The organism is Billgrantia zhangzhouensis (genome assembly GCF_021404465.1).
GTDB classification, from domain to species: domain Bacteria; phylum Pseudomonadota; class Gammaproteobacteria; order Pseudomonadales; family Halomonadaceae; genus Halomonas; species Halomonas zhangzhouensis.
The window spans coordinates 1-114,639 of sequence record NZ_JABFTT010000013.1 but is presented as its reverse complement, the minus strand read 5'-3'; the positions used below and the strand labels follow the sequence as shown (position 1 = coordinate 114,639).

Annotated in this window: 100 protein-coding genes and 1 CRISPR repeat array (1 of these 101 only partly in view); of the genes, 46 read left to right on the top strand and 54 right to left on the bottom strand. The window is 64.0% G+C overall.

The features are described from left to right. On the bottom strand, positions 1-91 hold the 5' end (the start) of the coding sequence (locus HOP51_RS16680; RefSeq protein WP_234275045.1) for a deoxyguanosinetriphosphate triphosphohydrolase. Its footprint begins 1,247 nt before the window's first position; only the first 91 of its 1,338 coding nucleotides appear in the window; the start codon lies at positions 89-91; the stop codon falls past the left edge of the window. Between the two features lie 142 nt (positions 92-233). Here HOP51_RS16680 and HOP51_RS16675 point away from each other — a divergent pair, with 142 nt between their 5' ends. Further along, a complete protein-coding gene (locus HOP51_RS16675; protein WP_234275044.1) occupies positions 234-413 on the top strand; it encodes a hypothetical protein in 180 nt (59 codons plus the stop codon). Positions 414-516: 103 nt separating this feature from the next. On the opposite strand, the gene HOP51_RS16670 is transcribed toward HOP51_RS16675, so the two are convergent. The 19 genes from HOP51_RS16670 to HOP51_RS16580 form a co-directional block, all read right to left on the bottom strand. Then, on the bottom strand, positions 517-1,116 hold the full coding sequence (locus HOP51_RS16670; protein ID WP_234275043.1) for a hypothetical protein: 600 nt from the start codon (positions 1,114-1,116) through the stop codon (positions 517-519). 36 nt (positions 1,117-1,152) lie between these two features. Then, on the bottom strand, positions 1,153-2,322 hold the full coding sequence (locus HOP51_RS16665; protein WP_234275042.1) for a zinc-dependent alcohol dehydrogenase: 1,170 nt from the start codon (positions 2,320-2,322) through the stop codon (positions 1,153-1,155). A 146-nt stretch (positions 2,323-2,468) separates the two neighbouring features. Next, complete coding sequence (gene phnP / locus HOP51_RS16660) at positions 2,469-3,248, bottom strand: phosphonate metabolism protein PhnP (RefSeq protein ID WP_234275041.1); 780 nt, start codon at positions 3,246-3,248, stop codon at positions 2,469-2,471. Continuing rightward, positions 3,245-3,805 carry a phosphonate metabolism protein/1,5-bisphosphokinase (PRPP-forming) PhnN gene (phnN, locus tag HOP51_RS16655; RefSeq protein WP_234275040.1) on the bottom strand — a complete coding sequence of 187 codons (561 nt, stop codon included), beginning with the start codon at positions 3,803-3,805 and terminating at the stop codon, positions 3,245-3,247. Before phnN ends, phnP begins: the two co-directional genes overlap by 4 nt. Next, positions 3,805-4,947, bottom strand: a complete 1,143-nt coding sequence (locus HOP51_RS16650) for an alpha-D-ribose 1-methylphosphonate 5-triphosphate diphosphatase (protein WP_234275039.1) — start codon at positions 4,945-4,947, stop codon at positions 3,805-3,807. Before HOP51_RS16650 ends, phnN begins: the two co-directional genes overlap by 1 nt. Next, positions 4,940-5,689 carry a phosphonate C-P lyase system protein PhnL gene (gene phnL / locus HOP51_RS16645; protein ID WP_234275038.1) on the bottom strand — a complete coding sequence of 250 codons (750 nt, stop codon included), beginning with the start codon at positions 5,687-5,689 and terminating at the stop codon, positions 4,940-4,942. The genes HOP51_RS16650 and phnL overlap by 8 nt, the downstream gene beginning before the upstream one ends. A 14-nt stretch (positions 5,690-5,703) precedes the next feature. Continuing rightward, positions 5,704-6,555 carry a phosphonate C-P lyase system protein PhnK gene (phnK, locus tag HOP51_RS16640; RefSeq protein ID WP_234275037.1) on the bottom strand — a complete coding sequence of 284 codons (852 nt, stop codon included), beginning with the start codon at positions 6,553-6,555 and terminating at the stop codon, positions 5,704-5,706. Continuing rightward, the gene (locus HOP51_RS16635; protein ID WP_234275036.1) at positions 6,552-7,385 is read right to left on the bottom strand and encodes an alpha-D-ribose 1-methylphosphonate 5-phosphate C-P-lyase PhnJ; all 834 of its coding nucleotides are present in this window, start codon (positions 7,383-7,385) and stop codon (positions 6,552-6,554) included. The genes phnK and HOP51_RS16635 overlap by 4 nt, the downstream gene beginning before the upstream one ends. Beyond that, a complete protein-coding gene (locus tag HOP51_RS16630) occupies positions 7,382-8,539 on the bottom strand; it encodes a carbon-phosphorus lyase complex subunit PhnI (RefSeq protein ID WP_234275035.1) in 1,158 nt (385 codons plus the stop codon). The genes HOP51_RS16635 and HOP51_RS16630 overlap by 4 nt, the downstream gene beginning before the upstream one ends. Further along, positions 8,539-9,135, bottom strand: coding sequence for a phosphonate C-P lyase system protein PhnH (phnH, locus tag HOP51_RS16625; protein ID WP_234275034.1), 597 nt, complete (start codon positions 9,133-9,135; stop codon positions 8,539-8,541). The genes HOP51_RS16630 and phnH overlap by 1 nt, the downstream gene beginning before the upstream one ends. Positions 9,136-9,137: 2 nt before the next feature. Then, positions 9,138-9,608, bottom strand: coding sequence for a phosphonate C-P lyase system protein PhnG (gene phnG / locus HOP51_RS16620; protein ID WP_234275033.1), 471 nt, complete (start codon positions 9,606-9,608; stop codon positions 9,138-9,140). Continuing rightward, positions 9,605-10,357 carry a phosphonate metabolism transcriptional regulator PhnF gene (gene phnF / locus HOP51_RS16615; protein ID WP_234275032.1) on the bottom strand — a complete coding sequence of 251 codons (753 nt, stop codon included), beginning with the start codon at positions 10,355-10,357 and terminating at the stop codon, positions 9,605-9,607. Before phnF ends, phnG begins: the two co-directional genes overlap by 4 nt. A gap of 36 nt (positions 10,358-10,393) precedes the next feature. After that, entirely contained in the window at positions 10,394-11,185 is a 792-nt protein-coding gene (phnE, locus tag HOP51_RS16610; protein ID WP_234275031.1) for a phosphonate ABC transporter, permease protein PhnE, read from the bottom strand. 56 nt (positions 11,186-11,241) lie between these two features. Next, entirely contained in the window at positions 11,242-12,279 is a 1,038-nt protein-coding gene (gene phnD, locus HOP51_RS16605; RefSeq protein WP_234275030.1) for a phosphonate ABC transporter substrate-binding protein, read from the bottom strand. 29 nt (positions 12,280-12,308) lie between these two features. After that, a complete protein-coding gene (gene phnC / locus HOP51_RS16600; protein WP_234275029.1) occupies positions 12,309-13,136 on the bottom strand; it encodes a phosphonate ABC transporter ATP-binding protein in 828 nt (275 codons plus the stop codon). Between the two features lie 218 nt (positions 13,137-13,354). After that, positions 13,355-14,764 carry a nitrogen regulation protein NR(I) gene (gene ntrC / locus HOP51_RS16595; RefSeq protein ID WP_234275028.1) on the bottom strand — a complete coding sequence of 470 codons (1,410 nt, stop codon included), beginning with the start codon at positions 14,762-14,764 and terminating at the stop codon, positions 13,355-13,357. Beyond that, the gene (gene glnL, locus HOP51_RS16590) at positions 14,757-15,803 is read right to left on the bottom strand and encodes a nitrogen regulation protein NR(II) (protein ID WP_234275027.1); all 1,047 of its coding nucleotides are present in this window, start codon (positions 15,801-15,803) and stop codon (positions 14,757-14,759) included. Before glnL ends, ntrC begins: the two co-directional genes overlap by 8 nt. Positions 15,804-16,237: 434 nt before the next feature. Next, a complete protein-coding gene (gene glnA, locus HOP51_RS16585; RefSeq protein ID WP_234275026.1) occupies positions 16,238-17,644 on the bottom strand; it encodes a glutamate--ammonia ligase in 1,407 nt (468 codons plus the stop codon). Between the two features lie 350 nt (positions 17,645-17,994). Then, on the bottom strand, positions 17,995-18,534 hold the full coding sequence (locus tag HOP51_RS16580) for a glycosyltransferase family protein (protein WP_234275025.1): 540 nt from the start codon (positions 18,532-18,534) through the stop codon (positions 17,995-17,997). A gap of 341 nt (positions 18,535-18,875) precedes the next feature. On the opposite strand from HOP51_RS16580, the gene typA reads away from it, so the two are divergent. The 8 genes from typA to HOP51_RS16540 all read left to right on the top strand — a co-directional run bounded on the left by typA (position 18,876) and on the right by HOP51_RS16540 (position 28,257). Further along, positions 18,876-20,723, top strand: a complete 1,848-nt coding sequence (typA, locus tag HOP51_RS16575) for a translational GTPase TypA (protein ID WP_234275024.1) — start codon at positions 18,876-18,878, stop codon at positions 20,721-20,723. A 183-nt stretch (positions 20,724-20,906) separates the two neighbouring features. Further along, on the top strand, positions 20,907-22,178 hold the full coding sequence (locus HOP51_RS16570; protein WP_234275023.1) for a glutamate carboxypeptidase: 1,272 nt from the start codon (positions 20,907-20,909) through the stop codon (positions 22,176-22,178). Positions 22,179-22,294: 116 nt separating this feature from the next. Then, entirely contained in the window at positions 22,295-22,621 is a 327-nt protein-coding gene (locus HOP51_RS16565; RefSeq protein WP_234275022.1) for a hypothetical protein, read from the top strand. A 181-nt stretch (positions 22,622-22,802) separates the two neighbouring features. Further along, positions 22,803-24,248 carry a sodium-dependent transporter gene (locus tag HOP51_RS16560; protein WP_234275021.1) on the top strand — a complete coding sequence of 482 codons (1,446 nt, stop codon included), beginning with the start codon at positions 22,803-22,805 and terminating at the stop codon, positions 24,246-24,248. Between the two features lie 109 nt (positions 24,249-24,357). Next, positions 24,358-25,128, top strand: a complete 771-nt coding sequence (locus tag HOP51_RS16555; RefSeq protein ID WP_234275020.1) for an ABC transporter ATP-binding protein — start codon at positions 24,358-24,360, stop codon at positions 25,126-25,128. A gap of 75 nt (positions 25,129-25,203) precedes the next feature. After that, positions 25,204-25,908 (top strand): ABC transporter ATP-binding protein, encoded by a 705-nt coding sequence (locus HOP51_RS16550; protein WP_159548498.1) that lies wholly within the window; start codon positions 25,204-25,206, stop codon positions 25,906-25,908. A 28-nt stretch (positions 25,909-25,936) separates the two neighbouring features. After that, positions 25,937-26,944, top strand: coding sequence for a branched-chain amino acid ABC transporter permease (locus HOP51_RS16545; protein ID WP_234275019.1), 1,008 nt, complete (start codon positions 25,937-25,939; stop codon positions 26,942-26,944). Further along, positions 26,944-28,257, top strand: coding sequence for a branched-chain amino acid ABC transporter permease (locus HOP51_RS16540; RefSeq protein WP_234275018.1), 1,314 nt, complete (start codon positions 26,944-26,946; stop codon positions 28,255-28,257). Before HOP51_RS16545 ends, HOP51_RS16540 begins: the two co-directional genes overlap by 1 nt. A 121-nt stretch (positions 28,258-28,378) precedes the next feature. On the opposite strand, the gene HOP51_RS16535 is transcribed toward HOP51_RS16540, so the two are convergent. Then, positions 28,379-29,584: an ABC transporter substrate-binding protein gene (locus HOP51_RS16535; RefSeq protein WP_234275017.1), complete on the bottom strand. Its 1,206-nt coding sequence runs from the start codon at positions 29,582-29,584 to the stop codon at positions 28,379-28,381. Positions 29,585-29,890: 306 nt separating this feature from the next. On the opposite strand from HOP51_RS16535, the gene HOP51_RS16530 reads away from it, so the two are divergent. After that, a complete protein-coding gene (locus tag HOP51_RS16530; protein WP_234275016.1) occupies positions 29,891-30,976 on the top strand; it encodes a C45 family autoproteolytic acyltransferase/hydolase in 1,086 nt (361 codons plus the stop codon). On the opposite strand, the gene HOP51_RS16525 is transcribed toward HOP51_RS16530, so the two are convergent. Further along, on the bottom strand, positions 30,963-31,232 hold the full coding sequence (locus tag HOP51_RS16525; protein WP_234275015.1) for a hypothetical protein: 270 nt from the start codon (positions 31,230-31,232) through the stop codon (positions 30,963-30,965). The two genes, HOP51_RS16530 and HOP51_RS16525, sit on opposite strands and share 14 nt — an antisense overlap. A 182-nt stretch (positions 31,233-31,414) precedes the next feature. Between HOP51_RS16525 and HOP51_RS16520 the strand changes: the two genes are divergently transcribed. After that, positions 31,415-31,801: a DUF6746 family protein gene (locus HOP51_RS16520; RefSeq protein WP_234275014.1), complete on the top strand. Its 387-nt coding sequence runs from the start codon at positions 31,415-31,417 to the stop codon at positions 31,799-31,801. Between the two features lie 60 nt (positions 31,802-31,861). On the opposite strand, the gene HOP51_RS16515 is transcribed toward HOP51_RS16520, so the two are convergent. Both HOP51_RS16515 and HOP51_RS16510 read right to left on the bottom strand, forming a co-directional pair. Continuing rightward, the gene (locus HOP51_RS16515; RefSeq protein WP_234275013.1) at positions 31,862-32,452 is read right to left on the bottom strand and encodes a DUF4202 domain-containing protein; all 591 of its coding nucleotides are present in this window, start codon (positions 32,450-32,452) and stop codon (positions 31,862-31,864) included. Positions 32,453-32,708: 256 nt separating this feature from the next. Beyond that, positions 32,709-33,233, bottom strand: coding sequence for a cytochrome b (locus HOP51_RS16510; RefSeq protein ID WP_234275012.1), 525 nt, complete (start codon positions 33,231-33,233; stop codon positions 32,709-32,711). A 169-nt stretch (positions 33,234-33,402) separates the two neighbouring features. Between HOP51_RS16510 and HOP51_RS16505 the strand changes: the two genes are divergently transcribed. Together HOP51_RS16505 and HOP51_RS21095 are read left to right on the top strand one after the other, a co-directional pair. Then, positions 33,403-34,404 (top strand): aldo/keto reductase, encoded by a 1,002-nt coding sequence (locus tag HOP51_RS16505; RefSeq protein ID WP_234275011.1) that lies wholly within the window; start codon positions 33,403-33,405, stop codon positions 34,402-34,404. A gap of 322 nt (positions 34,405-34,726) precedes the next feature. Continuing rightward, on the top strand, positions 34,727-35,134 hold the full coding sequence (locus HOP51_RS21095) for a hypothetical protein (RefSeq protein ID WP_407061818.1): 408 nt from the start codon (positions 34,727-34,729) through the stop codon (positions 35,132-35,134). 140 nt (positions 35,135-35,274) lie between these two features. Beyond that, a CRISPR array of direct repeats spans positions 35,275-50,263; the repeat unit is 32 nt; unit sequence GTTTCTATCCGCGCGGCCGTGCGGGCCGCGAC. 186 nt (positions 50,264-50,449) lie between these two features. Here HOP51_RS21095 and cas2 read toward each other — a convergent pair. The 9 genes from cas2 to HOP51_RS16460 form a co-directional block, all read right to left on the bottom strand. Beyond that, positions 50,450-50,740 carry a CRISPR-associated endonuclease Cas2 gene (cas2, locus tag HOP51_RS16500; RefSeq protein ID WP_010626372.1) on the bottom strand — a complete coding sequence of 97 codons (291 nt, stop codon included), beginning with the start codon at positions 50,738-50,740 and terminating at the stop codon, positions 50,450-50,452. A gap of 21 nt (positions 50,741-50,761) precedes the next feature. Then, positions 50,762-51,802 (bottom strand): type I-C CRISPR-associated endonuclease Cas1c, encoded by a 1,041-nt coding sequence (gene cas1c, locus HOP51_RS16495; RefSeq protein ID WP_234275010.1) that lies wholly within the window; start codon positions 51,800-51,802, stop codon positions 50,762-50,764. A 5-nt stretch (positions 51,803-51,807) separates the two neighbouring features. Further along, the gene (cas4, locus tag HOP51_RS16490) at positions 51,808-52,446 is read right to left on the bottom strand and encodes a CRISPR-associated protein Cas4 (protein ID WP_234275009.1); all 639 of its coding nucleotides are present in this window, start codon (positions 52,444-52,446) and stop codon (positions 51,808-51,810) included. Between the two features lie 8 nt (positions 52,447-52,454). Beyond that, complete coding sequence (gene cas7c, locus HOP51_RS16485; protein WP_234275008.1) at positions 52,455-53,324, bottom strand: type I-C CRISPR-associated protein Cas7/Csd2; 870 nt, start codon at positions 53,322-53,324, stop codon at positions 52,455-52,457. Next, complete coding sequence (cas8c, locus tag HOP51_RS16480) at positions 53,321-55,123, bottom strand: type I-C CRISPR-associated protein Cas8c/Csd1 (protein WP_234275007.1); 1,803 nt, start codon at positions 55,121-55,123, stop codon at positions 53,321-53,323. Before cas8c ends, cas7c begins: the two co-directional genes overlap by 4 nt. Further along, positions 55,120-55,788 carry a type I-C CRISPR-associated protein Cas5c gene (gene cas5c / locus HOP51_RS16475; protein ID WP_234275006.1) on the bottom strand — a complete coding sequence of 223 codons (669 nt, stop codon included), beginning with the start codon at positions 55,786-55,788 and terminating at the stop codon, positions 55,120-55,122. The genes cas8c and cas5c overlap by 4 nt, the downstream gene beginning before the upstream one ends. Positions 55,789-56,129: 341 nt before the next feature. After that, on the bottom strand, positions 56,130-58,364 hold the full coding sequence (locus tag HOP51_RS16470) for a CRISPR-associated endonuclease Cas3'' (RefSeq protein WP_234275005.1): 2,235 nt from the start codon (positions 58,362-58,364) through the stop codon (positions 56,130-56,132). 103 nt (positions 58,365-58,467) lie between these two features. Further along, positions 58,468-59,061, bottom strand: a complete 594-nt coding sequence (locus tag HOP51_RS16465; RefSeq protein ID WP_234275004.1) for a malonic semialdehyde reductase — start codon at positions 59,059-59,061, stop codon at positions 58,468-58,470. A 31-nt stretch (positions 59,062-59,092) separates the two neighbouring features. Continuing rightward, entirely contained in the window at positions 59,093-60,127 is a 1,035-nt protein-coding gene (locus HOP51_RS16460; RefSeq protein ID WP_234275003.1) for a LacI family DNA-binding transcriptional regulator, read from the bottom strand. Between the two features lie 109 nt (positions 60,128-60,236). On the opposite strand from HOP51_RS16460, the gene HOP51_RS16455 reads away from it, so the two are divergent. The 16 genes from HOP51_RS16455 (at position 60,237) to bktB (ending at position 75,844) form a co-directional block, all read left to right on the top strand. After that, positions 60,237-61,241, top strand: a complete 1,005-nt coding sequence (locus HOP51_RS16455) for a TRAP transporter substrate-binding protein (RefSeq protein ID WP_234275002.1) — start codon at positions 60,237-60,239, stop codon at positions 61,239-61,241. 3 nt (positions 61,242-61,244) lie between these two features. Continuing rightward, positions 61,245-61,742, top strand: a complete 498-nt coding sequence (locus HOP51_RS16450) for a TRAP transporter small permease (RefSeq protein WP_234275001.1) — start codon at positions 61,245-61,247, stop codon at positions 61,740-61,742. After that, the gene (locus tag HOP51_RS16445) at positions 61,739-63,016 is read left to right on the top strand and encodes a TRAP transporter large permease (protein ID WP_234275000.1); all 1,278 of its coding nucleotides are present in this window, start codon (positions 61,739-61,741) and stop codon (positions 63,014-63,016) included. Before HOP51_RS16450 ends, HOP51_RS16445 begins: the two co-directional genes overlap by 4 nt. A gap of 6 nt (positions 63,017-63,022) precedes the next feature. After that, positions 63,023-63,568 (top strand): VOC family protein, encoded by a 546-nt coding sequence (locus tag HOP51_RS16440; RefSeq protein WP_234274999.1) that lies wholly within the window; start codon positions 63,023-63,025, stop codon positions 63,566-63,568. Continuing rightward, entirely contained in the window at positions 63,565-64,812 is a 1,248-nt protein-coding gene (locus HOP51_RS16435; RefSeq protein WP_234274998.1) for a RuBisCO large subunit C-terminal-like domain-containing protein, read from the top strand. Before HOP51_RS16440 ends, HOP51_RS16435 begins: the two co-directional genes overlap by 4 nt. A 2-nt stretch (positions 64,813-64,814) precedes the next feature. Continuing rightward, positions 64,815-66,026 carry a four-carbon acid sugar kinase family protein gene (locus HOP51_RS16430; protein ID WP_234274997.1) on the top strand — a complete coding sequence of 404 codons (1,212 nt, stop codon included), beginning with the start codon at positions 64,815-64,817 and terminating at the stop codon, positions 66,024-66,026. Positions 66,027-66,117: 91 nt separating this feature from the next. After that, the gene (locus HOP51_RS16425; protein WP_234274996.1) at positions 66,118-66,789 is read left to right on the top strand and encodes a hypothetical protein; all 672 of its coding nucleotides are present in this window, start codon (positions 66,118-66,120) and stop codon (positions 66,787-66,789) included. Between the two features lie 236 nt (positions 66,790-67,025). Next, positions 67,026-67,175 carry a hypothetical protein gene (locus HOP51_RS16420; RefSeq protein ID WP_201296996.1) on the top strand — a complete coding sequence of 50 codons (150 nt, stop codon included), beginning with the start codon at positions 67,026-67,028 and terminating at the stop codon, positions 67,173-67,175. Further along, on the top strand, positions 67,175-67,909 hold the full coding sequence (locus tag HOP51_RS16415) for a metal ABC transporter ATP-binding protein (RefSeq protein WP_234274995.1): 735 nt from the start codon (positions 67,175-67,177) through the stop codon (positions 67,907-67,909). Before HOP51_RS16420 ends, HOP51_RS16415 begins: the two co-directional genes overlap by 1 nt. After that, positions 67,906-68,796: a metal ABC transporter permease gene (locus HOP51_RS16410; RefSeq protein ID WP_234274994.1), complete on the top strand. Its 891-nt coding sequence runs from the start codon at positions 67,906-67,908 to the stop codon at positions 68,794-68,796. The genes HOP51_RS16415 and HOP51_RS16410 overlap by 4 nt, the downstream gene beginning before the upstream one ends. A 37-nt stretch (positions 68,797-68,833) precedes the next feature. Next, on the top strand, positions 68,834-69,886 hold the full coding sequence (locus HOP51_RS16405) for a metal ABC transporter solute-binding protein, Zn/Mn family (RefSeq protein ID WP_234274993.1): 1,053 nt from the start codon (positions 68,834-68,836) through the stop codon (positions 69,884-69,886). A gap of 175 nt (positions 69,887-70,061) precedes the next feature. Then, positions 70,062-70,202: a twin-arginine translocation signal domain-containing protein gene (locus HOP51_RS16400; RefSeq protein ID WP_234274992.1), complete on the top strand. Its 141-nt coding sequence runs from the start codon at positions 70,062-70,064 to the stop codon at positions 70,200-70,202. Between the two features lie 495 nt (positions 70,203-70,697). Next, complete coding sequence (locus HOP51_RS16395; RefSeq protein ID WP_234274991.1) at positions 70,698-71,918, top strand: ABC transporter substrate-binding protein; 1,221 nt, start codon at positions 70,698-70,700, stop codon at positions 71,916-71,918. A 13-nt stretch (positions 71,919-71,931) separates the two neighbouring features. Continuing rightward, positions 71,932-73,464, top strand: a complete 1,533-nt coding sequence (locus HOP51_RS16390) for a fatty acyl-CoA synthetase (protein WP_234274990.1) — start codon at positions 71,932-71,934, stop codon at positions 73,462-73,464. A 3-nt stretch (positions 73,465-73,467) separates the two neighbouring features. Beyond that, on the top strand, positions 73,468-74,625 hold the full coding sequence (locus HOP51_RS16385; protein WP_234274989.1) for an acyl-CoA dehydrogenase family protein: 1,158 nt from the start codon (positions 73,468-73,470) through the stop codon (positions 74,623-74,625). A 31-nt stretch (positions 74,626-74,656) separates the two neighbouring features. Then, positions 74,657-75,844, top strand: coding sequence for a beta-ketothiolase BktB (gene bktB, locus HOP51_RS16380; protein ID WP_234274988.1), 1,188 nt, complete (start codon positions 74,657-74,659; stop codon positions 75,842-75,844). 41 nt (positions 75,845-75,885) lie between these two features. Here the strand turns inward: bktB and HOP51_RS16375 are convergent, their stop codons facing one another. The 6 genes from HOP51_RS16375 to dctP form a co-directional block, all read right to left on the bottom strand. Further along, positions 75,886-76,647 (bottom strand): SDR family NAD(P)-dependent oxidoreductase, encoded by a 762-nt coding sequence (locus HOP51_RS16375; protein WP_234274987.1) that lies wholly within the window; start codon positions 76,645-76,647, stop codon positions 75,886-75,888. 24 nt (positions 76,648-76,671) lie between these two features. Next, a complete protein-coding gene (locus HOP51_RS16370) occupies positions 76,672-77,604 on the bottom strand; it encodes a BKACE family enzyme (RefSeq protein WP_234274986.1) in 933 nt (310 codons plus the stop codon). Positions 77,605-77,748: 144 nt separating this feature from the next. Further along, entirely contained in the window at positions 77,749-78,522 is a 774-nt protein-coding gene (locus tag HOP51_RS16365; RefSeq protein ID WP_234274985.1) for an SDR family oxidoreductase, read from the bottom strand. 37 nt (positions 78,523-78,559) lie between these two features. Further along, positions 78,560-79,894 (bottom strand): TRAP transporter large permease, encoded by a 1,335-nt coding sequence (locus HOP51_RS16360; RefSeq protein ID WP_234274984.1) that lies wholly within the window; start codon positions 79,892-79,894, stop codon positions 78,560-78,562. Further along, on the bottom strand, positions 79,891-80,391 hold the full coding sequence (locus tag HOP51_RS16355) for a TRAP transporter small permease subunit (protein WP_234274983.1): 501 nt from the start codon (positions 80,389-80,391) through the stop codon (positions 79,891-79,893). Before HOP51_RS16355 ends, HOP51_RS16360 begins: the two co-directional genes overlap by 4 nt. Positions 80,392-80,457: 66 nt before the next feature. Then, positions 80,458-81,552: a TRAP transporter substrate-binding protein DctP gene (gene dctP, locus HOP51_RS16350; RefSeq protein WP_234274982.1), complete on the bottom strand. Its 1,095-nt coding sequence runs from the start codon at positions 81,550-81,552 to the stop codon at positions 80,458-80,460. Between the two features lie 271 nt (positions 81,553-81,823). On the opposite strand from dctP, the gene HOP51_RS16345 reads away from it, so the two are divergent. The 3 genes from HOP51_RS16345 to HOP51_RS16335 all read left to right on the top strand — a co-directional run bounded on the left by HOP51_RS16345 (position 81,824) and on the right by HOP51_RS16335 (position 85,819). Continuing rightward, positions 81,824-82,864 (top strand): AraC family transcriptional regulator, encoded by a 1,041-nt coding sequence (locus HOP51_RS16345; RefSeq protein WP_234274981.1) that lies wholly within the window; start codon positions 81,824-81,826, stop codon positions 82,862-82,864. Between the two features lie 271 nt (positions 82,865-83,135). Next, positions 83,136-84,887, top strand: coding sequence for an AMP-binding protein (locus HOP51_RS16340; protein ID WP_234274980.1), 1,752 nt, complete (start codon positions 83,136-83,138; stop codon positions 84,885-84,887). A gap of 35 nt (positions 84,888-84,922) precedes the next feature. After that, positions 84,923-85,819, top strand: a complete 897-nt coding sequence (locus HOP51_RS16335; protein ID WP_234274979.1) for a bile acid:sodium symporter family protein — start codon at positions 84,923-84,925, stop codon at positions 85,817-85,819. A 10-nt stretch (positions 85,820-85,829) separates the two neighbouring features. On the opposite strand, the gene HOP51_RS16330 is transcribed toward HOP51_RS16335, so the two are convergent. Continuing rightward, entirely contained in the window at positions 85,830-86,846 is a 1,017-nt protein-coding gene (locus tag HOP51_RS16330; protein WP_234274978.1) for an AraC family transcriptional regulator, read from the bottom strand. 123 nt (positions 86,847-86,969) lie between these two features. Between HOP51_RS16330 and HOP51_RS16325 the strand changes: the two genes are divergently transcribed. The 6 genes from HOP51_RS16325 to HOP51_RS16300 all read left to right on the top strand — a co-directional run bounded on the left by HOP51_RS16325 (position 86,970) and on the right by HOP51_RS16300 (position 93,614). After that, positions 86,970-87,683 (top strand): ABC transporter ATP-binding protein, encoded by a 714-nt coding sequence (locus HOP51_RS16325; RefSeq protein WP_234274977.1) that lies wholly within the window; start codon positions 86,970-86,972, stop codon positions 87,681-87,683. Then, positions 87,683-90,202, top strand: coding sequence for an ABC transporter permease (locus HOP51_RS16320; protein WP_234274976.1), 2,520 nt, complete (start codon positions 87,683-87,685; stop codon positions 90,200-90,202). Before HOP51_RS16325 ends, HOP51_RS16320 begins: the two co-directional genes overlap by 1 nt. Next, entirely contained in the window at positions 90,199-91,341 is a 1,143-nt protein-coding gene (locus HOP51_RS16315) for a lipocalin-like domain-containing protein (RefSeq protein WP_234274975.1), read from the top strand. Before HOP51_RS16320 ends, HOP51_RS16315 begins: the two co-directional genes overlap by 4 nt. 18 nt (positions 91,342-91,359) lie before the next feature. Beyond that, positions 91,360-92,274 carry a LysR family transcriptional regulator gene (locus tag HOP51_RS16310; protein WP_234274974.1) on the top strand — a complete coding sequence of 305 codons (915 nt, stop codon included), beginning with the start codon at positions 91,360-91,362 and terminating at the stop codon, positions 92,272-92,274. Positions 92,275-92,355: 81 nt separating this feature from the next. After that, positions 92,356-92,796: a DoxX family protein gene (locus HOP51_RS16305; protein WP_234274973.1), complete on the top strand. Its 441-nt coding sequence runs from the start codon at positions 92,356-92,358 to the stop codon at positions 92,794-92,796. 80 nt (positions 92,797-92,876) lie between these two features. After that, the gene (locus HOP51_RS16300; RefSeq protein ID WP_234274972.1) at positions 92,877-93,614 is read left to right on the top strand and encodes a DODA-type extradiol aromatic ring-opening family dioxygenase; all 738 of its coding nucleotides are present in this window, start codon (positions 92,877-92,879) and stop codon (positions 93,612-93,614) included. Here HOP51_RS16300 and HOP51_RS16295 read toward each other — a convergent pair. Next, a complete protein-coding gene (locus HOP51_RS16295) occupies positions 93,611-94,429 on the bottom strand; it encodes a helix-turn-helix domain-containing protein (RefSeq protein ID WP_234274971.1) in 819 nt (272 codons plus the stop codon). The genes HOP51_RS16300 and HOP51_RS16295 overlap by 4 nt on opposite strands. Positions 94,430-94,596: 167 nt before the next feature. Between HOP51_RS16295 and HOP51_RS16290 the strand changes: the two genes are divergently transcribed. Genes HOP51_RS16290 through HOP51_RS16280 form a run of 3 tightly spaced genes read left to right on the top strand, consistent with a single transcriptional unit; the run spans position 94,597 to position 97,615 of the window. Next, a complete protein-coding gene (locus HOP51_RS16290; protein ID WP_234274970.1) occupies positions 94,597-95,064 on the top strand; it encodes a hypothetical protein in 468 nt (155 codons plus the stop codon). A gap of 1 nt (position 95,065) precedes the next feature. Beyond that, positions 95,066-96,586: a tripartite tricarboxylate transporter permease gene (locus HOP51_RS16285; protein ID WP_234274969.1), complete on the top strand. Its 1,521-nt coding sequence runs from the start codon at positions 95,066-95,068 to the stop codon at positions 96,584-96,586. A 60-nt stretch (positions 96,587-96,646) separates the two neighbouring features. Then, the gene (locus HOP51_RS16280) at positions 96,647-97,615 is read left to right on the top strand and encodes a Bug family tripartite tricarboxylate transporter substrate binding protein (protein ID WP_234274968.1); all 969 of its coding nucleotides are present in this window, start codon (positions 96,647-96,649) and stop codon (positions 97,613-97,615) included. A 74-nt stretch (positions 97,616-97,689) separates the two neighbouring features. Here the strand turns inward: HOP51_RS16280 and gloA are convergent, their stop codons facing one another. Next, the gene (gloA, locus tag HOP51_RS16275) at positions 97,690-98,223 is read right to left on the bottom strand and encodes a lactoylglutathione lyase (RefSeq protein ID WP_234274967.1); all 534 of its coding nucleotides are present in this window, start codon (positions 98,221-98,223) and stop codon (positions 97,690-97,692) included. Positions 98,224-98,363: 140 nt separating this feature from the next. On the opposite strand from gloA, the gene HOP51_RS16270 reads away from it, so the two are divergent. Both HOP51_RS16270 and thiE read left to right on the top strand, forming a co-directional pair. Continuing rightward, entirely contained in the window at positions 98,364-98,888 is a 525-nt protein-coding gene (locus HOP51_RS16270; RefSeq protein WP_234274966.1) for a C40 family peptidase, read from the top strand. Positions 98,889-98,943: 55 nt separating this feature from the next. Then, positions 98,944-99,558, top strand: coding sequence for a thiamine phosphate synthase (gene thiE / locus HOP51_RS16265; protein ID WP_234274965.1), 615 nt, complete (start codon positions 98,944-98,946; stop codon positions 99,556-99,558). 35 nt (positions 99,559-99,593) lie between these two features. Here the strand turns inward: thiE and mntR are convergent, their stop codons facing one another. After that, the gene (gene mntR, locus HOP51_RS16260) at positions 99,594-100,076 is read right to left on the bottom strand and encodes a manganese-binding transcriptional regulator MntR (protein WP_234274964.1); all 483 of its coding nucleotides are present in this window, start codon (positions 100,074-100,076) and stop codon (positions 99,594-99,596) included. A 181-nt stretch (positions 100,077-100,257) separates the two neighbouring features. On the opposite strand from mntR, the gene HOP51_RS16255 reads away from it, so the two are divergent. Genes HOP51_RS16255 through HOP51_RS16245 form a run of 3 tightly spaced genes read left to right on the top strand, consistent with a single transcriptional unit; the run spans position 100,258 to position 102,878 of the window. Then, positions 100,258-101,172 carry a metal ABC transporter solute-binding protein, Zn/Mn family gene (locus tag HOP51_RS16255; protein ID WP_234274963.1) on the top strand — a complete coding sequence of 305 codons (915 nt, stop codon included), beginning with the start codon at positions 100,258-100,260 and terminating at the stop codon, positions 101,170-101,172. Further along, on the top strand, positions 101,165-101,953 hold the full coding sequence (locus tag HOP51_RS16250) for a metal ABC transporter ATP-binding protein (RefSeq protein WP_234274962.1): 789 nt from the start codon (positions 101,165-101,167) through the stop codon (positions 101,951-101,953). Before HOP51_RS16255 ends, HOP51_RS16250 begins: the two co-directional genes overlap by 8 nt. A gap of 43 nt (positions 101,954-101,996) precedes the next feature. Beyond that, entirely contained in the window at positions 101,997-102,878 is an 882-nt protein-coding gene (locus tag HOP51_RS16245) for a metal ABC transporter permease (RefSeq protein WP_234275085.1), read from the top strand. 163 nt (positions 102,879-103,041) lie between these two features. Here HOP51_RS16245 and HOP51_RS16240 read toward each other — a convergent pair whose 3' ends face one another. From HOP51_RS16240 to HOP51_RS16190, 11 genes are all read right to left on the bottom strand, one after another. Further along, positions 103,042-103,917 (bottom strand): DMT family transporter, encoded by an 876-nt coding sequence (locus tag HOP51_RS16240; protein ID WP_234274961.1) that lies wholly within the window; start codon positions 103,915-103,917, stop codon positions 103,042-103,044. A gap of 208 nt (positions 103,918-104,125) precedes the next feature. Beyond that, on the bottom strand, positions 104,126-105,430 hold the full coding sequence (locus HOP51_RS16235) for a D-alanyl-D-alanine carboxypeptidase (RefSeq protein ID WP_267957779.1): 1,305 nt from the start codon (positions 105,428-105,430) through the stop codon (positions 104,126-104,128). A 174-nt stretch (positions 105,431-105,604) separates the two neighbouring features. Beyond that, positions 105,605-106,840: a zinc metallochaperone GTPase ZigA gene (zigA, locus tag HOP51_RS16230; protein ID WP_234274959.1), complete on the bottom strand. Its 1,236-nt coding sequence runs from the start codon at positions 106,838-106,840 to the stop codon at positions 105,605-105,607. Next, on the bottom strand, positions 106,840-107,268 hold the full coding sequence (gene dksA, locus HOP51_RS16225) for an RNA polymerase-binding protein DksA (protein WP_234274958.1): 429 nt from the start codon (positions 107,266-107,268) through the stop codon (positions 106,840-106,842). Before dksA ends, zigA begins: the two co-directional genes overlap by 1 nt. A gap of 219 nt (positions 107,269-107,487) precedes the next feature. Further along, a complete protein-coding gene (locus HOP51_RS16220) occupies positions 107,488-107,766 on the bottom strand; it encodes a PAAR domain-containing protein (RefSeq protein ID WP_234274957.1) in 279 nt (92 codons plus the stop codon). 142 nt (positions 107,767-107,908) lie between these two features. Further along, on the bottom strand, positions 107,909-108,982 hold the full coding sequence (locus HOP51_RS16215) for a DUF6708 domain-containing protein (RefSeq protein WP_234274956.1): 1,074 nt from the start codon (positions 108,980-108,982) through the stop codon (positions 107,909-107,911). A 1-nt stretch (position 108,983) separates the two neighbouring features. Further along, positions 108,984-109,196, bottom strand: coding sequence for a hypothetical protein (locus tag HOP51_RS16210; RefSeq protein ID WP_234274955.1), 213 nt, complete (start codon positions 109,194-109,196; stop codon positions 108,984-108,986). Continuing rightward, on the bottom strand, positions 109,193-110,266 hold the full coding sequence (locus HOP51_RS16205; protein WP_234274954.1) for a DUF6708 domain-containing protein: 1,074 nt from the start codon (positions 110,264-110,266) through the stop codon (positions 109,193-109,195). Before HOP51_RS16205 ends, HOP51_RS16210 begins: the two co-directional genes overlap by 4 nt. 2 nt (positions 110,267-110,268) lie before the next feature. After that, positions 110,269-113,028: a T6SS effector BTH_I2691 family protein gene (locus tag HOP51_RS16200; RefSeq protein WP_234274953.1), complete on the bottom strand. Its 2,760-nt coding sequence runs from the start codon at positions 113,026-113,028 to the stop codon at positions 110,269-110,271. Beyond that, positions 113,025-113,924 carry a DUF4123 domain-containing protein gene (locus HOP51_RS16195; RefSeq protein ID WP_234274952.1) on the bottom strand — a complete coding sequence of 300 codons (900 nt, stop codon included), beginning with the start codon at positions 113,922-113,924 and terminating at the stop codon, positions 113,025-113,027. The genes HOP51_RS16200 and HOP51_RS16195 overlap by 4 nt, the downstream gene beginning before the upstream one ends. A gap of 2 nt (positions 113,925-113,926) precedes the next feature. Beyond that, positions 113,927-114,639 (bottom strand): DUF2345 domain-containing protein (locus HOP51_RS16190; RefSeq protein WP_234274951.1); only part of this gene is annotated, 713 nt, incomplete at its 5' end.

Below are 114,639 nucleotides of genomic sequence, written 5' to 3'. Positions count from 1 at the left end.
ACGGGCTGCGGCCGATTTCATCACGCCCGCTGATGGGCTTTCCATGTAGCCGCGAAGGGTCGAGCAATTGCTGCCAATGCATCTGCGTCATGGGCTTCCTCCTGAAGCCTTCATTCTGGCACTGCCATGGGTGACATGACCATCATCGTCGCCATCGTCTCGCTTGTGGCCTACCGCGGGACTTGCCTAACTTGTCATACAGAGAGGCCCACACAATCGGCAAGGAGGCAGATATGGCACGCAAACCCGATGCGCCCCGGCCCGAGCAGCCGGGCGATGAAGCACCTCCCGGTACGCCCGGAACCGGCGAGAACGTATGCCCGAAGTGCAAGGGCGAGGGCCGAATCGGTGACGGTACCTGTCCCGAGTGCGGCGGCTCCGGCTACGTCATCGAAGGGATAGGCGGCGGATGAATGTTTCGCCGCGCTGGCGCCCTTCACGGCAGAAGGCCGAACCTGCGCGGCTCGGCCTTCTGCTTGTACGTTCGATATGTCTGGTTTCGATACGCTTCGCGGCTCAGTAGTCGTAATCGCTGCCCTTGGCATAGCCGCTGGTATCGCGACGATAGGATGCCGTTGGCTGCAGCCGCGGCCCCGGCGAACGTGCCGGTGACGGGAGGGCAGCGGGACGTGAAGGCAGCCCACCACTGCGCGCCGCGGCTCCACGGGCACGCTCCAAGCCCTGGGGGAAGCCGCTGCGTGTGCTGTAGTCGGGTGTACGCCCAGCCTGATAAGCGTGACGCCGGGTTTGATCCCGAGCGCAATATAGGTGCCCTGCGGCACATGCGCCTACTCCGACCAAGGCAAGTTTGACGTTGCCCCGCTTGGGATGATCGCGATCGGCGAGCAAGGCCAGCAGGGCCGCCAGGTCCAGGATATCGCCGGCACTACGCGCCCATAGTGCGGGTTTGGGATTGACCGAGAGCGCGCCAAAACCGGTCGCGACACCGCGTGCTCCGCAGGTACGCACCAAGGCTTCGGCCCCTTCGACCCCGAGCGCGCGGGTCACGCTGCGCGGCGCCAGCAGTTGATACAGGCCCAGTCCAATGCCGAGCCAGCCCAGCCCCCGTACCAGCCGGTCGCTGGGCTGTAGTGAATGGCGACGATCGATGTTCATGCTCACCTCCTTGTTCGTTTGCCTGCTACCAGCCGATCAGGGCTTGAGCACCACCTTCACGCAGCCGTCCTGCTTGTCACGGAAGGTGTTGTACATGTCCGGCCCCTGCTCGAGCCCGGCACTATGGGTGACCACGAAGGAAGGATCGATCTGCCCATCGTCGATCAGGCTCAGCAGCTCGTCGGTCCAGCGCTTGACGTGGGTCTGTCCGGTGCGCACGGTCAGGCCCTTGTTCATCAACGGCCCCATGGGCACCTTGTCGATCAGGCCACCATAGACGCCGGGAATCGACAGAATGCCCCCCGGGCGACAAACGTAGATCATCTCGCGCAGCACGTGGGCGCGATCATTCTCCAGCATCATCGCCTGCTTGAAGCGATCGTAGACCGAGTCGATGGAACGCGGCACATGGGACTCCAGCCCCACCGCGTCGATGCACTTCTCCGGCCCCTTGCCCTGGGTCAGTTCCTGCAGGCGGGCGAGCACGCTCTCTTCATCGAAGTTGAGCGCGATTGCCCCACCGGCCTCGGCCATGGCCAGGCGCTCCGGTACGTTGTCGATCGCCACGACCTGTTCTGCCCCCAGCAGCACGGCGCTGCGCACGCAGAACTGGCCGACCGGGCCGGCACCCCACACGACCACGGTGTCGGTGGGCTCGATGTCGCACTGCACCGCGGCCTGCCAGCCGGTGGGAAAAATATCGCCGAGGAACAGTACCTGCTCGTCGGTCAGGCTGTCGGGTACCTTGACGTGGGTATTGTCGGCGAAGGGCACGCGCACGTATTCCGCCTGACCGCCGGCATAGCCACCGGTGAGATGCGAGTAGCCGAACAAGCCGGCGCCAGCATGACCGAAGACCTTGTCGGCCAGTGCCTTGTTACGGTTAGAGCGCTCGCAGAGGGAAAAATTGCCGCGCCGACACTGCTCGCAATCGCCACAGGTGATGGTGAAGGGCACCACGACACGGTCGCCGACCTTGAGGTCGCGGGTCTCGGCGCCGACCTCCATCACCTCGCCCATGAACTCGTGCCCCACCACGTCGCCCGACTCCATGGCCGGAATGAAGTGGTGAAAGAGATGAAGGTCAGAGCCGCAGATGGCGCAGCTGCTCACGTTGATGATGGCGTCGCGGGGATCCTCGATGCGAGGGTCGGGAACCGTTTCGTAGCGAATGTCATTCTTGCCGTGCCAACACAGCGCTTTCATTGACTCTCTCCCTGTCTGTCCGCATGAGCGAATGTCCTGACCTCACCATAGTGCAGGCCCGACAAGCAGCAGGTAAGGGAGTTTGGTTCCTCGGTTACGGTCCTTTGCCAAGCTCGGTTTACCTGTCCAGCAAGCCAAACTCAAACTTAGGCAGTCCATGCCTGAGCCGCGCCAAGATCGAGCTCGAGTCCATCCTGTGCCAGTGCCACGTTGGGTGGCAATGCCAGGGGCACACTCATTAGCTCGGCATCCACCTCATGGCCAAGGTGCGTCAGCCATGCCTGCCGTGGAGCCAATCGCTCGAGGATCTCCAGTGCCATGGGTACCGTGTTGTGGTTGCGCGGCTCCGCATGGCTGCCCGGATACGTGGCGTCGAGTACGACCACATCGGGCCGCCAGTCTCGCAGAAAGCGATCAGTCTCGACCGGCAGGCCGCAGGTATCGGTGAGATAGGCCAGACGCGTACCGCCGTCATCCAGGCAGAACCCCAGTGTCGGTTTGCTGTGGGTGAGCGGTACCGGAATCATCTCGCACCCGACCAGGCGCAGCGGCCGGAACGGCTTGAGCCCGGGCTGAAAATCCAACACGCCGGAATGCTTGAAGAGATCGGCACAGCCATGGGCATCCTTGGGCCCGTAGACGGGGATCGGCTCGCCGGTGCCCCAGCGCAGGTGAAAGAGCCCCTGGACATGGTCAGCATGGTAGTGAGTCAGCAAGATCGCCGCCGGACGCTCGCGCTCACAGCTTTCCGCCAGGTCCATGCGACCGGCATCGAGCAGGTAACGGTGGCCATCCACCCTCACCTCGGCGCAACAGGGCCCGCGTCGATGACAGCTCAATACCCGGGCACGCTCGCACGCCATGCAGTCACAACCGAAGCGCGGCACCTGGGCGCTGTCGCCTGTGCCGATAAAGCGCAGCCTCATGACACGCACTCCTCGGACAGCCAGGCATCGAGCGCCGCCACGGTGTCTGACAAGGCTCCGCTGTTATCGAGCCGATGCACCCCGGGGCAGGCCTGGTCGAGCCGACGGTGGCGGGCCAGCCGCGCTTCGATCTCGGCGGGGTTCTCGCGACCACGGGACATCAGCCGCTCGTAGAGCACCTCGGGGCGCGCAGAGACCAGCACCGGGCGCAGTTGCCGGCTGAAACGCGCCTCGGCCCTTGCCAGCGCATGGCGGCTGCCGTTCACCAGCACCGTCATGCCCCGTTCGAGCCAGGCTTCCACCTCGATGCCCAAGGCATAATTCAGGCCGTGTGCCTGCCAGTCGAGGCAGAACAGGCCCGCCTGGCGGCGCCAGCTGAATTCTTCTCGGCTGAGGCTCACGCAGTCCTCACTGGCGCCGCTCTCCCGGGTGATATAGCGATGAGCCACCGGCCACTGTGGATGACGGCGCCGGGCAGCGCGCAGCAGGCTGTCCTTGCCCACCCCGCTGGCCCCCATCACGTAAACCAGTCGTCCCGCCTCGCCAAGGCCAGCCATCAGTGCACCTGCCGGCCAGCCGACCAGACTCGCTCGACCAGCGGATGATCGTCGCACAGCCTGACCCGGACCAGGTCCGCGCGCGATCCCGCGGCAAGCCGCCCACGGTCGGTCAGACCCACGGCCTCGGCCGGTATCCGCGAAGCAGTGGCCACCGCACGGGGGAGCGTATAGCCGCCCTCCATTCGCGCGATGCGGAACACGGCATCGAGCAGCGCCGCCGGGTAATAGTCGGAAGAGAGCACGTCCAGCACACCACGTGCTACCAGATCGGCAGCGGCAACATTGCCGGAGTGCGACCCGCCGCGCACCACGTTGGGCGCACCCATCATGACCGCCATGCCGGCGCGGTGCGAGGCCTCGGCCGCCTCCAGGGTTGTCGGGAATTCGGCGACCCGGGTGCCGTACTCGCGGCTCTCGGCGACGTGTTCCAGGGTGGCGTCGTCGTGGCTCGCCAGTGCCAAGCCGCGGGAGTGGCACTCGGCGGCGATGGCGCGTCGATGCTGGGCACTGTAGCGGGCACTGCTGGCACGCTGCTGGGTGACGAAGGTCTCCAGCTCGCTGTCGCTCAACCCGTACTTGCCCTGGTAATAGGTGCTGTAAGCTTCGAAGGAAACGAACTGGCGCTGACCAGGGGTATGGTCCATCAGCGACACCAGGCCCAGTCGCGGCAGATCGGCGAGTTCACAAAAGCGCTCCAGCGTTTCGGCCTGGCTGACCTCGCAGCGCAAGTGCAGGCGGTGGTCGACCCGCGCCAGCCCGCCGTCGACGATATCGTCGATCGCCCGACACATCTCGGCGAGCGCCTGGTGGCGCATGCTCTGCTTGTTGACGTCGCCAATGGCCACGGCATCGAACACCGTGGTGATGCCGCTAGCCGCCATCTGGGCGTCGTGGGCCAGCGCCGCCTGGCGCGCCGGCCAGGCTACCTTGGGGCGCGGCTGAAAATACTTCTCCATATTGTCGGTATGCAGCTCGACCAGCCCCGGCAGCAAATAATCGCCGTCGCAGTCGATCGCCGCCGAATGCCGGCTCGGGGCGATATCGAGCCCAGCGATGCGTCCGTCGCGTATCACCAGACTGCCCGTCACGACCTCATCGTCGAGTACCAGCCGGGCATTGCTGAGAATCTGTTCACTCATGGTCGTTCTCCTGAAAAAGCTGGCTGGCATCGATCCGCGCACGGCTCGGGTCGTCCATGTAGTTCTCGAGCGGCAGCAGGCGATCGGCCACGCGCTCGCGCACGTCCTCGTCGTGAAAGATGCCGAGCATGGCGGCACCGCGAGCCTTGGCCTCGCGAATCAGCTCGATCACCACCGCGCGGTTGGCGGCATCCAGTGAGGCAGTGGGTTCGTCGAGCAGCAGCAAGGGATGCTCGCCGATGAAGCCGCGGGCAATGTTGACGCGCTGCTGCTCACCTCCGGAGAAAGTCCCGGGCGGCAGCGACCATAGCCGCTCGGGCAGGTTGAGCCGGGCCAGCAGAGTCTCGGCGCGAAGCCTGCTCTCGACGGCATCGGCTCCGCGTGCCAGCAGTGGCTCCATCACCACCTCGCAGGTCGAGACACGCGGAACCACCCGCAGGAATTGGCTGACATAGCCGATCACGTCGCGACGCAGGGCATGCCAGGCGTGAGCCGGCAGTTCGGTGAGCGTCAGCGGCCCGTCATCGAAATGCAGGCGAATACGCCCATGTCCGGCCAGGTAGTTGCCATAGAGAATCTTGAGCAGCGTGCTCTTGCCGATGCCGCTGGGGCCGGCCAGCACCAAGCATTCGCCGCGCCGGAGATCGAGCGCGAGATCGCGCATGACCGTGAGCGCGAGCCCGCCCTGGCCGTGTAGCACGAAGCCCTTGCCCAGGCCTTCGACGGTGAGAATCGGGTTCATGATCGTCTCCTCGGTCAGGGTGTCAGCACCGACGACACCAGCAACTGGGTGTAGGCGTGCTGCGGATCGTCGAGTATCTGGTCGGTGAGTCCCGCTTCCACCACCCGGCCACGGCGCATCACCAGCAGCCGGTGGGCGAGCAGGCGGGCCACGGCGAGGTCGTGGGTCACCAGCACCATCGACAACCCAAGCTGGCGCACCAGGGTGCGCAGCATATCGAGCAGGCGTGCCTGCACCGAGACGTCGAGTCCGCCGGTGGGCTCGTCCATGAACACCAGCCGCGGCCGGGTGACCAGGGTGCGGGCGATCTGCAGGCGCTGCTGCATGCCGCCGGAGAAGGTGTGTGGCACGTCGTCGATGCGCTCGGGGTCGAGTTCCACCTGGGTCATCCAGTCCTGTCCGGCGGCTCGCAACTGGCCATAGTGGCGCTGGCCCAGTGCCATCAGGCGCTCGCCGACGTTGGCCCCTGCCGATACACTCATGCGCAGGCCGTCGCGCGGGTTCTGATGCACCAAGCCCCACTCCAGACGCAGCAGGGCGCGGCGGCGCGCCTCGCCAATGGCGTAGAGGTCGGTCTCGAGGCTATCGCCCGGGCGGTGATAGACCACCCGGCCGGCATCCGGCGCTTCCAGGCCGGCCAGCACGCGTAGCAGGGTCGACTTGCCGGAGCCGGACTCACCGACGATGCCGAGCACCTCGCCGGCATGCAGGCGAAAGTCGACCGCCTCGCAGCCCTTGCCGGGGCCGTAGAGCCGCGTGACCTCCTGTACGTCAAGCAGGACGGGGCGAGCCAGGTCAGGGCAGCGGAGTGATGGAGCAGGCTCTGCTTCAGGACATTGGGAACCAGGAAGATCGGGACGGCTCATGCGCTCTCCTCGCGGCGGCGTTCGCAGTAGTCAGTATCGGAGCAGACGAACATGCGTCCGCCGGCGTCATCGGTGATCACCTCGTCGAGGAAGCTCTCAGCGCTGTCGCACAGTGCGCAACGCTCGTCCCAGCGCTGGATCTCGAAGGGGTGATCCTCGAAGTCGAGACTCTCGACCCGAGTATGCGGCGGTATGGCGTAGAGCCGCTTCTCCCGGCCTGCGCCGAACAGCAGCAGCGCGGGGCTCATGTCGAGCTTGGGATTGTCGAACTTGGGGATCGGCGAAGGATCCATGACGTAGCGGCCATCGACCTTGACCGGATAGGCGTAGGTGGTGGCGATATGCCCATGCCGGGCAATGTCTTCGTAGAGCTTCACATGCATCACCCCGTACTCCTCCAGGGCGTGCATCAGCCGGGTTTCCCGCTCGCTGGGCTCGATGAAGCGCAGCGGTTCGGGTATGGGCACCTGGAATACCAGGATCTGGCCCGGCTCGAGCGGCGTTTCGGGGATACGGTGGCGGGTCTGGATGATGCTGGCCGCCCGTGTCGCGGTTGTCGTCTCGACCCCGGCCACCCGCTCGAAGAAGGCACGAATGCTGACCGCATTGGTGGTGTCGTCGGCGCCCTGGTCGATCACCTTGAGCACGTCGTCGGCACCAAGAATGCTGGCAGTGAGCTGCATGCCACCGGTACCCCAGCCATAGGGCATGGGCATCTCGCGGCCGCCGAAAGGCACCTGGTAGCCGGGAATGGCCACCGCCTTCAGCAGGGCACGGCGGATCATGCGCTTGGTCTGCTCGTCGAGGTAGGCGAAGTTGTAGCCGTTCATACAGTGCTCCCGGGATTCGCGGTGTCTGCTGTGCTTGCCTGAGGTTCACCCTGGGACGGCCCGGCTTCGGCGGCCTCGGTCCGGCCGGGGGATGTCGCTTCGTATTCCCGTCGCAGGCGGCGCAGCAGTTCCAGCTCCGACTGGAAATCGACGTAGTGCGGCAGCTTGAGATGCGAGACGAAGCCCGAAGCCTCGACGCTGTCGGCGTGGGCCAACACGAACTCGGCCTGCTGGGCGGGGCCCTGGACCTCCTCACCGAGCTCCTCGGCACGCAGCGCCCGATCGACCAGGGCCATGGCCATGGCCTTGCGCTCGCTGTGGCCGAAGGCCAGCCCGTAGCCCCGGGTGAACTGCGGCGCGGCCTCACGAGAGCCGCCGAACTGGTTGATCATCTGGCATTCGCTCAGCGCGATCTCGCCTACGCACACCGCCTCGCCCCACTCCTCGACGAGGATCTCCACCTCCACCTGGCCCAGGCGGATCTCGCCGGCAAAGGGGTGGTTGCGCCCATAGCCACGCTGGGTGGAGTAGCCCAGCGCCAGCAGGTAGCCCTCGTCGCCACGTGCCAGCATCTGCAGCCGCGTGGCGCGGTCGACCGGATAATCGGGCGGCTCGCGGGTGATATCGCAGGGCTCGGCACCGTCGTCGAGCTCGCGCTCGATCACCCCCTCGGCATCGAGCAGTTCGAGGATCTGGGGGCATGGCTCCAGGGGCTGCTCGCTACGCTCGGGTGCCGGCGCATCGCTCCCGGCGAGCAGCAGGAAATCGAGCAGACGGTGGGTATAGTCATAGGTCGGTCCGAGCACCTGGCCGCCGGGAATGTCTTTGTAGGTGGCACTGATGCGCCGCTCGATGCGCATGCTGCCGGTGTCCAGCGGCTCACTCACCGCCAGGCGCGGCAGTGTGGTGCGATAGGCGCGCAGCAGGAAGACCGCCTCGATCATGTCGCCGCTGGCCTGCTTGATGGCAAGCGCGGCGAGCTCGGGGTCGTAGAGCGAAGCCTCGGCCATGACGCGGTCGACGGCCAGGTGCAGTTGGTCCTGAATCTGCCCGACCTCGAGTTCAGCCCGCTCACGCTTGCCGCGGCGGCGGTCGGCCAGCAGACGATGGGCGTTGGCGATGGCGCGCTCGCCCCCTTTGACGGCTACATACATCAGACGACCTCCTCGATTCGAGTGGTGCGTGGCAGTGCGGCGAGGCGCTCGCCACAACCGAGGATGGCATCGAGACCACACGGAAAGCCTTGGCGATTGGCAGCAAGCCGCAGCATCAGGGGGCGAGCGCGCTCTTCCATACGAAGCGTGCGCTGGGCCGGTATGCCCGGCCCACTCAGCCGCCAAGTGCCGCTTCCGGTGTCGCCGCTATCGAGGAACTCGAGTGCGACCAGCAGCGTGGTACTGCGCTCGGGGTACTCGTCGCTACCCAGCGCAAACTCAGGCGCCTCGCACAGCGTCGCCGGCGTCATCAGCGCGAAATCCGCCGACCCCGGTTCATCCGTCAGGCAGCAGCCGGTATGGAAGACCAGCGCCTCGCGCAGTGCCGGAGTATCCAGTGCAGGGGCGAGCAATACACGGACATCGAGATCGCACAGGGTCAGCAGCGCACCCCATAGTGCGGGGCCAATGACGTCTTGCGGCGGTGCCGGGGCCGCCAGGGTATGCAGGGTGCCGGGCTCGCTCATGGCCGCCAACAACTGACGGAACATACGCTGGCTGTCATGTACGGGATCGTTCAGGGTCGGCCAAGGCATGTTCACTCCCCTCTCACCAGGGTGAAGAAATCGACACGGGTGGCCGCGGTATCGCGTGCCGCCTCGCCACGTCGCGCCTCGAGCGCATCTTCCAGCGGCGCAATCAGTTCACTGTCGATGTGCCGCGCCCAAGCCTCATGCTGGGCACAGGCGTCGATCAGTGCGATCAGCTCGGCATGGCGACGGTCGCGCCCGCGCACCCATCCGTGGCCGAGGGCGCCGGCAGCGGGCGACGCCTCGTCGAGCACGACACTCGCCCGGGTCAGCGTCATTTCGCCAAGGTTGAAGGCACGGCCGGTACCGCCCATGCGACCTCGCAGCATGGCCATGCCGGTCTCGGGGCCGCGTACGCAGCGATGGGCGACACGAATGCCGAGCGTGGCCCAGCGGGTCTCGATCTGCTGCCGTAGCGACAGCGCCAGCACCCGCTGGCGTCGCGCCTGCGACATGCGCCGGTCTTGCAGGGAAATCATGAGGGCACCTCGTCGGTGGGATCGAAATCGATGTGGTAGGCGAGCCGGTCTGCCCGGGCGCGACCGATCGAGACCTCGACCAACGTTCCGTCGCGGTCGACGTTGTCGCTCGAGAGCTGCAGCAGCGGGGCGTTGAGCGGACAGCACAGATAGCGTGTGTCGTCGCGGGTGGCACTGCCGGCCTCGATGCGTACGCGCCGACGAACCAGTTGAAGCCCGTAGTGCTGGTTGAGCAGGGCGCGGGTGGAGCCACCACGATAGCGCTGCTCCCAGCCGGGTACCCGCGTGGGGTCGAACCAGTGACGCAGCAGCATCACGGGAGCGCCGTCGATATGGCGCAGGGTATCGACGCACAACAATTGCTCACCGGGGCCTCGTCCGAAACGCTGGGCGATCGCTTCGGGAGGCACGTCGAGCCCCTGCGACAAACAGTCGGTATGGGATACGAACCCCAACTCGGCAAGGTTTTGGGTCACCTTGCTACCGGCGCTGACCGCATAGTCGAGGCGGCGGTCGACGACCTGGGTGCCTCGCCCCTGGTGGCGCGTCACCATGCCGGCGGCTACCAGTTCATCCAGCGCACGGCGCACGGTATGGCGGTTGACCCCAAAGCGCTGGGCCAATACCGCCTCGGTAGGCAGCAATTCGCCGGGGGTATAATCGGTACGCACCTCGCGAGCCAGCGTATCGGCCAGCTCACGATAGCGCGGCGTTTTGTCGATCGAGCCTCCGGTCACTTGTCTAGACATATTCACTCCAAAGAAAAGTGCCGTTTCCATCAGAAACTAGATGAAACGCTTGCGGACGGTTTGCGACAGCATGTCGAGCAGGGTGACGGCGACGATGATCACCAGCATGATCGTGGCGGTCTCGGCATACTGGAAACCACGCATGGTTTCCCACAGCGCCACGCCGATACCGCCTCCACCGACCATGCCGAGCACGGTGGCCGAGCGAATATTGGACTCGAAGCGGTAAAGACTCACCGATATCCATAGCGGCAACACCTGGGGAATCAGGCCGAAGACGATCTCCTCGAGACGACCGGCACCGGTGACGCGAACGCCCTCCATGGGACCGGCCTCGCTGGCCTCCACGGCTTCGGAGAAGAGTTTGGCGAGAACACCGGTGGTGTGGACGAATAGCGCCAGGGTACCGGCGAAGGGGCCAAGCCCCACGGCAACCACGAAGAGCATGGCAAAGACCAGCTCGTTGATGGCTCGGCAGGCGTCCATCAAGCGGCGCATGGGCTGGTAGACCCACCACGGCACCAGGTTCTCCGAAGAGAGCAGGCTGCATGGGATAGCGAACGCCACCGCCAGCAGTGTGCCCCAGATGGCAATCTGTACGGTCACCAGCATCAGATCGATGTAGTACCCGAGGTTGCCGAAACGCGGCGGGAAAAAATCACCGGCGAGTTCGGTCATGTTGCCAGCGTTAGTCATCAATGCACTGGGTTGCATCTCGGCGCCTTGCCAGGCCCAAGCTAGCACCGCTAGTGCCATGCTCCAACCGATTAGATGCAACCAGCTACGCTTGGCCGGTGTGCTGGTGAGCATGGGGGGCGACATATTCATGGGGTCTCCCTAAGAGGGGCTGACATGCCCCTCTTGGCATCGTGTTGGCGGCAGACTTACTGGGTCACAGCGGCCATATCGGGCGCTTCCCGCTCGGACTGAGCGGCTTCGCGAGCCTCGAGGCGCTCGTCGAGCACTGCCAACTGCGCATCCAACTCGGCGAGTCGACGCGCCTTGTCGTCGGCGGCGATGCCATCGTCGTTCTCGATCTCGAGCCGCTGCTTGAACAGCTCGAGCTGGCGGATAGGCAGCAGCTGATCGTTATCCGATGCCTTAAATCCGGCCCACTGCAAGGACGCAATGATCTCGTGCTGCTCGGCAGTCTCACCGTAGTGCTCGAAGAAGTCGCGCAGCTTCGCCTTCATCTCTGCGGGAAGTGCCTCACGCCATACCAGGGGGTTGGAAGGAATCAGTGGTGACTCCCAGATCACCTTGAGCTGCTCGGCCTTGTCGGCCGCATTCAGCTCGAGACGCTCGAGAGCCCCGCTATTGAAGGTGGCGACATCGATCTGCTGGTTAGCCACCGATAGTGCGTTGGTCTCATGATTGGAATTGAGCGAACGCTTGAATGCCTGACGGGGATCGACATCGTTCTGAGCGAAGACGTAATAGCCAGGTACCAGGTAGCCGGAGGTAGAGTTTGGATCCCCATTGCCAAAGGTCAATTCGCTGGCATTGGCGAGGATGTCCTCGACGGTTTCGAAAGGACTTTCCCTGTGCACGATCAGCAGGCTCCGGTAGCCGGGCTGCCCATTCTCGTGCACGACCTGGGCGAAGATTTCGCCCCCAGCTCGGTCGACCGCCTCCATTGCCGACTTGTTGCCGTACCAGGCGAGGTCGATCTTGTCGAAGCGCATGGCCTGGATCACCGCCGCGTAGTCATTGGCGAAGAACGGCTCGACCTCGATGCCGAGGGATGCCGACATATCTTCGAGAAACGGGCGCCACTGTGGTTCCTGGTTCTGGCTCGACTCGGTGGAAATGATGCCAAAGCGCAGGGTATCTAACTCCCCGGCGGCGGCATACTGGCTACCCAGCAGACCAAAACTGGCGATAACGGGTAGTGTGATGCGACGTAGAGCACGGCATAGCATGGTCGGGTTCCTCATGATCGGTCGGAGATTCAGCCGACAGCCCCCAAGGCCACCAGACTGTCGTTGGGTGCAGATGTGTCGTGCATTTCGTCCAGGTCGGCATTGTCATAAAGTGCCTGGAGTCGGGAATCGGTCAGCTCGGCGGTGGGACCGTCGTGATAAAGGCGGCCTTGCTTGAGGGCGATCGTGCGCGGGCAATAGCGACGCGCATACTCAACCTGATGCAGGGTGACGAGGATGGTACGCCCATCCTCGGCATTGATGCGCTTGAGAATGTCCATGACTTCCCGGGCACTGCGCGGGTCGAGAGAAGCGATGGGCTCATCGGCGTAAATAATGTCGGCATCCTGTACTAACGCACGCGCGATGGCGACACGCTGCATCTGACCGCCGGAGAGCGTATTGGCACGTTGGCCAGCAAGCTCGCCGAGCCCTACTCGGGCCAGGGCATGACGCGCTTGGCTACGCTCCTCCTCGCTGAAGTGTCCCAGCAACGCTCGCCAACGCGGCATCGAGCCCAGGCGACCGATCAATACATTGGTCATCACACTGAGCCGCCCTACCAGGTTGAACTGCTGGAAGATATAACCGGTACGGCAACGCTCGGCACGAGAGCGTCGGATCAACCGGCCATCGCACTGGATGTCATGACCCATGACGGTGACACGGCCACCGGTTTGGCGGTTGGCGACGGTCAGCCCTACGAGATGGCGCAACAGAGTGGACTTCCCCGAGCCGGAAGGCCCAATGAGGGCCACCATTTCGCCGGCTTCGATCTCGAAGCCGACCTCGCTCAGTACCTGGGTCTGGCCGAAGCTCTTGCTGAGTCGTTCGACAGCGATACGGGTGATCGACATGATGCCTTCCTCTATACGGATGGCATCAGTGTCACGGCAGGAGATGAAACGCAGTTGTCTAGACAATAACAATTGCGTGACATCGGCACGGCCAAAAGTCACACCACCAGCGAGTCTCGCGGGTTGCTGCGACGACACAACAATGCCTTGGCGCCATTCGTCATCGCAGGGTCATGCCAGTGTCATCGCAATGTCATGCTTCTCACCAGCAGCTCGGCTTAATCCTCCGCCAGCGAGGGCAGCAGCGTCTTGAGCTTGCGCGTCAGCGTATTGCGCCCCCAGCCGAGCAGTTCGGCGGCCTCGCCCTTGCGCCCCCCGGTGTGCTTGAGCGCGGTCTCGATCAGGATGCGCTCGAAGTCGGGCACGGCCTCCTCGAGCAGGTGGGTGTGTCCGGCGGCCAGGGCACGATCGGCCCAGTCACGAAAGGCAGCGCGCCAGTCGCCGCTGGGCGCTTCGCCGCTTTCGCCGTGGCGCAGTTCCGGCGGTAGGTCTTCGACAAGGATCTCGCGCCCCGAGGCCATCACCGTCAGCCAGCGGCAGGTATTCTCCAACTGGCGCACGTTGCCTGGCCAGGACAGGCGGGTGAGGTGAGCCTCGGCGTCCTTGGTCAGCACCTTGACGTCGGTGGCGAGTTCCTTGGCCGCCTCGGCCAGGAAGTGCCGCGTCAGGCGCGGAATGTCCTCGCGCCGCTCCGCCAGCTTGGGCAGATGGACACGGATCACGTTGAGACGGTGGTACAGGTCCTCGCGGAAGCGGCCATCCTCCACCAGCCGTTCGAGGTTCTGGTGGGTAGCAGCAATGATGCGTACGTCCACCTTCACCGGCGTGTGGCCACCCACGCGGTAGAACTCACCATCGGCCAGCACCCGCAGCAGCCGGGTCTGGGTCTCGGCGGGCATGTCGCCAATCTCGTCGAGGAACAGGGTGCCGCCGTTGGCCTGCTCGAAGCGCCCCTGGCGGCTGGCGGTGGCGCCGGTGAAGGCGCCCTTTTCGTGGCCGAACAGTTCGGACTCGATCAGGTCGCGGGGGATCGCCGCCATGTTGAGGGCGATGAAGGGCTGGCTGGAACGTGGGCTGTGCTGGTGCAGGGCGCGGGCCACGCGCTCCTTGCCGGTCCCCGACTCGCCATTGATCAGCACCGTGATATGCGAGTGCGACAGCCGGCCGATGGCGCGAAACACCTCCTGCATGGCCGGCGCCTCGCCGATGATTTCGGCGCTTAGCCCTTCCGGCACGCTGACCGGCCGCTTGCGTTCGCGGGCGTGGGCCACGGCGCGGCGCACCAGGGCCAGCGCCTCGTCGACGTCGAACGGCTTCGGCAGGTATTCGAAGGCGCCGCCCTGGTAGGAGGCCACGGCACTGTCCAGGTCGGAGTGGGCGGTCATCACGATCACCGGCAGCTCGGGATGGACCTCGCGTATCCGTGACATCAGGTCCAGGCCATCGATACCGGGCATGCGAATGTCGGTCACCAGTACATCGGGGGGGGTATCCAGCAGGCGGCTGAGCGCCACGTCGGCCCGGTCGATGCACTCGACCTCGAGGTCGGGCTGGGCCAGGGCGCGCTCCAGCACCCAGCGAATGGCGCGGTCGTCGTCGACCACCGCGACACGTGCGACATCAGTCATGGCGCCTCTCCAAAGGAATAAGCAGACGAAATTCGGTGTGTCCGGGCCGGGACTCGCATTCGATCAGCCCCTGATGCTGATGCAGAATGCCCTGGGCGATGGACAACCCCAGCCCGCTGCCGTCGGCACGCCCCGAGACCATGGGATAGAACAGGGTCTCCTGCAGGCTCTCGGGGATGCCGGGGCCGTTGTCGATCAGTGCCACCTCGCAGACCAGGCGGTGGCGCTCGGCACCCAGGGTGAACTGACGCCGCGCCCGGGTGCGCAGCAGCAAGCTCGGTGCTTCGGTTCCAGCCTCGGTCATCGCTTCCACGGCGTTGCGCGCCACATTGAGCACCGCCTGGATCATCTGAGCCTCGTCACCTGGGAAGTCCGGCAGGCTGGGATCGTAGTCACGCTCGATCGTCACGCTCGGCGTTTCCGCCATTAGCAGCGCGCGCACCCGCTCCAGGACCCTGTGCACATTGAGCGGCTCGTGGCGCAGCAACTTGTTCGGCCCCAGCATGCTGTCGACCAGGTCGCGCAGCCGGTCGGCTTCCTCGACGATGATGCGGGTGAACTCCTTCAGGGCAGGATCGTCGAGGTCGCGCTCGAGCAGTTGGGCAGCGCCACGAATCCCGCCCAGCGGGTTCTTGACCTCGTGCGCCAGGCCACGTGACAGCACCTTGATCGCTTCCTGACGGTTGAGCAGGGCTTCCTCGCGGGAGATGCGTAGCAGGCGGTCGCGCGGCTCCATTTCCACCAGCAGTTCGGGCATCGACAGCGGCGTGACCGTGTAATCCACGGTGACCGCCGTACCGCCGGGCAGTGCCAGCCTGACCTCGCGCTGAGTAAAGGGATGCTGGTCGTCGCGCGCCTTGGCCAGCACCTCTCCCATGCCGTCGTCCCCGGTCAAGAGCGCTGTCAGGCTGTGGCCCTGCACCCGGCCCAGGCTGACCGCCAGCAGAGCCTCGGCCGCCGGATTCATCCAGCTCAACCGCAGCTCGTCATCCAGCAGCAGCACTGCCGTGGTGAGGTGTTCCATCAGGCGTCGATACATTTACGACCTTCCCTCGGTGAATGCAGTAATGCTTAGCGCGACGCTTGCATCGTCATGGCGCATCGGCAGGAAGCGCTCCATTGCCGATACAGTGCCCGGCAGTCCAAGGCTTAACATTCCTAGCAAGAAGTGCGCCAACCCCTATTGGCGCGGCATGGCGCCGTTTCAGAGCGAAAGCGTGATCCTGTGCGCACCATAATGGTGCATTAATGGCAAAGCTGCTAGACAGGAAGCATGGTTTGCCTCTGTCCTGGTGCATCGGACTTGGTGCATCGAAGCACAGGAATGACCAACCATTGAGGATCGGGTAACCAGCATGGGGCAACGTACCTCGGCATGCCGTCCGTAGAGCGAGGCCGGCACAACGAAAAAGGGCCCCGCGATGCGGAGCCCCTGATGCCAGACCGGCGCCTAACCGCGCCGGACGCGGCTGCTTAGCAGCTGTAGTACATGTCGAACTCGATCGGGTGCGTGGTCATGCGAATACGCTCGACGTCTTCCATCTTCAGCTCGATGTAGGCATCGATCATGTCGTCAGTGAACACGCCGCCTTCGGTGAGGAAGGCACGATCCTTGTCCAAGGCTTCCAGGGCCTGATCGAGGCTGTGCGCCACGGTCGGCACCTTCTTGCCCTCTTCCGGCGGCAGGTCATAGAGGTTCTTGTCCATGGCGTCGCCGGGGTGGATCTTGTTCTTGATACCGTCGATGCCGGCCATCAGCATGGCGGCGAAAGCCAGGTAGGGGTTGGCGGTCGGGTCCGGGAAGCGGGCCTCGATGCGCTTGCCCTTAGGGCTCGCGGTGTACGGAATACGGATCGACGCAGAGCGGTTGCGCGCACTGTAGGCGAGCATGACCGGCGCTTCGAAGCCCGGCACCAGACGCTTGTAGGAGTTGGTGGAAGCGTTGGTGAAGGCGTTCAGGGCACGGGCGTGCTTGATGATACCGCCGATGTAGTACAGCGCCATTTCGGACAGGCCCGCGTACTGGTCGCCGGCAAACTGGTTCTGACCATCCTTCCAGAACGACTGGTGCACGTGCATGCCGCTGCCGTTGTCGCCGACCAGCGGCTTGGGCATGAAAGTAGCGGTCTTGCCGTAGGCGTGAGCCACGTTGTGGATCACGTATTTCATTTCCTGGACTTCGTCGGCCTTCTTCACCAAGGTGTTGAACTTCACGCCGATCTCGTTCTGGCCGGCGTTGGATACCTCGTGGTGATGCACTTCGACGCTCTGGCCAATGGCTTCCAGCGTGTTGCACATGGCACCGCGAATGTCGTGGAAGCTGTCGACCGGGGGCACCGGGAAGTAGCCGCCCTTGACACGCGGACGGTGGCCCAGGTTGCCGCCTTCGACCTGACGGTCGGTGGACCAGGCCCCCTCTTCGGAGGTGATCTTGTACATGGCGCCTTCGATGTCGGCCTTCCAGTGAACCTCATCGAAGATGAAGAACTCGGGCTCCGGGCCGAAGAAAGCGGTGTCGCCCAGGCCGGTGGACTGCAGGTAGGCCTCGGCGCGCTTGGCGATGGAACGCGGATCGCGATCATAGCCCTGCATGGTGGCCGGCTCGATAATATCGCAGCGCAGCACCAGGGTGGCGTCCTCGGTGAACGGGTCGAGGAAGGCGGTACCGTCTTCCGGACGCAGGATCATGTCGGATTCGTTGATGCCCTTCCAGCCGGAGATCGAGGAACCATCGAACATCTGGCCGTTCTCGAAGAACTCCTCGTCCACGTCACGGGCCGGAATGGTAACGTGCTGCTCCTTGCCCCGCGTGTCGGTGAAGCGCAGGTCCACCCATTTCACGTCATGTTCTTCGATCAGGGCGAGAGTCTTGGCTGACATGTGTGTCCTCCGTTTGAGCTGTGGCTCGATTCGATTGGCTGAAGTCCACTGGTGCTGGTTCGTTGCAGCACCCGTTGTAGCACGCTGTGGGCCAGCTGCCCACGTTCGCCATACACAAGCATGGCGAGCTGCTCATGCTAATGCAGATGCTGTGCCAATCTTGCACCAAGCCAAGACAAAAAAATGGCAATACATTGTTTTACAAGAAATATAAATTGCACCGCACTGTATCGACCTGCACCAAGCCTGCCCGCCTAGCCACTTCGAGCCCCATCGGGATAGAATTTATGCGCCATCATGGTGCGCATGAATCGACAATGCACCACTTGGGTGCGATGGCGGCGCTCTTCTCAAGCAGTCTCTACCGACACCCGCGCCTGACAGGCCCGCAGTCGCTCGAGCAGATCGGGCAGGGCGTCGCTGCCCAACTGCGGGTCGAAGCCGCCGATGCGCTCGAACCAGGTTCGCACCACCCAGAAGGTGTCCAATGGCGACGGGCGCTGCAGCAACCACCAGCGTCGCAGCCAGCCATGGCGACGCACCGGCAGTATGGCCGCATCCCACTGTTCGCCCGGCTCGATCTCGACCAGCCAGTGGCTCAACCAGTTCATTGCACGGCGGTCCGCCAGCCCGGGAAACAGCAGCAGCTCACCACGGCTGGCTCTCACGGCAGCATTGAGCCGGCTCCCCAGGGGTGTGGAGCCACACGACAACAGGGTTGCCCGATAACGCTGCGCCAGGGCCGGCAAGCGGTGGTCCCCGGTATCGTCCACCAGCAACAGTTCATAGATCCCCTGCCACCGCCTGGCCGCCTGCTCGAAAGAAACCAGATTGCGTGGCAATTTCGCGCCGGCACTGCGAGCATCGAGAATGACACTGGAAAGGGGCATGGCACAGGGCTCCACCGAGGATGGGAGGGCCGCTCGCAACGCGGCCGCGTTACAGAGTGTGTGAATAAGTGTAGAAAAGTAGCGGCAAAATGCCCTTACTGAATTTCTTCCCATCGCGCTCTCCCACTCATGTCCGCCATGACGAAACGACGGCATGGCCCGGACCACCCCAAGCGGATGGGGAAGCGCCACGCCCCAGGCTGATGCCCCCCCATATTGAGAGGTTGTGCTATTCCCCTTCCCCGCTTACCTGTACAATGCGCCTCCACTCCCTACCCCGCGCCTAGGGTACGTCCTCCCGATGTGTACATAGGTGCGCCCCTGTTGATGAGTCACACCCTATGAACACAGCTGTAACCCCCTCTCGCATCGAGAGTTTGCGGAATATCGCCATCATCGCTCACGTCGACCACGGCAAGACCACCCTGGTCGACAAGCTGCTGCAGCAGTCCGGCACCCTGGATCGCAAGGCCGAGGGGCAGGAGCGGATCATGGACTCCAACGACCAGGAAAAGGAGCGCGGCATCACCATCCTGGCCAAGAACACCGCGATTCGCTGGCAGGACGGCAATGGCCGCGACTTCCATATCAACATCGTCGACACTCCCGGACACGCCGACTTCGGCGGCGAGGTCGAGCGCGTGATGTCGATGGTCGACTCGGTGCTGCTGCTGGTCGACGCCGTGGACGGCCCCATGCCACAGACCCGCTTCGTGACCCAGAAGGCCTTCGCCCAGGGCCTCAAGCCGATCGTGGTGGTCAACAAGATCGACCGCCCCGGCGCGCGTCCCGACTGGGTCATCGACCAGATCTTCGATCTGTTCGACAACCTCGGCGCCAGCGACGAGCAGCTCGACTTCCCGATCGTCTACTGCTCGGCGCTCAACGGCATCGCCGGCATGGATCCGGACGCGCTGGCCGAGGACATGTCGCCCATGTTCCAGGCCATCGTCGACATCGTCGAACCACCGGCCGTGGAGCTCGACGGCCCATTCCAGATGCAGATCTCGGCGCTGGACTATTCCAGCTACGTGGGCGTCATCGGCCTTGGCCGCATCAAGCGCGGCTCGGTCAAGCCCAACCAGCAGATCGTGGTGATCGGCACCGACGGCAACACCCGCAAAGGCAAGGTCGGCCAGGTGATGACCCACATGGGCCTCGAGCGCGTACAGACCGAACTCGCCACTGCCGGCGACATCGTCTGCATCACCGGTATCGATGAACTCTCCATCTCCGATACCCTATGCGACCCGGTCGCCGTCGAGGCGCTGCCGCCGCTGTCGGTGGACGAGCCCACCGTCTCCATGACCTTCCAGGTCAACGACTCGCCCTTCGCCGGTCGCGACGGCAAGTACGTCACCAGCCGCAACATCAAGGATCGCCTCGATCAGGAGCTGATCCACAATGTGGCGCTGCGCGTGGAACAGGGCGAAAGCCCCGAGAAGTTCAAGGTCTCCGGCCGCGGCGAGCTGCATCTCTCGGTGCTGATCGAAACCATGCGCCGCGAAGGTTTCGAGCTGGCGGTGGGCCGTCCCGAGGTGATCATCAAGGAGATCGACGGCGTCAAGCAGGAGCCCTACGAAGAGGTCATCATCGACTGCGAGGAGCAGCACCAGGGCGCCATCATGGAGGAACTCGGCTACCGCAAGGGCGAGCTGACCAACATGAATCCCGATGGCAAGGGCCGCGTGCGCCTGGACTTCATCATCCCCGCACGCGGGCTGATTGGCTTCCGCGGTCAGTTCCTGACGCTGACCTCGGGCACCGGCATCCTCACCAGCCGCTTCGATCACTACGGCGCGCTCAAGCCCGACGCCGCCATCGAGCGCCGTAACGGTGTGCTGGTCTCCATGGTCGATGGCAAGGCGCTGGCCTATGCGCTGTACGCCCTGCAGGAGCGCGGTAAGCTGATCATCGATCACGGTACCGAGGTCTACGAAGGCATGCTGGTGGGTATCCACAACCGCGCCAACGACCTGGTGGTCAACCCCACCAAGGGCAAGAAGCTCGACAACATGCGTGCCTCGGGCAACGACGAGAACATTGTGCTGACCCCGCCGGTGAAGTTCAGCCTGGAGCAGGCCATCGAGTTCCTCGACGACGACGAGCTGGTGGAAATCACCCCCAACCACATTCGCCTGCGCAAGAAGTTCCTCAAGGAGCACGAGCGCAAGCGCGCCAAGAAGTAAGCCTCGCTCGCTTCTCAATGACACCCGCCACTCGGCGGGTGTCGTCGTTTTGCACGAGGTGAATCTCCAATCCAAGGCAGGCCGATAGGTGGCGTTCGCGGGCACCTGGCCTAGACTCTACCCAGCGCCTCGCATCTGCGTGGCCGAGCCACCGATAGCCAAGAACACTACAGGGACACAGCCATGAATGGACTCCCCCTCAAGCCGCTGTGCTGCGGCGCGGCCCTGGCCGCCATGTTCGCTGCCGCTTCCGTCAACGCCGAGCCTGTTGCCACCGAAGCCGACCAGGCGGTACTCGATGCCGCCGAGCGCCACGAGGAGCCGTTGCTCGAAACGCTCGAAACCCTGGTCAACATCGATTCCGGCACCACTTACGAGCCGGGCCTGGCCGAGGTCGAGGCGATTCTCGACGAGCGCCTGCGTAAGCTGGGCGCCGAGGTCGAGACCCATCCCTCCGAAGAGCTTGGCGGCAATACGCTGGTCGGCACTCTTGAGGGTAGCGGCGAGCGCGACATCATGCTGATGATTCACTACGACACGGTGTTCGGCGAGGGAACCGCGGCCGAGCGGCCGTATCGCACAGAGGATGGGCGCGCCTTCGGCCCCGGCGTGGGTGATGCCAAGGGCGGCGTGGCAATCATCCTGCACAGCCTGGCGATACTCGAGGAGCTGGAATACGACGGCTATGGCACGCTGACGGTGGTGTTCAATCCCGACGAGGAGCGCGGCTCGCTGGGCTCCCGCGATCTCATCCAGCAGCTCGCCGCCGAGCAGGACGCGGTGCTGGTGTTCGAACCGACCCTGGGGGAAGACGGCACGGATGCGGTAACTACCGTGACCAAGGGCATCAACTACGCCTTTCTCGAAGTGACCGGCCGTGCCTCGCATGCCGGTAGCGCCCCGGACGAGGGGCGCAACGCAGTGATGGAACTCTCCCATCAGTTGCTCCAGCTCAGCGAACTTGGCGACCCCGACAAGGAAACCACCCTCAACTGGACGGTGGTCGAGGGCGGCGGCACCCGCAACATCATTCCCGAGTACGCCCGGGCCGAGGGCGACATGCGCTACTTCGAAGCCGACGAGTACGAACGCGTGAGCGAGGAAGCCAACGAGATCATCGCCAGCCGCCTGATCGAGGATACCGACGTGGAGTTCCGCCTGGAGCGCGGTCGCCCGCCGCTGCCGGAGAACCCGCAAACCCAGGAACTGGCCGAGACGGCCAAGGCCATCTATGCAGAGCTGGGCCTGGAACTCGGTGCGGTGGAAATCGGCGGTGGCACCGACGCCGCCTACGCCTACCAGCCCGATGCTGAGCGCCCGGCAGTGCTCGAGTCACTCGGCCTGGTGGGAGGCCGCTACCACAGCAGCGACGAATATGTCGAACTGCACAGCGTGGTGCCGCGCCTCTATCTGGCCACGCGCCTGATCATGGAACTCGCCGAGGAAGCCCCCTGAGCGGGAGGCACCATGCCACTGGCCATGCCCACCATGAGGTGGGCATTTTCTTGCCGCACCCATCAGCGGCTACGCTTCTCCGTAGGTGATCGAAATCGACTTTGCAGGAGAACTTGATGCACAAGCATGTGGAATGGGACGACCCCGGCGCCGACAGCGTGATGCGCCATTACGAACACTCCCCCCAAGGCTACTCGGAGCCGGGGTCTGGCGATATCCTCTCGGCGCGCTACCAGGGCATGGTGGTACGGGTGAAGGTCGAGGCCTACGTCGACGGCACCAGCATCGGCAGCGTGGCGGCCTTGATCGAGCCGCACAGCGGCAAGCGGCGCCAACTGTTCGGCAAGCTCGCCGTAGGCGACACGGTGCGCCTGCCGGATGCCAGTCGCGCCTTCGAACCACGCCCGAGCGACAACGCCGCACAGGACGAGGAGCCGCAATGACTTCCACGAACCCATGCCCCGGTCATCTATCGTTTCCAACGTAGCCTTAACGTTCGTCCACTGGCCATGGCGCGGGTTCTGTCGCACAGTGTACGCGCTCATCGAGCGCCCCTATCCGACCGGCGCCCGGTGGTGCCACACTCAGGCTCACAAGGCCGCAGGTCGACGCTTCGGAAACATAATGAGCACGCACAACGTCTGGACACACAAGGGCACCTTCCTGCTCGCCGCGGTCGGCTCAGCAGTGGGGCTCGGCAACCTGTGGCGCTTTCCCTATCTGACCGGCGAGAACGGCGGCGGCGCCTTCATCCTGATCTACGCCCTGACCATCTTCGCCATCGGCATCCCGATCCTGATCGCCGAGACCATGCTCGGCCGTGCCAGCCGCAGAAGCCCGATCATGGGCATGCGCTTCCTGACCCGTACGCATGACACCTCCCGTGCCTGGGAATCGATCGGCTGGCTGGGAGCCGCCGCGGCCTTCCTGATCCTGAGTTTCTATTCGGTGATCGCCGGCTGGGCGATTCATTACACCTGGCAGATGCTCACCGGCTCGCTGATCGGCGCTGATGCCGCCGCCATCGGCGCCGGCTTCGAGGCCTTGCTGGCCTCGCCGGGCCTGCTCACGCTCTACCACACGCTGTTCATCATCGCCTCGGGACTGATCGTGGGCATGGGCATCCACAAGGGCATCGAAAGCGGCCTGCGCATCATGATGCCGGCGCTGTTCGTGATCCTTCTGGTGATGCTCGCCTACGGCATCGCCAATGGCGACTTCGGCGCCGCGGCAAGCTTTCTGTTCACCTTCAATGTCGGCGACCTGAGCCTCGAAGGTTGGCTGCAGGCCATGGGCCAGTCGTTCTTCACCCTGAGCCTCGGCATGGGGGCGATCATGGCCTACGGCGCCTACATGGCCAACGACGCCTCGCTGAGCCGTACCGCCTTCGCCGTCGCCTTCATTGACACCGCCGTCGCCATGGTAGCAGGGCTGGCGATCTTCTCGCTGGTATTCGGCGCCGGCCTCGACGCCGCCGCCGGACCGGGCCTGATGTTCGTCACCCTGCCACTGGCCTTCGCCGAGATGCCCTTCGGCGGGCTGATCGGCGGGGTGTTCTTCATCCTCGTGCTGGGAGCGGCAATCAGCTCCTCGATCTCACTGATCGAGCCGGTGGCCGCCTTCCTGGTGGAGCGCTTCGACCTCACTCGCCCCCAGGCAGTGTTCGTCATGGTGGTGGCCAGTTGGGCTTTGGGCCTGCTCACGGTGATCAGCTTCAACCTGTGGGCCGAGGCAAGCCCCTTCCACACCTTGTTCGGCCGCAGCGCCTTCGATTTCATCGAGCTGCTGACCAACATCTTCATGCCGCTGGGCGGCATGCTCATCGCGCTGTTTGCCGGCTGGGCGCTGACCCACTCGGAGGTAATGAAGGAGATGCGCACCAGCGAGACCTGGTTCAGGACCTGGCGCTTCCTGGTACGCTTCGTGGCACCCGCCGCGGTTGCTTTCGTGTTCCTGCGCACCATTCCGCAGGTAGAAGGCTATCTGGTGCCGGCCATCGGCGCCCTGAGCATCGTCGGCGCCTTCGCCGCCGGCCGTACGTTCCTGGCCGAGAAGCGCCAGGATCGGTAACAAGAAGAACTGTCGCCGCCTGCGGGCGGCGGCTCGATATACGCCACCCGGTCTCGCATCAAGCGGAGAGACCGGGCGCATAACAACGATATAAAGTGCAGGAACCAACATGCCATCCATCATCGACGTCAGGCACGTCTACAAGGCCTTCGGTGGCCTGAAGGTGATCAACGACTGCTCCATCCAGGTCGAAGAGGGCTCGATCACCGGGCTGATCGGCCCCAACGGGGCAGGCAAGTCCACCTTGTTCAATATCATCGCCGGCGCCCTGCTGCTCGATAGCGGCCAGATCCTGCTCGATGGCGAGGACATTACCAACCGTCCCGCCAACGAGCTGTTCCACAAGGGCCTGCTGCGTACCTTCCAGATCGCCCACGAGTTCTCCCATATGACCGCGCTGGAGAACCTGATGATGGTGCCGCCGCAGCAGGCCGGCGAGAGCCTGTTCGACGCCTGGCTCAAGCCGGGCCTGGTACGCCAGCAGGAGGATGAGGTACGCCGGAAGGCGCTCGAGGTGATCGACTTCATCGGCCTGCATCACGTACGCAACGAGCTGGCCGGCAACCTCTCCGGCGGCCAGAAGAAACTGCTCGAACTCGGTCGCACCATGATGACCGATGCCCGCGTCGTGCTGCTCGACGAGATCGCCGCCGGGGTCAACCGCACCCTGCTGGGTGATCTGGTCGACAACATCGAACGGCTCAATCGCGAGATGGGCTACACCTTCCTGGTCATCGAGCATGACATGGACATGATCGCGCGCCTGTGCGACCCGGTGATCGTGCTGGCCCAGGGCAGCGTGATGGTGGAAGGCAGCATCGAGGAGATCCGTAACAATCCTCAGGTGATCGAGGCATACTTTGGTTCGAATGTAGCCTGAGGGTTCGAACGTAGCCTGAGCCCAGGCGCATAGACCCGACAAGAAGAACAGCAACGATAGCGCAGAGAATTCACGATGCCATTACTCGAAGCACGCGACGTGCACGGCGGTTACGGCGGCATGAACATCCTCAACGGGGTGAACATGTCGATCGAGGCCGACGAGGTCGGTGTGATCGTCGGCCCCAATGGCGCCGGCAAGTCCACCATGCTCAAGGCCATTTTCGGCCTGCTCACCGTCAGCCAGGGCGAGATCCTGCTGCGCGGCGAGCCGATCCACAATCTGCCGCCCAACAAGCTGGTACAAAAGGGCATGGGCTTCGTGCCCCAGGAGAAGAACGTCTTCCCCAGCCTCACGGTGAAAGAGAACCTGGAGATGGGCGCCTTCCTCAAACCGGGCAACGTCAAGCGCATGCTCAAGCAGGTCTACGACTTCTTTCCTCCGCTCTACGACAAGCGCCACCAGCCCGCCGGCGAACTCTCCGGTGGCCAGCGCCAGATGGTCGCCATGGGCCGCGCGCTGATGGCCGAGCCCGACGTGCTGCTGCTCGACGAACCCACCGCCGGCCTCTCGCCGCTCTACATGAACGAGATATTCGAACGGGTGAAGGAGATCAATGCCGCCGGTGTCGGCATCCTCATGGTCGAGCAGAACGCCAAGCAGGCCCTGGCCATCGCTGACAAGGGCTTCGTGCTGGCCGCCGGCAAGAACCGCTTCACCGATACCGGCGCCGCCCTGCTCGCCGACCCGGAAGTGGCCAAGAGCTTCCTCGGCGGTTGAGCCCCGAGCCCGTACTGGAGAGTGAGTCGTGAACGAACTGGTTTTCTTCATCAACAACGTGATCATCGCCGGCAGCGTGACCGGCTCGATCTACGCCATTGGCGCCGTCGGCGTGACGCTGGTCTTCAGCATCATGCGCTTCGCCCACTTCGCCCATGCCGACATGATGACGTTCGGGGCCTTCATGGTGCTGCTGCTGACCATGGCATTTCCCGGCGTGGGCGGAGCGGTGGGGCTGCCCACCCCCATCGTCATGCTGCCGCTGGCCATGGTGCTCACCGCCCTGCTCGCGGTCGGCATCGACAAGGCATTCTACAAGCCACTGCGCGCCCATGGCGTCAAGCCCATCGTCATGGTGATCGCCTCGCTGGGTGTGACCCTGATGCTGCAGGGGCTGATCCGCCTGTTCGCCGGCACCGGCTCGCAGAACCTGTACCTGGCCGGCGAGCGCAAGGAAATCTACCGCCTCGACGTGCCGTTCGAACTAGCCACACGGCCGATCATCGTCACCGAGCCGCAGATCATCCTGTTCATCCTGACCATCGTCTGCGTGGTGGGGCTGCACCTGTTCCTCAACCGCACCCGGCTGGGCAAGGCGATGCGCGCCATGTCCGACAATCCCGACCTGGCACGCGCCTCGGGCATCAATACCAACCACATCGTGGCGGTGACCTGGGTGGTCGCTGGCGGCCTGGCAGCCATTGCCGGCACCCTGCTCTCGCTCGACGTGACCTTCAAGCCCGATCTGAGCTTCTTTCTGCTGCTGCCGATCTTCGCCGCGGCCATCGTCGGCGGGGTGGGCCACCCTTACGGAGCCATCGCCGGAGGCTTCGTGGTGGGCTTCGCCGAAACGCTGGCGGTGTTCAACTGGACGGTGCTGCTGCGCCCCATTGCGCACCTGTTCCCCGAATGGGTCGAGATTCCGCGCAACCTCGCCTTCGTCGGCACCGAATACAAGATCGTGGTGCCCTTCTTCATCCTGGTGGCGATCCTGGTGTGGCGCCCTACCGGCATCTTCAAGGGTAAGGTGATCTAATGAACGCTCAACGTACCGAACGCCGCGAAGATATCATCGCCGCGCCGTCACGCTTCCCGCTACGAGAAGTCATTCTCTTCGGCACCCTGCTGGTGGCGGTTCTCGGCGTCTACGCTGTCATGGGGACCGCCTACAGCACGCGCATGCTGGTGGAAGCCTCCTGCTACGCCATCCTGGCCCTGGGGCTGACCATCCAATGGGGCTATGCCGGCCAGTTCAATGCCGGCGTGATGGGCTTCGTCGCGCTGGGCGCCTTTGCCACCATGTTCCTCAGTGTACCGGTCAACGACGCCTTCTGGGGTACCGAACTGCCTGGCGAACTCGGCCGCGTGCTGCTCTACGGTGCCGCCGCGGCGATGCTGGTCTATGGCGCCACCAAGCTCGACCGCGTCGGCGTACCGAAGAAGCTGCGCACGCTGATCGCCATCATTCTCGCCGTGGTGCTCTACCTGGTGGTGATCAGCATGATGCGCGGCGTCACTGGCGAGATACAGTCCCGTGCCGGCTTCATCGGCGGCCTGGGCCTGCCGGCCTGGAGCGGCTGGATCGTCGGTGGTGCGCTGGCCGGCGCCATCGGCTACTTCATCGGCCATATCTGCCTGGGGCTGCGCAGCGATTATCTCGCCATTGCCACCCTCGGCATCGCCGAGATCATCAAGGCTTTCCTCAAGAACTCCGACTGGCTGACCCGTGGCACCGCCACCGTTTCGCCGCTGCCCTGGCCCACGCCGGGCCCCAGCGAGCTGGGCTTCACCCTGGCCCGGTCGCTGTACCTGTCGGTCACGGCGGCCATGATCGCGGTGATCTTCTTCCTGCTGCACCGCGCCTACCACGCTCCCTGGGGCCGCATGATCCGCGCCATCCGCGACAACGAGATCTCCGCTTCGGCAATGGGCAAGGACATCAACAAGCGCCGCCTGGAGATCTTCGTGCTGGGCTGCATCCTGATGGGCATCGGTGGTGGCGCGCTGGCTTCGTTCAACAGCATCTTCGACCCCAACGGCTTCCTGCCGCTGAACCACACCTTCCTGGTACTGGTGATGGTCATCCTCGGCGGGCCCGGCAACAACCTGGGCACCATCTTCGGTGCCGTGGCGGTGTACATCATCTGGCTGATGTCCGAGCCGCTGGCGCTGTTCCTGATGCATGGGGCCGCCGCTCTCGGCGAGGGCTGGTTCGGCTGGGAGCCGCCGGGCAACCTCGACAGCCGCGCGCTCCAGGCCCGGGTATTCGTGATCGGCCTGCTCATTACCCTGGTACTGCGCTTCGCCCCGCAGGGGTTGCTGCCCGAAAAAGTCAAACACCACGGGTAGAGAGAGTAATTTGCGACATAAATCCGCACCTCTCTAAAATCTACGTTCAATAAGAAAGCCCCCGGCGGGAATTCCCGCCGGGGGCTTTTGCTTGCACTTGCTGCTTCAGTTCAGGCTAGCGTCAGTCCTGGATCAGGCCCTTGCCGACGAAGGCACCGCCTTCCACCGCCATTTCCAGTACCACGCCCGGCACGTCGCCGTTCTCGTCGAACTCATGGCTGCCGGAGGCACCCTCGTAGTTGATCTCCTCGCCGGCCGCGATCAGCTCCAGAGCCTTCTCCCACTCGCCGGGCAGGATCACTTCACCGGGAGCGGAGGCGACGCTGCGCAGCGCCTGGGAAAGCCCCTCACGCTCGGCACTGCCGTTCTGCTCGATGGCCAGTGCCAGCAGGAAGGCGGCGTCGTAGGCCTGGGCAGCGAACACCGCACTGGGATCGAAGCCGGCCTCCTGGGCCGCCTGGCTGAAGATCTCGGTACCCGGCAGTTCAGGGCTACCGGGGCGGGTGGCGATCATGCCCTCGAGGGCATCCGCACCCACCGCACCGACCAGCGAATCCCCTACCATGCCGTCGGCACCGGCGTACTGGGTGAACGCGCCGCTCTCATAAGCCTGGCGCAGGATGGTCTGGCCCGAGCCATCGGCATAGGCCAGCACCACCAGGGTCTCGGCACCGCTGGCGGAAAGCGAGCCCAGCTCGGAGCGATAGTCGGCGCGGCCGTCTTCATGGGCCAGGTTCTCGGCTATCGTGCCACCGCCCGCCTCGAAGCCTGCGGTGAAGGCGTCCGCCAGGCCGCGACCGTAGTCGTTGTTGACGTAGGTGACGGCCACTTCGTCGAAGCCCTTCTCGAGCATCAGCTTGGCCAGGATCTCGCCCTGGTAGGCATCCGAAGGCACGGTACGGAACACCAGATCGTTGTCGTCCAGCTCGGTCACCGCCGGCGCCGTGGAGGCCGGCGACACCATTACCACTCCACCAGGAATCGCCGCACTGTTGGCCGCGGCCACGGTCGCCCCGGTACACAGCGCACCGACGATGGCCGTGACCTGCTCGGTATTGACCATGCGGTCGGCCGCGTTGGAGGCCGCCGAGGCATCGCTACAGGTAGTGTCGGCATTCGGCATGACCAGTGTCTGCCCGCCGAGGATGCCACCCTGCTCGTTGATCTGCGCCACCGCCAGCCGCGCGCCGTCGAAGATCGGAGGGGTCAGGCTCTCGATCGGGCCGGTGAAGCCGCCGATGAAACCGATCTTGACCTCTGCCTGCGCCGCTCCGGCAAGCGCCACGCCGGATGCCGCGATTGCCATCGCCAATAGGCTCTTCTTCATTTGTTCTTCTCACTCTGGTTGGAGACGTCGATACGTCTGGTTACAGAAGGCACTCTCTAAATCTGGAAGGCTCCGCAGTAAAACACAAGCCCCCCATACCAACGTTTACCCCCGGCCCGCGTCGCCAACTCCTTATCGGCAATGGAAAACCCTGATAAGTACCTCCCCCGACGTTCAACGCTGCCGGTTGCACCAACCAACCTTTGCCTATACTGATGCCCGCATGCTACGAAACAGACAGGAGCCCGCCATGCGCTCCGACGAAAAATCCTGGGCCGCCTTCCTGGCCTTCCTCGAGGAGGTGCTATGACCCGGCCATCGAGCCCCCTGGTCGTGACCGAACTGACGGGGAGCCATCATGAGGTCGGTGCGGAACACGGCCGTATTCACCGGCACCTGATCGAGCGCAGCATCGCGGTCTACGGGCAACTATTCCACGATTTCGTGGGCATTCGCTGGGAAGAGGCCCGCGACCGTGCCTGCCACTTCGAGGCCCAGATCGCGCTGGGCTTTCCCGCAATTCTCGAGGAAATGAACGGCATCGCCTGGGGCGCGGGGGTCGACTTCATCGACATCCTGACGCTGAACTGCCGCAGCGAAATCGCCCTGACCCAGGCCAACGGCGGCTGCTCGGCCTTCTCGTTGCAGCGCCACGGGCAACAATGGCTGGCACAGAACTGGGACTGGCGCCACGACCAGCTCGACAACGTGGTAGCCCTCCACATCCGTGGCGACGGCCGCCCCGAGCTGGTGAGCATCGGTGAAGCCGGCATGGTCGGCAAGATCGGCATGAACGCTTGCGGTGTCGGCGTGTGCCTCAACGCCATTCGCTCACAGACCTGCGGCGCCGGGCTGCCGATCCATATCGCCCTGCGCAAGATCCTCGAGAGCCCCGATTACGACAGTGCGCTTGCGGTGGCCACCCATGACCGGGTCTGCTCGCCCGCGCACTTCCTGCTCGCCAGCGCTCAGGGCGACAACGAGGAGGGCCAGGCCGTGGGTCTCGAGGTCCAATCCGGTGAGCCCGGACGTATCTCACCACGCGACGGTATCGTCACCCACACCAACCACCTCTATGCGGATAACACCCCCTGCCCGGTGCAAGACTTCCCGCGCATCGACTCCCACCCACGCCTGTGTCGGCTCGATGCGCTGCTGCATGACGAGCTGGTTCCGGATGCGCGCCTCGACGAGGCCAGCCTGTTCGACATCCTCAGCGACCATCAGGGAGCGCCGCTGTCGATCTGCCGCCACTTCAACCCGGATCAGCCCGCCGAGGAGCGCATGGAGACCCTGTTCTCGGTGGTGATGAACCTGAGTGAACGGCGCCTGACCCTGCGCCACGGCAAGCCCTGTGAAAGCGACGACAGCCTGCGCCTCACCTTGAGCTGAAACGCCCCAGATCTTCGCCGTGCGGGCCGGACTCGGGCAGCTCGCCTTTCAGATAGCGCTCGGAAGTGAGCAGGAACGAGCGCCGGAACAGGTCATGCCGGGCCTCTTCCCGATACAGCTGAAGCAGCTCGAGCTCCTCCTGGGAGAGAGTGGTGTCGTGGCGCGGATACTCCCGGGCCATCCGCACCGACCCTGAAGTCGCATCGCAGATCTGCAGCGTAGGGTGGGAACTGGCGGTGTTGGTGCGATACATCATGGCGGCCTCCCTTGGCATATTAATGATAACAATTATCATTAACTACCAAAAATCTAGCTCCCACCCTGATCTCTGTCAATTCTCAAGAAGAAAAATCATTCTCATTTCATGACTACCTTGTCGAGACCATAGCTCGCTGCTACAAAGCCAATGCATATCATTCTTATTAAAGGAGACGCGCCATGAAAGCCCTGTTACCCCTTCTGTTGCTGACCAGCCTGCTGATCGCCCCAGGCTATTCTCAAGCCCAAACCCAAGCCGGTTCCAGTCCCGCGCACTTCAAGGGCGAGCCCGCCGAGACCCTGAGCCAGGCCGTGGCCAACTTCTCCGAGTACAACCAGCGCCTGGCCGAACTGCTCGTCCAGGACGAGTTGAGCCTCACCGACCTCGGTACCGTGCACGAGCTGACCTACACCCTGGAAAACGCGCTGGAGAAGATTCAGGAGGAAGTGGAAGCCATGACGCATATCCTGGAGGAGGTGCATCAGGGCTCGGAAACGGGTGATTTCGAACACGTGCAGAGTAACGGCGCCGCCTACCTGGAAGCCGCACAGACACTAGTACCCTGACGGCAAGCCACGGCACCGGCCGGCCCGGCCGGTGCCGCAGGCGTGGGAAACAGAGCCCCGCTAGCCGGCGAGCGCCTCCTCCACCACGGCGCGTGCCTCCTCGCTCATGGGTAGCGTCAGCGCGAGCTCATGGGCACGCGGCGACATCTTCTTCCAGGTCATCTGTACGATGCGCACTAGGTGGTCGTGCTCCACCTGCTTGGAGAAATCAGCGAAATAGTTCTCGAGGAACACCAGGCAGGCGCAGTCCTCCACCGCTTGGGTGCCCGGATCACGGCCCAGGCCCTGCTTGCGGATCATACGAGAGACCTCAGCGGCCTCCTCGGTCGGATAACCGGCCGCCTCCATTACCCGCGCAGTGGTATCGCCGGCCCGCTTGCCCTGATCGCGGCGCCAGGTGAGATACCCCACCCGCCCCTCAGGATACTCACTACGCGGCACCTGCCAGCGCTGCAGATGCTGCGCCCGCACGGCGATCCGCACCAGCTCGCTCGGCGCTTCCTCCACCCGTTCCAGCCAAGCGCTCATGCGCCCCGCATGCCAGAGTTCCTGGGGCAGGGATTCACCCTCGACCTCCACGCGGCGCGGATCCTCGGCGTGCAGGGCATCGAGTTCGGCCATGGCACGCTGGAAGGGTGTTTGATCAGACATGGATGAATCCTCGCAAACCATTATTGCCACAGCATACCGCACCCCACGGATGGCTCACGAGCCGGCTGTCGTCGAGCAGCCCTGCCCTCCGCCCACGCGCTCCCGGCCAGGGACATCTCATCGACTTGTTGTCGACGCCGTGCGCGGCCGGGCACAGAACGTGCGTACCGGCGCGACGGGCCGGGACTACCTCGAGCGGATCAAGGCGCTGATACAGTAGCGTTTTCTGAGCACCCGCGCCTCCTGGCTCATGGCATCAACGCACCAGCATGCGCGGCAACACGTCCTGCCCGTTGCGCCGATGCCAGACCACCATCGCCACGTGGCCCACGATCAACGCCAGCAACGTCCAGCCAAGCACACCGTGGAACAGGCTGCCCGCGGCCACCATCCACTCGATACGCTCGCCCTCGAAGCCGGGCATCAGCGGAATGCCGAACGGCTCGAAGGCGCGCCCTGAGCCGTACTGGCGCAACAGTGCCACCGAAGGCACCACCAGCATCAGCCCATACAGGGTCAAGTGCCCCAGGCGTGCCGCCGCACTCAGCGCCGGCGGCTGGCTAGCCCGGCTGGCGAAAGCCCAGGCGACCCGCACCACCACCAGCGCCAGCAGCAGAAAGCCCGTTGGCCGATGGGTGGACCAAAGCAGCTCGTCAAGCGCCGTATCGCTCAGCAACACCCGCACGCTCGTGGTAGTGAACTGCCAGGCGAGCAGCAGTGCCATGCCCCAGTGCAGGTAACGGTTCACACGGCCGTAATGGGCCGCCTCGACAACGCTCATGATCGTCTCCTCTATCCTTGGCCAGACAAACGGCCGCGTTACGCTTGGTTCTGCCACCGTAGCGGGAAATTGAGGAAATGGTATGAAGAACCGGGCGCGGCGCTTCACTTGCGGGCCCGCGTCCCGGCTCGGCATGATAAGAGCCCTGTTCCCCCGACCCGGAGCCTGCATGTCGATCTTCTCTCGCCTCAAGGAAGCGGCCTCGCCCACCATCGGCCTGGGCTGCATGAACCTCTCCCATGGCTACGGCAACCCCGTTCCCGAACCCGAGGCCCTACGCGCCCTCGAACAAGCCTTCGAGATGGGCTATCGCCACTTCGACACCGCCACCCTCTACGGCGCCACGGCCAACGAGCAAGTGGTAGGCAAGGCACTGGCTGGCAAGCGCGACCGAATCTTCCTCGCCAGCAAGTGCGGCATGGCCATGAACCCCGAACTCGGCAGAAAAGTGATCGACGGCCGCCCCGAGACGATTCGACGCCAGTGCGAGGCAAGCCTCCAGCGGCTGCGCACCGACCACTTGGACCTCTACTACCTGCACCGGCTGGATCGTCAGGTGTCCATCGAAGAGAGTGTCGGTGCCTTGGCGCGACTGGTGGAAGAGGGCAAGATTCGCGCCATCGGGCTCTCGGAAATCTCCGCCGCCACCCTACGCCGCGCCCGAACCGAACATCCCATTGCCGCCGTGCAATCCGAATACTCGCTGTGGACCCGTAACCCCGAGATCGCCCTGCTCGAGGCCTGCCGCGAAGCCGACACCGCACTGGTCGCCTTCAGCCCGCTGGGGCGCGGCTTCCTGGCCGGCGCCGTTACCGACGCCAACCAGCTCACCGAAAACGACGTGCGCCACGGCATGCCGCGTTTCAGCGCCGACAACCTGTCGCGTAACCTGCGCCAGTTGGAAAAACTCCAGGCCATCGCCAGCGAACGGGAAGTCACCACCGGCCAGCTCGCCCTCGCCTGGCTCATGGCCCAAGGCGATGACGTGTTCCCCATCCCCGGCACCCGCTCCATCGCCCACATGCGCGAAAACCTCGCCGCGGAAAACCTGCGCCTGGATGCCGCCACCCTGGAGCGGCTCAGCGCCATCCTGACGCCGGACCAGGTCGCCGGCGCCCGCTATGGTGAAGCGCTGCAGGCGGAGATCGATACGGAGGAGTTTGGGGGGTAAATGCACAGCTCTAGTAGGCCGCGCAAGTCTCACCATCGCGATAATAAACCGGTATTACTGGCTTCTATCCGCGTGCCGCGTGGCCCGTGCGGATCGCGACACGAGGACATCATCCACCCCATAGGGTCGTAGAAGTTCCTACCCACGAGGCCCGTGCGGGATCGCGACGTCATCGAATAGACCGGTGAAGATGTCTGCGGCGTTTCTATCCGCGCGGCCCGTGCGAGCCGCGACTCGGTGCTGGCCTGGACGGCCAGCTCGTGGAAGTTGTTTCTATCCGTGCGGGCCGCGACGCCCTGCCGGGCGGATGGTGAAGGGGCCGATGTTGTTTCTATCCGCGCGACCCATGCGGGCCGCGACCCGGCGACTTGCCGTCTGTCCCGCCCGCTACAACGGGTTTCTACCCGCGCAACCCGTGCGGGCCGCGACCCAAACGGCGGAGCCCGGCGGCACCAGCTACCGCGTTTCTACCCGCGCGACCCGTGCGGGCCGCGACGTGATGCTCAACCTGGTGCGCGAGGGCGCTGCCGAGTTTCTACCCGCGCGACCCGTGCGGGCCGCGACCTGCGTCGACATCACCCTGCACACCGACTACGTGGCGTTTCTACCCGCGCGACCCGTGCGGGCCGAGACCATTTCGATCCACTCAACAAGTACGACCGTACCCAGTTTCTATCCGCACGACCCGTGCGGGCCGCGACTGACGCTCGGCCTCAAGCGCGGATATTGAGCCATAGTTTCTATCCACGCGGCCATACGGGCCGCGACTCACCGAACGCTCCGCCCAGGCAATCATGGCCATGTTTCTATCCGCGCGACCCGTGCGGGCCGCGACAGGCGTTCCGCGACGGCGGCAGCGAGGCGTTCTCGGTTTCTATCCGCGCGGCCGTGCGGGCCGCGACCCGGCTCGTCGACTGGCTGCTGCCACCCTTGACCAGTTTCTATCCGCGCGGCCGTGCGGGCCGCGACCTGTGCAGCGCCGTGGCCAGCGAACATGTCGGCCTGTTTCTATCCGCGCGGCCGTGCGGGCCGCGACCTCTGGCTTCGGTTCAGCGGCAGCCACTAAAGGCAGTTTCTATCCGCGCGGCCGTGCGGGCCGCGACGTCCGCGATGCTCCCCGTTGATCACGTCACCATCGAGTTTCTATCCGCGCGGCCGTGCGGGCCGCGACTCAATCCGCTGGCCGGCTGGCACTACCGGCGCCAGGTTTCTATCCGCGCGGCCGTGCGGGCCGCGACGCGATGCCGCCGCCAGTCGTGAACTCTCCGAACGGGTTTCTATCCGCGCGGCCGTGCGGGCCGCGACTTGCGAGAGGCCGTGGTGGCGGTGCTGGTAGACGGTGTTTCTATCCGCGCGGCCGTGCGGGCCGCGACTCCCTGGCCACCTTCGTGCCCATGGAGACGACCGGGTTTCTATCCGCGCGGCCGTGCGGGCCGCGACCTTTCCCCGATATCACGCAGGGGGAACACCACCATGTTTCTATCCGCGCGGCCGTGCGGGCCGCGACTGGCGGCGATTCAAGAGGCCATCGCCACGCGCAAGTTTCTATCCGCGCGGCCGTGCGGGCCGCGACCAGAGCAGGCGCGAGATCATCGCCGTCGTCACACAGTTTCTATCCGCGCGGCCGTGCGGGCCGCGACCGTTCTTATGCAGCGCTGCCTCGTCGATGTTCACGTTTCTATCCGCGCGGCCGTGCGGGCCGCGACTCGTCGGGGCGGGCCTGCTGCTGACACGCCAGGGCGTTTCTATCCGCGCGGCCGTGCGGGCCGCGACTCGATTGGTTCCTGGCGGGCGACATCACCCAAGCCGTTTCTATCCGCGCGGCCGTGCGGGCCGCGACCTGACCGTGACGCGCCCGAAGGCGGTTTGCAGCGGTTTCTATCCGCGCGGCCGTGCGGGCCGCGACACAAAACGACAGTGAACTGCAGCTCGGTTGATGGTGTTTCTATCCGCGCGGCCGTGCGGGCCGCGACGACCTCGGAGACTTTGCTGTCGTTGTTTAAATTGTGTTTCTATCCGCGCGGCCGTGCGGGCCGCGACTTAATGACCAATGCTACTCCCACCACAGCAGATCTTGTTTCTATCCGCGCGGCCGTGCGGGCCGCGACCCACCCCGAGTTTGAGGAGCTGCAAGCGGTCCTGTTTCTATCCGCGCGGCCGTGCGGGCCGCGACTTGCCATCGATACAGTGAAGCCGGATCTCGCCAAGTTTCTATCCGCGCGGCCGTGCGGGCCGCGACATGGCGGGGCACTGCCCGCCAGAATCCCAAGTGGGTTTCTATCCGCGCGGCCGTGCGGGCCGCGACATGACCGAGCAACACGACACTACCGCCGCTGATGTTTCTATCCGCGCGGCCGTGCGGGCCGCGACCTCCAGAGCGGCGGCGTGCATGTTGATCAGCTCACGTTTCTATCCGCGCGGCCGTGCGGGCCGCGACGAGTCGCTGGCCGTCAGCCTGTTCCTGGAGCTGTGCGTTTCTATCCGCGCGGCCGTGCGGGCCGCGACGTATGCGCGCGGCGCGCAGGTCACCACCGCTATCGGTTTCTATCCGCGCGGCCGTGCGGGCCGCGACGTGGCCTGGCAGCGCCTCCTGGCACGCCTGGGAGTTTCTATCCGCGCGGCCGTGCGGGCCGCGACCAAGGCGCGCCGGCGGGTGGTGAAGCCCCGCATTTGTTTCTATCCGCGCGGCCGTGCGGGCCGCGACGGGGGCGATATTAATGGGGGGCTCGGGGGTGGGGGTTTCTATCCGCGCGGCCGTGCGGGCCGCGACGCATTGGGGCTGTTGGGGAACCACTCCGCGTAGCGGTTTCTATCCGCGCGGCCGTGCGGGCCGCGACCTTGGGGTAAGCACAACAAGAGCTAGCAAACCGGCGCGGTTTCTATCCGCGCGGCCGTGCGGGCCGCGACCAGACCAGTGACACCAGAAGGATTGCGAGCAGCTGTTTCTATCCGCGCGGCCGTGCGGGCCGCGACCCGGGCCATCCCGTTGCGCATCACTCCCGCCAAAAGTTTCTATCCGCGCGGCCGTGCGGGCCGCGACCGGAGACTTCCCAAGCATTCGATATGCCGCGTGACGTTTCTATCCGCGCGGCCGTGCGGGCCGCGACGAAGCCCTTCGCGCCGCCTGGCGCTTCATAGACGAGTTTCTATCCGCGCGGCCGTGCGGGCCGCGACGGGGGCACCTGATGACCTTCCGCAACAGCGCCGAGGTTTCTATCCGCGCGGCCGTGCGGGCCGCGACGGCCAGCGCTACAACGTGACCGACCCGCTGAGCCCGTTTCTATCCGCGCGGCCGTGCGGGCCGCGACGCGCCGGCGGCTTCAACTGGGTATGACGATGAGCGTTTCTATCCGCGCGGCCGTGCGGGCCGCGACACGCGCTATTCCCGCGGCGCGGCGATGCTCGGCCAGTTTCTATCCGCGCGGCCGTGCGGGCCGCGACTCGGCGAGGATGACGGCGAGGTGCTGACCCTGGGTTTCTATCCGCGCGGCCGTGCGGGCCGCGACCTCGCTGATGCTCGGCTTCTACACCGCCGCCGAGATGTTTCTATCCGCGCGGCCGTGCGGGCCGCGACAAAACCAGGTCGATAACATCTTCGCTTCGGTGTCGTTTCTATCCGCGCGGCCGTGCGGGCCGCGACCTGCCTCCACCATTTCGTGACAAAAACAATCGACTTGTTTCTATCCGCGCGGCCGTGCGGGCCGCGACTCGAGCTGACCCCCAAGCAGTCTCGATTCGTCGATGTTTCTATCCGCGCGGCCGTGCGGGCCGCGACAACTACGGTGACTTCCTCATCGTTAGCAATAATGTGTTTCTATCCGCGCGGCCGTGCGGGCCGCGACACGCTGCATATGCCTGCTACCCTCAATGGCGGGCCGGTTTCTATCCGCGCGGCCGTGCGGGCCGCGACTGTTCGTTACGGTCTTTGCAATGAGTCAAAAGCCATGTTTCTATCCGCGCGGCCGTGCGGGCCGCGACCTGAGCGATTTGCTCAAGCGCCGCAGCATTGTCAGCGTTTCTATCCGCGCGGCCGTGCGGGCCGCGACCATTACAGCGCCTGACACTGGCGCTACCGGATAACTGTTTCTATCCGCGCGGCCGTGCGGGCCGCGACGAGCGATTTGCTCAAGCGCCGCAGCATTGTCAGCGTTTCTATCCGCGCGGCCGTGCGGGCCGCGACGCTGGATTAGCAGCTATCATCTACGGCTACTGATGGTTTCTATCCGCGCGGCCGTGCGGGCCGCGACCTGGCTATATCAGCAGGGCCGTCAGATCGGCAGAGTTTCTATCCGCGCGGCCGTGCGGGCCGCGACGCTTCGCGCAACAAGTCGAGGTAGTAGCCAACCTTGTTTCTATCCGCGCGGCCGTGCGGGCCGCGACGACCCTAGCCAGACCGCCCTGATCAAGGCGGTCGAGTTTCTATCCGCGCGGCCGTGCGGGCCGCGACGATATGAGCCACGTTAGACCAAGCCTGGTTGACGAGTTTCTATCCGCGCGGCCGTGCGGGCCGCGACGAGTCAGCCGCCTACTGGGCGCAGCGCTTCGCTGAGTTTCTATCCGCGCGGCCGTGCGGGCCGCGACACGTCGTCCGTGGAGTAGGCATAGAGACAATCGGGGTTTCTACCCGCGCGGCCGTGCGGGCCGCGACGCGAAGCCGCTCGCGTCCTCGGTGTGCAGCCGCTGCTGTTTCTATCCGCGCGGCCGTGCGGGCCGCGACGTAAGCCGGAAAGATTGCGTGCCGTCAGCAGCAATGTTTCTATCCGCGCGGCCGTGCGGGCCGCGACCTGGGATCAGGGCGCCAACGAACCGGAGCAGGTAGTTTCTATCCGCGCGGCCGTGCGGGCCGCGACGGGTGGCATGGCGTCGAGATAACGCCGCCGAAGATGTTTCTATCCGCGCGGCCGTGCGGGCCGCGACGGTGGCATGGCGTCGAGATAACGCCGCCGAAGATGTTTCTATCCGCGCGGCCGTGCGGGCCGCGACCCCGCCACGTGCGGGCCTTCTTCGTTCGCATAGGAGTTTCTATCCGCGCGGCCGTGCGGGCCGCGACGAGCCAGAGCGCATTTCCGCGCCATGGATCGTGGCGTTTCTATCCGCGCGGCCGTGCGGGCCGCGACGCGAGGATCGCCATGACCCGTTCGCGATGCGCCTTGTTTCTATCCGCGCGGCCGTGCGGGCCGCGACCCGAGGCGTGCCGCGAGCGCGTGCTGTGGGCGATGGTTTCTATCCGCGCGGCCGTGCGGGCCGCGACGTTTCTTCGCGTACCGTTGCGGGCAAGCCAAAAGGTTTCTATCCGCGCGGCCGTGCGGGCCGCGACAAGGCGCTATGGGACGCAGAGGCTGCCGCGCGCGGTGTTTCTATCCGCGCGGCCGTGCGGGCCGCGACTGGTAATCCTCGGTTGCGTCGAGCAGCCCCAGGCGGTTTCTATCCGCGCGGCCGTGCGGGCCGCGACCCGAGCTGTCCAGCGGCACCAGTTCGGTGTACTTGTTTCTATCCGCGCGGCCGTGCGGGCCGCGACATTATCATCGGATCCGAGCTGCATTCCATCAGGCGGTTTCTATCCGCGCGGCCGTGCGGGCCGCGACGCTACCGCAATCCCGAGACGACGATGAGCGTTGACGTTTCTATCCGCGCGGCCGTGCGGGCCGCGACGTGACGCACACGCGGCCCTCGCCAAAGCCCGAGGAGTTTCTATCCGCGCGGCCGTGCGGGCCGCGACATCCCGCTCATTCATGGCGTTGCAGAGCAGGGTCACGTTTCTATCCGCGCGGCCGTGCGGGCCGCGACGCAAGCAGGCCAAGGCCTGATCACCACCCTCAAGAAGTTTCTATCCGCGCGGCCGTGCGGGCCGCGACCTCCTGGGCAGTCTTGGTCATGTCTTTATCCCTTACGGTTTCTATCCGCGCGGCCGTGCGGGCCGCGACGTGGCAACCGCAAAGGGCCGGGGCGTACTTACGTGTTTCTATCCGCGCGGCCGTGCGGGCCGCGACGCGCCGGCGGCTTCAACTGGGTATGACGATGAGCGTTTCTATCCGCGCGGCCGTGCGGGCCGCGACTCGTGGCTCTGTCGTGGCCCTGTGAATCGACGTCAGTTTCTATCCGCGCGGCCGTGCGGGCCGCGACTCGATCATTGGTGGTTTTCATTTCCAATAGATAGTTTCTATCCGCGCGGCCGTGCGGGCCGCGACATGTGAGCGCCATGTATTCCATCCGCAAGTCATGGTTTCTATCCGCGCGGCCGTGCGGGCCGCGACTGGCCATCCGCCAGCACTACCAGCAGCGGCGCAAGGTTTCTATCCGCGCGGCCGTGCGGGCCGCGACGATATGACGCTATGACGCTGGCGTTACAAGAAATGTTTCTATCCGCGCGGCCGTGCGGGCCGCGACTTGCGCTCGGCGCCATGCCGCAGCAGGGAGTGAATGTTTCTATCCGCGCGGCCGTGCGGGCCGCGACTGGTCGGGGGCGGGGCTGTTGGCCCACTCTTCGTTGTTTCTATCCGCGCGGCCGTGCGGGCCGCGACCCGGCGCCGATACCGCCAGCGCCACCGCCGCCCATGTTTCTATCCGCGCGGCCGTGCGGGCCGCGACCCATATCGTTCATTTCGCTTCTCTCGCGGTTGACGGTTTCTATCCGCGCGGCCGTGCGGGCCGCGACCCATATCGTTCATTTCGCTTCTCTCGCGGTTGACGGTTTCTATCCGCGCGGCCGTGCGGGCCGCGACAACGGGAGGTTGAGACCCCCGTTACCACCGGCACGTTTCTATCCGCGCGGCCGTGCGGGCCGCGACCCTTCGCAACAATGTGCCTGCAGCAGAGCCAGTGCCAGTTTCTATCCGCGCGGCCGTGCGGGCCGCGACGTGAGTACAAAGGGCCTGGGCCATGGGTGCGAGTCGTTTCTATCCGCGCGGCCGTGCGGGCCGCGACGCCTTGGCCAGCACCAGCCGGTGGGCCGCGAAGGCGTTTCTATCCGCGCGGCCGTGCGGGCCGCGACCCGAGCAACACGACGCCACCAACGGGGCGAGACGCGTTTCTATCCGCGCGGCCGTGCGGGCCGCGACCGCCCGTCAATCTGACCTGCTGCCCGACGTGACTTTCGTTTCTATCCGCGCGGCCGTGCGGGCCGCGACGAGTCAGCCGCCTATTGGGCGCAGCGCTTCGCTGAGTTTCTATCCGCGCGGCCGTGCGGGCCGCGACTTGTCCAGGTACACGCTGTTGTACGCCTGGCCGAAGTTTCTATCCGCGCGGCCGTGCGGGCCGCGACGATCTTGTTGCCCTCGGCGTCGTGCGTGGCCGGGATGTTTCTATCCGCGCGGCCGTGCGGGCCGCGACTAGGTGTAGCCCAGCGCGGCGGTCTTCACTTCATGGTTTCTATCCGCGCGGCCGTGCGGGCCGCGACATGAGCAGCTATGGCGAGTTCATTGACGACGTGGTGTTTCTATCCGCGCGGCCGTGCGGGCCGCGACGCCGCATGAAGCGTTCACCGATTCGCAGAAAAACGGTTTCTATCCGCGCGGCCGTGCGGGCCGCGACGATCACAGTATCCAACCTTGAGGTCTTTCTTGATCTGTTTCTATCCGCGCGGCCGTGCGGGCCGCGACCAGCGACGAGGTGCGCCAACTGCTCGCTATCGAGTTTCTATCCGCGCGGCCGTGCGGGCCGCGACGGTTGCCATCGTCCTTGCCCACGCCAACCAGGGTGTTTCTATCCGCGCGGCCGTGCGGGCCGCGACGTTTCGGCGTTCATCAGGGCGCTAACCAGGCTGTTAGTTTCTATCCGCGCGGCCGTGCGGGCCGCGACGTGCGGCATTGCGTGGACCTCCTATCAAACGGGTTGGTTTCTATCCGCGCGGCCGTGCGGGCCGCGACAAGCTTCGCGGCCAGGCAGAAGGCGAAGGCGCCGCGTTTCTATCCGCGCGGCCGTGCGGGCCGCGACGCGGGTTTTTTGTGCCTGTGAGAAAAATTATGAGTTTCTATCCGCGCGGCCGTGCGGGCCGCGACCTGGCGAGGGGGTGCGATGTGAGCGACCAGGAACAGTTTCTATCCGCGCGGCCGTGCGGGCCGCGACCCAACGCTGACCGCGAGCGCCTCGAGCAGCGCGTGGTGTTTCTATCCGCGCGGCCGTGCGGGCCGCGACGTGCAGGTGCACTCAATCGCCTGTTTTTCTGTGGGTTTCTATCCGCGCGGCCGTGCGGGCCGCGACGTCACGCCATCGTTGAGCGGATGAGGCCATGATCGTTTCTATCCGCGCGGCCGTGCGGGCCGCGACGGCTTGATTGGCCCGCAGCGGTGCGCGCAGGAACGTTTCTATCCGCGCGGCCGTGCGGGCCGCGACCCTCCTCTGTTGTTGGCGTGCTGTGCATCGGTTATCGTTTCTATCCGCGCGGCCGTGCGGGCCGCGACGGCGTTCACCCGCCCTGCGCTCCTAGTGCTGGATGTTTCTATCCGCGCGGCCGTGCGGGCCGCGACGATATGTACTTGGCAAGGTCCGACTTGTTCGAGATGTTTCTATCCGCGCGGCCGTGCGGGCCGCGACGACCGAGATGCATCAGCACCCTGATCGTCGCGTAGTTTCTATCCGCGCGGCCGTGCGGGCCGCGACCTTAAGTTCCAGCTCCTGCACCTTTTTTCGCTCTGGTTTCTATCCGCGCGGCCGTGCGGGCCGCGACGAGTTCGCCCTGGGCGACCATTGGCATGATCTGCCGGTTTCTATCCGCGCGGCCGTGCGGGCCGCGACCGGGTTCGTGGAGTGGGTCAGGCATGGACAGCAACTGTTTCTATCCGCGCGGCCGTGCGGGCCGCGACGAGGTTGCCATCGTCCTTGCCCACGCCAACCAGGGTGTTTCTATCCGCGCGGCCGTGCGGGCCGCGACTAGGTGCGGGCGATGTATCCGCAGATGCCCGCCACGTTTCTATCCGCGCGGCCGTGCGGGCCGCGACTTCTGCTGCTGTGCTGTCTCGGCGCGGTAGGTGTCGTTTCTATCCGCGCGGCCGTGCGGGCCGCGACTTTATCAATACGGGTTCTATGCCGTGGACATCCTTGTTTCTATCCGCGCGGCCGTGCGGGCCGCGACGCGAGGGCGTGAAGTGCTGCCGCCGCCACGATTGGTTTCTATCCGCGCGGCCGTGCGGGCCGCGACGCGCGCCGTACGCTGGTTACTGCCGACATGGTGGTGTTTCTATCCGCGCGGCCGTGCGGGCCGCGACCGTGGAGCGCACCATCACCTGGTCGATGCGCTCAAGGTTTCTATCCGCGCGGCCGTGCGGGCCGCGACGCTCGGCATCTGCCTGGCGCATACCTACGAGAACGTTTCTATCCGCGCGGCCGTGCGGGCCGCGACGTCGTCATTTTAGCTTCGCCAGGGTGGTCCTGAGCGTTTCTATCCGCGCGGCCGTGCGGGCCGCGACCCTTGGCCAGCACCAGCCGGTGGGCCGCGAAGGCGTTTCTATCCGCGCGGCCGTGCGGGCCGCGACCGGGGACGCCCAGGCGACCCGTGACGCCAACTACGTTTCTATCCGCGCGGCCGTGCGGGCCGCGACGCGATTCCTTCCTTGCCCACTACCCTCCTAAGGGGTTTCTATCCGCGCGGCCGTGCGGGCCGCGACGCCGCCAGGAGGGTCGCACGCTGGATGAGCCGTGGTTTCTATCCGCGCGGCCGTGCGGGCCGCGACCTGACGTCCACTTGCCTACATGCGGGATGTATTGTTTCTATCCGCGCGGCCGTGCGGGCCGCGACTCGCCATGCTCGTCGGTGCCGATGACGGCATTCGGTTTCTATCCGCGCGGCCGTGCGGGCCGCGACGGTATCTGGAGTCATAGCTCCCTCCGGTTCACAGGTTTCTATCCGCGCGGCCGTGCGGGCCGCGACATAGATGAGGCGACCGGCTATCAGCATGTGCGTGGTTTCTATCCGCGCGGCCGTGCGGGCCGCGACCTGGCAAACGATCAGCGTTACGTAGAGCGAGGAAAGTTTCTATCCGCGCGGCCGTGCGGGCCGCGACACGTTTAAACATTATGCCCGTCTCCGTTTCATAAAGTTTCTATCCGCGCGGCCGTGCGGGCCGCGACATTATATCGGCTGATGTAGGCGCTGCGCCTGATGTAGTTTCTATCCGCGCGGCCGTGCGGGCCGCGACTGGCGAGTCGCCCGTATCGCCGAGCTCATCGGCGAGTTTCTATCCGCGCGGCCGTGCGGGCCGCGACGTCACTCATCGCCGCGGGTTACAACACCGAGCCGGTTTCTATCCGCGCGGCCGTGCGGGCCGCGACTTACATCGGCAGCCTGCAGTCGGCTTGGCTCAATGTTTCTATCCGCGCGGCCGTGCGGGCCGCGACTGGGGTTGGCGAGCACGGCGGCGCCCATGGCCTTGTTTCTATCCGCGCGGCCGTGCGGGCCGCGACTTGGCTATCTCGGCAGCAAGTGGGCCACCGCCGAGTTTCTATCCGCGCGGCCGTGCGGGCCGCGACGCCACCTTCGCCGCTGGCTGGCAGGTGGCCAACTGGTTTCTATCCGCGCGGCCGTGCGGGCCGCGACGCGCTCGGCGAGGCGATCCTCGCCGTTGACGCGGGTTTCTATCCGCGCGGCCGTGCGGGCCGCGACAAGTGGCTTTTTCACTGTGTTGCTCCATGCGATGAGTTTCTATCCGCGCGGCCGTGCGGGCCGCGACGGCAACGACCAGCATCGACTGCCAGGGCATCCGCGTTTCTATCCGCGCGGCCGTGCGGGCCGCGACCCGGCGGCCACATGGTGACCTGCCGGCGCCGTTGTTTCTATCCGCGCGGCCGTGCGGGCCGCGACTGGCTGCCCGCCGCCGGGCTACGGCTCTTGGAACGTTTCTATCCGCGCGGCCGTGCGGGCCGCGACACCGTAACCGCTGGGCTGAGAGCCATCGAGGGAGTGTTTCTATCCGCGCGGCCGTGCGGGCCGCGACGCTCAGCCCAGGTGATGCCCTCGATCAGGCAGCCGTTTCTATCCGCGCGGCCGTGCGGGCCGCGACGTCAGGCCTCCTCTTTCTTCACTGACTTGCCGCAGTTTCTATCCGCGCGGCCGTGCGGGCCGCGACCCGGCACGGTGATTATCAGGCTGCGCAAGCATCCGTTTCTATCCGCGCGGCCGTGCGGGCCGCGACCTAACAGCAACAGCAACGCTGGCCGACGGCAGCGTTTCTATCCGCGCGGCCGTGCGGGCCGCGACCCCGTGGCGAAGTGGTTATCACCGTGCTGTCACGCGTTTCTATCCGCGCGGCCGTGCGGGCCGCGACGTAAAAGACGCTACGTCGATCACGCCCGCCCGTGGCGTTTCTATCCGCGCGGCCGTGCGGGCCGCGACAAGCCGATCATGATGCGGTCGAGCGCCTGCTGGCGTTTCTATCCGCGCGGCCGTGCGGGCCGCGACACGGGTCGGTGACGAGCACCGGCTCGCCGAGGGGGTTTCTATCCGCGCGGCCGTGCGGGCCGCGACGTGGGGCGCCTATCAAATCATGGGCTTCCACTGGTTTCTATCCGCGCGGCCGTGCGGGCCGCGACTCGTAGTCTTTCTGGGTCTTTGCTGCTAGCTCAAGGTTTCTATCCGCGCGGCCGTGCGGGCCGCGACTCGGGGCCGAAGCGCTCTTCGGCGGTGCGCTCCTGTTTCTATCCGCGCGGCCGTGCGGGCCGCGACCACCGTAACCGCTGGGCTGAGAGCCATCGAGGGAGTGTTTCTATCCGCGCGGCCGTGCGGGCCGCGACATCCGGGGCGAACTGATCGTCACATGCCGTTGATGTTTCTATCCGCGCGGCCGTGCGGGCCGCGACACTATCGCGAGCGCGCCGAGGCTCGGGTGCTGGCGGTTTCTATCCGCGCGGCCGTGCGGGCCGCGACGGGGCGCGCTGCCATTTGAAAACCGCCATTAACGGTTTCTATCCGCGCGGCCGTGCGGGCCGCGACCTGGCCATGCCCAGCGAGCGCTGGACCGATGTGTGGTTTCTATCCGCGCGGCCGTGCGGGCCGCGACCAGTTCGCCGAGATGGTGAGCGCGGGCCGCTTCAAGTTTCTATCCGCGCGGCCGTGCGGGCCGCGACTCCCGCCGCTGGCTTTAACGCCCTGTGCGAGCACCCGTTTCTATCCGCGCGGCCGTGCGGGCCGCGACGACCAGGTGTTGCCCGACTGGGAGATCGAGCACCTGGTTTCTATCCGCGCGGCCGTGCGGGCCGCGACGACCCTGGCTCGGATATTTTTCCGACCCCTGACGGAGTTTCTATCCGCGCGGCCGTGCGGGCCGCGACTACTGCGAAGCCCACGCCCACCTGGCGGTGACATGGTTTCTATCCGCGCGGCCGTGCGGGCCGCGACGGCTACCCCACCGAGCTGATCCCCGTGCACCCCAAGTTTCTATCCGCGCGGCCGTGCGGGCCGCGACGAGTTCAACGTTCAGGGCCTGCTGCGCGGAGACCAGTTTCTATCCGCGCGGCCGTGCGGGCCGCGACGCCCAGGTAGGCAGCGAGGTCGCCCTTATTCGTCAGGTTTCTATCCGCGCGGCCGTGCGGGCCGCGACCGCAGCTCGTCCAGCCGCTGCATGCCGATCGCGTAGTTTCTATCCGCGCGGCCGTGCGGGCCGCGACCAGCGGCCCTCGTCGTAGCTGCCCCACTGGCTGGAGTTTCTATCCGCGCGGCCGTGCGGGCCGCGACCTCGCCGGTCAGGGGGTCGACGCCGAGGATCTCGTTTCTATCCGCGCGGCCGTGCGGGCCGCGACGCCGATCTGAGTCGTCAGGCGGCCTAGCTCGCTCGTGTTTCTATCCGCGCGGCCGTGCGGGCCGCGACATCCTGCATAGCCCGGCTGGCATCCGCGAACGACCGGTTTCTATCCGCGCGGCCGTGCGGGCCGCGACGGCAGCCTCCATCTCCTTCTCGATGTTCACCGGCGTGTTTCTATCCGCGCGGCCGTGCGGGCCGCGACCGAGCGCTACGTGCTGGCCCGGCGCGGCCAGGTGTTTCTATCCGCGCGGCCGTGCGGGCCGCGACGGCGTTGGGCCTTCGGTGACGACGAGCCCGACGAGTTTCTATCCGCGCGGCCGTGCGGGCCGCGACTCGCGCGTCTCGCATTCGGTGTTGGCCTGGGTGGCGTTTCTATCCGCGCGGCCGTGCGGGCCGCGACGGCCTTGCGTTCCCGGCGCTCGGCAGCCTCGACGAGTTTCTATCCGCGCGGCCGTGCGGGCCGCGACGACTGGACCCGCCGTTTCGCCCGGTGGGTGCACGAGTTTCTATCCGCGCGGCCGTGCGGGCCGCGACCAGCTACGACGAGGGCCGCTGGCTGGCCGAGTTGTTTCTATCCGCGCGGCCGTGCGGGCCGCGACGCTCCATGCGGGCGCTGGCCAAGGCCGGGCGAGGCGTTTCTATCCGCGCGGCCGTGCGGGCCGCGACCAGTACTGCGAAGACGCTGCGATATGGGCCGCCGAGGTTTCTATCCGCGCGGCCGTGCGGGCCGCGACGCGCTCGTGACCGGCAAGGGACTCGCCAAGCTCCAGTTTCTATCCGCGCGGCCGTGCGGGCCGCGACGTATCCATGTCCTCATGGCCGAGCATCTCGCGCCAGTTTCTATCCGCGCGGCCGTGCGGGCCGCGACGCGAGCACGCCGACCAGCGTGCTGTTCTGCTCAGTGTTTCTATCCGCGCGGCCGTGCGGGCCGCGACTGGACAGCGCCAGCCCCAGCGCCAGGTGGCTATAGTTTCTATCCGCGCGGCCGTGCGGGCCGCGACCTTGTTCTGACCCGTTTGGGTCAGCACGGTATAGTTTCTATCCGCGCGGCCGTGCGGGCCGCGACCCGGGGCGCCCGGGCGGTGTGGTTCGACGGCGAGGTTTCTATCCGCGCGGCCGTGCGGGCCGCGACGTTGACTGGGCGTGCAGCAGGCGCTCCAGGTAGGAGTTTCTATCCGCGCGGCCGTGCGGGCCGCGACGCGCTTCGATCGTCGAGTATCGCAACACCGTGCAGTTTCTATCCGCGCGGCCGTGCGGGCCGCGACGCCAGTTGCAGCAGGGCCAGCAGCGTCGGTGTGTTTCTATCCGCGCGGCCGTGCGGGCCGCGACGTCAGTGACCTGGAGGAGTTCGGAGGGGTGGCATTTGTTTCTATCCGCGCGGCCGTGCGGGCCGCGACGGTGTCTGCCACCATGGTGCAGACCGGTTATGGCGTTTCTATCCGCGCGGCCGTGCGGGCCGCGACGGCATCTCGGCGACGATCTTGCCCTTGCCGATATTGTTTCTATCCGCGCGGCCGTGCGGGCCGCGACGCCACGTCTCGCCCAGCCGGGTGGAGCGCCTGGAGTTTCTATCCGCGCGGCCGTGCGGGCCGCGACCCCTTGAACTGCGCACCCTGATCTATCGCCAAGAGTTTCTATCCGCGCGGCCGTGCGGGCCGCGACCAGGTCGACACCGAGCCAACAAGGCTTGCCGAGGTTTCTATCCGCGCGGCCGTGCGGGCCGCGACCCGCCTCTCGGGCCCGGTTGCGCTGGCCGGCCACGTTTCTATCCGCGCGGCCGTGCGGGCCGCGACGATGTGCTGGCTACAGAGGCGAGCACCGACGACGTGTTTCTATCCGCGCGGCCGTGCGGGCCGCGACAGGCGACCAGCGACGCTCCCAGCAGGCCGACAATGTTTCTATCCGCGCGGCCGTGCGGGCCGCGACGCTGGCCGGCATCAGTTGGCGGGAGGTGCCGGCATGTTTCTATCCGCGCGGCCGTGCGGGCCGCGACGTTGCCGACGTGATCGATCAGTACAGGGTGCCCGTGTTTCTATCCGCGCGGCCGTGCGGGCCGCGACATATCCTGCATGTAGCAGGCAGCGGGCTACCAAATGTTTCTATCCGCGCGGCCGTGCGGGCCGCGACTAAAAAGCGGAGAGGGGTTTATTCTCTCCGCACTTGTTTCTATCCGCGCGGCCGTGCGGGCCGCGACTCGTTGATCAGGCCCGCCTTGAGGTTAGTCACAAGGTTTCTATCCGCGCGGCCGTGCGGGCCGCGACGCTGGTCGTGCAGGCGGTAGAGGTAGAGGTTTGTGTTTCTATCCGCGCGGCCGTGCGGGCCGCGACGTGCTGGCACTCGAACCACCAGCCGTTCTCGATCAGTTTCTATCCGCGCGGCCGTGCGGGCCGCGACGGCTGGTCGTGCAGGCGGTAGAGGTAGAGGTTTGTGTTTCTATCCGCGCGGCCGTGCGGGCCGCGACAAGGCGGCCCCGAAACCCGCAGAGGAGAAGGGTGTTTCTATCCGCGCGGCCGTGCGGGCCGCGACGATCGCCCCGGGCGAGTGGTCCAGCACTTCCATGCCGTTTCTATCCGCGCGGCCGTGCGGGCCGCGACGCGCAGGGCGATCGCCTGGGACTTGTGGGCGTTGATGTTTCTATCCGCGCGGCCGTGCGGGCCGCGACGTTTAGCTCTCTGATCCAAGGAAGTTCAAGCGAATGTTTCTATCCGCGCGGCCGTGCGGGCCGCGACCCCTCCACCCGGCGTGGCTAAGCCCAAGGAGCCGCGTTTCTATCCGCGCGGCCGTGCGGGCCGCGACACCGCCCAGGGCAGGAGGCAGCGCGCAAGCGGGCCGTTTCTATCCGCGCGGCCGTGCGGGCCGCGACAGGAAGACCGCGCGATTGTCGAGACGTTTAAGGAGTTTCTATCCGCGCGGCCGTGCGGGCCGCGACGGTCCTTGGCGGTCCAGTGCCCGCGATACGGGAACGGTTTCTATCCGCGCGGCCGTGCGGGCCGCGACCCAAGACCGCCACACCCGTTCGACGCCATCCTTGTTTCTATCCGCGCGGCCGTGCGGGCCGCGACGGTGGCATGGAGTCGAGATGACGCCGCCGAAGATGTTTCTATCCGCGCGGCCGTGCGGGCCGCGACTGTTTCTTTATAACGCTTTGATGGATAAGGTGAAATACCTGTAGTTCTGCGAAACAGGATGCTGAAGCAGGAAATACTGCCTGGCGTTCATGGTCAGACATAACAAAAGTATAAAAATCAATTTATTAAAGAGCTGCGAACCTACCAGAAAAATTCAGGACACTTATGGTTCGCAGAGCAGGGGGACTAGAAAACGAGGGGGCCATTCATATCCAAGGCAGGCTTGGCGCCAATATGCTCGATACGGTTCTTCCAGTTCTTTCCCAGAAAGTAGAAGCGCAAGCTATCCACTTCATCATCGATCAGGTCGATTAGCCGCTGCCGAAGGCGAACCCATTGGTCAGGATCGACCTCGATCTCGAAAACAGAGAATTGCACTCGCTGCCCGACATCACGGCAAGCCTTGGCAACCCGGCGCAATCTTCCTTCACCACCCTCTGATGACGTGCTGACGTCATAGCTGACCAGAACCATCATCGCTGTACTCTCCTAGTCGAGTCACTTCCACAAGAAGGGCGGGTAGGCATCCAAGTCGCCGCGCAGATGGCGTGCCAGCAACTGGGCCTGCAATATCGGCAGCATGCCAATCGGAGCCTTCTCGCCGATAAAAGCGTGGTTAAGCTCTTCACGCTTTCTCTCCTGATAGGCGGTCAGTACCGTCTTGCGCGCATCGTCGGTTAATACCACACCACCACTTTCAGCAACCGTAAAATCCTTCTCCCGCAATTGCCGGCGATTGACTAGCGACAACGCCAATCGGTCTCCCAATAGAGGCCTGAACTCCTCGGCAAGATCGAGCGCCAAGCTGGGCCGGCCGGGGCGATCCCGATGAAGAAAGCCTACCGACGGGTCCAGTCCTACGCTTTCTAGCGCCGAACGGCAGTCATGAGTCAACAACGTATAGAGAAAGGACAGCAGTGCATTGAGACGATCACGCGGTGGACGACGGTTGCGGCCCGTGAAGCGGAAGGCTTCACCATCGTGGCGGATGAGACTATCGAAGACGCCAAAATAGACCTGCGCAGCTTCGCCCTCTAGGCCACGTAACCTATTTGTCGTGGATTCATTCAATAGGTCCCGGGCGATCCGGCTTAGGCGGGTGCGTGCCTTTTCCAAGCCCTCTCGCTCGGGCGGCTCCAGCTTGCTACCGTAGTCTCGTAGTCCCCTGGCGATTACCGCACGTTGGTTATGCACCTTGCCAATCAACAAACCGCGAACTATATCGGCACAATCAACCTCGTCATCGCTGGCACGGTATTGTGCACGCCTCAGCAGCACATTGCCTGACACCGGCCCCTCGATACGTGCAAGGAACTTGCCGTTGGGGCTCAGGTGAGTAATGGTGACCCCTTGTTCGGCACAAAAGCCCATTAATGGTGGAGATACCAGCACCCTGCCGAAGCAGACCAGTGATTCGAGCATGTGGATGGGGAGCCGTGCCCGCTCCTTGCCTTCGACATCCATGACCACATTGGCGCCATCTTTCCTGAGCCAAGCACCCTCAGTGGTGATGTAGAGTGTATTGAGCTGGCGGCGCATACGATTCACTCAGCCAGAGATTGAATTTGACGCTCCAGCCAGCGGCCTGCCGATCTCTGCTTACCCATAACTTGAGGTTGGCAGGCATCTATCAGCGAGCAGTGGTCGCAGCGCTTTGGCTCGTAGGTGGCGGATGGCGTGTGGTTGCTATCGAAGAGGGCTCGCGTCTCTGCGACGACTCGCAAGGTCAGTGTCCGAAGCTCCTCGTCGAACGCGACGGTCTTTCTCCGCCGCGTCTTGCCGTAGTAGAGCGCGCCCTCCTCGATGACAAGGCTCAGCATCTCCTCCAGGCATAGCGCCTGGGCACAAAGTTGTACTTCATCGGCTCGATGCGCCTTGGGCCGGCCACGTTTGTATTCTATGGGCCTCACCACATGAGGTTGCCGGGATTCATCGAACTCAACCACATCGGCAACACCGGTCAGCCCCAGCCGTTCATTGGCCAGAGGCAATGCCATGGTGGTATGCACGCCGCGCCGACGCTCGTGACCGAGACGATCGGCGCGTTCATGCAGGATGCGTCCTTCTGCGGTATAGCGGTTCTCAGCCCACTGCTGTTCGAGATGAATCAGCGCACACTGGCGCGGGCAGAACAGCATGTGCTGCAGCGCCGAGAGCGGGATCAGGCGGACCTCATCCTCCATGGTGCTATCTACAAGCGCTCTTCGACGCTAACGCCAGCCGGTAGCGCTTCGACGTCGACCGTGACTCGATAATCGCTGTAGTGCCGGGCAGGGGTATCGGCTTCGCCTTCGACTCGCTCGACCTTTACGCTGTCGAACAGCAGATGCGCTGGGGCATTACCCATCGGATTATCATGCTTGAAGACAATCAGTTTGCGTGCCGACATCTCGCCGCGTGCTGCAGAGCGGTCATGCTCGAACATATTGATCAGCGCGCGCCACAGCAGTTCGAGATCAGCATCGGTAAAGCCGGTACGCTCGGCGAGCTTGGCCGAGACATAGCCATGCACGCGGTAGAGACCATAGGGAATGATGTGCTTACGGCCCATGGTGCGCTCTTTTTCGAGGTCTTTTTCATTGGTGACCGCCATCCGTGTGATCGAGACCTCCATGGGCACGACAGGGTCGATCGAGCTGGCAAAGGCCATCTGCACCGGGCCGCGTACCTGGCCGGAGTTGACCTCGGTGGTCATCACCGCACCGAAGGTACGCACATCGAAGAAGTTCTGGCACATCCAGGCGGTCAGCTCGCGTGCCTTGGCCTCACTCTTCGGCAGTTTTTTCGGCTCAGGCTTGATATCGAGTGCGTCATACGCCTTTTTATGTTGGTTGTTAAGAACCGACTTTTCCTGCATATAGATGGCATACCCGGCCTCGTCCTCCTTTTCCAGCGCAACATAGTTGCGAATCTTGCGCTTTAAACAGACATCAGTAACCAGCCCCTGGTTAGTTTCCGGGTCGAGGCGCGGCAGGTTACCGGCATCGGGATCGCCGTTGGGGTTGCCGTTGGTGACATCGAACAGCAGCACGAACTCATAACGGTTGGCGATGGCAGTCATACGTCTTCTCCCTGCGTGGATTCTTCTGGTGTCGTTTCATTGTCGCGCTTGGTGAAACGCGCCCGCGACTGATGGTAATAACCGATGGCAAAGCGCCCCTGTTCTTCGATCTTTAGATGTTTGGGAAAGGTATCGCCGAGGCCGTTGATGATGGCGCCGATTTCACGCTCGATGGTGTGTGCCAGCCCACCTTTATCCTTTTTGCGCATATTCGATAGATGATTCTGCGCATTGCGCAGCAGCATCGGGAAGATGCTGGCCGGCGTCGCCGACGCCGCGCCGTAGTAGCGGTCACGAATGGTGGCGTTGACCTGGTCGCCGAGGGCGCCGCGCTGGGCGCTTTCCAGCTCGGCAAACAGTCGTCCGAGCAGATAGCCGGGATGGGTGGAATGAGGATCGAGACTCACGGGCACCTCCTGAGTATGGGAATTGGAATGCGCCGCAAGTCGCGCCGCTCGCGCGAGTACGGCCTTGCAGAGCGCGATACGCGCCCCGGTGATGTGACCGTCATTGCGAAACCGCATGACGAGATTGGATAGCAGCGACTGCGGATAACGGCTACCGGTGAGAATCGCGCGCATCAGTTCACCGGCAAGCTGCGGTGCCACATCGTCTACCTTGGGCTTCTGGCCGCCGTGCATCGGTGCAGTCTGTAACGCCAGCCACCAGCTACCCGGTGCGATGCCTTTCCACGGCGTTGGCTCTAGCGCCAGATCCCGATGGTGCTGTGCGTAGTGGTGAGCCAATCGCTCCAAAGTATCAGTACACCAGAAACGCACCGATAGACGTGCCGCATTGGGGGCCAAGCCGAGTACAAAGAAGCGTGTATCACTTTCTAGCCGGGGGTCGAGCTTCGCCAGCGGACGCCCTTGAGCAACCTGACCCAGCAGGCTGCCCAGTTTTGCCGCCTCTTGTTCGTCACTCGGCGGCTTGTTGAGCATAGCGAAGAAATCTTCGGCGGCCTCGGCGTGCGCCGCATCACTGGCCTCGGCCCAAAACACCATAGTAGTATCGCCGATTTGCAGGTGCTGATGGTTGTCGCTGTCACCGCGCAGCAAATGGTTGAGTGCTGTGGAGTAACCGAAGATGGCGGCTTTTGAAATGGCAGCGTTAGCTTGCCCTTTATGGCCGTACGAGTTGTAGGCATCGCTATTGAAAGATACGAGAGAAGCCCCCGATGACTGGGCGCCCCTGACTCCTCGTATGGCCGGATGATCGGTGCCAAGAGTGGCCGTTTCACCGGTAATCAAACACTGTCCGAGCTCTCCCTCATCGTTTTCCAGTGCTGTCCGCCACAGCTCACGCACCACCGGGTTTTCATGTAGATAGCGCTGCTGGCCGTCGAGACGGAATACAATGTTGGTGTCCAGCACCTCTTCGCTGTAGCCGGGAAGCACGGCCAGTTTCTCCGGCTGCCAGTGCTTGAGCAATATCAGGAAGGCGCCTAGCTCAGCATCATCGCAGCCGCCGAACAGTGTCACTTGACGGGCCTTGAAGGCGGCGTGCTCATCTGCCAGGCGCTTACCCTCTCCAGCGGTAACTCCCAAGGAATAGGCCGTCTTGTCCCACAGTGGATAAGCATGAATTCCGGATGTGCGGCGCTTGTCGACCGGCACTTGAAGCGGTCGTGGCCTGGGCTTCTGGCCTGATGTATCGCGCAAATCATCAATGGCGACGGGCTCGCCCTCACGGGAAAACACCAGCGCATAGCTGATCTTCTCGCTACTGAAGCCGGAGACTGGCACCTTATCCTGAGACGCGAGACGCTGATAGTAGTCGTTGAGCGCGGAGAGGATCATGCCAGTGCCTCCGAAAAGGGCGGCACTTCGATCACGCCGTCCTGCATTTTGGCGCGGAAGAAGCGCGGCGTCTTGCCGTTGGCGAAGTCGATGTCATGTAGCATGAAGCCAAGATCGCGTTCACCACTCAGGCCATCATCTACCACCGGCATCTGCTCATCGGCCTCGATCAACTCGAAAGCTGCGGGAAATTCCCGCGTTCCCAGGCATGGCATGTGAAAGCACTGCCCCTGGCGGGCGCGGCGATTGAAGATATCGAGGTGCTTGCCGGGTGTATCGCTGTCGTCGGCGCGGGACGTGAACTCGAAGTGCGCTTCGATCACGTAGCCAACATCGCGTAGAATGGTCGCGGCGCGCTGCTGCCGGTTCTGATCGACGAAGTAGTGAACCTCATCGACGCGACCCGTCTTCATCGCCTTGGACACCGTGCCTGCTGGCAGCTTTCCGGCCACCTCGTTGCGGCGGATCGATTCGAAGCGAATCGGCTTGAGGACATGAATACGATCCACGCACCAGCGAATCGCTGGCTTCCAGTGGATGGCCTCTAAGATGCCGCGTGCCGCTGAGGGCGTGATCACGTCGTAGGAGACTCTTTCCGTCTTGAGCTCAGGGCGCGTGAAGCAGGCCCGTTCCCCCCAGATATGCAGCCGAACACCGAATGCCATTTTATTTCCTTTATATATCCGCGCCCCGGAAGAATCGGGGCGACATATGTTCTTTATTGATTTCCAAAGGAAAGTTTCTATCCACTCATCCTCAGAGAAGCCAGCCCTTAATTCCTAATGCTGCTATAGCAACGCTGAACAATGAGACGAGCCAAGACAGCTTAAAGGGACATTTCAGCTCTAACGTGACGTAGCCTCTCTGAATTTTACAAAGCAATGACCAGTCACCTCGTTGCTTCCCTTCCTCATCTCCTGACGAGACCATGGCAATGCCCTCTGACCGCTTGACAAAGCAAGCTTAATAGAGAGGCAAAGCCTTATCAACTTCTTTCCCTTGGAAATCATATGATCAGGTTTTCAGCTTTTATAAAAGTCGGCTCGCTCCAGTTCAGCCCTAGCCACTCGTCATAAAGATCCTCGTTAACCAACATCATGAATTGGTCGCCGAATTTGTCGGGTTCGACAGCCACAATGGCACCGACCCGCTCCAACGCGGCGAAGCCCTGCTGTGGCACTTGAACGGTATAAGGCTGCAGCTTGCGGGCGATACCGCCGACACCTTTGGCGGCAGCGAGCGCTTTGATTGCATCGCGAGCGGTGTCATCGAAGGGAATGATCACGGTACGCTGGTTGTTCTCGATCATGCGAAACTTCTGCTCCAGCGTTTCGAACGGCAGCCCTTCCAATCGCCCTTTTTCACACAGGCCAAGCAGATCGTGCCGGTCCAACGCCTTGTCGCCCTGCTGCCAGTAGAGCAGGCGGAAATAGGCATCGATGGCATCCAAAGAGAGCGGATCGTCGCCATGCTGCCGAAGTACTTCACGCGTCACCTGGGCGAACTGCTTGAGTTCCGGCGGCGGCGCCCAGTCTTCGTTGGCGGTGGCAAAGATCGCGACCTCACTATCTGCCGCCCTGCGTTTGCCTTCCCTGTTGCAGCGCCCGGCGGCCTGGGCGATGGAGTCCAGGCCCGCTTCAGCACGTAGAACACGTGGGAAGTCTACATCCACGCCAGCCTCAATTAGAGATGTCGAAATTACTCGGCACGGTGCGCCACTTTCGAGAACCTCACGTATTTCAGCGAGTACCTGGCGACGATGCACCGCGCACATCGACGTGGTGAGATGATAGGCGCCAGGCTGATCGGCAATCGCTTCGAACAGTGCCCGAGCGTGACGGCGATTATTGACGATGCACAGCACCTGTTCGGTGGCGAACAGCTCGTCGCGTAGCGCCGCGTCGTCGAGGGTGCCGACATGGCGTACGGTGACACGCTCAAGCTGGCGATAGAGCTGCTGCGGATTGGGGGCCAGTTCATGCAGATCGCGCAGGCCTCCGGCAAAGCTGCGCTCAGGGTCATCGGTCTCGGCCAGCGCCGGTTGGGTGGCGGTGCATAGCACTACACTGGTGCGGTAGTTGAGCGCGAGTTCGTCCAGTGCCGCCACGCTAGGGCGCAGCAGCGGAAGCGGCATGGTCTGCGCCTCATCGAGAATCACCACGCTGCCCGCGATGTTGTGCAGCTTGCGGCAGCGTGAGGTCTTGGCAGCGAACAGGCTCTCGAAGAACTGTACGGCGGTGGTGACGATAATCGGCGCGTCCCAGTTCTCGCTGTCACGCTTGAGCTTGTCGCGGCTATCGCGATCCTGTCGACCGTGCGGCGCATCGCTATCGAACGCGCTGTGGTGTTCCAGTACGGCGGCGTCACCATACTTGCCTAGTGCATGACGAAACACGGCGGCGTTCTGTTCAACGATGCTGGTGAACGGGATCACGTAGATCACCCGGTCCATACCGTGGGCGATGGCGTGATCGAGCGCGAAGGCCAGCGAGGCCAGCGTCTTGCCGCCACCGGTTGGCACTGTCAGTGTAAACCGCCCGGGCGGTTTCTCGGCCTGGGTGCGCACATGGGTAAGTATCTCGCCGCGCAGGCGATTGACATCGCTATCGGCCTTGAAGGCGGCCAGATAACTATTCAATGCATCACGCAGCACACCAAGCCCGGGGCCGCCGCCGCGCGTATGAGGCAAACCTTTCTCATGCACTGCATAAAACGCCTCGGTCTCGACAAAATCAGCATCGACCAGGCAGGAAAAGAGCATTCGAGCGAGAAAGGCGTATTGAAAGAAAGCTCTGTCAGGTTGAGGCTGGAAACGCTCGGGAGGTGGCAGGCTTTCGGGCAGCACAATTTCTTGCTGCCATATCGGGTCGAGAGGGGGCAAGTCGGCCTCTAAGCGGCTCTTCAGCGGGGTACGTTCGCCGCTATCCCTTCCATTGGCCAGCCCTGCATGGTGGCCGGCAATCAGATAGGCCAATAGCTGACCAAGCTGAGGATATTTCTCGATGGCGACATGGGCACCTGCCGTGGAGTGGTTGACACGCTCCGGCGAACCTTCCAGACGCCGCTGAAAGGGCACCGTGTACTTGCCAAGGTCGTGCAGCAGCCCTGCGGCTTCACCCCAGGCCTCTGCACCGAAGCGCGCGGCACGCGCGGCGGTCAGCCGGCTAACTGCGTTCAGGTGCTCTGCTAATGGCTGCCAGGAAGCCTTGTCGGTATCCTCAGTGGAATGCGCATAAAACATTGAGCGCCCTGCCTATCGTATTTTCTAGTCCTTTTAGACAAACATCTATCGTAACTTTTCGCTACAAAAAATTATTCTTAGGTTGAGATAGATCATGTTCGCCTCAAACCACCTCCGCCACTTCCTCAAACGCCAGCCTCGTCCCCCTCGGGCGAAGGCCCGCGGGGTCTCCCACACCAAGGTTGATCAGGAAGTTGCTCTTGTAGCGGCCGTTGGGGAAGAACTCCTCGTCGACCATGGCGTTGTCGAAGCCACTCATGGGGCCGGCGTCGAGCCCTAGCATGCGTGCGGCCACGATGAGGTAGGCGCCTTGCAGGGTGCCGTTGCGCCAGGCGGTGTCGCTGGCCTTGTCGGGGTTTTCGGCGAAGCGCTCGCGGGCGTTGGGCGAGCTGGGGAATACGCGCGGCATGAATTCGTAGAAGTGGGTGTCGACGGCAATGATCACGGTGGCTGGGGCTTCGTGGGCCTTGTCGCGGTTGCCTTCGGAGAGCGCCGGCATCAGGCGCGACTTGCCCTCGTCGCTCACCACGAAGACGTAGCGCGCCGGCTGGCAGTTCATCGAGGTGGGTCCCCACTTGAGCAGATCGTAGAGTTCACGCAGGGTAGCCTCGTCGATAGGCGCCGGCTTGAAGCCGTAGTGGGTATGCGCTTCGCGAAAGACGGTGTCGAGCGCGGTATCGTCGAGGGGCGGTCGCATGAGGTCTCCCTGCAGTGGACTTCTCTTAATATCAGCTTACATGATGCGCCGCGGGCAGGTTTTCGGAGAAGTAGATTTCCATGGCCACCGGGGCAACGTCGGCCTGCTCATCCGTTGCTGCGGCGATGGCTCGTGAATAGATCAGGTCCGGGCTCTGGGTGATGACGGCATCCATCGTTCCATCAAGCAGCATGCTACGGGTGTCGGGCGTCAGTCCATGACCGATGAAGCAGATGTCAGCCTCTCGCCGCGATTCGCGCAGTGCCCGCCCGATGCCATCCGACGCACCGCCCACATTGTAGATGCCCACGATATCGGGATGTTCTTCCAGAAGGCGGCAAGTGTTCTGGTAGTTTTCGTCGCGGTTGTCATGCCCTTCATGCGGGCCAATCACGCTAAGGTAGGGGAAGTTAGCCTCCGTCAGGGCCAGGAAGCCCATCTCGCGTTCCATGTGGGCACGGTAGGCTCGGCTTGCCGCAATGAGCGCCAGCTTACCCGAGTCGACATGACAGAATCGCCCCATGATCTGCGCGGCGGTGCGCCCCGCGGCGAAATTATCGATGCCGAGATAGACGTGCCGGTTCGAGCTAGGTAGATCGGAAATAATGGTGATGATGCGTTTTCCCGCCATCACGAGTTCGTCGATGGCCTGCCTCACACGTGGATGATCAATGGCCATGAACACGACGGTATCCGCGCTTCTGCCGTAGCGCCTCAGCGCCTGTGCCAACGCATCGGGATTGAAGCTCTCGATGAAGTGGCTCCTGACCTTGACCGGCCCCGGCGAGAGATCGGCCAGTTCGCGCACGCGAGTATTGAGCCCAGTGAGATAGGGATTCGTTCCCCTGGGCAGGAGAAAGACCACCTTGGCAAAGCGCGGACCCAACCGTTTGCTCAACTCCTCCTCGTCCATGTAGCCGATGTGCACTGCCGCTTCGAGCACCCGGCGAAGCGTGGCCTCCCGCACGCCCGGCCGACGGTTCAGAACCCGATCCACCGTCGCTGTCGATACTCCGGCCATGGCGGCAATATCCGGTATCAATGGACGCTTTCCATCAAAAAACATCAAAAAGTCCTCATTGCCCCTCTGGAGGCTCCTGCCCTAGCCTTGAGAATCGTAGGGTATGAACACCATCACCTACAAATAAATAAAAAAACATCATCTGGAGAACGTCATGTTCAACAAGATCTACAAGTTCGGCCGGCTGACGGCCATGGCGGGTGCGCTGTTCATGAGCGCCGGTACGGCTACTGCCCAGGAAGTCACACTGCGCTATGGCCACATGCATACACCAAACTCGATCGCCGGCATGCAGGCCGAGTGGCTGGCCGAGGCCATCGCGGAGAAGACCAACGGCGAGGTCGTGGTGGATATCTTTCCCAACTCGCAGCTCGGCAGGCTGCAGGAGCTGGCCGAAGCGGTATCTACCGGGTCGATCGCCATCTCCCATAACACGGCCGGCGCCATCGGCTCGCTCTACTCTCCCTTTGCGGCATTCGATACGCCCTACCTGTATCGCGACATCGATCACTTGATGGCAGTGATGGACGTGGACTCGCCCGTGATGCAGGAACTCAACGAGGGGCTAGTGGATGCTTCCGGGGTGAGGTTGCTCTATGCCTTCTATTTCGGCACACGCCATCTGACGACCGACCGCGAGGTAAGGACGCCGGACGATCTTGAGGGCGTCAAGATTCGTTCCATTCCTTTCCCGATCTACATGGCCACTGTCGAAGGCATGGGCGCGGTCCCCGTTCCCGTGGACTGGGCTGAAGTTCCCACGGCACTGGCAACCGGCGTGGTCGAAGGCCAGGAGAACCCGGTTAACGTGGTCGTTACCTCCAAGCTCAACGAAGTGCAGAGTCACATGATGCTGACCGGCCATATCAGCGCCGCCCAGGTCATCGTCATGAACGACGATACCTGGCAGTCGCTGTCGCCGGAACATCGAAGCGCCATTACCGAAGCCGCCGCTGAAGTTCGCGAACGAGCCACTGCCGCCATGCTGGAAGCGGAAGCCGAGGACTTTGCCTCCCTGCGCGCCGCGGGAATGAACATTGTCGGCCCCGAGGAAGGCATGGATATCGAGGCATTTCGCACTCGCGTTCGTAATCGTATTGCCGAGGAGTTCACCGCGCAGTACGGCGAGTTGTACGAGCAGATCGCAGCCGTCGACTGAGCCATGAACGAGCACAAGCCGATTGCCGGACGAGCGGTCACCTGGCTGACCCAAGCGTGCCTTGGAGTGGCGATGGTACTGCTGGTTCTCATTGCCGTACTGATCGTGACCCAGGTCGTGGCGCGCAACCTGTTCAACACTGGCCTGCCCTGGGTCGACGAAGCCGCCCGCTTCGCCGGCATCGCCATGGTGTATCTCGCGGCCCCGTTTCTGCTGCTGCGCGGCCAGCATGTGGCGGTCTCGCTACTGGTGGAGCTACTGCCCCGGCTTGGGCAACGGCTCTGCCTGGTGGTGGGCGAACTGGCGACACTGGGGTTCTGCGTCCTGACGCTGTACGGCTTCTATCGCTTCCTGTTGCGTGCGGGGCGTTTCGCGACACCGGCAATGGGCATGCCGAACCTGTGGTTCTACATGCCTGCGCTGGTGGGGCTGGCCCTTCTCGCGCTGGTTTCCGCTTACCGCCTCGGTATCTTGGCCGCGGGCCGGGAGGTGCAGGAATGACCCTTACCCTGCTGGTACTCTTCGCCCTGTGCCTGCTCATCGGCGCGCCGGTAGCCATCAGCCTTGGCTTGTCGGCCGGGCTCGTCATCCTGATTCATGACTTGCCGGTGACGGTACTCGCCCAGCGTGCCGTGAATACGCTCGACAGCTCGCCTCTGCTGGCGGTACCGCTGTTCATACTGGCGGCCTCGTTGCTGGGGGCGACGGGAGTAACGACCCACCTGTTCGATCTCATGCGCATGCTGGTGGGGCGAGTACGCGGCGGCATGGCCCACGTCAATGTCCTGGTCAGCCTGATATTTTCCGGCATGTCGGGGGCAGCGCTGGCGGATATCGGCGCGCTCGGCGGCATCCAGATACGCCAGATGGTGCACCAAGGCTACAGCCAGCGCTTCGCCTCAGGCGTGACCATTGCGGCAGCCACCATCGGCCCGATCTTTCCTCCGTCCATTCCGCTGATCATCTTTGCCACCGCGGCCGAGGTGTCGACCATTCGTGCTCTGCTCGCAGGAGTGGTGCCGGCCATCGTGGTGGCAGTGGCGCTGATGGTCCAGATCGCGCTGATGGCCCGCCGCCACGACCTGCCGCGCGACGACGTACGTCCTTCCCTGCCCGCCATTCGGCGCAAGGCCTGGATCTCGTTGCCCGCGCTGCTCGCTCCGGTGCTGCTGGTAGGCGGCATGATAAGCGGCTTCTTCGGCCCCACCGAAGCGGCAGGAGTCACGGTGGCATATGCCGTGCTGATCGGATTGCTGGTCTATCGTTCGCTCAGCCTGGAAGGGTTCATCGGATGCACGCGAGAAACGGTGCTGGCCACGGCCAACGTACTGTTCGTAGTGGCAGCGGCAGCTCTCTTTGCCTGGGTATTGACGATGGATCGGGTACCGGCGCGAGCCGGGGCATGGCTGCTGGAGGTATCCGAAAACCCACTGGTCCTGCTGTTGATCCTGAACCTGCTATTGCTGGTGGTCGGCATGTTCCTGGAAGCCATCGTGGCCATTCTGATCATTGCTCCCATCGTCACACCCGCGCTATTGCAGGCCGGCGTTCCGCCGGAGCAGTTGGGTGTGGTGTTCGTGCTCAACCTGATGCTCGGGCTGCTGACGCCCCCGGTGGGCATGAGCCTCTACATGGTGTCGATCATCACCAAGATGCCACTGCAGTCGGTCATTCGTGGCGTCGCCCCTTTCTATCTTTCCCTTTTCGCAGCTCTTGCGATGGTGACGCTGATTCCCGGCCTTTCCACCTGGCTGCCCAACCTTGTCATGAAGTGAGATTCCATGAGCAGACATCTCGGCGCGATCCGCCAACTGGGATACGTGGTAACGGACATCGAAGAAGCGATGGACTACTGGTCCAAGGTCATGGGTGTCGGCCCGTTCTTCTATAACCCCCGCGTTCCAATAGAGAATTACACCTACGAAGGGCAACGGTACGACGTTCACAATTCGGTCGCTTTGGCCAATTCGGGGTTCATTCAAGTCGAGTTGATCCAGACTCGTAACGATGCTCCCTCGATGTATCGCGACTTTCTCCAGGCAGGACACACCGGGCTCCAGCATGTGGCCTTCTGGACGGAGGATTACGACACCGACCTGGCCGCCATGGAGGCCCAGGGCTTCCGAGTCAAGATGAGCGGCGAAGTCGGCCAGAACGGTCGTTTCGCCTATTTCGACCGCGAGTATCACCCCGGCACGGTGATCGAGCTTTCCGAAGTACGCGGCCCCAAAGGCGACATGTTCCGCCTGATCCGCGAAGCCTCACAGGACTGGGATGGCAGCGACCCGGTCCGCCCTTTCCCCTCGCTCGATAGGGCAGAACCATGATTCGTGCTTCCTATCTGGTGGAAACCCCGCTGGATCCCCAGGCGGTAGCGGAAATGATGGCGGGGGAACAAAGCTCGGGCACCTTCGTACGTGTCGAAGGAGAAACCGAAGCGCTGCGAACACGATTCGGTGCTCGTGTCGCCAGAGTCGAGATAGTCGACGAGTGCGACAGGCCCAGCCTGCGCAGCGCTTATCTGGAGCGTAAGCGCGCTTCGGGCCCCTGGCGCCGCGTTGCGGTGGAGATCGACTATCCCGAAGAGAACGTGGGCCTCAACCTGCCCAACCTGGCGGCGACGGTGGCCGGTAATCTCTTCGACCTGGGCGAGGTGACGGGGCTACGCCTCACCGGGCTGACCCTGCGCCCCGAGTACCGGGACCGCTACTTGCTGCCCCGCCTGGGCGTGGCCGGAACACGCACGGCATTGGGCGTCCAGGACAGGCCGTTGTTCGGCACCATTCTCAAGCCCAACATCGGCCTTTCCCCCGAGGAAACCGCCGATCTTGTCGAGCGCCTGTGCGAAGCGGGAGTCGATTTCATCAAGGACGATGAAATCGCCGGCAATCATCCCCACGCCCCCGTACGCGAGCGAGTCAGTGCGGTGATGGCCCGGGTACGTCGCTGGCGACAGCGCAGTGGCCGTGACGTGATGGTGGCGTTCAACATTACCGATGAAGTGGATGCCATGCGCGGCCATGCCGAGCACGTCGAAGCGGAAGGCGGCAATTGTGTGATGGCCAGCCTCAATTGGTGCGGCCTCTCGGCGATGCAGAGCCTGCGCGCATCGACGCCGCTGGCCATCCACGGGCATCGCAACGGGTTTGGTGCCTTCGCTCGTCACCCGGCGCTGGGGATCGATTTCTCCGCCTATCAGGTCCTGTACCGGCTGGCGGGAATCGACCATATGCACGTCCACGGCATGGGCGGCAAGTTTGCCGACCTGACTGAGGAAGTCGCCCATGCGGCGAAACTTTCGCTGCAACCGTTAGGCCAGTCGGACGACCGGGTGATGCCGGTGTTCTCTTCCGGCCAGTGGGCGGGCACCCTGCCGTCGACGCTGACGGAAACCGGCAGCGCCGACTTCATGTTCCTGGCCGGTGGCGGCATCCTGGCCCATCCCGATGGCACCGCCGCAGGCGTCAGGAGCCTGCGCGAGGCTTGGGATGCCATACAAGCCAACGAACCGCTGGAAGCTCCCGGCCGGCCTGCGCTTGCTGCCGCACTCGACTTCTTCGGAGCACGCTAGGCATGCGCTACGTATTCGTTGCGGATGACTTCACCGGGGCGTCCGATACGCTCGCAACACTGAGCCGGGCAGGCCTGCGAACGCGGCTCTACCTGGCTCCCCCCACCCCAGAAGAGGTACGCGATCTCGACGCTTTCGGCATCGCGACGGCAGCTCGCAGCATGAAACGGGACGCCTTGACCGCCACCATGCGGCATATCGCTGAAGCCCTGAAGCCTCATGCACCGGAGGTCATCCATCTCAAGGTCTGCTCGACTTTCGACAGCAGCGTAGACATCGGCAACATCGCCACTGCCATGAGCATGCTGACCGAAAGCCTCGCCCCTGCTACTACGGTCGTCCTGGGAGGGCAGCCAAGCCTCGGCCGCTACTGCCTGTTCGGCAATCTGTTCGCCAAGGGGGGCGATGGTAACCTTCACAGGATCGACCGCCACCCCGTCATGCAGGATCATCCCGTCACGCCAATGCGTGAAGCAGACTTGCGCCGCCATTTCGCTGCCCTGGGGCTGCCTAACCTGGCACTGTTCGATCTCCTGGCGCTACGCAGCGGCGAGGCACTGCCCAGCACTCCAATGCTGTGTGACGTATTGGACGAAAGCGATCAGCGAACCCTCAAGGGTCGGCTGGTGAATTCGCCGTACCCTCAATTGTGGGTCGGAGCCAGTAGCGTGGCCGAGACGTGCTTTCCCGCTACAACTCGGCCTTCGCTACCGGATACCTTGCCCGGCCCATTATTGGTCTTCGCAGGCAGCCGCTCACCAATGACCGCAGCCCAGGTCATGGCGGCAACTGGCTTCACCAAGGTCGCCATACCTGCCGCATCCCTTGCGCAATGCCCCGACGTCCCCTGTCGGCAGATTCGCCAGCTTCTGGCCTCGGGCAATCACGTACTGGCAGTGCTCGGCGAGGACTCGGCCCACGGTCTCTCACCAGCAGACATGGCCCAGCGCTCCGCCGAGCTGTTGACCCACCTATTGTCCGAACGTACGGCTGGCACGGTACTGATCGCGGGTGGCGACACCTCCAGCCTGGCCATTCACGCTCTCGCCCCATGCAGCATCGACTATGCCGGACAGCTGTCACCTGGCGTTGCCATCTGTCGAGCCCACTTCGCGGATGGCAAACGGCTGCCCATCATCCTCAAGGGCGGCCAGATGGGCGGCCTGGACTTATTCGACACGGTTAGCGCCATGGTTCGGCAGGAGCCGCTATGATTAGGATGACCGGCCCAGCCTGCTGCCAAGGAGGAAGTGAGCATCTGCGGCTGAAATGCTAGGCTCGTTTCGTCCACTCATGGAGACCATCATGCCTCGGTACCGACGCTTCATTTGCCTGCTCCTGTCACTGGGCCTGAGCCTGGCCTTTGCCGCTCCCACCTTCGCCCAGCAGCCCACGCAGGAGTACCAGGCCTACGAGGATGCCCTGGCCCGCGGCGAGCGCCACGCCAACGTTTGGCAGTACGGTTGGGCGGGTGTATACGCCACCACCCTGGCAGTGAATGCCTATCAGGCCAGCGAGGCGAATGACCGCGACGATCGCTACGATGCCCGGGTGGGCGTGGTGAAGTCGGCCCTGGCGCTGGCCGGCACGCTGATGGATCGCCAACCGCACCCGGCGGCATACCGCGAGCTGCGTGAGGGCGATGGTGACATCGAGAGCGCCCGCCGATTGCTCCATGCGGTAGCAGAGGAAGAACGCCAGCGCCGCAGCCTGGAGGCACGCCTCGGCTCGCTGCTGGTGAATACGGCCTCTGGGCTGCTGATCGGGGTAGGCGACGGTCGTGGCCGCGACGGGGCGATCAACTTCGCCACCGGCATGCTGGTCAGCGAACTGCAGTTGCAGACCCAGCCACGCCAGGCTTCGGTGGCCATCAACCGCTTCAAGCCGGCACGGGTCTCGCTGGGAGACATCCATCTCGAGGGCGAGTACGCCTTCCTGGTAACACCCAACCAGGTGGGAGTCGCGCTGCGCTATTGAGACAGGTCGTCGGTTTTCCTCCTGCCGGCCCATCGCTCACGAGGTGGGGGCAGGCCCACTCATTGCTCAGGAAAGCCTCACCCTTCCGCTCGCGGCCAGTGTCATGGGCTGCGCCGCATCGGGATCTGACGCACTTGGACTGGTGAGCTTTCGCCCTCTCCTAAGGGCATTATGGTTCCCAGACCGCCCTCTTATTTGTTATGTTATATCTTAGTTTATTCCTCAAGGGCCATCTCATGGCACACCGCACGCATCGGCACCGCCCCGAAGGGCCGTGCCATTTTTCGCTGATGTCGCTTTCTGCCACGCGCCGCCTGCTGTTGGCCGCTGCGCCGCTGGGCGTCCTCTGGCTCGCCGTCTCCTGGGCGGCAGGGTGGTTGGGCTGATGACCGAGACGCCCCCCTCACGCCTGGAGCTTCACGACCTGCAGCTGGCCCAGGCCAACCGCACCGTGCTCGAGCATGTGAGCGGCCGCTTCCGCGACGGCGCGATCACAGCGCTTGTCGGTGCCAACGGCGCCGGCAAGAGCACGCTGATCCAGGGCATCATGGGCATGCTGCGCCCGGTGGCGGGCAGGGTGGTCTGCACGGCGCCCAAGGAGCGCCGTGCCTGGCTGCCCCAGCAGTTGGCGCTGGACCTCACCTTTCCCATGAGCGTGGAAGAGCTGGTGATGACCGGTAGCTGGCCGAGCCACGGCGCGCTAACCGGTTACTGCGCCCGTCACTACCGGCGCGGCCGCGAGGTGATGGCGCGCCTGGGGATTTCACACCTGGCCCATCGCCCGCTAGGGGAGCTTTCCGGCGGCCAGCGCCAGCGCGCGCTGATCGGCCGTACTCTGATGCAGGAAGCCGAGCTGCTGCTGCTCGACGAACCCTTCGCCAACGTCGATGCGGAAACCGTCGAGGTGCTGATGACGGTACTGCGCGACATGGCGGCCGAAGGTGCCACCATCATCGTGGTATTGCACGACATGGAGCAGTTGGCCCGCTTGGCGGAAGAAGTCGTGGTACTGACGGGCGGCCACGCCCGGTGGACCACCGCCCAAGCCCTTCTCCAGAGCCAGCCTGCCCACCTCGGTTCGGCACGGCTGGCCCTGGGCATTCCGGGAATCGACGCATGATGGAGCTGCTTCACGAGTGGCTGATCGCCCCCTTCGACTACGGTTTCATGCGCCGCGCCGCGGTGGCCGGCCTGGCTCTCTCGCTGGCGGCCCCGCCCATGGGCGTGTTCCTGATGCTGCGCGGCATGAGCCTGATCGGCGATGCCATGGCCCATGCCATTCTGCCCGGCGTGGCGCTGGGCTTCCTTCTGGCGGGCTTCTCGCTGCCGGCCATGAGCCTGGGTGGCGTGCTGTCAGGATTGTTGATTGCGGTACTGGCCGGCAGCGTGTCGCAAATGACCGGGCACCGGGAGGACTCGGCCATGGCCAGCTTCTTCCTGATTTCGCTGGCAGCGGGCGTCATGCTCGTCTCGCTGGGGGGTAGCAGCGTCGATCTCACCCATGTGCTGTTCGGCTCGATCCTGGCAGTGAACTCCACTGCGCTGGTGTTGATCGCGGCAATCAGCAGCGTGATCGTGATCACCCTGGCGCTGATTTTTCGCGCCTTGGTGGTCGAATGCCTCGATCCGCTGTTCCTGCGCGGCCAGGGCAAGCAGGGCAGCCTGGTGCACGGCATCTTTCTCGGCCTGGTGGTGCTCAACCTCACCGCCGGGTTCCAGACCCTGGGAACCTTGATGGCCGTGGGCCTCATGATGCTGCCGGCCACCACCGCACGCTTCTGGAGCAAACGCCTGGAGGGATTGATCATCATCGCCATTATGCTGGCCGTTTTTGCCAGCCTCGGCGGGTTGCTGCTCTCCTACCATCTCAGCGTTCCTTCGGGGCCGGCCATCATCCTGCTGGCTGGCGTTGGCTATGTACTCTCCGCACTGCTCGGCCGCCATCACAGCCTGCGGGCGAAACTGCGACGTCATGCCGTGCCTCTCGGCACACCCGAAACGCACTGAAACACATTAAATATCGGCTATTTAAAGGGGGATTTCCATGCGACACGCCTCATCCGCCGCCCTGATGCTGGGCGCCTCGGCCATGCTGGCTCTGCCTGCCGCCATTGCCGCCGAACGCGTTCAGGTCGTCACCAGCTTCAGCATCCTGGCCGACATGGCGCAGAACGTGGGGGGCGAGCACGTGGAGATCACTTCGTTGGTCGGCCCCGATAGCGACACTCACGTCTTTTCTCCCAGCCCGCGCGATGCACGCTCGCTGGCCGATGCCGACCTGGTGGTCTTCAACGGCCTGCTGTTCGAAGGCTGGATGGAACGCTTGATCGACTCCAGCGACTACAGCGGCCCGCTGGTGACGGCCACCGATGGCATCGAACGCCTCGACTACCATGGCCACGACCATGAGCACGCGCACGGTCACGATGACCATGGCCATGCGCATGATCACGACCACGACCATGCGCATGGCGACTACGATCCCCATGCCTGGCAGGACCTGGCCATGGGCAAGGTCTACGTGGGCAATATTCGCGATGGCCTGATCGAGGCGGACCCGGACAACGAAGCCACCTACCGCGAGAACGCCGCGCGCTACATCAACGAGCTGGAAGCCACCGATGCCGAAATCCGCGAGCTGCTGGGCGAGATTCCGGCCTCGACCAGCGTGATCACCGGCCACGACTCCTTCGGCTATTTCTCCCACGCCTACGGCATTCGTTTTCTCTCGCCGGTAGGCCTCTCCACCGAAGCCGAGCCCAGTGCCGCCGACATGGCCCGGCTGACCGACGTGATACGCGAGCAGAACGTACGTGCCCTGTTTCACGAAAACATGACAAGCCCAGCAGTGATCAACCAGCTCGCCGAAGAGACCGGCCTGCCCATCGCCGGCACGCTGTACGCCGATGCTCTCTCTTCAGAAGGTGAAGCCAGCACCTACCTGGGCATGATGCGCCACAACGCCCAGGTGCTGCATGATGCCCTGGCCGAGCCGGGCCATGACGATCATGGGCATGGTCACGATCATGACCATGGGCATGGGCATGGGCATGGGCATGGGCACGACCATGGTCATGATCACGGCCATACACACTAGACGTCCCCCAGCATGACGCAAGAGGCGCCACACGCGAGGCGGCGCCTCTTGCTTTTCTCGAGTCGGTAACGGCTCTTCATGCGCAAACACCAGGAAGTACGACTAAGCGGGTAGGCCTCTCATCGCAACCAACGCCCTGAACCCTGACACAACAAGACAGAGGGGCGGTTGAAACATGCATGACGATGCCCAGCACGAACGTGGGGAGAGGCTCCCTGCACCACTTTTCCGCCGCACCTTTCTCGGCGTGTCCACTGCCACAGGCGCCACGGCGGTACTCAAGCCTGGCGAGCTGCTCGCCCGGCAGCGCCCCTGAGATAGTTCACTCGTCTCCTATCCTGACCCGGCCATCAAGGTCGTCAACGAGCGTTGCGGCGCCTACCAATGCCGCGCTCGTTCCCGGTTCATGATCGGCCGCCATTCGGCATGTTTCCCTCTTAGGCCCTGGCACGTTCTGTCACCTTCGACTGCTCGCTCTCACTTGGTCAATTTTCGAAGCACAACTAACTCTTTGTTTTTTTCTAACCAATGGCAACTTTCCCAAGTGCTTTTTATTTCTCCCCATTTAAACCTGCAGAGTTTCGCAAATGTTGTTGCAGTCGAAATGGCACGAAATGCAAACATTGTGGCGCGATGCGTAAACCTGGTCACTCGCTTTCTTCCTACTATGAACAGGGCATGCTTCGGGAATGTAGCCGGCTCGACCGTCAGCTCACACCCTTTGCACAAAAGTTCACCAAATTGCGCACAGGTTTATCCACAGCCTGCCGCATCGACCCACAGCCTCTCACAACAACGACAAGGGCAAACAATGACAACGACACGCCGCTTCGCCCTGGGAGCGCTCGCCGCTTCCATCATGCTCGCCGGCCACACAGCACACGCCGAGATCACTGACAACGAGATACGAATCGGCTATCTGGCCGATATGTCGGGCCCCTATCGCGACCCCATCGGCCCCATGGGACAGGACGCCATCCAGATGGCCATCGACGATGTCGGCGGCAGCGTGGCCGGCGCCAACGTCGTGGTCCTCAGCGCTGACGACCGTAACAGCCCCGACGTGGGCTCGAGCATCGTTCGTGAGTGGATCGACGAGCGCAACGTCGACATGGTCACCGGCCTGGTGGCCTCTTCCGTCACCCTGGCCGCCATTCGGCTGCTGGAGGAAGAGAATCGCCTGGGCCTGGTCAACGGCGCCGTCTCTTCCGGTGTCACCAATGAGAGCTGTTCACCCAACCACATTCACTGGGTCTACGACACCTGGGCCATGTCCAACGGCACCGCCAAGGCGATCACCCAGGAAGGCCGCCAGAACTGGTACCTGCTCAGCGCCGACTACTCCTTCGGCCACGCCTTGGAGGGCGACGTCGAGCGAGTGGTACTGGAAAACGGCGGCAGCGTCGTGGGCAAGGCACGCCATCCCTTCCCCAGCAGCGATTTCTCCTCGTTTCTGTTACAGGCCCAAGCATCCGGCGCCGACGTGGTCGCCCTCAACAATGCCGGCTCCGACACCATCAATGCCATCACCACCGCGGGCGAGTTCGGCATCACCCAGGCCGGTCAAGTACTGGCCGGCATGGTGCTGTTCAGCACCGACGTGCGCAGCATCGGTCTGGAAGCCGCGCAGGGACTGCAGTTCACCAAGGCCTGGTACTACGACCTCAACGACGAGACCCGCGCCTGGGCCGAGCGTTTCCGCGAGCGCACCGGCAACATGCCGACCATGGTCCACGCCGGGCTCTACTCCAGCACGCTGCACTATTTGCAGGCCGTCGACGCCATCGGTACCGACGAAGCCCAAGCCGTACGCCAGCAAATGGCGGCTACGCCGATCAATGACATCTTTGCTACTGGCGGCTACATCCGCGAAGACGGCCGCATGGTGCATGACATGTACCTGGTGGAAGTGAAGACCCCGGAAGAATCGCAGAACGAGGACGACCTGTTCCGCGTGGTACGCACCATTCCCGCCGAAGAAGCCTTCCGCCCACTTTCCGAAAGCCAGTGTCGTCTGGTCAACGGCGCTTGAACAGGAGGACGAGATGAGGATCCAGCAGAACACCATCGGCGCTGCGCTGAGTCGCAGCGCGCGCAAGCACGGCGACAAGCTGGCGCTGGCCTTCGAGGGCCGGCGCTGGAGTTACGCTGAACTGAACCGGGCGGTGAACCGGGTCGCCAATCGCCTGCTGGCATCGGGCCTAATGCCGGGCAATCGGCTGGCTGCCTATGGCAAGAACTCCGACGCCTACGTGATCGCCTGGCTGGCCGCCACCCGTGCCGGCCTGGTGCACGTGCCGATCAACTTCGCGCTGAGCGCCGACGAGTTGCGCTACATTCTCGAGCAATCCGGCGCAAGCGCACTGCTCAGCGACCTGAGCCTGGCCGACAACGTGGCCAAGGCGAGCGAAGAGCTCGGTCTCTCGCTTTCCGGCACGCTGCATGCGGAATCACCAGACGGCTTCGACGTGCTGCAGGTGGCTCTCGACGAAGATAGCGATGACAGCGAACCGAACATCGAAATCGATGCTTCCAGCCTGGCCCAGTTGCTCTACACCTCGGGCACCACGGCGGCGCCCAAGGCGGCGATGATGACTCACCAGGCGCTGCTCGCCGAGTACATGGCCTGCATGGTGGAGCTCGACATCAAGGGCGACGAGCCGATGCTGGCGGCCCTGCCGCTCTATCACTCGGCGCAGATGCATGTGTTCCTGATGCCGGCGCTGCTGCTCGGCGCCCCGGTGCACCTGCGCATGGCCCCACTACCTGACGACTGCCTGGCGCAGATCGCTGCGGAAGGCATCGTCTCGTTCTTCGCCCCACCCACTGTGTGGATCAGCCTGCTGCGTCACCCCGCTTTCGACACCTTCGACCTCACCACGCTGAAGAAGGCCTACTACGGCGCCTCGATCATGCCGGTGCCGGTGCTCGAGGAGTTGCAGCAGCGCCTGCCCGGGGTGGGACTCTATAACTGCTACGGCCAGAGCGAGATCGCCCCGCTGGCCACCGTGCTACGCCCCGAGGAGCACGCCGAGCGCCCGGCGTCGGCCGGTCGCCCCATCCTCACCGTGGAGACCCGAATCGTCGACCTGGAGATGAACGACGTGCCGCCAGGCGAGCACGGCGAGATCGTGCATCGCTCACCGCAGCTGCTCACCGGCTACTGGAACAAGCCCGAGATGAGCGAGGAAGTTTTCGCCGGCGGCTGGTTCCACTCCGGCGATGTGGGCTATTTCGACGAAGCGGGCTACCTGTACATCGTCGACCGCATCAAGGATGTCATCAACACCGGCGGCGTGGTGGTAGCCAGCCGCGAGGTGGAAGAAGGGTTGTTCAAGCACCCCGCTGTCTCCGAGGTGGCCGTGATCGGCCTGCCGGACGCAAAGTGGATCGAGGCGATTACCGCCGTGGTGGTGCCCAAGGAGGGCATGGAGGTGAGCGAAGAGGAACTGATCGCCCACGCCAAGGCCCACATGGCGCCCTACAAGGTGCCCAAGCGCATTCTGTTCGCCGAGGCCCTGCCCAAGAGTACCGCCGGCAAGATTCTCAAACGCCACCTGCGCAAGGAGCTCGGCTGATCCATGACCATGCCGCAAGACGACCTGACGCCGCTGTTCCACGACACCATCCGCCGCTTCCTCGAGCAGGAAGTGGCGCCCCACTACGAAGCGTGGGAAGAAGCTGGCGAGATGCCGCGCTCACTGTGGCAGCAGCTTGGCGAGGCCGGCCTGCTGGGCATCGACCTACCGGAGGAACTGGGCGGTAGCGGCGCCGACTTCGCCATCGTTCAGTTGGCGCTGGAGGAGATCTCGCGGCAGGGCTTCGGCGGGTTGGCCAGTGCCTACAACATCCACGCCAACATCGTCATACCCTACCTGCTGCACATCGGCACGCCGGCCCAGCGCAAGCGCTGGCTGCCGGCCATGGCCAGCGGCGAGACCATCGGCGCCATCGCCATGACCGAGCCCGGCGCGGGCAGCGACCTGGCAGCGATGAAGACTCGAGCCAGCCGTACCGAATCGGGCTGGCGGCTCGACGGTAGCAAGCTGTTCATCACCAACGGTCAGATCGCCGACCTGGTGATCGTCTGCGCCAAGACCGACCCATCCGCCGGCGCCCGCGGCGTCTCGCTGTTTCTGGTCGACACCACGCTGGCCGGCTTCTCCCGCGGCCAGCCGATCAAGAAAATCGGCCAGCACGCCAGCGACACCGCCGAGCTGTTCTTCGACGACCTGCATCTGCCGGCAGACGCCCTGCTCGGCGAGGCGGGCGCCGGCTTCGTCTACCTGATGCAGGAGCTACCCCGCGAGCGCCTCGGCGTGGCGGCCCAGGCATTGGGTGCCATGGAGGGTGCGCTGGCGCTGACCCTCGACTACGTGCGCGAGCGCCGCGCCTTCGGCCGCGCCGTGGGCGAGTTCCAGAACACTCGCTTCACCCTGGCCGAGGTGCGTGCGCAGATCGACATGGGCCGCGCCTACTTCGAGCAGTGCGTGGCGAAGTATCGCCAGGGGGAGATGAACGGTACCGACGCCGCCATCCTCAAGCTCCAGCTCAGCGAGATGCAGTGCCGCACCATCGACGCCTGCCTGCAACTGTTTGGCGGCTACGGTTATACCCGCGAGTACCCGATTTCGCGCTTCTACCTGGATGCCCGCGTGCAGACCCTCTACGCCGGCACCTCGGAAATCATGAAGGAAGTGATCGCCCGCTCGCTGCTCGGCAAGAGCGACGCGGCCTGATGGCTCACAAGATCCAAGACAGGAGAACCTCATGCGGCTCGATTCCGTCGTCATTCTCGGCAGCGCCCGCACCGCCATCGGCAGCTTCGGCGGCAGCCTGGCCGGGCTCGCTCCCCATGAGTTGGGCACCGTCACCGCCCGCGAGGCGCTGGCTCGCGCCGGCGTCGAAGCCGACGCCATCGACCATGCCGTCTACGGCCATATCATCACCACCGGACCCCAGGACGCCTACCTGGCGCGCCACATCGCCCTGGAAGCCGGCGTGCCCGAGGGCGCAGCGGCGTTCAACGTCAACCGCCTGTGCGGCTCCGGCGTGCAGGCGATTCTCTCCGCTGCCCAGCAGATCGTGCTTGGCGACAGTCGCCTCGCGCTGGCCGGCGGCTCCGAGTCGATGAGCCGCGGCGCCTACCTGCTGCCTCCTCAGGCGCGCAACGGCCTGCGCATGGGCCACGCCAGCGTTACCGACCTGACCCTGGGCGTGCTCAGCGACCCCTTCGGCAGCGGCCACATGGGCGTGACCGCCGAGAACATCGCCTCGCGCTGCGGGCTCGAGCGCGAGGCAATCGACCGCTTCGCCCTGGAGAGCCATCGGAAGGCCGCCCGCGCCATCGCCGAGGGCCGCTTCGAGAGCCAGATCGTGCCGGTCACGGTGCGCGAGGGTAAGAACGAGCGCCAGTTCGTGCACGACGAGCACGTGCGCGACGGCGTCACCCTGGAGGATCTCGCCCGGCTCAAACCCGCCTTCGCCAAGGAGGGTGTGATCACCGCCGGCAACGCCTCGGGCATCAACGACGGCGCCGCCAGCCTGGTACTGGCCCACGCCGACGAGGCCGACCGCCGCGGTCTTGCGCCCCGCGCACGGCTAATCTGCGCCAACACCGCCGGGGTCGAACCCAGCCTGATGGGCCTGGGACCGATTCCCGCCGTGCGCCGCTGCCTCGACGAAGCAGGGCTCAGCATGGCCGACCTCGACGTGATCGAATCCAACGAGGCCTTTGCCGCCCAGGCCATGGCGGTGGCACGCGAGCTCGACTTTCCCGCCGAGCGGCTGAACCCCAACGGCGGCGCCGTGGGGCTGGGCCACCCGGTCGGCGCCACCGGCGCGATCCTGACCATCAAGGCGCTGGCCGAGCTGGAACGCACCGGCGGCCGCTACGGACTGATCACGCTGTGCATCGGCGGCGGCCAGGGCATCGCCCTTCTGCTTGAGCGCACCTGACAGGAAAGACGGCACCGGGAGAATCACGGGAGGCGTGCATGTCAAAGCCTCAAGCCACCGTCACACTCGATGATTCGTCCGGTGAAGTAGTCGTTGTCAAAGATGAACGCCACGCTCTGGGTGATGTTGTCGGCGTCGCCCAGTCTTTTCAGCGGCACGCTGGCTGCCACTTTCTCGTACATGTCGGGACGCATGGCGGCTGTCATGGGCGTCTCGATGAACCCTGGCGCCACCGTGCCCGTACGAATGCCGTACCTGGCCAGTTCCTTGCCCCAGGTCACCGTGAGTGCATGCACTCCAGCCTTGGCCGCCGCGTAGTTGCTCTGGCCCATGTTGCCCGCGCGGGAGATGCTCGAGATGTTGACGATCACACCCCCGCGCCCCGCTTCGACCATCTGCGTCGCCGCTTCACGTCCGCACAGGAAGACGCCGGTCAGGTTCACGTCGATCACTCGCTGCCATGATTCGAATGACATACGCTTGGTAACCGCCCCGTCCTCCACCTTGAGCAGCAACGCGTCGTCAGTGATGCCGGCGTTGTTGACGCAGCCTGCTACCGGCCCCAACCGCTGAGCGACATCGGCGAATGCCTCGACTACCGATGATTCGTCGGCAACGTCCAACTGAAAGGCGTGAGCAGTGATGCCTTGCGCCACCAGCGAAGAGACCGCCTCGTCCAGGGTTTCCGCACTTCTGTCGAGCAGCGCGACTGTGGCGCCCTGGCTGCCGAGGCACTGCGCCATGGCATAGCCGAGCCCGCGAGCGCCACCCGTGATCACAATGACCTCGTCGTTGATTTTCATGTGCTTCTTCATCCTGTCGTCTTGTCAGAAGCCGACCTTGTCGGCGCCTTTCAACTGCAGCAATTCACGCGCCTCGTCGGGGGGCGCGATCTCGAAGGAGAGTCCTTCGAGTATTTCCCGCACCTTGGCCACCTGGCTGGCATTGCTCTCGGCCAGCTTGCCCGGCGCGAGCCACAGCGAATCCTCTAGGCCTACCCTCACGTGCCCGCCCATGGCGGCAGACTGGGCGGCAATGCGCATCTGGTTGCTGCCAGCGCCCAACACGGACCATTCGTAGCCATCACCGAACAGACGATTGGCGGTACGCCGCATATGCAGCACGTCTTCCGGATGCGGGCCGATACCGCCCAGGATGCCGAACACGCTCTGCACGAAGACGCGCCCGTCGATGAAGCCGCGATCCATGAGATTGCGCAGGTTGTAGAGATGGCCGATGTCGTAGCATTCGCACTCGAAGCGAGTGCCGCTCCCGGCGCCCAGCGTCATGGTCTTCTCGATATCGGCAAAGGTGTTCCTGAACACCAGGTCGCGACTCTTCTCGAGGTGCTCCACCTCCCACTCGTGCTGGAAACTTTCATAGCGCTTGAACATGGGGAACAGGCCGAAGTTGATCGAACCCATGTTGAGCGAGGCAAGTTCGGGCTTGAACTCGATGGCCGGCCGCATGCGCTCCTCCACGCTCATGTGCGGGCTGCCGCCGGTGGTAAGGTTGACTACGGCGTCGGTGGCCTTCTTGATGCGCGGCAGGATGCGTTCGAAAACGCTAGGGTCCTGGGTAGGCTTGCCGTTGTACGGATCACGTGCATGAAGGTGGAGAATGGCGGCGCCGGCCTCGGCGGCAGCGATACCTGCCTCGGCGATCTCCTCCGGGGTGACCGGCAGGTGCGGCGACATGGAGGGGGTGTGGATCGCGCCGGTCAGGGCGCAGGTGATGATGACCTTGCGTTGTGATGCCATGGTTAATCTCTCCAGCTATGTCAGGTCCAGAAGCATTCGGTGCAGCACCGATGGGCCATCGGGAGCGTCGTAATAAGGCACAGGCGAGCCGTCTGGCACCGGGAATTCCGGTGCCAGCGTTCAGGCGCTACCTGGAGGTGTCGTTTACAACGATTCGACGTTGGCGCAGACGCTCAGCGCTTGACCCGAGATGTTGGCGCCGGCGGGGGCGGACAGGAACAGCGCCATGGCAGCGATATCCGTGGGCTCGACCATGCGCTTCATGGACACCCCCGAGAGATACTCTTTCTCCATCTCGGCGTAGCTGAGCCCGCACTTGGCGGCCCGGTCCGCGATGACTCTCTCGATGCGCGGCCCGCGAACGATACCGGGCAGGATGGCGTTGACCCTCACTCCCTCGGTGCCGAGCTCGGAGGCCAGGCTCTTGGTCAGGCCGACGATGGCCCACTTGCTGGCCGCGTAGGGCGTGCGATAGGCGAGCCCCAGGCGACCGGCCACCGAAGACATATTGATCAGCACGCCCTGGCTCTCGCGTAGCAGCGGAACGGCCCGGTGGGCGACCCGGTACTGGCCGTTGAGATTGATGTCGATGGTACGGGTCCAGGCCTCGTCGTCGACCTCGTCGATCCCGGCAGTCGGCCCGGCGATGCCGGCGTTGTTGATCACCACATCGAGACCACCCAGCCCAGCGACATCCTGGAACAACTTCTCGATGTCGGCCTCCTGACTGACATCGGCCACGGTGTGGCTGATCCCCTCGGGCAGCGCAGCCAGCGCCTGGGTATCGATATCGCAGACGTGCACCCGGGCGCCCGTTTCGTAAAAGGCCTGGGCCATGACCAAGCCGATGCCATTGCCGCCTGCGGTGATCAGCACCCTGAGGCCAGGGCGTGGAATCAAGCTATCGATGACTTTCATTGTTTTTTACTCCATTTCATCTCAGGACCGATCTGATTCATCTGTCCATCAACAAGGAAGGCAGACCGGTAATCAGCACGGGGAAGAACGCCATCAGCAGGCAGGCCAGCACGATCAGCGCGCAGAAGGGAATCACCGCCTTGTAGAGGTCGATGATCTCGACCCCCTTGGGCGCCACGCCCTTGAGGTAGAACAGCGCATAGCCGAACGGCGGGGTGAGGAAGGAGGTCTGCAGCACCACCGCCACCATCACCACGAACCACAGCACGTCGACCCCCATGTCGGCGACGATCGGCAGCATGATCGGGAAGCTGAGCAGCACGATGCCGGTCCAGTCGAGGAACATGCCCAGGAGGAAGACCAGGAACAGCATCAGGATCAGTGCCCCGGTGGTACCGCCGGGCATCGCCATGACCAGTTCGCTGATCACCGTCATGCCCCCGCCGCGGGAGAACACCCCGGTGAAGGCGGTGGCGCCGACCAGCACCAGCATCACCATGGCGGTGGTCTTGCTGGCATCGATCAGTGTCCTGAAGCAGGTGGTGAGCTTGCGGTCACCGAAGATCAGGAACAGCAGGAAGGCGATCCCCACGCCAATGGCCGAGGCCTCGGTGGCGGTGGCGATGCCGGTGAACAGCGCACCGAGCACACCGAGGATCAGGGTCATTGGCGGCAGCACGTACTTGGCCAGCATGGCCAGCAGTTCGCCGGTGGAGACGTTGGCCCGCTCCTCGGCGGGTACCGGCGGACCATAGGCCGGCTTGACCAGGCAGATCACCAGCACGTAGAGGGCGTACATGGCGCCGAGCAGCAGTCCCGGCACCAGCGCGCCGGCGAACAGCGCCCCCACCGACACCGGCGAATAGCTCGCCATCAGGATCAGCATGATGCTGGGTGGGATCAGGATGCCCAGGCAGCCGCTGGCCATGATCACACCGGTGCTGAGTTCCTTGTTGTAGCCATACTTGAGCATGGGCGCGAGGGCGATCATGCCCATCACCGCGATCGAGGCGCCGACGATGCCGGTGGTGGCGGCGAGCAGCACCGAGACGATGACCACGGTCAGCGCCAGGCCGCCGCGGAGATTGGCCAGTAGCAGGCGCATCGCCTCGAACATCTTCTCGGTGACGCCTGAGTCGTTGAGGAAGCGCGCCATCAGCACGAACAGGGGGATGGCCACCAGGACGTAGTTGTCCATGGCGTTGCCATAAATATTGTTGATGATGGTGCCGAGCACACGCTCGCCCGGCCCCAGATAGGCGCCGACGACGGCGACGCCGCCCAGTACGAAGGCCAGCGGATGGCCCATGAACAGCCCGACGAGCAGGCCGCCGAACATCACCAGGGTCAGCATTTCCGGACTCAGGTTCATGCGGCTTCCTCCCGGAGCTGACGAACGGCGCGGATGACGATGGCAAGGGCCTGCAGCAGGATCAGCGCCGCCGCCAGCACGATCACCCCCTTCACGGGATAAACGGGAATGGAGACCACACCATAGGTGGTTTCACCACGGCTGTAGGAGCGCATGAAGAAGCTCCAGCCCAGCGTCAACATCATCCAGATGAAGGGGACGAAGAAGATCAGGTAACCGAGCAGGTCGAGTACTGCCTGCTTCTTGCGCGACAACAGGCGCTTGAGCACATCGACCTCGACGTGGGCATGATGGCGCAGCGCGTAGGCGGCCATCAGCATGAAATGGGCGCCGAACAGCATCTTGGTGATGTCGAAGGCCCAGTCGCTCGGTCGCCCGGTGAACAGGCGCAGGGCAATATCGTAGAGCACCACCAGGGTGATGATGGCGATCAGCGGTGCGATGACTCGCCCGAACACCTCGTTGAGCGTGTCGATCGCCTTGGCAATCGCATTCATGGGTCAAGTCTCCGACCTCAGGACTGAAACGCCCCGGCCAGGCACCGGGGCGACGTGAGGAGCGCCTTACAGACAGGCTTCGATGGCTTCGAGGTCGGGCAGGTTGTCGAAACTGCGGCTCATGTTGTAGGGCACGGAAACATCACGCCAGTTGGCGTAGTGCTGCAGGTAGCTAATCATGGAGTGGTAGACCTTGGCATGGTCCGGGTGCTCGCAGGCACCGCGCACGATCACCTCGTTGGTGATTTCCTGGATACGCGCCATATCCTCTGCGCCGTAGGTGGAGATCTCTACCCCGGCTTCCCGGAACTTGACCGTACCCTCGGTCGACTGGCGCTCGGACCAGGCCAGCGACCAGGCCATGGTGGCATCGGCGGCGATCTTCAGCTTCTCCTGGGTTTCCTCGGAGAGCGCATCCCAAGCATCCTGGTTGATCATCACGCCGAACACCGTGGCTGATTGATGCCATCCCGGTGTGGCCCAGTAATCCGCAACTTCAGCCAAACCGACACTATAGTCAATGCCCGGAGCAGAGAACTCAGCAGCATCGACCACGCCACGTTCGATGGCCTGGTAAACCTCACCGCCGGCAAGCGTCACTTGGGAGCCGCCCAGTTGTTCCAAGACACGCCCTTGATCACGGCCAGCAATACGTAGGCGCTTGCCGTCCAGGTCGGCCAGGCTCTTAATAGGAGTACGGCCCATGAAGCCGGATTCGTTATTCAATATTCCATAAGGAAGGTAAACCAAGCCAAATTGTCCGTATATCTCCTGATAGAGTTCCCGGCCTCCCCATTGCTGGATCCAGTTCAGGTAGTCGACGGCGTTGAACAGGCTGGTCGTGGTGGCCAGCGGCGAGAAGGCGGGGTTGCGGCCGGCCCAGTAGCCGGGCCAGTCGCCAGCCGCCTCGATACTACCGGTCTCGGTGGCGTCGAACACCTCCGTACCTGGCATGAGTGTTCCACCGGCAAAAAACTCAATTTGCAGTTCATTACCGGCCAGCTTATTAACCAATTCGGCCCAGTGTCGATCGATCTTGACTGCATCGATGCTGTCTGGCCAGGTGGAGGTCATGGTCCAGCTTTGCTGGGCTTGAGCGCTAGTGCCAAGGGAGGTCAGGATAGCAAAACTGGCGGTAAGAATAGCGTGCTGGTATTTCATTTTATTTTCCTTCGAAAACTCAGCCAACAGGCTGATTTTTGAGAAATCTAATAGTTGTTTTCAGATTCCTCCTTGGCATACATGCACAAGAAGGCGCCCGTTAACGAGCGGCGACAACACCTCCCACCTCAAGGCACTTCGCGGCAAGCCCGTTTTGCAGAGCTGGGGAGCCATATTGTCTGGGGCTACTCTACAAAGGTATTCTAGGCTAGCGGAAGGTCGAAACCGGTCTTCATGAGGTCTTTTTCGGACATTCTTGACGAGGCTCTACATGCCCGGTTTTCAATCCAACCTCTTGAATCAAAAAATTTATGCTCCGTACAAAATTGCCGCTTTGGTGGGAGCTGTGGCAGAACAAGGCATTCCGGCCGAGGAGGTACTGAGGGGCCTGGGCTTGAGTCAGGAAGCGCTCACGGACCCCGCCACACTGGTCTCGATAAAGCAGTACATCGATGCCTGCACCAACGTCATCGAGGCAGGCGCCAACCTTTCGACCCCGTTTGAAACGGCCGCCAGGCTACATTTGACCGCTTACGGCATGTACGGTTACGCCTTGCTCACGAGTCCGACTATAAGAGACTATTTCAATTTCGGTGTGAAATATCATCCGTTGGCCACGCCGACAATGCATATGACCTGGCGTGAAACTGAAGAGGCAGCCATTTTCGAGTTCAGGGAAGCCTACTCTTACATTACCAATACCAAGACACGAAATTTCTTGATACAGCAACAGTTGGCTCAGAACGTCATTCACATCCGTGACGCAGTGGGTCCTAGCTTGACGCCGATGAAAGCTCTGCTTTCCTATCCGGGAACCGACATCACGGAAATTCATGAAAGGTACCTGTGCTGCGATTGCTACTTCGACCAAGAGACGAGCGAGATCCACTATCCCAAGGAAATTCTCGATCAGTCGCCCCTTCTGGGTAACCAGCTCTCCATCAAACTACTCCAGGAGACCTGCAACCAACTCCTCGGCCAAACCAAGATTTCTTCAGGAATCACAGGGGAGGTCTATCAGATCCTGATGATGTCGCCGAACAGCTTTCCCAGCATGGAGGCCGTCGCCAATCTGCTCTGCATCACCACACGTACCCTGAGAAGAAAGCTGGACGCAGAGGGAACGAGCTATCGGGAAATCCTGGATGATGCTCGCTGCACGTTGGCAGCCGAGTACCTTCAGGCAACGAAAATGAGTACTGAAGATATCGCGGCGAGGCTGGGCTTCAGCGACAGCGCGAATTTCCGCAGGGCCTTCAAGCGCTGGACCGGCAAATCACCGTATGCGTTTCGAAAAGGCGCTTCAGGTTAATTCGTCCGCTAACTATCAAACCGGCTCGGCAGGATGACGTACCTACTACCGCTTTCTATTGGTATCTAACAACGAGGTGTTGCCTCGTGAGAGTTCAGCCTTTCCGATTTCCGGACATCTGTGCGATTCTTTCTAAACGTTCAATATATCCATATCGCATTGCAGCAGAGCTGAATACTGTACGAAGGTAATAAAAAAGGTCTGAGTCGCTGTATTCAGAGCAGGAGCGACTGCCCTGCGCAGCAGCCAGACCACCCACGAGAGGCCATTCATGTCGAACGTTCAGTATTACGATAACAAACCCTGGATGAGCCATTACCTTGCCGTCCGCCCTGACACCGGTGAAGCCGCCGCCAGCCATCACCTTCATGATAGCCTGCCGGCACTCATCCAGGCGGCCGGGCAGACCTACAGCCAGCAACTCGCCTTCACCACCTGCATGCCCAACGGCATGAACGGCCGCCTGACCTACGCCGAAGTGGAAGAGATGTCGGATGCCTTCGCCGTTTACCTGCGCGAATGTCTCCAATTGGAAGCCGGCACCCGCGTGGCCGTGCAGATGCCCAACTGCCTGACGCTGCCCGTGGTGGCCTTCGGTATTCTCAAGGCCGGCTGCATCCTGGTGAACGTCAATCCGCTCTACACCAAGCGAGAGATGGCGCATCAGTTCAACGACAGCGGCGCCCAGGCCCTGGTCATCGTCGACATGTTCGTCGACAAGCTGGAGGCGATCATCGAGCAGACGGGGATCAAGCAGGTGGTGGTCACCTCCATTGCCCAGTGGTTCCCGCCCATGGTGAAAGGGGTCTTGCAACTGGTGCTCAAGTATTGGAACCGGGTGATTCCCAAGCACCGGCTGGATGTCGAGAGCATCGATCAGGCCCTGACGAAAGGGCGCCAGGCGAAGACCGCCGGCATCGATGTTCGCGCGTATTGGCAGCATCTGACCCGTGCGGATACCGCCTTGCTGCAATACACGGGCGGCACCACCGGGGTCAGCAAGGGCGCCGAGCTGACCCATGGCAACCTGATCAGCAACCTGGAGCAGGTCGACTCGGTGGCCGGCAGTCACATCGAGCCCGGCAAGGAATGCATCCTGACGGCGCTGCCGATCTACCACATCTTTGCCTTCACCGTGAACCTGCTGGCCTTTTACCACAAGGGCGCGCACAACATTCTAGTGCCCAATCCACGGCCGATCCAGAACTGCCAGCGCGCCTTCGACAACTACGACATCTCCTGGATCTCGGGCGTCAACACGCTTTACAACGCCCTGCTGAACGAAGAATGGTTTACCGTCTATCCGCCCCGCTCCATGAAGGTGGCGCTGGCCGGCGGCACCGCACTGCACAAGGCGGTCGCCGAGCGCTGGCACAGCGTGGTGGGCAGCCCCATCGTCGAAGGCTACGGCCTGACGGAAACCTCCCCCGTGATCTGCTTCAACCCCATTGGCCAGGAGCGCCCGGACTCCATCGGCATACCCGCTCCGGATACCGACGTGCGCATCGTCGATAATCAGGACGAGCCGGTAGCGGTAGGTGAACCGGGAGAAATCATCGTGCGTGGGCCGCAGGTGATGAAGGGCTACTGGAACCGCCCCGAGGAGACCGCCAACGCTCTCAAGGATGGCTGGTTCTACACCGGCGATATTGGTGTCATGAGCGAAGACGGCCGTTTCCGCATCGTCGACCGCAAGAAGGACATGATTCTGGTCAGCGGTTTCAACGTCTACCCCAATGAAGTCGAAGACTGCATCGCCCGTATTCCCCAGGTACAGGAATCAGCGGTGATCGGCGTTGCCGACGCCCAGACCGGAGAGGCCGTGCATGCCTATGTGGTGCTGCGCGAAGAAGGCATCAGCGAGAAGGATGTCATCGCCCACTGCAAGCAGGAGCTTGCCGGCTACAAGGTGCCGAAAAAGGTGGTGTTCTGGGACGAGCTGCCCAAGACCCCCGTCGGCAAGGTACTGCGCAAGGAAGTGCGAGCCGCCGCCACTGGCGGTACCCCCTCATCGGTCGCGTAACGGATCTGATAACAACAAATGCTGGAGCATAACGAATGCTGAGCCCATTGGAAGAGACCCTGCTCTCCCTCATGATGGTGATCATCATGTTCGGCATGGGGTCGTCGCTGACCTTCAAGGACTTCAGGCTGGCCATGCGCCACCCGCAGGCCGTCGGTGTGGGGTTCGCCTCCCAGTACATGCTGATGCCGTTGATCGCCTTCCTGCTGTCGCGGGTACTGAACCTGACCCCCGAACAAACGGTGGGCCTGATACTGGTGGGTTGCATGCCCGGCGGCACCACGTCCAACATCTTCGCCTATTTCTCGAAGAGCCTGCTCAGCTTGAGCATCATGATGACCATCTGCTCCACCCTGGCCGGTTTCATCATGGTGCCGCTGCTGATGGAGCTCTACACCCAGGGCATCGACGACGCCTTCCGCATACCGCCGGACCAAATCGCCCGGCTGCTCTTCGTGCTGCTGATCCCTACCCTCATCGGCATGTGGCTGCGGCGCAGGAACTCCAACGTCGGCGCCGTCATCGAGCTGATGGGGGGCATCCTCGGGGCGATCGTCATCCTCTTCCTGGTGGTCACCTGGGTACCCAGGAATTGGCGCCTGCTGGTCGAGACCGGCTGGGAGGTCTATGTCGCCGTCATTCTGATCGGCCTGATCGGCTTCACCTTCGGCTACCTGTTCTCCCGCGCGCTGCGGCTGAATCCGCAGAAAGCCAGAACAGTGTCGTTGGAAACCGGCATTCAGAACGGTCCGCTGGCGGCGCTGATCGTGATCATGACCTTCGCCGATGAAACCCAGCAGCTGGCCCTGCTGATGCCGGTGATGTACTCGCTGTTCATCGTTATCAACTCCACTATCGCCACGCTGTTCTATCGCCGCATGACCCGGCGCGAGGAGCTGGCACGGGATCAGGCCAAGGTCGAGCCGGCCTGACGGCGCGGGTTCAGGCGCTCTGGGGCAGCCTTGTACTCGCCCGCCGGTAAGCGGCGGGCGAGTTGCCCGTCCAGCCCTTGAAGGCACGGCTGAAGCAGGCCAGGTCCTGAAAACCCAGCTCGTCGGCGATGGCTAGCAGCGGCCGCTCGCTGCGGGTCAGGGCCTGGATGGCGAAGTCGCGCCGAAACTCGTCCTTCACCGCCTGGAAGTGAGTGCCCTCGGTGGCCAGCCGCCGCGACAGCGTGCGCACCGACATGTGCAGCGCCCGAGCCACGTCATGCACCGAACCTGAGGTGGCCAGATGGCGCGCCAGGTGCTCGCGCACTCGATGCGACACCACGCGATCCTCGAAGGAGACGTAGAACCAGTCGGCCGGCGCCCGGCGCAGGAAGGCGCCCAGGTGCTTCTTGGTCTGGCGGATCGGCTGCTCGAGCAGGGCGGCATCGAAGTAGATGGCGGTCTGCTCGCGCTCGAAGCTCACCTTGCCCGGATAGAAGTAGAGATAGTCAGCGCTGTGGGATGGCTGCGCGTAGGCGCACTCCATCATCACCGGAGGGATCTTGCGTGCGACCATCCACGAAGCGATACCGTGGAACAACTTGAGCATCAGCTCGTGCACCAGGATGCGGCTGCCCGCGGGCGGACGGTGCTCCACCAGCGCCACCCGCGCCAGCCCGTCCTCGACGCGAGACTCATAGCCGAAGTCATCCAGCACGATGCGGAAGAACAGCGTGTAGCGATGCAGTGCCACCTTCAGCGTGGGCGCCTCCAGCACGCTCAGGCACAGTAGCTTGAGCGTGCCGCTGCGCAGCGGCCGGGCGAAGAAGCCCGGCGTCTCGTCGTCATACGCGTTGACCAGCAGCCGGTAGAGCGTAGCGAACTGCTCCACGGTCACCCGCCCATGGGGCGCAGTGAGCAGGAACGGCGAAATGCCTGCACGAGCGAGATAACCTTCGCGGGCCGCCTCGCTCTCGGGCACCCCGCGGAACAGCTCGTTGACGAAATGCATGGATACCGTGACGGTCACGCTCGCCTCCCTCCGGCTTCGGCCTGGCGACATCGGGCCGCGAGCTCATGGTAAGTTACTCGCTGCCTTGGTTGGATACTCTGCAACCCTGGCATCATCGCTGCAATGTCGACGGGAGCCGCCATGCTCGAATTCCGCCAGGTTCACAAGACCTACGCCACGCCCCAGGGGCCGCTTGCAGTGCTGGAGGGCGTCGATCTCGATCTGCGCGGCGGCGAGAGCCTGGCGCTGATGGGCGAGTCCGGCAGCGGCAAGTCGACCCTGCTGCACCTGGCGGCGGGACTCGACCTGCCGGACAGCGGCGAGGTGCTCCTTGCCGACCGCTCGATCTCCGCGCTGGACGAACCGTCCCGCGCCCGGCTACGCCGCGACACCCTGGGCCTGGTGTTTCAGCAGTTCCACCTGGTGCCGAGCCTGAACGTGCGCGACAACCTGCGTCTGCAAGCGCGGCTGGCCAGGCGCGAAACGCCCGAGTGGTCATCGCATCTGATTGAGCGGCTGGGCCTGGCCGGCCTGGAACGGCGCTACCCCGAGCAGCTCTCCGGCGGCCAGCAGCAGCGCCTGACCATCGGCCGCGCGTTGGCGCCACGCCCCGCCCTGCTGCTGGCCGACGAACCCACCGGCAACCTCGACGAGACCACCGCCGGCGAGGTGCTGGCCCTGCTGCTGGAACTGGTGCGCGAGGCCGGCAGCGCCCTGCTGATGGTGACTCACAGCGCCCAGGTGGCGGCACCGCTGGATCGCTGCCTGCGCCTCACCCACGGCCGACTGGATTCTCTCTCCGAATCGGGGCTCACGGAATCGGGGTCCACGGAACCGGAGCCGAGCCGCCGCTGATGCTGACCGCCTTCGCCACCCTGCTCTCCCACTACAAGCGTCACCCCGGCCAGCTCGCCATGCTGCTGCTTGGGCTGTGGGTGGCCAGCGCCCTGTGGAGCGGCGTACAAGCGATCAACGCCTCGGCCCGCGATAGCTACGCCCGCGCCGAGGCGCTGTTCACCACCGGGCTCGACCGCCTGGAGCGCCGCGACGGCGAGCCACTGACCCGCGACGACTACCTGCGCCTGCGCCGCGCCGGCTTACCCGTTTCGCCGCTGTTGGAGGGCACACTGGAGGCGCCGGACGGTACCCAACTGACGGTGATCGGCATCGAGCCCTTCACCCTGCCCGGCGATGCCCCCTTCGCCACGGCGGGTAACACATCTTCAAGCCCAGGTGAACTCACCGACTTTCTCACCCCTCCGTGGCAAACCCGCGTCGCCCCGGATACCCTGCCGGCGCTGGGGGTGAGCCACCGCGATGCCCCTGGCGCCGAGCCGCGTCTGGCCGGCCTGGTCGAGGCCCGGCTGCCGCCACTGACTCTGGCCCCCATGCTGCCTCCCGATACCTTGGTGATGGACATCGCCGCCGCCGCATCGCTGCTCGACAGCGGCGAGCGCCTCACCCGCCTGGTCACCGCCCCTGAGGCGCTCGCGCAGGCCCCCGAGGGGCTGGTACTGACCCGGGCGGCCACGCTGGTCTCACCCGGTCAGTTGACCGAGAGTTTCCACCTCAACCTCACCGCCATGGCGCTGCTGGCCCTAGCGGTGGGGCTGTTCATCGTGCAGGCGGCGCTGGGCCTGGCCCTGGAGCAGCGTCTGGGGCTCTTGCGAACGCTGCGCGCCCTGGGGGTGTCAGGGCGCGGGCTGGTCGGCCTGCTCGCCCTGGAATTGTTACTGCTGGGCATCATCGGCGCCCTGGCCGGCATCGTCAGCGGTGTGTGGCTGGCCCGGGTACTGCAGCCCGACGTGGCGGCCACCTTGGGCAGCCTCTACGGCGCCGACGTGGCGGTCACCCTCAACCTACCGTGGCACTACTGGCTCGGCGGGCTCGCCGTAACCCTGGGCGGGCTGCTGCTGGCCGGCAGCGGCGTGCTGTGGCGAGCGGCCCGCTTGAGCGTGCTGGGCCTGGGCCAGGCCCAGGCCTGGCGCAGCGGCTTTCATCGTCAGCTGCGGTTCATGGGCATGGCGGGTGGCATCGTGGCCCTGGGCGGCCTGGCCCTGTGGCTGTGGCTCGCCTGGCAGCCGCCGGGTGAGGGGCTGCTGGCCGGCTTCGGCCTGGTCGCCGCGCTGCTGCTGGCCAGCGCGCTGTGGCTGCCGCCGCTGATCGCCCTGCTGCTGGCCGGGCTGGCTCACCTGCTGCATCGCCGCCCCTTGGCCCAGTGGGCGCTGGCCGATCTGCAGCTGCAACTGCCGCGACTGGCGCTGGCGATGATGGCGCTGCTGATCGCGCTCTCCGCCAACCTGGGCGTGAGCAGCATGGTCGGCGGCTTTCGCCTGACCTTTCTCGACTGGCTCGACCAGCGCCTAGTGGCGGACTTCTACCTGCGCCCACCCACCGAGCAGCACGACGACATCTACACCTGGCTGGCCGAACACAGCGAGGTCGTCGAGCTGCTACCCACCCGCCGCAGCGAGGCCACGCTGGTGGCCGTGGAACGAGGCACTGACGCGCACGAACGAGCCCTGCCGGTAGGTGTCTATGGCATCACCCCCGGCGCGTCGCTGTTGCCGAGCTGGCCACTGCTGGCGACCCGGGCCGGCCGCGACGAAGCCTGGCAGGCCTTCGCCGCGGGCGAGGCGGCCTTCGTCAACGAGCAGCTCGCCATCGCCGAGGGGCTCGCCCCGGGCGACCGCATCACCCTGTCGGCGCCGGGTAGAGAAGCGATTCTACCGGTGGCCGCCGTTTACCCCGACTACGGCAATACCCGTGGCGAAGTGCTGCTGGCCACGCCGGAGCTTGCCAGCCGCTTCGCCGCCCCGCCGGGCTCCATCGGTATCGTGCTGGCCCCGGGCGGCGACGAAGCCGCGCTGCGAGCAGGCTTGCGCCAGCACTTCGCCATCGGCGGCGACGAGCTGGTGGACCAGCGCGAGGTGAAGCGCATCGCCACCGGCATCTTCGAGCGCACCTTCACCATCACCCGAGCGCTCTCCGCGCTGACCCTGGCGGTAGCCGCCTTGGCGCTGCTGGCGAGCCTGCTGGCCCAGGCCCGGGAGCGTCGCCTTCAGTTGGCACCGCTGTGGGCGCTCGGCGTGCCGCGCCAGCGGCTGGTGACGGTTCAGCTGGCGCAGCTCGGCGGTTCTGCCTTCGTGGTCGGTGCCCTGGCACTGCCACTGGGCACGCTGCTGGCACGGGGGCTGGTGGCGGTGATCAACGTGGCGGCCTTCGGCTGGCGCCTGCCGCTGTACGTCTTCCCCGGCGAGATGGCACTGACGCTGGCCACTGCGGTGGGCGTGGCCCTGGTGGCGGCAGCGCTGCCGGCAGTGAAGCTGTGGCGCACGCCGCCCCGAGCCTTGCTGGCGGAGGAGTCCACATGATCCGTTGCAGCACTCTATCAGCGCTGCTGGTCGCGCTCTGGCTCGCGGGCTGCAGCGAGGAGCCGCCACCCGGCGAGACCGCCGGTTTCGCCGGGCTGGGTCAGGAAGCCGGCGACTTCTCCCAGGCCCAAGAGGGCATCCGCCTGAGTTTCCCCGAGGACCACGCCGCCCACCCGGACTACCGCATCGAGTGGTGGTACCTCACCGCCAACCTCGAGGACGAACGCGGCGAGCCGCTGGGCCTGCAGTGGACCCTGTTCCGTCAGGCGCTCACTTCTCCTGACGAACGCCCCGACTCCGCCCCCTGGGCCGCCGACCAGCTGTGGATGGCGCACATGGCGGTCTCACAGGGAGAGACCCACCGGGTGGCGGAGCGCTTCGCCCGCAGCCATTCCGGGCAGGACGACGGCCAGGCGGGCGCGGTGGCCGAACCCTTCCGCGCCTGGATCGACCACTGGCAGTTGGCCAGCCGTGTCGAACATGACGAAAGCGACACCTTCGCCGAGCTCACGCTGACGGCTCACCAGGATGACGAGCACGGCGGCTTCGGCTATGACCTGACTCTGGTCGCCGAGGGGCCGCTGGTGCTGCACGGCGTGGCGGGCTTCAGCCAGAAATCCACCGACGGCCAGGGTTCGCTCTACTACAGCCAGCCGTTCTGGCGCGTGGAGGGCGAGGCCACCCTGGACGGCGAGACCCGCGTGGTGAGCGGGCGCGGCTGGCTCGACCGCGAATGGAGTAGCCAACTGCTGGGGCCCGAACAGCAGGGCTGGGATTGGTTCTCGCTGCATCTGGAGAGCGGCCACAAACTGATGGTTTTCCAACTGCGCGGTGGTGGCGCCGATGGCGGCGACTACCGCTCCGGCACCTGGATCGACCCCGAGGGCGAGCCCACCGCGCTGGCCCCGGACGAGATCGCCATGACGCCGCTGGCCACCCAGCGCGTGGCAGGGCACGAGGTACCGACCCGCTGGCGCCTGGAGATCCCTCGCGCCGGGTTAGATATGATCGTCGAGGCGCCCCACGCCGAGCGCTGGATGGACACCAGCGTATCCTACTGGGAGGGCGAAGTGATCGCCTACGATGCCGAAAGCGGCGAGAATCGGGGTATCGGCTATCTGGAAATGACCGGCTACTGAGGTGCGCGAGGAGGGCCCATGAACCTGCTGGATGCCATGACCGCCTTCGCGCGGGTCGCCGAACTCGGCAGCTACACCCGTGCGGCGGAAACATTGGATCTCTCGCGCACGCGTATCTCGCGCCTGATCATGGAACTCGAGAGCCACCTGGGCGTGCGCCTGCTGCAGCGTACCACCCGGCGGCTGCACCTCACCGAAGCCGGTGAGAGCTACCTGGCCAGCGTCCAAGGCATCCTGCAAGCGCTGGATGAGGCCGAGGCCGAGCTGGGCGCCGGCACCAGCGAAGTGCGAGGCCGGCTACGGGTCAACGGCCCGATGTCCTTCGGCACGCGCTTTCTCTCTCCGCTGATCACGCGCTTCATGCTCGAGCACCCTGCGCTCGAGGTACGCCTCGATCTCAACGACCGCCGCGTGGATCTTCTGGAGGAGGGTTACGATCTGGCCATCCGCATCGGCAGCCTGCCCGACTCCAGCCTGGTGGCGCGGCGCCTGGCGCGCTGTCGCCTGGTGCCGTGCGCTTCCCCTGAGTATCTGGTCCGATTCGGCGAACCGCGAACGCTCGCAGAACTGACCGAACACCACTGCCTGCGCTATCGCACTATCGGCGGCAGCGAATGGCAGTTCGGCGGGCAGCGCCTCACGGTTCATGGTCCGCTGGAGAGCAATAACGGCGACGTGCTGACCCAGGCCGCCGAGGCCGGGCTGGGCATCGCCCATCAGCCGAGCTTTCTGATCACCGAGAGCATCCGCCAGGGGCGCCTGGTACCGCTGTTGCAGAACGAGGAGCCGGTCATGCTGGGAATCTACGGCGTCTACCCGGCGCGACGTCACCTACCGGCCAAGGTCGAACGGCTGCTCGACTACCTTGCCGAAGCCTGGGGCGATCCACCCGAATGGGAGCGGGACATAGGATTGTCGCCCATTACGCAATAAAGTTGTTCACAACAGGATGATTATCCCAATAAAAATGCGGCGTAGAGTGAAGGCATCCCTGACAACAACGGAGTTCTTCCCATGCCAACCACCGCTACCCCGATTGCCGCTTCATTGCCTCACGCCGCACAAACACAATCTCAAGCCCATGCCACCGCCCTGCTGCGCGTGTCACTCGGCGTCATGGCCTTGGCTCACGGCCTGCTCAAGGTGTTCGTCTTCACCGTGCCCGGCACCGTGGGCTACTTCGAGTCGCTCGGCCTGCCCGGCTTCATTGCCTACCTGACTATTCTGGCCGAGGTCGGCGGCGGACTGGCGCTGATGCTCGGTATCTACACCCGTTGGGTAAGCCTGGCCCTGGTGCCCATCCTGCTCGGCGCCGCCTGGGTCCATATCGGCAACGGCTGGGTCTTCTCCAACCCGGGCGGCGGCTGGGAATTCCCGGTATTCTGGATCATCGCCCTGCTGGTCCAGGCCGGCCTCGGTAGCGGCAGCTTCATCGTCAGCCGTCGCTTCGCCTGACCTCTCTGCCTGAACTGGCCCACTGCCTGGCGCCGCCCCGCGGCGCCAGCCTTCGAGGAGCTTTGCCAAGGAGCTATGCCATGTTGCCCAGCCTGTTCATTTCCCACGGCTCGCCCATGCTGGCCCTCACCCCAGGGCCGGCCCATGACTTCCTGCGTGAACTCGGCGCCGGTCTTTCGCCCAAGGCCATCGTAGTGGTCTCTGCCCACTGGGCCAGCGAGCGCCTGCTGGTGAGCGTCAGCCAGCGACCCGAGACCATCCACGACTTCGGCGGCTTTCCTCGTGAGCTCTACGAGTGCCAGTACCCGGCACCGGGCGACCCCGAGCTGGCCCTGCGCTTGGCCCGCACGCTCAATGCCGTGCCGGTGGAGCGAGGCCTGGACCATGGTGCCTGGGTGCCGCTGTCGCTGATGTTCCCTGCCGCCGACGTGCCGGTGGTGTCGCTGTCGCTGCCAGTGACCTGGTCGAATCAGGCGCTGGTCGAGATCGGCGCAACACTGGCAGTGTTGCGCTCTGAAGGCATGCTGGTGATCGGCTCGGGCAGCCTGACCCACAACCTCAGCGAGATTCAGGTGCAGGGCGCACCGACGCCGGCCTGGGTCGGCGAGTTCACCGACTGGGTACACGGCAAGCTGACGAGCGGCGAACGCGATGCGCTGCTGGCGTGGGAAACCGCGCCCCAGGCACGGCGCAACCACCCCACGCCGGAGCACTTCCAGCCGCTGCTGGTGGCGCTGGGCGCGGGCGGCGAAGCCAGTCGCCTGCACCACAGCGTGGAGCATGGGGTGTTGGCCATGGATGTCTACGCCTTCGCCTAGAACTCCCGCTGGTGCCGCGCCCGGAAATGCGGCTCGCCCGGTGCCACGTCGTTGCGCACCGCCGCCAGCAGCGCGGCATCCAGGCCAGGGGCATCGAGAGGGAGCAGGCCACACTGCGACAGCGCCCGGCGCAGCCCCACCTGCTCATCGATCCGCTCGAACAGCACCCGCACGCAGCAGGGCATGCGCTCGCTATTGTCCGCCACGCCGAGCCGAAGCCCGGTCAGCCGTGTTACCTGGCTCTGGAAGGTCGGGAACAGAATGGTATGGGTCACTTCATAACCGTTGAGAGTTTCGTAATCGGTCAGAAAGATACGGTCGGCGAGCTTGACCGCGACCCCCGTGTAGCGGTTGTGGCAGGGTCGAGCCTGATTCGCACCCTGCATGCGCTCGGTGCGCTGATAGACGACGCCGCTCTCCCGTTCCTCCAGACACACCAGCGTACGTATGACATGCCCGGGCTGAGCCATTGAGTGGTAGTATTCGAAGTAGCGCCCCAGGTAGCGAGCCATGCCCTCGCGGCCGTGCTGCAATAACGCCTCCGGCCAGCCGACGCCTTCCATGCGCGACGGCTCACGCAGCAGCCGTCCCGCCTGAACCAGAGAAATGAAGTTTTCATGCGGCAGATAGAGTTCGTGCTCTTCCACTCCAAAGAAAGCGCAGAGGCGCCGCATGGCGGCATGCCGGGGCCGATAGCGCCCATTCAGGTAGCGGTTGAACTGAGCGCGATTGATCTCCAGCCGACGGCATACCTCGGCAATCGAGGGGTAATAGCTGCATAGCAGCCGAAGGTTGGCGACAAAGTCGTCGTGCATGTGGGCTCCCGATGCGCCATGCAGGGTGGTGCAGTCTGGCGCACTTACCTTCGCAGAATCTGCATCAGAGTGCAACGTAGCGCCAAATCCCACCCAGGCCTGGAATTGTTTCAATCCTTTTCCAACGCAACCGCTTCCCTCATACCGGATCGGCGCCGAACAATAAAATGACCGAAAACCATACCGTATTACGCATGAACTTCTGGTCCGGCCTGGGCGTCGCCACCTTCGCGGTGCTGCTGCTCACTTGGGTCGTGCCCCATTACGGCGGACGCGGCTTCGCCGTCGGCATGCATCCTCGTACCCTGGCCACTCTCGGCGCCTGGATCATGCTCGTTTGCGCCCTGGCCCTGGTACTGCTCAGCGCTATTGCACTGATCCGCCAGCGCCTGCCGTTCTTCCGCCTGCCCAAGCCGGGGTATCTGTGGCATCAGACCTGGCCGTTTCTCTTCGTGCTTGCCTTCATCGTGCTGGTGGATCGTTTCCCGCTGACCTGGGTAGCGCCGTTCCTGATCGGCTCGCTGTTGCTGGTCCTGGGCGAGCGGCGCTGGTATGTGGTGCTGCTGACGGCGATGATTCCCGCCATCGGGCTGTATGGGTTAACGGCGCATCTGATGCGCATCGGAGTGGTGTGAGATGATCGGGTTCGATGCCATTCTTGCGTCATTTGCCGCGGCGCTGCACTACGAGTCGATCGCGATCATTCTCGGCGGGGTGCTGCTGGGTTATATCGTGGGGGTGATCCCGGGTCTCAATCGGGCGGTGGCAATCGCCATTGCCATTCCCCTGACCTTCTACATGTCGGCCTATGCGGCCATCGCCTTTCTGATCGGATTGTCCAAAGGCACCGCGGCGGGCAGTGCGGTGTCGGCGATTCTGCTCAATACGCCGGGCGAGCCGTCGTCGGCGGCGACCTGCCTGGACGGCTTTCCCATGGCGCGGGCGGGCAAGCCGCGCAAGGCGCTCAAGGTGGGCTTGTTGGCCTCGGTGATCGGCGATCTCCTGGCCACGCTGCTGTTGATTGCGGTGGCGATTCCCTTCGCCTCGGTGGCGCTCAAGTTCGGTCCTTATGAGCTGGCGGCCATTCTGATCTTTGCCTTGGTGTTCATCGCCGGTATGGCGGGGGGCTCGTTCCTCAAGGGCCTGGCGGCCGGCGGCATGGGGGTGATTCTCGGAACCGTGGGGCTCGATCCCGAAACGGGCGCGGCACGCCTGACCTTCGGTCATGCCGAGCTGATGGAGGGAGTGCCGATCCTGCCGCTGGTGATCGGCACGCTGGCCTTGGCCGAGATGTTCGTGCAGCTCGATGAGTATCGCCGCAACAGGGGCGCCAGCGTGATCAAGCTGGGCAAGGACAAGCAGGACAACCTCTCCTTCCGCGAGTTCAAGGGCACCCTGCCGACGATCTTCAAGAGTACCGGGGTGGGGGCCTTCGTTGGTGCCCTGCCGGGGCTGGGGCCATCGGTAGGGGCGTTCATGGCCTATGGCCTGGCCAAGCGCAGCGCCAAGGATCCGGACAGTTTCGGCAAGGGCAATCCAAACGGCATCGCTGCCGCCGAGGCGGCGGACAATGCGGTGATCCCGGCCAGCTACATTCCGCTGTTCGGCCTGGGCATTCCAGGCAGCGTGTCGGCGGCACTGCTGGTCGGGGCGTTCATGATCCACGGCATCCAGGTGGGGCCGTTGATGCTGCGCGACCATCCCGAGATGCTGTTCACCCTGTTCTCGGGGATGATCGTGGCGAGCCTGTTGATGCTGGCGGTGGGCTGGTACGGCCTGCGCATTTTCGCCAAGGTCACCAGCGTGCCGCCGCACATCGTGATCCCGGTGGTGATCTTTCTCTGCCTGGCGGGCATTCAGGTACAGGGCTACGGCACATTCGGCCTTGTCACGGTATTTGCCTTCGCCATCTTCGGCTACTTCCTGAAGAAGTTCGACTACTCCTTCGTCACCTTTCTGGTGGCGTTCATCGTCACGCCGATGCTGGAAATGAACCTGCGCCAGGCAGTGATTCTCTCCGGCGGCGACATCGCCATTCTGCTTGACCGCCCCATCGCTCTGGCCTTCGTCGTCTTCACCGTGCTGATGACGCTGCACCTGGCCTGGAGCAGCTACCGCCAGTGGCGGCAGAAGCGGCTGAAGGCGGCAGGCAGTTGAACCCGAAACCGGCATTGGCCGACCTAACCACCACAACAATGTAACTACGAGGTTCGACGCATGAAAATGAAACTGCTGGGTACCGCCCTTCTCTCTTCCGCCGTGGCCTTCGGTGCAGCCGGCATGGCCCAGGCCGATGAGTTTCCGACCAAGCCGCTGACGCTGGTGGTAGGCTTCGGCGCAGGCGGCTCCACCGACATCCAGGCCCGCGTGCTGGCCAACGTGCTGGAAGACGAGCTCGGCCAGCCGGTCAACGTGGTCAACCAGCCTGGCGCCGGCGGTGGCGTGGCCCTGGCCCGCCTGGCCAACAACACCGACGAGGGCTATACCTTCGTCTTCGGCACCTCGATGACCATCACCTTCGGCCCGCTCTCCACCGAGACCACCTACGACCTTGACGATTTCCGTTACGTGGCCGGCGTGACCCTGGGCCAGTCGGCCATGGTGACAGGGGAAGATCGCCCCTTCGGCGACAGCTGGGAGGAACTGGTGGAGTACGCACGGGAAAACCCGGGCACCAGCTATGCCACTCAGACCGCCCTGGATCGCATGATCATCGAGTACATCGCCCGTCAGGAAGGGCTCGACCTGCGCATCGTGCCCACCTCCGGCGGTGCCGGCATGGCGCCGCTGATTCTCTCCGGTGACGTCGATTTCGGCTACAGCGGCGGCACCCACTCCGGTTACGCCGAGACCGGCGAGATGCCGGTGCTGCTGAGTCTGGCCGAAGATCGTCTGGTGGCCTTCCCCGATGCACCGACCCTGCAGGAGGCTGGCTACGACATCAATGCCGCCGAAATCCGCGTGGTAATGGTGCCGAAGGATGCTCCGGACGCCCACGTCGAGCGTCTGGCCGAAGCGCTGGAAGCCGCCACCCAGGACGAGCGCTTCATCGAGATCACCGAAGAGCGCATCCTGATGCCGGTGACCTACCTCCCCGAAGACGAAGTGACCCAGACCCTGCGCGACCAGGTGGAGGGCTACAAGGCGCTGATCGAGGAGCTCGGCGGCCTGCCCGACGAGGAGTGATCGCGACCCGTTACTCTAGCTCTAGTGCCGACGCCGCCCATGGGCGGCGTCGCTGCTTACGTGAGCCTGGGTACTCAGTCGCCCAGCGCTCCCAGGCGATCAGCCTGGACCACCTCGATCCAGTAGCCGTCCACGTCCTTGACGAACACGACGTCCTTCATCTTGCCCTGGTCGGAGCGCTTCACGAATTCCACTTCGTTGGCATCGAACCACGCCTCGGCGACCTCGAGGTCCGGTACCGAGAAGCAGATATGGCCAAAGCCCTGGGGCTGGGCATTACCATCGTGATAGGCGAAGTCGTCCTGGCTCTCGGTGCCCCAGTTATGGGTCAGCTCGAGCAGGCCTTTCTGGCGGAAGGTCCATACCGTGCGCTCGCTTTCCTCCTCGGGTGCCTGCTCGTTTTCATCCAGCTTGGCCAGGAAATAGAGCGAAAACCCCATCTCTTCGAAATCGAGGCGGCGCATGACCTGCATGCCGAACACTCGCGTGTAGAAAGCCAGTGACTTCTCTGGATCCTTGACCCGCAGCATCGTGTGGTTGAGGCGAAAGCCCTGCGAATCCGCCGTGGGCACCTGCACGCCGGGATACTGCTCTCCCTTGAAGCTCATGCTTCTCTCCTTACCTTAGGCTGTGGCATGGGCTCTCGATGATGCGGGTCGCTTTGAGGTTTTTCCAGCCGCCAGCCGCTGCAATACGCTCCCCGTTCGCGCTAAAGTAGGAAAAATACTGCTGCGTAGAGCGACCGCCGATGCCGACCTCATCCCCGTCAAGCCCGCTTACGCTGAGGCTGTTCAGCCATCTCGCTGGATGCTCTTTATGCCAGTTGGTCTGCCTGCTGGCACTGACTCTGCTGGCCGGCTGCGCCAGCCGCGACCTGGCCACCCACGACCCGCGCAGCGACGCTCTTTCCATCGAACGCGCCCTGATACTCGCCACCGCCAAGAATGCCTTGGGCACGCCTTATCGACTGGGCGGCAATACGCCGGAGGGGCTCGACTGCTCCGGGCTGGTGGAAATGGCCTATCGTTCGGCCGGCATCAAGGTTCCGCGTACCGCCGACGAGCAGTACCGGACACTGCCCGCCGTCGATCGTGCCCAGCCCGGCGATCTGCTGTTCTTCGGCGACCGGCGCAAGGCCACCCATGTCGGTATCTACCGCGGTAATGGCCAGATGATTCATGCTCCAGGTAGCGGGCGCGAGGTCACCAGCGTGCCGCTGCATATCGATTACTGGCAGGATCGCTTTTTAGGTGCCGCCGGCCCCGCGCCCTGAACTCTTTCGTCAGCACAGGTAAGATGAAGGGCCTTCAAATCACAGCGGTGATACCATGCCTCTCGATCTTTCTCTCTATCTGGTAACCGACCCCGAACTCTGCGCCCGCCATGGCCTGGTGGAGACCGTGGTGGCCGCGGTGCGTGGTGGGGTCACCGTCGTGCAATTGCGCGACAAGCAGGCTGCCGATGGCGAAATGATCGATCAGGCACGCCGTCTCAAGGCCGCGCTGGCTGGCAGCGGCGTGCCGCTGATCATCAACGATCGCCTGGCGGTGGCAGTGGAGAGCGGCGCGGACGGGCTGCATATCGGCCAGGATGATGGTGACGTGGCCGTGGCCCGGAGCGCCCTGGGCGAAGGGGCGATTCTCGGCCTCTCGGTGCAGAACCATACGCAGCTTGCCCGCCTCGACCCGGTTGCGCTCGACTACCTCGGCTTCGGACCGGTATTCGCCACCTCGACCAAGCGTGACCACGCCACACCGCTGGGCTTCGACGGCCTGGCCGCTCTGGTGGCGGCAAGCCCGCTACCGGCGGTGGCCATTGGCGGGCTCAAGGCGGAGCATGCCGGGAATGTGCGGGGGGCTGGCGCCAAGGGGCCGGCCGTGGTGTCGGCGATCTGCGGTCAGCCCGACCCCGAAGCCGCCGCCCAAGCGTTCTTCGTCGATTGAAAGCATGGTGAGTGACGGGCAGTCACGGCACCGACTCAGGAGCCGCGGCGCTCCTGCTCGCGAGCGAAGCGCTGCATGATGTCCAGAGTCTCCTGACTGACGTGGTGCTCCATGCCTTCGGCATCGATACGCGCGGTGCGGTCGCTGACCCCGAGGGCACGCAGAAACTGCAGTACGATGGCATGTCGCTGGTGGGACATCACCGCCATCGCCTCCCCTTTCTCGGTCAGGAAAAGCGAACGGTAGGGCTTGCTGGAGACCAGCCCCAGCGCCTTGAGTCGGGTCACCGTCTTCGACACCGTGGCCTGGCTGACGCCCATACGGGCAGCGATATCCGTCGCGCGGGCCTCACCCTGATGCTCCAGCAGGTCGGCGATCAGCTCTACGTAATCTTCGAGAAGCTCGGTTTCATGAGCGTTGCGCACGGCAGCGTACTGCTGCGCATGCTGGTCGCTGGGCGGCAGGGCATCCGCCTTGCAAAGGCGATCCGGCGTCACATCGTTCGGGGAGTCGGTCATCGCGCCAATATAGCCAAAGTCCTGATAGGGCAGCAACTGGCGCCCGATAGAGAATTTCTACTATCCTGCAACTTAACCTTGGCTAAAATACTAGCCATACACTTAGAAACTCACTGAAACGAAACAACCATGCTTCAACGGCCTGCGACAAAGGGCGGCCCGCGCTAAAGGAGATCGATCGATGCCCCTTCCCAAGGGAGTGAAGCTGCTCAGCGTTCTTGCGCTGTCCCTGCCGTTCACGACGACTCATGCCGAGGAGGCCCCGCTCAGAGTGGCGGCCACCTTTTCCGTGCTGGGCGACCTGGTACGCGAGGTAGCGGGCAATGCCGCCGAGGTGGCGGTGCTGACACCGGTCGGCGCAGAAGTACACGAGTGGGAACTGGTGCCGAGCAACTTCATCGCCCTCGAGAGGGCCGAAGTCGTGTTCTACAACGGCTATGGCCTCGAACAGTGGATCGGCCAGGTCGAAGCCACCGTGGGCGACGGCGTACCGCTGGTCGCCCTGGCAGAGGAGAGCGGCTATGCCACCCAGCCGATCTCTACCGGAGAACTCGCCGGCGAAACCGATCCGCACATGTGGATGGATCCACGCGCCGCCGCCGAATACGTCCGGGTGATCGCCGACACTCTTGCCGGGGCTCGGCCGGACGATGCCGAAGCCTTCCGGCAACGCGCCGAGGCGCTGAGCCAGTCGCTGCACGACCTGCACGAGGAGTTGGACGTCTCTCTTGCCGAACTGGCCGAGGAGCGGCGCCTGCTCATTACCAGCGAGGCGGCCTTCGTCTACTTTGCCGATGCCTTCGGCTTCGAGCACGACGGCATCTGGGGCACCAATGCCGAGGAAGAAGGCTCGCCGCGACAGATCATGCGTATCGTCGACAAGATAGAAGAGCGGAAACCGGCCGCCATTTTCTGGGAGAGCACCATTTCCGATCGTCACGTGCGCAGCGTGGCCAATGAAACCGAGGTTCAGATTGCCGGCCCTCTCTATGTCGACTCCCTCAGCGAGCCGGACGGCGAGGCGCCGAACTATCCTGCCATGCTGCGCCACAATGTGGCGCAGCTGATCGAAGCTCTGGGAGGCGATCATGACTGATTCGGATCCCGCGCTCGAAGCACGCCGGCTGTGGGCGGCCTACCACCAGCGGCCCGTGCTCGAAAACATTTCCCTCTCGCTGCCCCAAGGGCAGTGGACGGCGATCGTCGGTCCCAACGGCGCGGGCAAGTCGAGCCTGCTCAACCTGATGATCGGCAGCCTTGCACCGCTGCGTGGCGAGCTGAAGATACTGGGCCAGAGTCCAGCCTCGCAGCGCAGGGCCGGCAGCATCGCCTACATGGCCCAACAGGAGCGCATGGAGTGGGACTTCCCCATTTCGGTGCGCGACACGGTGCTGACCGGCCGCTACGGCCTGATGCGCCATGATCCCTTATGGCAGCGGCTGCTACCGAGACAGTGGGCCAACCCCAGCCACCGCCAGGCCGTGGAGGCCGCGCTGGAAGCCGTCGACATGGCCGACCATGCCGCACGTCCCATCGGCGAGCTTTCCGGAGGCCAGAAGAAGCGCGTGATGCTGGCACGCGCCCTGGCACAACAGGCCAGGATTCTGCTGCTCGACGAGCCGTTGGCGGGGGTAGACCCACCCAGCGAAGCGTTGATACTGAGCACGCTCGAGCGCGAGCGAAGCACCGGGCGTACGATCATCATGGTGACCCACGACATGCCCAGCGCCCGCTTGTATGCCGACAACGTCCTGTTGATCAATCGCACCCTGGTCGGCATGGGCTCGCCGGACGAGATGCTCAGCGACGCCATGCTGGCGCGCCTGGCGGTAGGTGTCCTCGAAGCATCGCCCGGAGGTGCGCGTGTTGCCGCTTGAAAGCCTGGCGCTGGGCACGATCGATGCCCTGACCGCCCTGTTGATGATGGTGGTGAACCTGCTGCCCGACAGCCTGGCCGCGCCCTTCGAATACCGCTTCATGCAGCGCGCCCTGCTCACCTCGGTGCTCGTAGGGGCGATCTGCGGGCTGCTCTCCTGCTACGTGGTGCTCAAGCGCTGGTCGCTGCTCGGTGACGCCATCTCCCATGCCGTGCTGCCCGGCGTGGCCATCGCCTACCTGCTGGGCTGGCCGTTCTTCATCGGCGCGTTCGTCACCGGAGCGCTGACCTCGCTAGGCATCGGCGCCATCGAGCGGCACACCCGCATCAAGTCGGATGCGGCGATGGGGCTGATGTTCACCGCCGCCTTTGCGCTGGGCATCGTGATCATCAGCAAGATCGCCACCAGCACGCACCTGATGCACATCCTCTTCGGCAACGTGCTGGGCGTGCAGACCTCGGCGCTTATCCTCACGTTGGTGGCCAGCCTGGTGGCGCTGCTGGTCATCTGGCTGGCCTATCGCCCACTGCTGCTCTATACCTTCGATCCGCAGCAGGCCCAGGCGCTGGGCTTCAACACCAGCATCATCCACTACGGCCTGATCCTGCTGCTGACGCTGACCATCGTCGCCAGCCTGGAAACCGTCGGCATCATCCTGGTGGTGGCGATGCTGATCACCCCCGGCGCCACGGCCCACCTGCTCACCGATCGTTTCACCACCATGCTGGCGATTTCGGTCAGCGTCGGCGTAATCTCAGCCGTGGTGGGACTGGTGCTCTCGGTCAGGCTGGACGTCGCCTCTGGCGGCGCCATCGTACTGGTCGCCTCAGGACTCTTCCTCGTCGCACTGCTCGCCGCGCCCAAGCATGGCCTGGTGGCCCGCCACTGGCGGCGCTGGAGGCTCAACCAGACCAGCCAGACGTAGACTAGAGGATCGGGCACTTAGGGAAGCACTGAACAAATCGACGAGCGAGATGAAGCGCAAGGCGCACGGAGCACAGGAACCGGAGCATATGGGGTATATGTGAGGATTCCGCGCACCGCGCAACGCAGCGATTCACTCGCGCAGGCATTTGTGCTGTGCTTCCTCACGAGGTGGGGCGACGCTTCAGCGTGGTCCGGCGGTCGTGATAGGCGATCGCCAGGCCACTACCGATGATTAGAGCGCTGCCGACGAAAACCCACACATCGGGCACCTCGCCCCAGAACCACCAACCCAGCAGTACCGCCCATAGCATGGCGGTATAGTCGAACGGTGCGGCGATGGCCGCCGGAGCTAAGCGAAAGGCCATGGTGATGCAGGCCGTGGCACCCACCCCAATGACCCCGGCACCGAGGAAGCCCAGCCAATGCCAGGGATGGGGCGTTTGCCAGACCCATGGCAGAGTGACGGAAGAGACCACCAGCGGCACCAGGGTGATGTAGAACACCATCGCCCAAAGATGCTCGCGGCCACCGTAGCGTCGTGAGGTAATCATCAGCAGCGCATAGAAAACCGCCGCGGCCAGCATGACCAACGCACCGGGATGGAAGCCCTCGCCACCCGGCCGCACCACCACCATCACACCGGCAAAGCCCAGCAGCGAAGCCGCCATGACCTGGTGATCGACCCGCTCGCCGAGCAACGGCACCGAGAGCAGCGTGACGAATAGCGGTGCAGCAAAGGCGATGGCCGTAGCCTCGGCCAGCGGCAGCATGGTCAACCCCAGTACGAAGAAGCCCATGGTGCCGGTGTAAATCAGCCCGCGCACCAGGTGAACCCCGGGCCGACGAGTGCGTAGCTTGGTCAATCCGCCACCGAAGTATGCCAGCACGGCGATCAACGGCAGCGAAACCAAAGTGCGGAAGAAGATGATTTGCAACGGCGAGTGTACCTCGCCCAGCCACTTGGCAATGGCATCGCCAATGGCCAGGCAGAGCACACCGGCACACATGAAAAGAATTCCCTTCAAAGACGGCGACATGCCCCCTCCCCGTTGAACTGCCCCTTATTGGTGCATGGATCGACACCCTAACATAGCCGACCTCGCGGTCCCGGGCGATGCCAATAACGCACCCGCGGAGCCTGTAAGCGGCCCTGGCCTGAGCGACTCATGAGAAGAAGCGACATCGCCCCGCATCCGCGGGGCGATGTCGTAATGGCATTTGTCGAAATGACTTTGAAACGCTGCTTCAGTAGTGAGCCACCACCATGCAGTCCATACCCTGGGCACGCAGGCTGTTGCAGGCGGAGTGGGCATCGCTCTCCTGCAGATCGACCAACCGGGCGCGGAAGACGCGTTGATCTCCTCCCGACTCAGCCACCGAGACACGAACTTCGCTGAGCAGGCTGGCCAGTTGGTCGGCCGCACGAGAAGCAAGGTAGCGGGCCTGATCGGGATTGTTGAAGGCTCCGACCTGTACCGCCCAGTTGCCACCGGCGCGTCGTTGCGGCGCATCGGCCTGAGCGATCAGGGCACGGATCGGATCGTCGGCGGAGCCCATCTCGACTCCCACCTCCGATTGGAAGGAGTAGCGCCGCTCCGATTCGGAGCTGGCCGGCTGAGGCTGCGACGCCGGGGCAGCCGCCAACTGCTGAGCCGATGCAGGCGGACTATCCGGCAATTCCATTCGATCGCCCAGCACATCGGCCCGAGCGATCCAGTCGCCTCGCTGCAGCATGGAGAGCCGAGCGAAGCCACGGTCGAGCAGGTCGGACATGTGAGTATCGCGCGAGGCGGCGGTAAAGCCCCCCATTACCACCGAAACGATACGGCGATTGTCGCGTATCGCCGAGGTCGCCACGTTGAACCCCGAAGCGCGGATGAAGCCGGTCTTCAGTCCATCGGCACCGGCATAGTTGCGCACCAGCCGATTGTGGCTGGTATGGGTGGTGCCGCGGTAGGTGAAACTCTGGGTCGAGAAGTAGTGGTAGTACTGCGGGAAGTCCTGCATCACGCGAATCGACAAAGTGGCCATATCGCGCGCCGTCGTCACCTGGGCGTTGTCCGGCAGGCCCGAAGCGTTGCGGAACACGGTGCTGGCCATGCCCAGTTCCTGGGCACGCTGGGTCATCATTCGCGCAAACCCCGACTCGGTATTACCCAGCGCCTCGGCCACCACCACGGCCACGTCGTTGGCGGAACGCACCACCAACGCCTTGATGGCATCCTCGACCGAAATGGTGCTACCCGCCGCGAGCCACAGCTTGGAGGCGGGCATCGAAGCGGCATGGGACGATACCGGCAGCGCCTGGTCGAGGCTCATGCTGCCATTCTCGAGCGCCTCGAACAGCAGGTAGAGTGTCATCATCTTGGTCAGCGAGGCAGGATAGCGAGTGGCATCGGCATTGGCCGCATGTAGCACGTCGCCGCTCTCGACATCGATCACGATGGCCGCGTAGCGGGGGTTGGCCTGCGCCATACTGACTGTCAACAGTTGAAAGCAAAGAAGAAAAAAGATGGCCACACCGAGGTAGTGTCGGTTGTAGGAGCGCATGACGAACACCTCTGGTTCCCTTGTAATTCCCCTGTAGTCCGTTTCTAAAGCGGACCTAGCCTCAGTATGGCGGTTAGCGAAACGCTTTACAGCCGGAATAGCAAGTTTTTTGCTATCTTTCGGCGGCTTTCATCAAAGATCGGTTTATTAAACAACCGGTATGACATGCCTGCCTTACCCGATCCTGTCAGGGTGCTCCCAGGCCGGAAAGGGATCGGACAGAGAGGCCCAGCCCGCAGGGCCATCCGCCAGTTCGGCAGGACCGATCAGGCAGTCGTCCAGCGCCTGGCGTATCCTGGCCTCGTCGAGATTCTGCCCGATGAAGACCAGTTCCTGGCGCATGTCGCCAAAAGGCTCTTCCCACTGCTCCATGATATAAGCCCGACTCTCTGAATCCTTGGGCCAGCGCGATTCGGGCACTGCCTTCCAGAACATGCCAGCGAAGCCGTAGTGGGCGATACCGCCCGCCTGGCTCCACTGCCCGGCAAACTGCGGCCGCGTGGCAAGCCAGAAGAACCCCTTTGACCGCAGCAGCTTGCCGCCGAACCAGTCGCCATGCAAGAGGTCGTGAAACTTCTGTGGGTGGAAGGGTCGCCTGGCACGGTAGACGAAACTCGAGATGCCGTACTCCTGGGTTTCAGGCACGTGTTCGCCACGCAGCTCCTTGAGCCAGCCCGGCGCCTGCTGGGCCCGCTCGAAACTGAAGCGGCCGGTATCGAGCACCTTGTCGAGCGCCACCCGACCTTGCGCCATGGGAATCAGCTCGGCGTCGGGGTTGAGCGAGCGCAATACGGCCTGCACCTCTGCCAGCCGCGCTTCGTCGATCAGGTCTGTCTTGCTGATCAACAACACGTCGCAGAACTCGATCTGGTCGACCAACAGGTCGGCCACATTGCGGTGATCCTCCTCGCCCAGGCTCTCACCCGCCTCGGCCAGAGACTTCGCCGCGTAGTACTGCTCGAGGAAGTTGGCGCCATCGACTACCGTGACCAAGGTGTCCAATCGAGCAACGCTGGAGAGGCTCTGTCCCTGCTCATCTTCAAAGGTGAAGGTCTCCGCCACCGGCAACGGCTCGGAGATGCCCGTCGATTCGATGACCAGATAATCGAAGCGGCCTTCCCGCGCCAAGCGGCTCACTTCCACTAGCAGATCCTCGCGCAGCGTGCAGCAGATGCAGCCGTTGCTCATCTCGACCAGCCGCTCCTCGGCTCGATTGAGGGCAACTTCCCCGTCTTGATTGCCAGGGCCACCCCGCACCAGGGCGGCATCGATGTTGACCTCGCTCATGTCATTGACGATCACCGCCACGCGACGGCCTTCCCGATTGGCCAGGATATGGTTGAGCAAAGTGGTCTTGCCGGCACCGAGGAAGCCGGACAGCACAGTTACGGGCAACAGGTCACTCGTCATCATTGGTCTCCTCTCGATTTGCTGTAGTGATGCTCACGCTGCTCCTGGCGCTCCTTGGCCTCCAGGCATAGCTCTGCCGTCGGCCTCAGCAGCAGGCGCGGCAGGCCGATGGGCTGACCGGTCTCGGCACAGTAGCCGTAGTCGCCCTCCTCGATGCGTCGCAGCGCCTGGCGGATCTTGCGCAACAGTCGCGTCTCGCGGTCGGCCTGGCGCAACAGCAGGCGCAGTTCCTCCTCAACCGCGGCACGATCGAGGTCGTCGCCACTGCGCTCGTTGTCGCCAATGGCCTTACGCACCTCCTCCAGATGCCCTTCCACCTCGGCCTGTTCGGCCAGGAGACGGCCCCGGAAGTAATCGAGCTGGGTGGCGTTCATGTATGCCTCTTCGGGCATGGCCAGCAATTGCTGCGCCTCGGAGTTGGCCGACATGGGTCTCTCTCCTGAAAAGGATAAGTTATAACATAACAATTTTGACGTCGCACACCCTCCTCAGCCGCCGCTTTGCCAGATTTAGAAATTCAAGTCAGAACACTGGCCTACGTTACAAGAGCAGCCTGTCAGTTCTTACTCGTACTTCACCTACGAAGGCGACGTCCTTGACGTGCTCAGCCATGAATGCTCGCCCTAGCACGACAGCCGCCTGTGAATTCATCCAACACAATGAACATTGCTAGACGACGAGATTAGCTTCGCCCCGCACGAGGTATGGCAGCCATGAAAGGCCACCGGCTTGCCATCGAGCGTGATGGTGGGGTGGCCCTCGACGATACTGCATACCCCATGCCCTTTTTTCGGGCAGCTCACTTTGTCGCCCACCACCGCCACCGGCTTGCCATTCACCTGATAGTTGGACTGGGCGCTGACTACCCGGCCACCATGGGTCGTGGCGTCACCCAACAGAATCACACCGTCGCCGGAGTCGAACATTGCACTTCTCCTCTCTCCGCTCCCCCCGTGCCGCAGAAGCCACTATCCTTTTCTGCAATCCCCACGTCGTCCGACGCGCACGCGACGCCTGACAGCATCATCAATAGAGTCACTCTCCGCATGTGGCTCCCCCTAAGGTTGCTCAAAAGTATCCCCGAAACAGGAAGTAGAAGATTGTCAGCGCCTCCGCCCAGCCCAGCAGGAAGCAGAACAATGGCCAGAGGGCTTCGCCTGCCTTGAGCGGGCGTTCGTTGTGGCGATTGCGCACGTATGGGTCATCCGGCGCCACCCTGCAGGCTTCCTCGACCCCGGCCGGCCAGCGCGGCACCCGGCAGGTCCACTTGGCAAGGATGCGACCGGTACCGGCCCAGGCGACCATCAAGGCGAACACCACCTGGAAGATCGGCGAGTCGGCCATGACACGAGTCGCCTGAACCAGAGAATCGAAAAAGCCCTCGCGCCTTCCTTCCAGCGCCAGCACGCGCTGATCGACCCGGTAGGCCTGGATATGGCCGTCCGGCTCCTCCATATAGCGGCGCACCAGCTCCCAGATTTCCAGCGTACCACGCATCATCTTGGCCCCTTCGTATTTAAAGAAGACCAGGTGGTGCTGAATGTTGCCATCTGCGTCCTTGACGTAGCCCCGCACCTCCTCGCGCCCCATACCGCGACGCTCCTCCGAGGCGGACGCCTTGCTTTGATAGAAGTGGATATCGTCCCAGTTCATGGTGACCACGCCCATATCCTGGGACCAAGCGTAGACCTTGCGGTCGATCCGGTTGAAGCGTATGGGGTAGTGGGTCTTGCGGAACATGTCCCAGCGAACAAGGGTGGTTGCTACAGGTAAAACCAATACGACTAATATAAAAAGAGAAAGCCAAAAAAAAATAATAATAGGGAGGGGTATTTCTCCGCTTTTGTGCGTCAGTATATACAGCAAAACTCCCAGGCCAAAAAGGAGAGGACCAGCTCCCATAAGTCCGAAGGTGGAATGGATGCCTCGCCACCGATTACCAGAATCGACGACCTCCAAGAAAGTGGAGTTGACCGCGATCACCGAGTCATTGAAGCGCCCAGCGTCGATACCCGGCACTTTCTGTTTTTTCGCGAGTGAGGGGCTGTGCTTACCAAAGCCCCGTATCTTCGATAGGGTGCTGGAGAAGCCCCAATTGGCGCGTATATATAAATTATACAAGTCCCTGGCCGTGGATGGCATGTCAGCGTTGCTCCTGCGTGATGGCCTCGAGGCGCCGCATTTCGCCTTCCAGCGCTGCCGTTCCCAACCCCAACTCGCCACGCACACCAAAGGCGCATTCGGCCAGCCACTCCTGTAGAGCATCCTCGGTAAACCACCAGATGGCGAGGGCCGCTGCAATGGCGATTACGCCCAGCACACCGGCAATGCCTGCCCTTGAGGGAAAACGGCTCAAAAGTATCCCCGAAACAGGAAGTAGAAGATTGTCAGCGCCTCCGCCCAGCCCAGCAGGAAGCAGAACAATGGCCAGAGGACTTCGCTTGCCTTGAGCGGGCGTTCGTTGTGGCGATTGCGCACGTAAGGGTCATCCGGCGCCACCCGGCAGGCTTCCTCGACCCAGGCCGGCCAGCGCGGCACCCGGCAGGTCCACTTGGCGAGGATGCGGCCGGTACCGGCCCAGGCGACCATCAAGGCGAACACCACCTGGAAGATCGGCGAGTCAGCCATGAGGCGGGTTGCCTGGGTCAGGGAGTCGAAAAAACCCTCGCGCCGCCCTTCCAGCGCCAGCACGCGCTGATCGACCCGGTAGGCCTGGATATGGCCGTCAGGCTCCTCCATATAGCGGCGCACCAGCTCCCAGATTTCCAGCGCACCACGCATCATCTTGGCCCCTTCGTATTTAAAGAAGACCAGGTGGTGCTGAATGTTGCCATCTGCGTCCTTGACATAGCCCCGTATCTCCTCGCGCCCCATACCGCGACGCTCTTCCGAGGCGGACGCCTTGCTTTGATAAAAATGAATGTCGTCCCAGTTCATGGTGACTACGCCCATGTCCTGGGACCAGGCGTAGACCTTGCGGTCGACCCGGTTGAAGCGCATAGGGTAGTGGGTCTTACGGAACATTTCCCAGCGGATTAGAGCATTTATAAGGGGGAGCCCCAAGCACGTCATCAACAACAAGGCGATAATTAAAAAAATGTAGAGGCCTAATGGAAACCGATCTCCATATACGAAAATGCCATAGCCTCCTCCAGCCAAACCAGCCAGTGCAGGAATCGTCCCCGCCAAGGCAAAAGCTGCAGTTATGCCTCGTAGCCGATTCCCAGAGTCGACTATCTCTAGAAAGGTTGAATTGATTGCGATCACCGAATCATTGAAACACCCGGCGTCAATACCCGGCACTCTCTGCTGTTTCGCCAGTGGCGGGTTGTTCTTACTGAAGCCTCGTATCTTCGATAGGGTGCTGGAGAATCCCCAATTAGCCCGTATATAGAGATTGTAAAAATCTCTGGATGTGGTGCGCATCCTTAGCTTCCTTCCTGAGTGATGGCTTTGAGGCGCTGCATTTCACCTTCCAGCGCTGCCGTTCCCAAGCCTAGTTCGCCGCGCACACCAAAGGCGCATTCGGCCAGCCACTCCTGTAGGGCATCCTCGGTAAACCACCAGATCGCAATCGCTGTCCCAATGGCAATAATGCCGAGCACCCCGGCTGCCCACCATAGGGCGACCGTTGGCAAAGCAACAAGCAGGCCAGTGCCACCAGCTACTTTGGCAACAGCACTCAAACCAGCAAAAAATACAGCAAAGCTTGCCAAGACGGTGCTTCCTCCAGAAAACATATATAGCGTCCCCATCACTGGCTGGTTATCTCCAAATTTTTCAATACCCTCCCACACATCCATCACACCCAAGGTGACGCCACCAGCCAGCCCTAAGCGAAGCCCCAGTCGCAGGGCGCGATGCTGCGCGCTAACCAACAGATGGCTCGACGTCACGAAGGTTCTTTGGGCCTGGTTCAGGGTCGCGCCGATCAATTCCAGTCCGGCCCCGGCGGCGGCCAGCCCCGCGCCCATCAGGCGCCCCTTTTGGCGGGTCGTGGTGTCTTGCAGCCGGTGCATGGTCGAGAGGTAGCTGTTGAAGGCGCAGATGGCGAACAACGCATTCAACACCCCCGCCGAGACTTCGCGATTGGCCATCAGCGTGGCGAGCTTTTCGCCGGTACCCCCCTGGCTGCCAATGTCCGACATCGGCTCCAGCGCGCCCATGGCTTGATTGATCAGCCGGGTCTCGGAGCCGCCGTAGTCGCTCAGCGAGCCCAGCTCGATCCGGCGGACCGCGAAGGTGATGTCCTGCCGCCCGGCGGCGGCGTTGCCCATCCGCCGCAGCGAGCGTGTCTCGACTTCCAGCTTGCGCTGAAAACGCTGCCGGTCGACGCCTTCGAGCTGGGGGTAGAGGCGCTGTAGTTCGTCGCCCAGGGCGGGGATCGCCTGGCTCAGCGTGGTGCGGTGCTGCGTGAAGACACGCACCGGCTGCCCGGCGGTCACGCCGAGGGCCACCAGCAGGGGGCGGGGCAGGCGCTCGCCGTTGATTGTGCTCATCATCGGCCCGAGCAGGCGGCCGACCAGCCAGGCGGGCGAGACCATTTCGTCGGGCAGCCCCTCCGTCAGGCCGACGAAGCTGGCGATCAGGGTGCTCCAGGGGAGTGTGCCGAAGGCGTCTCCCGATTCGGGCGGGTCGCCCGCCGCGGCGTCGACGGCGGACAGCATCTGCTGCCGCAGCGTCTCCTGGTTGAGGCATAGCGCCCGGAGCAGCAGGTTGTCGTTGGCGATGTCCTCGGAGGCGAGCCACTCCACGTATTGCGTGAAGGCCGGCGCGTAGCTCTGGGTACCCAGCAGCGCGGCGGAGACGACGGAAACGAAGGCGACGCCCGATTCGATGTCGCGGTCATCGAAGCGGCTGTTCAGGTAGTCAAGCAGTGCACCGCCGGTCAGCCAGGCCAGATACGCTTCGACCAGCGGCCGCATGGTCTCGGCGTCGTAGGCCGCCAGCGCAGGCCGGTAGGTGTCCTGCATCCACCTGTCGGGTTCGCCGTCACGTAGCTTATCGCCGTATTTCCGCCACTCGGCATCGGCCTTGGCCTCGAGTTCCTCATCGCTGATGGCGTCGATGACGCCGAGCCGGAAGGCTTCGACCTCCTGGCGGAAGTCGGCGTTTTCCCGTTGGCGGTGTTCGAAGCGAGTCTTCATGTTGGCTTCCATGCCGGGGGGCCCGCCGTAGCTGTTGTAGTATTCATCGCGGAGCCGTTGCTCGACGATGTCGTCGACATGCTGCAGCCTGCCCCGCTCCTCGTGGCCATCGCGCAGTGCGTTGATGACGCCTGCGGTGACGAAGGGGCGGTGCAGGGGCTCGCGCTGGTTGAACTCCTCCTCCCGCACCTCGAGCAGGCCGGCGAGGTCGCTGGTCACGCCGGCAGGGTCGTCGAGCACGAAGAAGGCGGGCGCCAGGCCGCTGGGTTCGGCCTGCCGTGCCGCCCAGCGCAGGAAGCCGTCGAGATCGTGGCGCATGCCGTTGACCGGCGCCAGACTGTGGCTCAGGGCATGGACCTCGGTGGCATCGTCCGCCTCCTCTTCCCGAGGGCGATGCGGGGCCCATGGGAAGGCGGCTTCCGCCAGGCAGTCGCCGAGTTCCGCCAGGGGCCTGGCATGGGGGGCGTCACCGGCCTTCCAGCGCGGCAGGGAGAGACGGCGCATGGTGTCGCGGCGGCCGTCGTGGTTGGTGGCGTACTCCTTCCAGACGCGCTTTGTCCAGCGGTCGTCGGAAAACGTCATGTAGAGGTCGCCGGCCTCTGCGGCGGCCGGTAGCGTGACGCAGCGGCCCGGATAGACATGCTCCGGATTGGCGCGGCAGGGAAAGTCATCGTCCAGGAGGGGGGCATTGATGCCGGCATCCCACTCTCCCGGCTTATCGGGGTCGAGCGCCAGCAGTTCCCGCTGGGTGATATCGATGTAGCGGCCGAGAAACCCGTCTCGCGTCACCTGATAGCCCTGCCAGCACTCTCTGGCCGCGTCGAAGAGGTAGAGGAATCCTTCCCGCAGGAGCCGCAGCGTATAGTGCTGGCCGTTTGGCAGGGGGGTGCGGGAGACGCTGTCGTCCTGCAGGTCTTGCGGTAACCTGGGGGCACCGGTACTCGGTGCATCGCTGCGTGCCACGGCATAACGCACCGGCAGGATGGGCAATCCGCCGCCACCGCAGAAGTTGCAATCCGGGCGGCCGCTGTCACTGCTCATGTCGTGCTCCTCAGGTCGGAAATGATGGTACTCCAGGCCATCTCGTCCAGATGGCTCAGGCGCTCGGCGAAGCCCGGCGCGCCCAGGGCGGCCTGCTCCAGAAGGTGGCGTATGCCTGGGTGGGTGGCGAGATCGGGGTGATGCTCGGCGGCGCTCTCCGCCAGGCTCTGCTGGTCTTCCACCGGTAGCCCGAAGGTCTCGTCCACATACCGCATGGTGGCGTCCAGCCATTGCCAGTGGGCCGTATCCTGTGGCCACTGCGGAACCGCCGTCGCCAGTCGGCGCAGGCTCTGGTTCAGGGCGGCAAAGCGGTCGAGGCTGCTCCATTGCTGGCGAGTCAGGGCCAGCCAGTCGATGGAGGGTCTGGCGCCGATACGCTCGACGATTCTCCATTTGCCACGGGCATCGGGCCAGGACCATTGGGTGATCGGCCCCAGCAACCGGGCGAACTGCTCGGGGGACAACAGCCAGAGCAGATGACGGAATACGTCGGGGTCGTAGTAACGCAGCCACCAATACCGACGGTCGCCAGGACGGCGCTGCAGCAGTTGTCGGTTCAGGTGGGCGGCCGTATGTTCTAGGCTCTTTTCGCTGGCGAGGAACGCCGAGAAGAAGGCGATGCCGCGCTTGCGGTAACGCTCGGCGCGGCGGATGAGGTCACCGTGCTGCGATGCCGCCACGTTGCCCAGGTCGACCAATTGAGGCAGCCGGTGAGAACGCACGGGAGCCGGCACCGTTTCGAGAGCCTGAACGGGAAGATCCCGCCAGTCCTGCTCCTGTACCCGCAATGGGTTGAGCAGTGCGAATGGGAAGGACGCCAGAAGATCCACCGTGAGCGCGCCTGCCATCTTGACGACAGGCTGATCCTCTGTGTGCTGCTGTCGATGTTGCGACATGCTCAATGTCCTACCGGTGCAGTTCCGGCAGACGCCTGGTCGGCACTGGCAAATTGTTTTTCACACTCTCCCTCGGGCAACTCGGGCAAGGGCCCATCCATGCTCGCCGGGCCGCCGAAGAGATGCTGGGCGCCCTTGACGTCGATCTTGCCGGGGGCGTGAAGGTCGATGTTGCCGTCCTTGATCCGCACGTAGGCGCCGCCACAGACCAGCAGGATCTCCTTGGCCGCGTTCAGCTCGATGCCTTGTTCGGTCGAGGTGACCTTGACGTCCTTCTCGGCAGTCAGCTCCAGCGCGTCGCTCTGTGCCTGCACCTCGACCTTGCCCCGCGCGGCGAACAGTTTGATACCCGCCCGCTGCACGAACAGCGAGAGTCGCTCGGAGAGGGCCGCGATCAGGCTGCGCCCGGTGGCCAGGTTGATGTCCTCCCCGCTGGTCACGCTGAGCGATTTCCCCTGCGCCAAGTGCGTGGATTCGGGCGTGCTCAGCGCGATCCCCGCCGGCGAGGCCAGTTGCAGCCAGGGGGCCTCGAGGCGGGCCGCTTCGCCACGCCCGCCCTGGCTGGCGCCCTGGGCGGTGGTGTGGTCGGCTTCGCCCGCTCCGCCGCGCTGGCCATGGCGGCCTTGGGTGTCGTCGCCGGCTTGCTTGAGGTGGGCGCGGGCGTCCAGGGGCTCGGCGTGGTGCTGCACCGCGCTCTCGCTGAGGCTGTCGGCCA

What these genes read in the sequence shown, in the direction of transcription:
- phnN (WP_234275040.1), bottom strand. Translation starts at nt 3,805, where the DNA reads ATGGCTGGCCTTGGCGAGGCGGGACGACTGGTTTACGTGATGGGGGCC.
- HOP51_RS16465 (WP_234275004.1), bottom strand. Translation starts at nt 59,061, where the DNA reads ATGCGACCGCCCCTCGACGATACCGCGCTCGACACCGTCTTTCGCGAA.
- HOP51_RS16675 (WP_234275044.1), top strand. Translation starts at nt 234, where the DNA reads ATGGCACGCAAACCCGATGCGCCCCGGCCCGAGCAGCCGGGCGATGAA.
- HOP51_RS16650 (WP_234275039.1), bottom strand. Translation starts at nt 4,947, where the DNA reads ATGAGTGAACAGATTCTCAGCAATGCCCGGCTGGTACTCGACGATGAG.
- HOP51_RS16250 (WP_234274962.1), top strand. Translation starts at nt 101,165, where the DNA reads ATGACTGATTCGGATCCCGCGCTCGAAGCACGCCGGCTGTGGGCGGCC.
- phnF (WP_234275032.1), bottom strand. Translation starts at nt 10,357, where the DNA reads ATGTCTAGACAAGTGACCGGAGGCTCGATCGACAAAACGCCGCGCTAT.
- HOP51_RS16410 (WP_234274994.1), top strand. Translation starts at nt 67,906, where the DNA reads ATGATGGAGCTGCTTCACGAGTGGCTGATCGCCCCCTTCGACTACGGT.
- dksA (WP_234274958.1), bottom strand. Translation starts at nt 107,268, where the DNA reads ATGTCGGCCAACTCCGAGGCGCAGCAATTGCTGGCCATGCCCGAAGAG.
- HOP51_RS16520 (WP_234275014.1), top strand. Translation starts at nt 31,415, where the DNA reads ATGAAAGCCCTGTTACCCCTTCTGTTGCTGACCAGCCTGCTGATCGCC.
- gloA (WP_234274967.1), bottom strand. Translation starts at nt 98,223, where the DNA reads ATGAGCTTCAAGGGAGAGCAGTATCCCGGCGTGCAGGTGCCCACGGCG.
- HOP51_RS16540 (WP_234275018.1), top strand. Translation starts at nt 26,944, where the DNA reads ATGAACGCTCAACGTACCGAACGCCGCGAAGATATCATCGCCGCGCCG.
- HOP51_RS16450 (WP_234275001.1), top strand. Translation starts at nt 61,245, where the DNA reads ATGAACGAGCACAAGCCGATTGCCGGACGAGCGGTCACCTGGCTGACC.
- HOP51_RS16630 (WP_234275035.1), bottom strand. Translation starts at nt 8,539, where the DNA reads ATGTATGTAGCCGTCAAAGGGGGCGAGCGCGCCATCGCCAACGCCCAT.
- HOP51_RS16555 (WP_234275020.1), top strand. Translation starts at nt 24,358, where the DNA reads ATGCCATCCATCATCGACGTCAGGCACGTCTACAAGGCCTTCGGTGGC.
- HOP51_RS16255 (WP_234274963.1), top strand. Translation starts at nt 100,258, where the DNA reads ATGCCCCTTCCCAAGGGAGTGAAGCTGCTCAGCGTTCTTGCGCTGTCC.
- HOP51_RS21095 (WP_407061818.1), top strand. Translation starts at nt 34,727, where the DNA reads ATGTTGTTTCTATCCGCGCGACCCATGCGGGCCGCGACCCGGCGACTT.
- phnP (WP_234275041.1), bottom strand. Translation starts at nt 3,248, where the DNA reads ATGAGGCTGCGCTTTATCGGCACAGGCGACAGCGCCCAGGTGCCGCGC.
- HOP51_RS16400 (WP_234274992.1), top strand. Translation starts at nt 70,062, where the DNA reads ATGCATGACGATGCCCAGCACGAACGTGGGGAGAGGCTCCCTGCACCA.
- HOP51_RS16470 (WP_234275005.1), bottom strand. Translation starts at nt 58,364, where the DNA reads ATGTTTTATGCGCATTCCACTGAGGATACCGACAAGGCTTCCTGGCAG.
- HOP51_RS16200 (WP_234274953.1), bottom strand. Translation starts at nt 113,028, where the DNA reads ATGAGCAGTGACAGCGGCCGCCCGGATTGCAACTTCTGCGGTGGCGGC.
- glnA (WP_234275026.1), bottom strand. Translation starts at nt 17,644, where the DNA reads ATGTCAGCCAAGACTCTCGCCCTGATCGAAGAACATGACGTGAAATGG.
- HOP51_RS16345 (WP_234274981.1), top strand. Translation starts at nt 81,824, where the DNA reads ATGCCCGGTTTTCAATCCAACCTCTTGAATCAAAAAATTTATGCTCCG.
- HOP51_RS16530 (WP_234275016.1), top strand. Translation starts at nt 29,891, where the DNA reads ATGACCCGGCCATCGAGCCCCCTGGTCGTGACCGAACTGACGGGGAGC.
- HOP51_RS16290 (WP_234274970.1), top strand. Translation starts at nt 94,597, where the DNA reads ATGACCGAAAACCATACCGTATTACGCATGAACTTCTGGTCCGGCCTG.
- glnL (WP_234275027.1), bottom strand. Translation starts at nt 15,803, where the DNA reads ATGTATCGACGCCTGATGGAACACCTCACCACGGCAGTGCTGCTGCTG.
- phnH (WP_234275034.1), bottom strand. Translation starts at nt 9,135, where the DNA reads ATGCCTTGGCCGACCCTGAACGATCCCGTACATGACAGCCAGCGTATG.
- phnG (WP_234275033.1), bottom strand. Translation starts at nt 9,608, where the DNA reads ATGATTTCCCTGCAAGACCGGCGCATGTCGCAGGCGCGACGCCAGCGG.
- HOP51_RS16370 (WP_234274986.1), bottom strand. Translation starts at nt 77,604, where the DNA reads ATGGCATCACAACGCAAGGTCATCATCACCTGCGCCCTGACCGGCGCG.
- HOP51_RS16445 (WP_234275000.1), top strand. Translation starts at nt 61,739, where the DNA reads ATGACCCTTACCCTGCTGGTACTCTTCGCCCTGTGCCTGCTCATCGGC.
- HOP51_RS16300 (WP_234274972.1), top strand. Translation starts at nt 92,877, where the DNA reads ATGTTGCCCAGCCTGTTCATTTCCCACGGCTCGCCCATGCTGGCCCTC.
- HOP51_RS16365 (WP_234274985.1), bottom strand. Translation starts at nt 78,522, where the DNA reads ATGAAAGTCATCGATAGCTTGATTCCACGCCCTGGCCTCAGGGTGCTG.
- HOP51_RS16320 (WP_234274976.1), top strand. Translation starts at nt 87,683, where the DNA reads ATGCTGACCGCCTTCGCCACCCTGCTCTCCCACTACAAGCGTCACCCC.
- HOP51_RS16295 (WP_234274971.1), bottom strand. Translation starts at nt 94,429, where the DNA reads ATGCACGACGACTTTGTCGCCAACCTTCGGCTGCTATGCAGCTATTAC.
- HOP51_RS16535 (WP_234275017.1), bottom strand. Translation starts at nt 29,584, where the DNA reads ATGAAGAAGAGCCTATTGGCGATGGCAATCGCGGCATCCGGCGTGGCG.
- HOP51_RS16360 (WP_234274984.1), bottom strand. Translation starts at nt 79,894, where the DNA reads ATGAACCTGAGTCCGGAAATGCTGACCCTGGTGATGTTCGGCGGCCTG.
- cas4 (WP_234275009.1), bottom strand. Translation starts at nt 52,446, where the DNA reads ATGGAGGATGAGGTCCGCCTGATCCCGCTCTCGGCGCTGCAGCACATG.
- zigA (WP_234274959.1), bottom strand. Translation starts at nt 106,840, where the DNA reads ATGACGAGTGACCTGTTGCCCGTAACTGTGCTGTCCGGCTTCCTCGGT.
- cas8c (WP_234275007.1), bottom strand. Translation starts at nt 55,123, where the DNA reads ATGATCCTCTCCGCGCTCAACGACTACTATCAGCGTCTCGCGTCTCAG.
- phnK (WP_234275037.1), bottom strand. Translation starts at nt 6,555, where the DNA reads ATGAGCCGTCCCGATCTTCCTGGTTCCCAATGTCCTGAAGCAGAGCCT.
- typA (WP_234275024.1), top strand. Translation starts at nt 18,876, where the DNA reads ATGAACACAGCTGTAACCCCCTCTCGCATCGAGAGTTTGCGGAATATC.
- HOP51_RS16565 (WP_234275022.1), top strand. Translation starts at nt 22,295, where the DNA reads ATGCACAAGCATGTGGAATGGGACGACCCCGGCGCCGACAGCGTGATG.
- dctP (WP_234274982.1), bottom strand. Translation starts at nt 81,552, where the DNA reads ATGAAATACCAGCACGCTATTCTTACCGCCAGTTTTGCTATCCTGACC.
- HOP51_RS16220 (WP_234274957.1), bottom strand. Translation starts at nt 107,766, where the DNA reads ATGTTCGACTCCGGCGACGGTGTGATTCTGTTGGGTGACGCCACGACC.
- phnD (WP_234275030.1), bottom strand. Translation starts at nt 12,279, where the DNA reads ATGCTATGCCGTGCTCTACGTCGCATCACACTACCCGTTATCGCCAGT.
- HOP51_RS16560 (WP_234275021.1), top strand. Translation starts at nt 22,803, where the DNA reads ATGAGCACGCACAACGTCTGGACACACAAGGGCACCTTCCTGCTCGCC.
- HOP51_RS16310 (WP_234274974.1), top strand. Translation starts at nt 91,360, where the DNA reads ATGAACCTGCTGGATGCCATGACCGCCTTCGCGCGGGTCGCCGAACTC.
- HOP51_RS16670 (WP_234275043.1), bottom strand. Translation starts at nt 1,116, where the DNA reads ATGAACATCGATCGTCGCCATTCACTACAGCCCAGCGACCGGCTGGTA.
- HOP51_RS16385 (WP_234274989.1), top strand. Translation starts at nt 73,468, where the DNA reads ATGACCATGCCGCAAGACGACCTGACGCCGCTGTTCCACGACACCATC.
- HOP51_RS16335 (WP_234274979.1), top strand. Translation starts at nt 84,923, where the DNA reads ATGCTGAGCCCATTGGAAGAGACCCTGCTCTCCCTCATGATGGTGATC.
- HOP51_RS16420 (WP_201296996.1), top strand. Translation starts at nt 67,026, where the DNA reads ATGGCACACCGCACGCATCGGCACCGCCCCGAAGGGCCGTGCCATTTT.
- HOP51_RS16405 (WP_234274993.1), top strand. Translation starts at nt 68,834, where the DNA reads ATGCGACACGCCTCATCCGCCGCCCTGATGCTGGGCGCCTCGGCCATG.
- cas7c (WP_234275008.1), bottom strand. Translation starts at nt 53,324, where the DNA reads ATGACTGCCATCGCCAACCGTTATGAGTTCGTGCTGCTGTTCGATGTC.
- ntrC (WP_234275028.1), bottom strand. Translation starts at nt 14,764, where the DNA reads ATGACTGATGTCGCACGTGTCGCGGTGGTCGACGACGACCGCGCCATT.
- phnL (WP_234275038.1), bottom strand. Translation starts at nt 5,689, where the DNA reads ATGAACCCGATTCTCACCGTCGAAGGCCTGGGCAAGGGCTTCGTGCTA.
- HOP51_RS16395 (WP_234274991.1), top strand. Translation starts at nt 70,698, where the DNA reads ATGACAACGACACGCCGCTTCGCCCTGGGAGCGCTCGCCGCTTCCATC.
- HOP51_RS16195 (WP_234274952.1), bottom strand. Translation starts at nt 113,924, where the DNA reads ATGTCGCAACATCGACAGCAGCACACAGAGGATCAGCCTGTCGTCAAG.
- HOP51_RS16375 (WP_234274987.1), bottom strand. Translation starts at nt 76,647, where the DNA reads ATGAAAATCAACGACGAGGTCATTGTGATCACGGGTGGCGCTCGCGGG.
- HOP51_RS16415 (WP_234274995.1), top strand. Translation starts at nt 67,175, where the DNA reads ATGACCGAGACGCCCCCCTCACGCCTGGAGCTTCACGACCTGCAGCTG.
- HOP51_RS16425 (WP_234274996.1), top strand. Translation starts at nt 66,118, where the DNA reads ATGCCTCGGTACCGACGCTTCATTTGCCTGCTCCTGTCACTGGGCCTG.
- HOP51_RS16305 (WP_234274973.1), top strand. Translation starts at nt 92,356, where the DNA reads ATGCCAACCACCGCTACCCCGATTGCCGCTTCATTGCCTCACGCCGCA.
- HOP51_RS16665 (WP_234275042.1), bottom strand. Translation starts at nt 2,322, where the DNA reads ATGAAAGCGCTGTGTTGGCACGGCAAGAATGACATTCGCTACGAAACG.
- HOP51_RS16570 (WP_234275023.1), top strand. Translation starts at nt 20,907, where the DNA reads ATGAATGGACTCCCCCTCAAGCCGCTGTGCTGCGGCGCGGCCCTGGCC.
- HOP51_RS16390 (WP_234274990.1), top strand. Translation starts at nt 71,932, where the DNA reads ATGAGGATCCAGCAGAACACCATCGGCGCTGCGCTGAGTCGCAGCGCG.
- HOP51_RS16325 (WP_234274977.1), top strand. Translation starts at nt 86,970, where the DNA reads ATGCTCGAATTCCGCCAGGTTCACAAGACCTACGCCACGCCCCAGGGG.
- mntR (WP_234274964.1), bottom strand. Translation starts at nt 100,076, where the DNA reads ATGACCGACTCCCCGAACGATGTGACGCCGGATCGCCTTTGCAAGGCG.
- cas5c (WP_234275006.1), bottom strand. Translation starts at nt 55,788, where the DNA reads ATGGCATTCGGTGTTCGGCTGCATATCTGGGGGGAACGGGCCTGCTTC.
- HOP51_RS16440 (WP_234274999.1), top strand. Translation starts at nt 63,023, where the DNA reads ATGAGCAGACATCTCGGCGCGATCCGCCAACTGGGATACGTGGTAACG.
- HOP51_RS16215 (WP_234274956.1), bottom strand. Translation starts at nt 108,982, where the DNA reads ATGCCATCCACGGCCAGGGACTTGTATAATTTATATATACGCGCCAAT.
- bktB (WP_234274988.1), top strand. Translation starts at nt 74,657, where the DNA reads ATGCGGCTCGATTCCGTCGTCATTCTCGGCAGCGCCCGCACCGCCATC.
- HOP51_RS16505 (WP_234275011.1), top strand. Translation starts at nt 33,403, where the DNA reads ATGTCGATCTTCTCTCGCCTCAAGGAAGCGGCCTCGCCCACCATCGGC.
- HOP51_RS16635 (WP_234275036.1), bottom strand. Translation starts at nt 7,385, where the DNA reads ATGAACGGCTACAACTTCGCCTACCTCGACGAGCAGACCAAGCGCATG.
- HOP51_RS16460 (WP_234275003.1), bottom strand. Translation starts at nt 60,127, where the DNA reads ATGTTTTTTGATGGAAAGCGTCCATTGATACCGGATATTGCCGCCATG.
- HOP51_RS16515 (WP_234275013.1), bottom strand. Translation starts at nt 32,452, where the DNA reads ATGTCTGATCAAACACCCTTCCAGCGTGCCATGGCCGAACTCGATGCC.
- HOP51_RS16550 (WP_159548498.1), top strand. Translation starts at nt 25,204, where the DNA reads ATGCCATTACTCGAAGCACGCGACGTGCACGGCGGTTACGGCGGCATG.
- HOP51_RS16315 (WP_234274975.1), top strand. Translation starts at nt 90,199, where the DNA reads ATGATCCGTTGCAGCACTCTATCAGCGCTGCTGGTCGCGCTCTGGCTC.
- HOP51_RS16455 (WP_234275002.1), top strand. Translation starts at nt 60,237, where the DNA reads ATGTTCAACAAGATCTACAAGTTCGGCCGGCTGACGGCCATGGCGGGT.
- HOP51_RS16510 (WP_234275012.1), bottom strand. Translation starts at nt 33,233, where the DNA reads ATGAGCGTTGTCGAGGCGGCCCATTACGGCCGTGTGAACCGTTACCTG.
- HOP51_RS16580 (WP_234275025.1), bottom strand. Translation starts at nt 18,534, where the DNA reads ATGCCCCTTTCCAGTGTCATTCTCGATGCTCGCAGTGCCGGCGCGAAA.
- HOP51_RS16205 (WP_234274954.1), bottom strand. Translation starts at nt 110,266, where the DNA reads ATGCGCACCACATCCAGAGATTTTTACAATCTCTATATACGGGCTAAT.
- HOP51_RS16245 (WP_234275085.1), top strand. Translation starts at nt 101,997, where the DNA reads ATGATGGTGGTGAACCTGCTGCCCGACAGCCTGGCCGCGCCCTTCGAA.
- HOP51_RS16430 (WP_234274997.1), top strand. Translation starts at nt 64,815, where the DNA reads ATGCGCTACGTATTCGTTGCGGATGACTTCACCGGGGCGTCCGATACG.
- HOP51_RS16270 (WP_234274966.1), top strand. Translation starts at nt 98,364, where the DNA reads ATGCCGACCTCATCCCCGTCAAGCCCGCTTACGCTGAGGCTGTTCAGC.
- cas1c (WP_234275010.1), bottom strand. Translation starts at nt 51,802, where the DNA reads ATGCGCCGCCAGCTCAATACACTCTACATCACCACTGAGGGTGCTTGG.
- HOP51_RS16240 (WP_234274961.1), bottom strand. Translation starts at nt 103,917, where the DNA reads ATGTCGCCGTCTTTGAAGGGAATTCTTTTCATGTGTGCCGGTGTGCTC.
- phnE (WP_234275031.1), bottom strand. Translation starts at nt 11,185, where the DNA reads ATGAATATGTCGCCCCCCATGCTCACCAGCACACCGGCCAAGCGTAGC.
- HOP51_RS16285 (WP_234274969.1), top strand. Translation starts at nt 95,066, where the DNA reads ATGATCGGGTTCGATGCCATTCTTGCGTCATTTGCCGCGGCGCTGCAC.
- HOP51_RS16355 (WP_234274983.1), bottom strand. Translation starts at nt 80,391, where the DNA reads ATGAATGCGATTGCCAAGGCGATCGACACGCTCAACGAGGTGTTCGGG.
- HOP51_RS16280 (WP_234274968.1), top strand. Translation starts at nt 96,647, where the DNA reads ATGAAAATGAAACTGCTGGGTACCGCCCTTCTCTCTTCCGCCGTGGCC.
- HOP51_RS16435 (WP_234274998.1), top strand. Translation starts at nt 63,565, where the DNA reads ATGATTCGTGCTTCCTATCTGGTGGAAACCCCGCTGGATCCCCAGGCG.
- thiE (WP_234274965.1), top strand. Translation starts at nt 98,944, where the DNA reads ATGCCTCTCGATCTTTCTCTCTATCTGGTAACCGACCCCGAACTCTGC.
- HOP51_RS16525 (WP_234275015.1), bottom strand. Translation starts at nt 31,232, where the DNA reads ATGATGTATCGCACCAACACCGCCAGTTCCCACCCTACGCTGCAGATC.
- HOP51_RS16340 (WP_234274980.1), top strand. Translation starts at nt 83,136, where the DNA reads ATGTCGAACGTTCAGTATTACGATAACAAACCCTGGATGAGCCATTAC.
- phnC (WP_234275029.1), bottom strand. Translation starts at nt 13,136, where the DNA reads ATGTCGATCACCCGTATCGCTGTCGAACGACTCAGCAAGAGCTTCGGC.
- HOP51_RS16235 (WP_267957779.1), bottom strand. Translation starts at nt 105,430, where the DNA reads ATGCGCTCCTACAACCGACACTACCTCGGTGTGGCCATCTTTTTTCTT.
- cas2 (WP_010626372.1), bottom strand. Translation starts at nt 50,740, where the DNA reads ATGATGGTTCTGGTCAGCTATGACGTCAGCACGTCATCAGAGGGTGGT.